This window comes from Cohnella boryungensis, assembly GCF_042651945.1.
Taxonomy (GTDB): Bacteria; Bacillota; Bacilli; order Paenibacillales; family Paenibacillaceae; genus Cohnella; species Cohnella boryungensis.
The window spans coordinates 112,505-227,847 of the sequence record NZ_JBHSED010000058.1 but is presented as its reverse complement, the minus strand read 5'-3'; the positions used below and the strand labels follow the sequence as shown (position 1 = coordinate 227,847).

Below are 115,343 nucleotides of genomic sequence, written 5' to 3'. Positions count from 1 at the left end.
GGCGAATGACCCCGTCGCGATCGATGATGAAGCTGACCGGATAGCCGGTGATTTTGTACAGGTCGCCTGCAACGCCTTTGGCATCCGTAAGCACCGGGAAAACGAATTGCTGCTCCTTGACGAAATCCTTGGCTTCTCTAAGCTTATCGAAATTGGTCGCATTTACCGCATACAGATCCAACTGGTCTTGGTGATCGTTGTAAATATCCTTCAGATCCGGCGCTTCCAGCTCGCAAGGTCCGCACCAGGCCGCCCAGAAATTAACGATCAAAGCCTTGTCCCGCTTCCCGCCTACACTATAGGAGGTCGTACCGTCCAGGGAATCGAGCTTAAAAGATGGAGCATACCGATTTTCCTTCGCGGCCGGAGCGGCGGGAATATCGCCAAGCGAAGAAGATGGAGCCGCGCCCTCGACGACTTGACCGGAGGATGCCTTGCCGTTCTGGTCCCAGATCCACACGGCTACAATCGCAATAGCGGCAAGCGCCAGGATGATCATGTTTTTTTTCATCGTTCGCTTCACTCTTTCATTCATGCGTTTGTGTTTCTTATATCTTACCCCATTTCCGCAGCAGCTTCCATCCGGCAGACGTGTCCGATTCATGACAGTATGTCCGCTCTACAGGCTCGTGCATATTGCCGCAATCGCGCGGGCAATTTAATGGACAATTACGGCTTTCGAATGGGCTGTGTCCCGAAGGAGGAATTGGGTTGTCCGCAACGACAAAAACCAGACGCAAGCTGGATATTTCATTCCAATCAGACGTAGACAACGTATCCGATAACGCATCAACACGTTCAGCTTCAAAGGGCTCGGGCGGCGCGCGCAAAAATAAAGTATGGGAATACATCGCCTTGTCTACCGTACCGCTCGTGCTTGTTCTTGGAAACTCGATGCTTGTGCCGATATTGCCAACGCTGAGACATGAACTCGGGATTACCCAGTTCCAAAGCAGTCTTGTGATCAGCTTGTTTTCCATATCGGCAGCCCTGATTATTCCGATTGCCGGTTATTTGTCCGACCGCTTCAGTCGGAAAGCCGTCATGATCCCTTCGCTTATCGTTTACGGAGGCGCAGGCATCCTGGCCGGTTTCGCCGCCGTATGGGACTCCTACGGCTTATTGATCGGAGCCCGCGCACTGCAAGGCATCGGTGCGGCTGGAACGGCGCCGATCGCGATGGCCCTTGTAGGAGATCTCTATAAGGACGGCGAAGAAAGCCAGGCGTTAGGTCTGATTGAGGCCTCCAACGGGGCGGGAAAAGTCGTCAGCCCGATTCTCGGCTCGCTGCTCGCTCTCCTGGTATGGTATGCCGCATTTTTCGCGTTTCCGGCTTTCTGCCTGCTCTCGTTGCTGGCCGTATTGTTCCTGATTAAAGAACCGGAACGCAAGGAGCAGCCCAAGCCTATACCGCAATACCTCCGTTCCATTAAGCAGATTTTTATCAAGCACGGCCGTTGGCTAATCGCATCCTTCTTTGCGGGCTCCCTCGCCCTGTTCATCTTGTTCGGAGTGCTGTTCTTTCTGTCCGATATTCTGGAGAAGCCGCCTTATTCCATAGATGGCGTGCGCAAAGGCTTCGTACTCGCGATTCCGTTGTTCGGAATGGTGACGACGGCTTATCTTACGGGAACAATCATTCGCAAGAACGGCGTGCTCATGCGTTGGCTTATGAATATCGGGTTGGCTTTGATGGTCATATCTCTGGCGTTGGCTATTTGGCTAAATTCGAATTTGTACGTCTTCATCGGCCTATTGACTCTAAGCAGTATAGGAACAGGACTGCTGCTCCCCTGCTTGAATACGATGATTACCGGCGCCGTCGAAAAAGCCGAAAGAGGAATGATCACCTCGCTGTACAGCAGCTTAAGATTTTTCGGCGTAGCTTTCGGCCCCCCTTTATTCGGCTGGCTCATGGGCATGTCGCACAGACTTGTATTCATTACCGTATCCGCGCTTTCCCTGATCGCCCTGGCCCTTGTATTTTTTATGGTGAAGCCCGGAAAACAAGTCCAGTAGCTTGCCGATCTCGCTTGTTTGGCTCATACTCGGGGAAGATGAGCGGGAGGGAGATCGAAATGGGGCTTGCTTTGGAAATTCGACTGGAGGCCGAGCTGGAAGAGCGACTTGTTGAAACATTACGCGCTCGTCTGCCTTACGAAGCCTGCGGGATCATTTATGGTCGCGAGGAAGACGGAATTATCGTTGCGGACGGCTTTGCCCTCATTGCCAACGATGCCGCCCGCAGCGTTAACGCCTTTGCTTTTCGGCCGGAGGAATGGGTTCGACTTTATTGCGAAGCGCAAAAAAACCAACGCTGCATCGTCGGCTTATTCCACTCCCATCCGCAAAGAAACGCCTGGCCTAGCGAGGCCGACCTTGAAGGCTCTCTTCCGTGGGGGACCTATTGGATCGTCGGATTCTTCGGAGGCGACCCAGCCAACTACGAGCTTGCCGTTTACCGAAGGGCTTCTTCCAATCGCTGGTTAAGTCTTGCCATCCAAAGAGCGCAAATAGCCGACTGTTAATGCCGGCTTAAATAAGCATACAATTCGCCTAATGTCGTCACCTGACGATCCACAATTTGCTTAAGGAATTTAAAATAAAGCTTGGCGGTCATCACTGAATCATGCAGCGCGTGATGCCTTTCGGTAATTTCCACTCCATAGCGCTCCAGCACTTCGTCAAGCCCGTAGTGAAGCAATTTGGGCTCCAGCCACTTGGCGATCATCATCGTATCGAGGATGCGATGGGTCAGATTCACTTTGGAGGTGCGCCACAGGGCGCAATTCAGAAATTGCTTGTCATGACCGCTTCCGTGCGCAATCAGCACTCTCTTGCCGACGAAATTCATGAAATCGTGCAGCACCTGCATTAAATCCGGCGCGTTCTGCGCCATCTCGTTCGTAATTCCGGTAAGCTCCGTTATGTGCCTTGGAATCCTTCTCTTTGGATTGACCAATTGGTAGAAGGGCTCGGCCTCCTCCAAATTCCCACCCCGGATAATGACCCCGCCGATGGAAATAATTTCGTCTCCGTTATAGGGATAGAACCCGGTTGTTTCCAGATCGAAAACAACCGCCTCCATCTCCGACAGCCTCATCTCTAACGCGCTTTCCTTACGCTGATCTCTGGACATGGACCGAATGAATGCCATCTGCTGAGCGTTGGAGGATCCGAACATCGAAGCGATGGCTGGAGTCAGCCCTCCCATCTTGTACAGGTTCCACATTCTTCCCATCGAATTCGTATTCTTGGGCTGCTTCATCACTTTTACCTCCCGCCGAACCGGTACTGCAGCTCCCTCTGCACCTTGCGCTGCATTTTCGACCCTGTCTTCAGCGCTTTCTTCAAGGGACCGATCATTTCCTTTGTCAGTCTGGAAGCGGGAATTTTGCCCGACCCGACGATCCGACCGCCTTCTTCCGTAACGGAGGCATACAGCCTGAGCTCCAGAAACAAGGTGAACGCTTCGATGGCTTCCTTGGCCTCGTTCTCCTCAAGTGCTCCGGCTCGGAGCAAGGCCCGGATTCGGTCCAGCGTGCTCGTTTCGTGAATTCCCGCTTGCATGGCCATCAGCCTGAACGCATTCACCATTGGAATATAAGCTCCGTATTTGATATCCAGACTGCCCGCCTCTTCGCCGTATCGTTCCTTCAACAATTGCCCGAATACCCCGACGAGGACTTTGTGGCGAAGCGTATTTTCCAGCATTCTGTGCGCGATGACGGGGTGTCGGACCAGATCGTTAAAATATCGGTCCCTCAGAAGCTCAGCCAGCGTTCTGTCGCCCCACACAGGTCTGCCGTCAGCTGCAATCAGCAAATATCTGACGTTCTCCCAATTCGGCTCCGCGAACCAGTGATCGATTCGGCGCGCCCATTCTTTTACGGACAAACACCACTGCGGGTTCGAGGCGATAACATTGCCTTCGCACGGCGGATACCCGATGACGACAAGAAATTCGACAGCCTTCCCGGCCAGCTTAAGAAAGTAATCCCTGTTGCGTACCTCGTCCGCTTCATCGCTTGCGTCTGAGTAGATCAGTCCGCTGTCTTGATCGCTGTGCATCGTTTGCTCGAAACGCCCGCCGCTGCCGTATAGCATATACGCGTAAGGCACGGGAGGGGCGCCAAACCCCGACCGTGCCATATCGTTCTCCGCAAGCATGAGCGCACGAGCTATTAGAGCATCGTGAAGCTCGTTCAGCGTTACGATCACCTTGTCGGCTGGAGAATCGGCAAGCCGCTCTTGAAGACACTTCTGCTCCGTTTCTCTAGCCGAGCTTAGCTGCTCAAGGGTCCTGGCGCCGGCGATTTCAAGCAAACGCTCTTCCCACTCGAGATTGCGCATGCGGTATATACCCTCCTGTGATTATGCCGGCGAGAGATGGCTTATACAGATGTGCCGGCTTTTTTCATTTGCTCCGGGTAACCGTAGGTTCCGTGCTCGCTCAAGTCCAGACCGATGATTTCTTGCTCTTCGGTCACGCGGAAGCCGATCACTTGCTTTACGATCCACAAGACGATGAAGGAAGCAGCGAAGGCGAATGCGCCGCACACGACAACCGACTCGAATTGTACCCACAGCTGCCCCCAACCGCCGCCTTCGAACAGGCCCGCTTGGCCTACGCCGACTTTGGCGGACAGCTCTTCCGTAGCAAACAACCCATTCGCCAACGTTCCCCAGATTCCTGCCGCGCCATGAACGGAAAGGGCATAAATCGGATCATCGACTTTGATCTTCTCAAAAAACTTGACGCTGAAGAATACAAGTACGCCCGCTACCAAACCGATTACGACAGCCGCCCAAGGATCAACGAACGCACAGGATGCCGTGATCGCAACCAGACCTGCCAGAGCTCCGTTCAGCGTAGCCGTAATGTCGGCTTTGCCCGTAACCAGCCAAGAGATAAGCAATGCGGCAACCGCGCCGGCCGCTGCGCCTAGCTGCGTATTGAAAGCAACGAATCCGAAGAAGCCGTCGCCGATCGCTACCGTGCTGCCTGCGTTGAATCCGAACCAGCCTACCCAGAGAATAAGCACGGACAATGCGGTGAACACTTGGTTATGACCCAGAATTTCGTTGGCGGAGCCGTCCTTGTTGAATTTGCCGATACGCGGCTTAAGCAGAATCGTTGCCGCCAATGCGCCGATCGCACCTGTCAAGTGAACGACAGTCGAGCCCGCGAAATCCTGCGCGCCGTCCGCAGCCAGCCAGCCGCCGCCCCAGATCCAGTGAGCGACTACAGGATAAATGACCGATACGAAGAACAAGGTGAAGATCAGGTAAGAGGACAATTTCGCCCTTTCCGCGAAGCCTCCCCATGCAATGGAAAGCGATACTGCCGCGAATGCGAGCTGGAAAACGAAGAATACGCTGTCCGGCAAGCCTTCGCTATTCGAAATCTCCGGTGTAAAGAAGAAGTTGCCCAGACCGATAATTTTGTTTAGCGATTCGGAAGCATCGCCGCCGAACGTAATCCCAAAGCCTACTGCCCAATAAACGATAGAAGCAAGGCCGACAGTGAAAATGGTTTTACCTGCAACGTGTCCGGCATTTTTCATCCGGGTCGAACCGGCCTCCAGAAGAATAAAACCGCCTTGCATTAACAGAACAAGAATAGCCGCCAGCATTACCCATAAAGCGTCCAATCCCATATTAAGCTGCGTTGCCGAAGGTTCCTCGGCGAAAGCGATTGTCGGGAAGAGCATAAGCAGCGCACCCACAGACACCAAACTTTTCTTGATCACAACGACCACTCCCTACGTGTAATGTTTCTTAACATCTTAAGAAAGGCTTAGTGTCATTATAGGTTGATCTTTAGCATTTGACAATACACTTTATGCAAAAAAGTTCAAGAATTCCACCGAAAATCTAACATTAATCTGATTTTGTAGTCTCAATGTTAGGATTTAGCCTCATTAACATCTATAATATGGGAATTTTCTATTGGAATTCTCTTTCGTATGACGGAAATACCTGACACGGTGGTGGGCGATGTGAAATGATCTATCGCAATTCTGGATTCGCATCATTTGACCCTATGCTGCAAGCCCAAGCCTCACGTTTGACTGTACGCTTCGCCATTCGGTATGATGAAAGAAATGAGATCATGAACACCAGAAAGAAGGAAATCTTCATGCGCAAAGAACCGACCGACACCCAGCGCTTTTACCGAATCGGAGAGCTGTCCGCATTGGCCGGGATAAGCCCGCGCACCATCGATTACTACACAAGCTTCGGCCTTCTGTCCCCAGCCAAGCGTTCAAGCGGCAATTACCGCTTATACGACGAGGACACGCTGAGCCGAATTCGTCGTATTGAGCAGCTGAAGAGGCAGAAATATTCACTCGAGGAAATACGCGACCAGTTCGATACGCTTAATCAGATTGCAGCCGACAAGATGGTCACTCAGAAGCTCACAGAGCTGCAGACCCATCTGGCGCAGCTGGAGCGCGAGGTAAAGGAACTGGAGCCGGTTCTGGATCAGTTAAAGCCCAGACAAGCGAAGAAGCTTTTCCAGGCGATTACGCCGCAGACTGCGGCTTGCGTAGAGGCCCTTGTGCTGCTTTTGGGGAAAAGTAACTTTATGTAACGCTTGATCGATCAAGCGAATATCATGGAGGTGCTTCGGCATGCCTTGGTTTTTTCACCCGATGGATTTTCTCATCATAATCGCTTTCGCCGTTTCGCTTTGGGCCCAATTTCGGGTCAGCAGCACCTTTAATCTCTGGGCGCAGGTACGCGCCTCCAGCGGAATGAGCGGCTACGAGGCGGCGAGAAGGCTCCTGGATCGCAATGGCCTTTACGATGTTTCCATTGAGCGTGTGCCCGGCAAGCTGTCCGATCATTACGATCCGGCAGCGCGAGTCGTCCGATTGTCTCCGTCCGTCTACGATCAGAGCTCGATCTCCGCGATTTCCGTAGCCTGTCACGAGATCGGACACGCCATTCAGCACCAGCACGCCTATCCCATGCTCACGCTTCGCCATCGAATGTTCCCCGTCGTTCGTTTTGCCTCCGGACTTGCCCCCCTTCTGCTTATCGGAGGCTTCCTGTTTCAATCCCTCAACCTGATCGGCGCGGGAATCATTTTCTTCACCGCCGCAGTCGCCTTCCAGCTTGTCACCTTGCCCGTCGAATTTAACGCCAGCTCACGTGCGCGAGACCTAATGATCTCAGAAGCGCTAATTACACGAGATGAGGAACGGGGAGTCGCCAAGGTGCTTAATGCAGCCGCCCTGACATATGTGGCCGCCGCTCTGATCTCCCTGCTTGAGCTGGTGAAATATATCCTGATCTTCAATAGCAGCAATCGGGAATAACAACGCAAAGAAAGGGGCAGCCCAGTACGATGGCTGCCCCTTCTCTATGAAAGAAATGCTAAAGTGATTTGTATTGGTTCTTGAAAAAATCCAGCAGAAACATGTGAAACATTTGAACAACCAAAGGAAGCTTCTCTCCGGATCTTCGGATCAATCCGATCGTTCGAGTGACATGCGGCTCGCTGATCCGGACGACGGCAGGCATCATCGAGCTTGTTTCGTACATGGCCATCTCCGGCAGTAGACTCACGCCCATCCCCGCCGCAACCAAGCCTCTGATCGTCCCTGATTCTTCCCCTTCAAATCCGATTTTCGGCGTAAACCCGGCCTCCTTGCAAGCCTCCCACACAATCGGACGCAGCGAATACCCAGAGCTGAACAGGACGAAGGTATCCTCCTTAAGCTCACTTAAATTCAGCGACGGCTTCTTCGCCAAAGGATGCGAATTGGGCAAGATCGCAAACAGATTTTCCGTCAGTACGACTTCGCCGGTGACTTGTTCGTTCTTCTCCGGAAAAGGAGAAATGAACGCAATGTCCACCTCCGCATCTACGACATCACGGATTAGGGATGGATACATCCCCTGGCGGAAACGGAATTTGACGTTAGGATGCAGCTTGCGGAATGCCGCTACGACTTGCGGCACCAGATGGATGCCTAAGCTGTGCGGAAATCCGAGCCGAATTTCGCCGACCTCAGGATCGAGAAATTCATGGATCTCCATGACGGCCCGATCCAGGTCGCCCAGTATGCTCTCCGCACGACGCAGAAAGAGTTGACCGACAGGCGTTAACTGGACGTTGCGCCCTCTTTGCATGAACAAACGTATGCCCAACTCTTCCTCCAGCCGATGAATCTGGCGACTAACCGCTGATTGGGCAACATGAAGCTCTTCCGCAGCTTTCGTGACATGCTGCAGCCGCGCAACCTGCACGAAATATTCTAATTGCCTCAGTTCCATACGATCATCCCTTCTCCATCGAACCGCTTGTTCCAAGGATTGGACAAGGGTATTCCCTAAAGATTATAATAATTACGGCAAGCCTTATCAATGAAGGAGGAACTAAATCATGTCCCAAGAGCGTTCCGTATCGTTTAAAGGAAACCCCATCACGCTAGTCGGCCCGGAGCTTAAGCCCGGAGACTCCGCTCCCGCCTTCTCGCTGAACAAAAACCTGCTCGAATCTTCTTCCTTGCAGGATTTCTCCGGCAAGGTCAAGCTTATCAGCGTTGTTCCCTCCATCGACACGGGCGTATGCGATGCGCAAACCCGCCGTTTCAATGAAGAGGCTTCCAAGCTTGGCGACAATGTCGTCATTCTCACGGTCAGCGCCGACCTTCCTTTTGCTCAAGCCCGCTGGTGCGCTGCCGCTGGCGTCGATCGCGTATTCCTTCTTTCCGATTACAAGGATAACAGCTTCGGCAAAGCTTACGGAGTTTTCATTAAAGAATTCCATCTGGACATGAGAGCCATCTTCGTCATCGACGGCAACGACAAGATCGCCTACGTGGAAGTCCTGAATGAAATGACAGAGCATCCGAACTACGAAGCAGCGATCGCCGCAGTCAAGAGCCTGCTGTAATCTTAACAAAAGCGCATGACAAAAGCGAGGAACGGCCTGACGCCTTCCTCGCTTCTTTATGTTTACCGAAGCGCAGATCTAAGTCTTGAAGTTAGCAAGCTTACGATCCAGTACGCTATAAATTTCCTGAATGTTGCGATAATTGGCCCCCAGATCGCCAAGCGATCCACGGGAAGCCGAGTAGATATCCACTGCCGTATTGCCCGGGCCTGTACCGACGACCTGAATCGTGATATCCATCGTCCGACCGGCCATCGATTTCTTCTCCATTACGATCTCGCCGACCGTTTGAACCTCATGGAGGACCTTGTAGCCCTTCATTTTCTTCAATATGGAGCTTACTTCTTCCCAAGCACGATCCTTCGAAAGGCGGTAGTAATGAGATTTAAGCTTGGGGTCTTTTGCCTTGTCGCTCGTATGTTCGTGGCTGCGGATTAATCCAATCAGCATTCGCTTCAAAACGCTCTCTCCCTCCGAGTACCCTTGGCGCTACATTCTATCATACCACGCCTTACCCGGGGATTAAAGCCCATGAATAGAAAATCCCGCCATTGCCGTCCGACGTGCATGTTTCTGAACCTGCTTTGGCAGGTGGGTGCCCGCAGCTCGGCTTTTGACTTCCCTTTTCGAGGGCCTGTCAGCCGCCTGGCGATGTAGAGCTCCCTGGAAACAAACATTGGTTCAAAACAATTAAGCGCCGTAACGTACAGGGCAGGAGTATTCCTATTATAATCAGGCAAAGCGCAAAAGTAAAATGTTTAACTCTGGGATTTTTTGTCCTCTCCGGATTCCGTCCCGTCCTCGTCAGCCGTCTCGTTCGCTTGAGCCGCTTCGGCCGCTTCCTTCAACAGCATCATCTTCTGAATGACCAGGTTGAAGTTGTAGAACGTATAGACGGAAATAATGCTGCCGAAGAAAAACGGAAGCAAGAACGTAAATCTCATGCTGATGAATAGAACCGCTACCGCTCCGACGGCCATGATCAACGAACGAATAGGCCGTCCGATCGTTAGAATCAGAGCGTTCTTGAACAATTGAACCGTTTTCATATGAAAATGGGACAACAGCGAGAAGAAGTGCAGCAAGGAAATCAGCAACAGGATCATCAACGCAACAAACAAATACGCAAGGATCTGAAAATCGGTGAGCTGCTTGAGATACACCTGGAAATCGATAATCAGGATCGCAAACAGCAAAGCATAAAAAATGCCGCCGATCATGGCTTGAAGATAATTCTGCTTATAGCTGCGGAAAAAGGTTTTTAACAGCGGTACGTCCACATCCCCAAGCACCCACTTCCGGGCAACCGAGAACATAGCCGAGGTTGCCGGAAACAAGGTGAAGGGAGAAACAATTGCAAGCGGGATTACGACCGCTTGCAATTGCGCTACGTTTTCCGCCGTCAAAAACGCAATCATCATCAACCAAAATGGGAACGAGGTGAGAAGCCACAGCACGTTTGTTACTGACAATCTCATGATCCACTCGGACAGCTTGTAGAAGCCGCCCATCATGCCCCGCATTTCCATGGGGATTCCTCCCTGATGACCGTTCGTTTATCTACGGCTACTGGTTTAGATCTTTACGAAATCCTCGCTCTGCGAGCGGTTGCCGCCGCGCGAATCATCTCTGCGCTCCGGACGGCCGCCGCCGCCGCGATTGTCGCGGTATCCGCCGCCGTTATCGTCACGATTGCTGCCGTAGCGGCTGCCGCCGCTGTAAGGCTTGCGCTGGCCGCCGCCATAGCTGGAGCCTCTGGAATCGCCGCGACCTTGACCCTGTCTCCAGGAGCCTTGACCGCCGCCGCTTCCGTAACGGCGTCCGCTGCTGCCATAGCCGCTGCCGCCATTGCGATTGCCTTCGAATTTGCGTTTCTTCGAACGAACTGGATCTTCAGGAGTCAACTCGATGTTGACGTCCTTCTTATCGCCGTTCATTAGCTTCATCGCTGCAGCAAGCAATTCAACGGAATCGTATTGCTCCAGCAATTGCATGGCAACCCACTTGAACGGATTGACGTCTTCTTCCAGACGAACGGTATCCATAATGCGCTCGGCCAGCAAGCGTTGCTTGCCTTCCATCGCTTCCGACAATGTCGGCAGCAGCTTCTTCGTAATCCGGTGACGGGTAACCTTCTCGATAAAGTGAAGGTGATCCGTCTCGCGAGCCGTCACGAACGACCACGACGTTCCTTCTTTACCTGCGCGTCCGGTACGGCCGATTCGGTGAACGTAACTCTCCGGATCTTGCGGCAAGTCGAAGTTAATAACGTGCGTTACGCCGGATACATCAAGACCGCGCGCCGCGACATCCGTCGCAACCAGAATATCGATGCTTCCGTCGCGGAATTTCCGCATGACGGCATCCCGCTGGTTCTGGGACAGATCGCCGTGAAGACCGTCGCAAGCATAGCCGCGCTTCATAAGTCCTTCGGACAATTCCGCTACCCGACGCTTCGTACGACCGAAGATGATCGCCAGCTCCGGCGGCTCCATATCGAGCAAGCGGCAAAGGCCGTCGAACTTCATGCGCTCTTGAATTTCCACGTAGTACTGCTGAATCGACGGAGCGCTCAGCAGCTTGGATTCAACCTTAACGTGCTCCGGTTCACGCAGGAATTGCTGGGCCAGCTTCTGAATGTTCGCCGGCATCGTTGCCGAGAACAGCAAGGTTTGGCGCTGATCCGGTACGAGCTTCAGGATGGATTGGATATCCTCCATAAAGCCCATGTCCAGCATTTCGTCCGCTTCGTCCAGTACGACGGTTTGCACGTCGTCCAGGCGAATCGTCTTGCGGTTGATGTGGTCGAGAAGACGACCCGGTGTTCCGATAATAATCTGCGGCTTCCGTCTTAATGACCGGATTTGACGTGAGATGTCTTGACCGCCATATATAGCCAAGGAACGCAGTCCCTTGAAACGTCCAAGCTTCTCAATTTCTTCCGATACCTGAATCGCGAGCTCGCGAGTAGGCGCCATGATTAAAGCCACGATGCGGTCTTCCGATGCGGCGATTTTGCTGATTAGCGGAATGCCGAACGCCGCGGTCTTGCCAGTACCCGTCTGGGCCTGCCCGATCATGTCCTTGCCTGCAATGGCTACAGGAATAGCTTTCGCTTGGATTGGGGTCGCCTCTTCAAATCCCATCTCCGATATGGCTTGAAGAACATCCGGCTCCAAACCAAACTCTGCAAATGTGCTCAAACTTTTTCAATCTCCTTCTGTGTTGGGCCTTCAACTTACGGCTTCCAAAAAATGATCAGTTCATTATAGCACAAACCTGCTTGTAAACTCCAGCCTCAGGAAATAGGTACCAGCCGAATGAGCCATATTTCCTAGGGAATCCTATTGAAGAATATCCCATCGCATGCGAGGAGTGCTATGATGAAGAGGTTTACCATAATCGGCCCCATATTTTTGATGATAATCAGCGCCGCTTCCGTCGGCTTTGGATTTCAACTTCTTCTTATTCCCGAAAAGCTGCTGAGCAGCGGGCTTTCCGGCGTTGCCATGGTGATCGGCTATTGGACCGGCTGGAACATCGGCTGGCTTTATTTTGCCCTGAATATCCCCGTCCTTCTATGGGGATATTTTGCTCTTGGCAAACGCTTCGTCACCCTAAGCATTGTCACTGTAGTGTCAACGGCTTTTTTCTTGCAAGTCATCCCCATGATTAAGCTGACCGACGATCGTTTGCTCGCTTCCGTATTCGGCGGCGTGCTGGTCGGGCTCGGAACGACGGTAGCGCTTCGCTACGGAGGTTCATCAGGCGGCTTTGACATCATCGCTTCTATTATAACACGTCATCGCAATATCCCGATTGGCCTCCTCACTGTTCTGTTAAATACGTTGGTTGTGGCTGCGCTAGGCTTCCTTAAGGAGGACTGGAACGCGGCACTTTATTCTATGTTGTCGATCTACATAACGGGAAAAATGATTGACGCCGTCCATACGCCCCATCACAAGGTAACGGCATTTATTGTCACGAACCATACGCAGCAGCTTGTATCCAGTTTGCTGAAGCTGCCCCGAGGGGTTACCATTGTGAAAACCCGCGGAGCGTTCACCAGCGAGGAGCGAGATATGCTGATGACGGTCACAACCCGCTTTGAGCTTGCCGAACTGCGTAAAATGATTAAAGAAATCGATGCGAAAGCCTTCGTAAATATCGTTCAAACCATTGATGTCATCGGTGATTTTCGCAGAAGATAAATTTTTTTAGAGATTCCGTTGATTTTCCACAAAATACTACAAAATACCTGTGTCGACTCTCCCCTAACTCGTTTATAATCTTGTTACAGAGCTTATGGGGAGAGAATAAAATGAATATTTTTTTAACCTTTTTACTGCTTTTTAACAGCGCTTTCGGCGGAGGCCATTCGGGAAGCGCAGCCTCCGGCAAGTTATGGAGCGCCATCAGCACAGCTATGCATCAGCAACCGGGTCAACCGGGTTCAACGAACGGCATTGATGATCCCTCCCCCGGCGCCGGCGATCCGCAGCCTGACGCTCCTGTCATCAAGGGCATTTATGTAACGGCCTACAGCGCCGGCGGTGAAAGAATGGCGAGTCTGCTGGACCTTTTGGACAGAACGGAACTGAATTCGATGGTTATCGACATCAAAGACGATTTGGGCAGCATCACCTACAAGACGACGAACGCGACGCTGCAGGAGTTGGGAAGCCCGCAGCCGTATATTAAGGACATCAACAAGTTGATGACAACGCTGGAGCAGCATGAGATTTATCCGATCGCGCGAGTTGTTGTCTTCAAGGACAGCGTATTGGCGAAGAAGCACCCGGAATATTCCTTTATTCAGAAGGACGGCTCCATCTGGCAAAATCGGAACAAGGACAAATTCGTTAATCCGTATCGCAAGGAAGTGTGGGAATACAATATCGAGATTGCGAAGGAAGCGGCAAAGCTTGGCTTCAAAGAAATTCAATTCGATTACGTCAGGTTCCCTGAAGGCTTCGAAACTAAAGCGGACGGCCTGAAGTTTACAAAAAGCGAATTAAGTCGCGTCGATATTGTCACCGGTTTCGTGGAGTATGCGAAGAAGGAACTGGAGCCGCTGGGAGTCAGGGTATCCGTAGATATTTTCGGCTATGCCGCATCGGTGCCTGCAGCCGAAGGCATCGGCCAGGACTTCACTGGAATTTCCAGTGCCGTGCATGTGATCAGCCCGATGATCTATCCAAGCCACTACAGCACGGGCTGGTTTAAGCAGAAAGATCCCGATAAAGCACCCTACGCGACGATCAAAGGAGCCATGGACGACACCCACAAGAAGCTCGAACCGTTAGGCGACGACAAACCGATTATCCGGCCATGGATTCAGGATTTTACGGCCAAGTGGCTGGGCAAGGGCCATTATGCGCAGTACGGACCCGCAGAGGTGCAGGCGCAAATCAAAGCGCTCAACGACAGCGGCGTCGAAGAGTTTCTGCTCTGGAATGCAGGCAACCGATACACGGAAGGCGTCAAATATTAGCATAAGCAAGGGAGAGACCGGACTCGCGGTCTCTCCCTTGCTTATTGCCGGAGGAAACTTCCCGTAGAGATTTCCATGGAGCTGACTCAAAAGTAGTTAAATTAACTCACCATGATTAAAAAAAATGCTTAAACAACAAAAATGTTGGTACAGGGGATTATGAACTGTGGCCCGGGAGATGGACACTTTGAAAAAGAGCCCTCTCCGGGTCAAAAGTTCAGGTTGGTACCTCCATTTTACCAAATAGCGATTTCTTTTTACGTTTCTGTGGGCTTTTTCTTCCCTCAATCGATGAAAAAAGAGGGCATGTATCTCCTGGAGGAGCGGAGCGTTGGCCTTTGCAGTCGTGAAATTTCCTCGTTACGAGTTTACAAATTCAAAATTTCACGAATGCAACAGCCACCGGAAGGGGATATATGCCCGCAAAACCATAATCGATGTAAAAGAAAGAAGCTGCTCAAAAGTTTAGCACTTTGAGCCAGCCCCATTTCTTTTTATCGTTTGCCCGGGTAATAAGCTTCCCCCAGCGCACCTGGAGCCTTCGATCGTCCTACTGCTCCAACGAGTACCAATATCGTCAGCACATAAGGCAGCATATAGATGAATTCCGCAGGCACATGGGCAGTGATATTGAACAGTTGCAGCACGTTGTTGATCGACTGGGCAAATCCGAAGAACAGGGCCGCTCCCATAGCGCCTAACGGATTCCACTTGCCGAAGATGACCGCTGCGAGTGCGATAAAGCCTTGCCCCGAGATGGTATTATGCGAAAAGGAGCCCGTCGTGGTCATCGCGATGGTTGCTCCGCCGATTCCGGCCAGAATTCCGCTCATCAATACGGCAGTATAACGCATACGCAGCACCTTGATGCCGACTGTGTCCGCAGCGCTTGGGTGCTCGCCGACGGAGCGAAGGCGAAGCCCAAAAGCGGTCTTGTACAGCATATAGAAGATAACGCCGACCAGAATGAGAGCTAGGTAGGTCGTCGGGTAAGCATTGAATATGCCGTCTCCGATAATGGGAATATCCGACAGCAGCGGGATCTTCACTTTATGGAACACTTCATTGACAAGCGAGGTTTCCCCTGCGCCTTCGAACAGCAGCTTCACCAGATAAAGTGTCGAGCCCGCTGCAATGAAGTTAATTACAATCCCGCTGACGACCTGGTCCGCTCTGAAGGTAATTGTTGCCACCGCGTGGATTAGCGAGAACAGCATGCCGAAGATCGCTCCGGCAATTACGCCCATCCAAGGCGAAGCCGCTCCGAATCCCGCCTCCTGCGCTTTGTAAGCCGCCACTGCAGCGGCGAACGCGCCTGCGGTCATCAATCCTTCCAGACCGATATTGACAACGCCCGACCGCTCCGACAGAATTCCGCCAAGCGCGGCCAGGATTAATGCGGTTGAAAACACGAAAGCGGTATTCAGCATATGTCCTATCGTTGCCGCATCCATCTAGACCGCCTCCTCTTTGCGTTTCTTCCGCGGTATCCGTTTCAGCAGCCAACGGATAATACCCGGAGCCGCGACGAAGAAAATAACCGATCCGATGACGATTCGTATGATCTCTGGAGGCACGTCGGCTCCGAAGCTCATACCGGCAGAGCCGTACGATAATGTCCCGAACAAAATGGCTCCAAGCAATATGCCGAGCGGATTATTTCCTCCGAGCAAGGCGACAGCAATCCCGTCGAACCCATGTCCGGTATGGCTCGCCGCGATAACCTGATTGTGAAATACGCCGAGCACCTGAAACACGCCGGCCAAGCCCGCCAAGCTGCCTGAGATGAACATCGCCTTGACGATGCCGCGTTTGACATTGATCCCCGCATAGGCTGCCGCATCCGGGTTGGTGCCGACAACGCGCAATTCGAAGCCCTGCTTCGTTCTCCACAGGTACGCATAGAAGAACACGACTGCAAGTACGGCCGCGAACATGCCCCAGTGCATTCTCGCGTCATCCATAAGACGAGACAGCCAGCCAATCGTCACCGAAGCCGAGTCCTCTACCATGTAGGATCTGCCTTTTCCCGGCTCCAGCAGGAAGCGATTAACCAAATAATTCGCAAGGTGCAGCGCAATCCAGTTCAGCATGATCGTCGTAATGACTTCATTGACGCCCCGGGCCGCTTTCAAATACCCGGCGATCATGCCCCAGACACCGCCGAAGATCGCTCCGACAATAACAGCAAGCGGCGCGTGAATATATACTGGCAAATTAACAGTGACTCCGATAATCGTCGCACCTGTCATTCCCATAATATATTGCCCTTCGGCTCCGATATTGAACAGCCCTGTACGGAAAGCGAATGCGACAGCCAAGCCGGTAAAGAGAATCGGCGTAATCGCCGTCAGCGTCTCGCCGAAATCATAGCGATTGCCGAACACCGTATCCAGCAAAGATCGATAGGCCAGAATCGGATCATAGCCTCCGATCAACATGATGATGGCACCCACAATCAAACCTAGAACGATCGCGATGAGCGGCACGTAAGCGGATTCCTTTGTGAATGCTTTGATGAGTTTATTCACTCTCGGAGCCTCCTTGCGTTCGCTTGTAGTCCGTCATCATAAGCCCGAGCTCCTGATCATTCGTTTCCGAAGGTTTGACTTCCCCGACGATACGGCCTTCATACATAACCGCGATCCGGTCGGACAGCTGAAGAATTTCATCCAGCTCGTACGAGACGAGCAGAACCGCCTTGCCCATATTTCTCTGCTCGACAAGACGCTTATGAATGAATTCGATCGCACCGACATCCAAGCCCCGAGTCGGCTGCGCCGCAATAAGCACATCCGGATTTTTGTCTACTTCCCGGGCAATAATCGCCTTCTGCTGATTGCCGCCGGACAAGGCTCTCGCATCGGTCATGATTGTAGGCGTTCGAACGTCGAAATCCTGCACGAGGCGCTCCGCATGATGGCTGATCGCCTTATAATCAAGAAAGCCTTTTTTGTTGAATTGCGGCTGATAATACGTCTCGAGCACCATGTTTTCCCGAACGGGAAAATCAAGCACGAGCCCGTGCTTGTGACGGTCTTCCGGAATGAGCGAGATGCCGGCTTCCGAGACGACCCGCGGCTTCTCGCCCGCGATGCTCGCTCCAGCCATCTTGATCGTACCGCTGCTGACGCCTCTCAGCCCGGTCAGCGCTTCAATCAGCTCGCTCTGACCGTTGCCTTCCACGCCTGCAATCCCGAGGATCTCGCCTCTTCTAAGCGCGAACGACGTTCCGTTAAGCGCATTCAAGCCTTGCCGTCCTTTCACGACCAGACCTTCCACTTCCAATATCGGCTCGCCGAGTACCGCATCCTTTTTGTCGAGCTTAAGCGACACTTCCCTGCCGACCATCTTCTCGGCCAGCTGGCTCGGATTCGTTCCCGCTACCGGCAAGCTGTCAATGACTTTCCCGCGGCGCACAATCGTGACGCTGTCGGCGATCGCCATAATTTCCTTGAGTTTATGAGTGATCAGAACAATCGATTTGCCTTGATTTACCAGATTGCGCATGATGACCAGCAACTCGCTGATCTCCTGCGGCGTCAATACTGCCGTAGGCTCGTCGAAGATTAATATATCCGCCCCGCGATACAGGGTTTTTAATATTTCGACCCGTTGCTGCATACCAACCGAGATTTCGTCGATCTTGGCGAACGGGTCCACATTCAAGCCGTATTGCCTGGACAATTCTTCGACTTTCTCATAAGCGCGTTTCTTGTCCACTGCGAGCCCCATCCACTTCCTTGGCTCGCTTCCGAGGATGATGTTTTCCGTTACGGTAAAAGGGTGCACCAGCTTGAAATGCTGATGCACCATTCCGATACCTAGTTTGATCGCCTTGTTAGGCCCGTCGATGACGACGGATTGCCCATTTACGTAGATTTCCCCCTCTTCCGGCTGGTAGAGTCCGAAGAGAACGTTCATCAGCGTCGATTTGCCGGCGCCGTTCTCGCCGAGAAGGGCATGAATCTCGCCCTTTCTCAGCGTGAAGTTGACGTGGTCATTCGCGACGATGCCGGGAAAACGCTTCGTAACGTTGCGCATTTCTACGACTGCTTTCGCCTGTTCCATTGTCGCACACGCACCCTTTGCTCGTTAGTCATTATTGGGCAGTCGGTACCGTGATTGCGCCGCTAATAATTTTTTGCTTGTACTCTTCCACTTTATCGAGAACCTCTTGAGGGACATTTTTGGTCGAAGTATCCGGCAAGCCTACCGCATTGTCCTTCAATCCCAGTGTCGTAATTTGACCTGCAGGGAAATTGCCTTCGATCAGATCTTTGGATACGCGATAGACCGCTTCGTCAACGCGCTTCAGCATGGACGTCAGCGTGACATCATCGCCGAACTCAAGGGATTGGTCTTTATCTACGCCGATAACCCAGACTTTCTTGTCCGCAGCGGCACTCTTGTTGCGTTCCTTCGCTTCGTTGAAGACGCCGTTGCCCGTTCCGCCAGCCGCATGGAAAATGATGTCCGCACCGTCGTTGTACATCGAAGCGGCTGCCGCTTTGCCGAGATCGGCCTTATCAAACGCGCTTGTATAGATAATGTTCACTTTTGCGTCTGGATTTACCGCCGCAACGCCTGCAACGAATCCAAGCTCGAAACGTTTGATAACCGGAATGTCGATGCCTCCGACGAAACCGATTTTGTTGGATTTCGTCATAGAGCCGGCCACGACGCCAACCAGGAATGCGCCTTCGTTCTCGGCGAACGTGATGGAAGCGACATTCGGAGCTTCAACGACGTTATCGATAATCGCGAGCTTTGCGTTCGGGTTCTTCGTCGCCGCATCCTTCACCGCGTCGCCCATCAGGAAGCCGATTCCCCAGGTCAGGCTGTAATCATCGCGTACGAACTTGTTCAGGTTCGTCAGGTAGTTCGAGGCTTCCTTGCTTTCCAGGTACTTTATGCTTGCGCCTGTATCCGACTCCAGATGTTTCAAGCCTTCCCACGCGCTTTGGTTGAACGATTTGTCATTAACGCCGCCTACATCCGTAACCATCGCGAACTTCATGCCTTTGCCGTTTGCCGCCGCGTTGCTTTCGCTCGGGCTTGCACTCGGGCTCGCGCTTGCGGACGCGCTTGGGGAAGCGCTGGCACTCGGGCTGGACGCGCCTTCATTGTTGCCCTTGGCTCCGCAGGCTGTCAAAGCCAAAGAAGCGACAAGCATGATTCCTGTAAACAGCTTTGTCGTTTTTTTCATGTTCATTCTCTCCTTGAGATCTGATGGTATTATTATTGACATGCTTAACGCCGATTCGATTACAGCCGAGTGACGATCTCTTTTACCAAAGAAATGAATTTCGGCTTCGTGCGGTTGGCGACCTCGATGACCTGCTCGTGACTAAGCGGCTCCAGATGCTCGCCGATGGCCATGTCGGTGACACAGGAGATGCCGATGACTTTCATCTTCATGTGGCTGGCCACGATCACCTCGGGCACGGTGGACATTCCTACCGCATCTCCGCCGACAAGACGCAGCATCTTGAGCTCTGCCGGCGTCATATAGGTCGGCCCCGTGATTCCGGCGTATACGCCCTTTTTCACGCGAATATCAAGAGACTTCGCCGTTTCCTCTACAAGCCCGAGCAATTCTGGTGTGTACGCCCGGCTCATATCGGGAAAACGAGGCCCCAACTCCGCTTCGTTCTCTCCGATCAACGGATTGGCTCCGGTCATGTTCAGGTGATCCTGGATAAGCATCAGATCGCCCGGCTCGAAACCCGGATTCATGCCTCCGCAGGCATTGGTTACAATCAGGTGCTCGACCCCGAGCGCCTTCATGACCCTCACGGGAAAAGTAACCTCCTGCATGCTATAGCCTTCGTAATAATGAAACCGCCCCTGCATCGCAATTACCGCTTGTCCTTGCAGCCGTCCAATGACAAGCTGACCTGCATGCCCTTCGACCGTCGATACCGGAAAATGCGGAATCGATTCGTACGGCACACGTACAGCGTCCTGAATCTCGTCAGCCAGCTCTCCCAGGCCGGAGCCCAGTATGAGACCGATTGTCGGCTTAATGGTCTGCAAAGACTGGATATACCCTTTAGCTTCTTCCATCTTCTGCAACAACTGACCCAATTATGTTCACCCCCTTAGATGGAATTCCGAATGTCTCTACTCAGCTTGTCCATGATGCGCAAATTACTTCACTTCGCCCACAATCAATGCCGGAGGATGAACCGCCTCCGCCTGAATTCCGATCGACTCGTAGATTTTGGCCATCGCTTCTTCATAAGACAAGCTGTTGGCGTACAGAGTCGCCAGCGCTTCTCCGGCTTCTACCGGATCGCCGATTTTTTTGTGCAGCACGATCCCGACCGCAAGATCAATGCGCGACTCCTTCGTCGCGCGACCCGCTCCCAGCAGCATGGCGGCCACTCCCATATTCTCCGCAGCGATCGAGGCAACGAACCCCGACGCTTTGGCCGGAACGGGAATCGCATGCTTAGCGGTAGGGAGTCTTTCCGGCTCGTCGACCACCGATGCATCGCCTCCCTGGGCGGCCAGAAAAACCTTGAATTTCTCAAGGGCGCTTCCGTTCCGGATGGCCGTCTCCAGCAAGCCGCGCGCTTCCTCCTGGGTTGTTGCCACTCCGGCCAGCACTGCCATATGGCTGCCTAACGTCAGGCACAGCTCGGTAAGATCCCGGGGACCCGTGCCTCTGAGCGTATCGATCGCTTCCTTCACCTCAAGCGCATTGCCGATCGCGTTGCCCAGCGGCTGGCTCATGTCCGACAGTACAGCTATCGTCTTGCGGCCTACTCGGCTGCCGATGTCTACCATGCAGGCCGCAAGCTCCTCGGCCTCCGACATTTCTTTCATAAATGCGCCGTCGCCCGTCTTTACATCCAGAACAATCGCATCGGCCCCCGATGCAATCTTCTTGCTCATAATGGAGCTGGCGATCAGCGGAATCGAATTGACTGTTCCCGTAACATCCCTCAGTCCGTACAGCTTTTTGTCGGCGGGCGTCAGGTTGTCGCTCTGGCCGATAACGGCAAGTCCATTGCGATTGACAAGCTTCAGGAAGGCGTCGTTGTCAATCTCGACGTGGAATCCGGGAATGGATTCCAGCTTGTCGATCGTTCCCCCGGTGTGTCCCAGTCCCCTGCCGGACATCTTCGCCACCGGAACTCCGATAGCCGCCACAAGCGGCGCTAGCACGAGCGTAGTCGTATCGCCGACGCCTCCCGTGCTGTGCTTGTCCACTTTCGTGCCCGAAATGGCGGATAGATCGATCGTCTCTCCCGAGTGAACCATCGCCATCGTCAGATTGGCTCTTTCCTCCGGCGTCATCCCGCGGAAGAAAATCGCCATCGCCATCGCCGACATCTGATAATCCGGGATCGAGCCGTCCGTGTATCCTTGTATCAGAAAGCGAATTTCAGATTCCGTCAACTCGCCGCCGTCTCGTTTTTTCGTAATCAGGTCAACGGTTCTCATCCGCTTGCCTCCTCAATACCCTTGTGCGGTTCCGCCGGTTACGATGGCAATCGAAGAGCTTGCGCCCAGCCTTGTCGCCCCGGCTTGAATCAACTTGCGCGCAATATCCAGATCGCGAACTCCGCCGGAGGCTTTAATACCCATATCCGGTCCGACAACATGGCGAATCAGCGCGATATCCTCGACGGTCGCTCCGCCGGTTCCGAAGCCCGTCGACGTCTTGACGAAATCCGCGCCCGCTTCCTTGCAGAGCAGCGAGGCCTGGCGCTTCTCTTCGTCCGTCAGGTAGCAGGTCTCAATAATGACCTTTACTTGAGCCTTGTCTTTGCATGCCGTTACCACCGCTTCGATATCCCGCTTAACATCCTCCAGCAATCCCGACTTTAACGCGCCTACGTTCAACACCATATCGATCTCGGTAGCTCCGGCCGCTATCGCGTCAGCGGCTTCGGCCGCTTTAATCTCCGTTCGGCTTGCGCCTAGAGGAAATCCGATAACCGTCGTCAATCCAACCGCGCTTCCCGCCAATTCGCGAGCGGCAACCGGCACCCAATACGGATTGACGCACACGGTCGCGAAGCCGTAGGTTTTGGCCTCGCCGCAAATGCGTACAATCTCGGACTCGGTGCTTACAGCGGCAAGTAAAGTATGATCAATTCTGGCTGCAATTTGTTCAGGCGTCATATTCGTATTCTCCTACACGTCTGTTTTTTTTAGTAAAGCCTTAGCTGTAATTTGGTCCGTCACCAGCGTATTTCCATATTTTCCGCGAAGCGCGCCATAGATGGCGTTCACCTTGGACGCGCCGCCCGCCACCAGAATGGAATGCTCCTTGGCGCGCAGCTCGTTCAGCTCGATCCCGACCGTTCGTTCATTCAGACTGGGCAGACAGATTTCGCCTTTCTCGTCATAGTATCGCGAACAGATGTCGCCGACCGCCTTGGTTTTAATCGTCTCCAGCTCGTCGTCGCGCATATAGTTGGAATTGATCAGCACGGAATCCGGCGTAGGGGAGCCTGCCGTAAATACGGCGATATTCGCCTGATAGCCCATATCCATAACCCGGCGAATATGCCGATCCGTCAGCATCGCCTGCTTCACCAGAATGTGATCGACAATTGCCGGCAAATACATGAAGTACGGCGTGACGTTAAAGGCTCGCCCGAACAAGTGCACGATCTCAGAGGGAGAGATTTGCACGTCGGCGTCGCTCACGCCTCCATTTAATTGAACGACGAGCGAATTGTTAAGCGATTTTGTCTTCAAGTGCAGGGCGACCTGATACATCGTCGAGCCCCAGGATGCGCCAATCGTATCCCCATCTTTAACCAGATCGACGATATACGACGCAGCGGCTTGTCCGATATATTTCTTGACTACGGCTTCCTCATAGGTCGGAGTAAAGGCGACTACAGCGTTCTTCAGGTGGAAGCGTTCTTTCAGCATGAAGCGCAGCACTTCGACATCTTCCGTCGGGTCTTTGATCTCGATGGTCACAATGCCTTCCGCTTTCGCTTGCTGAAGCAGTCGAGACACCGTGGGCCTGGACACGCCAAGCGCATCCGCGATCTGATTCTGGCTGTAATCCATCTGATAATAGAGCTTCGCAGCTTCCACGACTTTCCTGATTTTGTCGTTATCCAACAAAACTCACACCATTCAAAGAGCATGTTTTTGAAATTATGTTCACTTCGGGTGAAATTATGTTCTCCCACACGTTATTATAATAGATATAAGCATTCCGCGCTAGGGTAAAATCCATACGAAAAGCCGCCCTTGAGGCAATGACCCCACCTGAAGGACAGCTCTGATTCTATCGGTTATCCTGCGCAGCAGCCTTTGCATTTCTTACGGCTCTTGTCCTTGCCGGATCACGAACAACAAACGGGGTCGCTCGGCAAGACCCGAAGGTCTCCCGGCAACCCCGGAGATTGCTTATTGCGCCAAGCGCAAGGCCAGATTGTACAGATCGAGATTAAACGACTTCTTCGTGGACACGACCTTCTCGATATCGGTAGCGACGAATTCGCCTTTAATAATGCCGATGCCTTTACCGGAATCTCCCTCCATTAGCCTCTGAACGGCATGATCCGCCAGCTGGCTCGCGAGAATCCGATCGTTGTGCGTAGGCGATCCGCCGCGCTGAATATGCCCCAAGACCGTGACGCGAGGCTCGATGCCGCTGTACTCGGTAATGTTCTTGGCTACTTCATCGCCGGAGCCTACTCCTTCCGCAACGACGACGATGCCGTGGCGCTTGCCCTTCTGGAAGTTATCCTTCATCCGCAGCGAGATTTCCTTAATGTCAAAGGGAACCTCCGGTACTAGAATTGCTTCCGCTCCGCTGGCCAATCCCGCATACAGCGCGATATCGCCGCAGTGTCTGCCCATGACCTCTACAACGGACGATCTCTCATGGGAGGTCATCGTATCGCGGAGCTTGTTGATCGCGTCTACGACGATGCTGACCGCAGTATCAAAGCCTATCGTAAAGTCCGTGAACGGAATGTCGTTATCGATCGTCCCGGGCAAGCCCATCGCTTTGATGCCGAGCTTGCTTAGCTTGTGAGCGCCTTGATACGAGCCGTCGCCGCCGATCACGACAAGACCGTCGATGCCGTGCTCGCGAAGTACTTCCGCCCCGCGCTGCTGGCCTTCCGGCGTCATGAATTCCTTGCAGCGCGCCGTCTGCAGAATCGTGCCTCCGCGCTGAATAATGTCGCCCACGCTGCGCAGGTCCATTTCCCTCAGATCCCGGTTCAGCAAGCCTTGGTAGCCTCTTTGTACGCCATACACTTCAATTCCCCGGTAAAGCGCGCTTCTGACGACAGCCCGAACCGCCGCGTTCATCCCCTGCGAATCCCCGCCGCTCGTCAACACCGCGATCTTCTTAACTGCACTCATCTCCAGATTCCTCCCTGATTTTCTCTGTGTGTCCCTACTCCTTGCTTCGTTACATTGCTTTTCTTATCCAATGGCTGTTCAGCCAGAAAAACACTCTGGTCCATGGGCTTCCCTTCATGAGAAGCTTGGCTGTTCGTCTCACGTCCTGTTGGTCTCGAACCTTGGGATCGGACAAATACAGGGCCACCAGGCCTTCGACGATCATGCGGTGGAAATATCCGAACGGAAGTTCGTCGGCTGAGGTTCGCGCCGCTTGAACCATATTTTCCATCCGCTTATCCAGCATCCGCTGGTCTTCGTAATAGCTGCAGAAATTCAAATCTCCGCCTTCGCGGTCCTCCGCTTGATCGATTAAATAATCGAGCAGAATATGCAAGCCGCAGATGGAAGGAAAATACCGCTTGCGGATGTGCTCCGCCTGCCCGTCCGCCAGAGACGGATCGCTGGCTGCGAGGAACAGCATGAACATGCCCAGCGTCGAGCCAGTTGCGGCCGCGAACTCGTTCCATTGCAGCTCCGGGTAATTGCCGGAATGCTTGTTCCACCAAGTAAGCAGCTCTGCCTCCCGTTTCGTTCGGTCGATGTGCTTATACACCTGCAAATCGCAGTACAATCCGACAAGCTCTACAACGAACGGCTGCACCTTAGCATAGGAGGGCAAGGCGGCAATCGCCGTCTTGCACTTGAGCACAAGCCCCTCCAGATAACCTCCGTCATCCTGCTCTTCTCTTAACGCATAATAATTTTGCGTCTTCGCCTCTACCGTTACCGCGTCGAGCATGCTCTGATGGAGCAAGCGAAAGTCCCCCGGGTCCAGCGAGGTACTGCGATCGCACAGGTTGTCCAGATAATCGCTGATCGTCTGCAAGGCGACAATCAGCGGGATCAGCACGTGTCGCTGCTCCAGATTCGCCGCGGCGTAGACGCCGCCGCCCTCGCAATGGAACTGCTTCGATCGAATGCTGTCCAGCGCCTGCTTGCGCAGCTCCGGGTCGGGAATGGCATTCGCCCGCTCCCTCCATCGGCCAAGCTCCGCGCGAACTTCCGGCAATATGTATTTGTACACTCTTCTCATCAAGGAAAACGGTCCGCGAGGTGAACGTCCCGCCAGTAAAGTATGGCTCATTGCTAGATCCTCCGCTTAACTCTAACCGCTATGCGACTTGACGTCGCCCTCCAACTCCTGGCGGGCGCGAAACCAAATGTTAAGGTCGTTGATTTGACTGGCCAGCTCGGCGATGCGTCCATTGATCTCGCAGGATCGGACAAAGTCTTCTTCCTCGAACAGCTGCTGCTGCTTGATTCGAATGACGGCCTCCAGACGCATGATCCGATCCGGAATGGTCCCTCGAATCGTTTCCCATCTGGCCAAAATGGCGATCTGACGCTCTCTCCCCAACTCTTCCCAATCGCTCTCCAGCCTTGGAAGCGCCATGCCGAGTTTGTCGCAATAATGGAACTGTCGTTCCAGCCACGTGTCGTCCGTTCGCATTTTGTCACCCGGTCTTTGTCCGTTCAGGCATTTAAAATGTATCATCCTTTAATTTATCATTTCATAGGGGTGAAATCCAGCTTTTATTCTCCGGCCAATTGTTGAAAATGCTCCCCGATCGCCGCGATTATCTGATATAATACAACCTATCTTAACGCACGGAGTCACGGCAATCCAACCGGGGGAATCTCATAATGACGCACAATAACGAGCCGGTCTCGATGAGACGGCTTTTGCTGTTTTTCATTCCGATGGGAATTTCGGTCCTGTTGATCAATCTGTCCCATGTCATCATCAACGGGACGCTTGCCCGCTCCGACAATCCGGAGATCATTCTGGCCGGCTACGCACTGGCGATGAGTCTGCTGGTCGTAACCGAGAAGCCGGCGGTTCTGTTCCGGCAAACCTGCTCTGCCCTCGTACGCGATCGAATCTCCTTCCGCGCGGTCAGACGCGTAAGCTTCTATGTATTCGGCTCGGCTCTGCTATTCGGGGGCCTCGTCGCTTACAGTCCAGTCGGACATTGGATTTTCGGAGGCGCATACGGCGCCATCCCTGTCGTGGAGCGCCAGGCGATTCATGCCTATTCCGCGCTTATGTTCTTGTCCGTATTCTCCGGCATCCGTTGCCTGTATCAAGGCGTTATCATCTATAAAATGAGAACAAGATGGCTGACGATTGCGATGGTATTCCGGCTAGGCGGCATGTTCCTGCTCTCGCAGTACTTCCTTCATACAGGCGTGCATAGCGCGCTGCAAGGAACGATCATATTCGTCTTCGGCATGGTCATCGAGGCCGCCATCAGCATGTGGGAAGCGACCAAGCTGCTCAAAAACATGCCCGAGAAGGACGAGGAGTGCGAAGTTACGCAGCCGCGCCAGGTAACGAAATTCTATAACCCGCTTCTTTATTCATCCTTGATCGTCGTATGGCTATTGCCGATTCTGAATGCGCTGCTGGGCACGACAGAACGGGGCACGCTCGCCGTCGCTTCCTTCGCCGTCGCCGGCAGCCTGATGAACCTGATTCTCGGCTTCTTCACCTACTTTCATCAGATCGCTTTGCTGTTCATCAAATCCAACCCGCTCCTTGTACGCAGGTTCGTGCTTATGCTTGGGTTCATCCCCCCGCTGCTGCTCATCCTTATGGCGTTCACTCCTGTCGGACCGTGGATGTTCTCGCATCTGCTGGGCGTCAAGGACGAGCTGCTTCAGGCGTGCATTCATGCTTTACGCGGCTTTCTCCCCTTCGTTATCCTGTTCCCTTGGCTGGATACGCTTAACGGCATCGTGATGGCTCACGGAGAGACGAAGCTGATGTTCGGATCGCAGATCGCCAATGCGGTTATCACCGGACTGCTGATCCTGCTGCTCGTCTATCTGCTGCCGACCTGGAACGGCGTTCTCGGCTCGCTCGCCCAATCCGGAGGGGTGTTTGCCGAATTGATCTACTTGACGTGGGCGTTCCGTCGAAGCCATCGTTCGGATAAAATCTTAGATTAGCAAGCCTAATGAACAGGAGAAATGCCCGGATGGAACAATCCCAATCAATGCGGGGACAGCTCTTCGTGTTGCGCACGCTTCAATTCGCCAACTACGCGTCGATGGCGCTGCTCGTTACTTACTTTCCGCTTTACTTCGAGAGCATGGGCTTCTCGAAGCAGCAGATCGGCACGTTCTACTCTGTCGGACCGTTCCTGTCCATTGTCGCCAATCTTTTGGTAGGCATATTGAGCGACCGCACCAAAAACTTGCCTCGTATTCTGAACATTCTGTACCTCGTTCAGATTCTCGCGCTTGCGCTGCTGCTGCCTCAGAAGGAGTTCGGCATAATGGCCGGTATCTTGGCACTCTTCTACCTGGCGCAGACGCCTAACAACTCCATGCTCGACAGCGTATCGCTGCTTGCCGCGGAACGTATGAAGATCGGCTTCACAGCCATTCGCATGTACGGGTCGCTAGGTTATGCGGTTTGCTCGGTGATCTTCGGCTTCATCCTGAAGACCTATGCCTCCAACCTGACGATCTGGCTGCTCCTGTGCGTCGTGCTGGTGTCTCTTGTCTCCTCTTTCTTCGTTGCGGATTATCAAGCCAAGCTGCGCAAATTCGAGTTCAGCGGCCTGGTGGGCCTCCTTCGCCGTCGGGAACCGCTCGTCTTCTTCGGGCTAATCATGCTAGTATCCGTCGCGCACCGCATGAACGAGGCCTTCCTGTCCGTTGGCATGAGGGAGATCGGCGCGGACGATTCCGTCATCGGATTTGCCTCGTCGGCCTCGGCCGTCAGCGAAATTCCAATGTTCTTCCTTCTGGCCAAGTACGGGCATCGTTTCCGCGAATTTCCGCTCCTCGCCATCGCCAGCGCATTCTATACGATTCGTCTCGGCTTGCTCAGTATGGCGAACGAGCCGTGGATGATGGTGGGGCTGCAAATGATGCATGCCTTCACTTTCGCGATCTTCTACATTACGGCGCTGCGCTGTCTTCAAGGTCTCATTCCCGACGAATACCGTTCATCGAGCCAGGCGGTATTCGCCGTCGTCTGGTCCGGTCTCGCCGGACTTATCGCAGGTAAATTGGGAGGATGGCTTTACGATTCCTTCGGTCTTTCCTATGTATTCCGTACAGGCTCTATCTTTGCCCTGATAGGCATGCTCGGGTTCCTGCTCGTCCACTTTAGGCAGCGGCAGTAGGAATCCTTCCCGCTGAGAATGCGCTTGTGGGGATAGAATCAAAAAAGGGATTTGCTCCGTTCTTGCGAGCAAATCCCTTTATATTATCCCGTTTCAGCCTGCGGCTCTTCCCAGCTTACCTCGTCCGTGCGGTTCACGGTAATTCTGGATACGCGCAAATGATCGGTTTCTTCTATTGTAAAGCGGAAGCCTTCTTCGGCGACGACGAATTGATTTTTCTTCGGTGGATTCTCGATCTGGGAATAAATCCATCCCCCGATCGTATCGTAATCGTCCGTCGGAATATTCAATCCGAACAAGCTGTTGACTTCTTCAATAAGCATCATTCCGTTGATGGAATACGTGTTCTCGTCGCGCTTCTCCACGTCCGGACGTTCCTCATCGAATTCGTCCTGAATTTCGCCTACAATTTCTTCCATAATATCTTCCAAGGTGACTAATCCGGCTGTTCCGCCGTATTCATCGATCAGGATCGCAATCTGAGACTTCTTCTTCTGCATCAGCTTCAGCAGCGCACTGATCGGCATGCTCTCCGGAACGCTTATCATCGGCCGCATCAGATCGCGGATGTCGAGCAAGGCGTTATCCGGCACTTTCAACAAATCTTTAATGTGAACGAACCCGATAATGTTGTCCTTGTCCCTCTCGCACACCGGGTAACGGGTATGCATCTCGCGAAGAGCGATCGTCCGGTTCTCCGCGAAGGACAGATTGCCGTAAAGACAGCTCATTTCCGTTCGGGGAATCATGATCTCTCGCGCATTGGTTTCGGCAAATTCGAAAATATTGTCCATCAGCGCCAATTCGGTGTTGTCAATTAATCCGCTCTTGTGGCTCTCCTGCACCAGGATACGGATTTCTTCCTCCGTATGGGCAGAAGTGGACGCTTCCTTGATGTCGATTCCGAACGGCTTAAGCAGCAGCCCTGCCATTCCGTTAAGCAGCCAGATAAACGGACTCATTATCTTGTGGAAATACATCAGAGGGGTAGCCGTCCATAGCGTGACCGTCTCGGCCTTGCGAATGGCGACCGACTTCGGCATTAACTCGCCAAGCACGATATGAAGCACCGTAATAAAAGTAAAGCCGATGACGAACGATAACGGGTGAACCAGATTCTCGTTTAATTTCACGGCTTCGAACACAGGTTCGAGCAGGCGGGCGATGAACGGTTCGCCGATCCATCCGAGGCCGAGCGATGTAAGCGTAATGCCGAGCTGGCACGCCGACAAATACGTGTCGAGATGCTCGATCAGATGGGAAGCAACCTTCGCTTTCTTATGCCCTTCTTGCGCCAAACTGTCAATCCTTGAACCGCGCGCTTTGACCATGGCGAATTCCGCCGCGACAAAAAAGCCGTTGAGGAAAACCAATACAATAATCAAGATCAAATTCACGCTTAACGGAATGGGGTCACCTTCCAAATCATTCCTATCCTCGCCGCTAACGGGAGGACAGGTACACCTCCTTTTAAATGAAGAAAAGTTGATAAGCTCAAAAACGTAAAAAAAGATACGCCTTTACAATAGCTTAGACGGTTTAAGACAGTCCGTCAAACGACGGTTAGCCTCGTAAAATCGCCGTAGTACCCATCTCTATTCGCTAGAGCCTGCCCTCTATGCCGATTTTCGAGCGAAAAGGCCGGATATCCCCGAATCCAGCGATTTCAGTCCCTTTTAAGCTTTTCCCCCTAAATTTTTCCTCCAAGCGAATCGATCCTAATGCCCATTCCAGGTCAACTCCGCTTTCCTCTCCGTCTGAGCTGATTGTGCCGAATCTTCTCTTCCATCCCCTGCTCCGTCGCCTCGTAAAACACGCTGGAGGCCAGCTTGTCCGGATAATAGTTCTGCTCGACGTAATGTCCAGGGTAGTCGTGCGGATACTTGTAGCCGATATGCCCCAGCTTTTTCGCCCCGCTGTAATGCCCATCTCGCAGATGCAACGGCACTTCGGCTGATTTGACATGCTCGAAGGCGGACATCATCTTGCCGATCGTAACGGCAATCGCATTGGATTTCGGACTTTCCACGGCAAACAAAATCGCTTGGGCGACAATATATTTCGACTCCGGCCAGCCGATTCTATGGTACGCTTCCATCGCGCTGACAGCCTGAACCATCGCCTGGGGATTCGCCAATCCGATATCTTCGCTGCACGCGACCGTCAATCGCCGCAAGAACACCATCGGATCCATTCCCAGCTTCTCCACCGCGTACAGAAACCAGAATAACGCCGCGTCGCTTGATCCCCTCACGCTCTTATGGAACGCGGACAAGACGTCGTATTGCGTGGACTCGTCCGCTTGTATAGTAGGCTGGCGAATCGATTCCTCCGCAACCTCCACCGTCACCCGAACCGTTCCGTCCAGCTCCGACGGCGTCGTCACCGCCGCCAGCTCCAACGCTGTAAGCGCGCGGCGAATGTCTCCGTTCGCCATGGAAGCGATGTGAAACAGCGCATCCTCCTCCACGTGGAGCTTCATGAAGCCCAGCCCTTTGACCGAATCGGACAGCGCCCTGCGCATCGCAATCATGGAGTGCTCCTTCGTCAGCGGCTCCAGCCGGAACAGCGTCGAGCGGGACAACAAAGCTCCGTTCACCGAATGGTACGGATTTTCCGTCTTATATGTATAATTTAGAGAGAAACTATTAATAAGTTAAGAGAATCTCTGATAATCCTATATCACATAAGGGTTTAAGTGATTTGTTATTTTCCACTTCTTTCAAGTTTAGGAGGGAAATTAATTAAGGATGAAGAAGTATTAGGGAAGGGGAACTTAGTGCTCAAACATGTTCAATAAGTACGAAGTAGAAGTATGAGGCACGTAGTAAATGAAACATTGAAATAATAGGTAACCAAATGGGATTAACGCCTTTACCAACTAAGTTATGGATAGTTACTCAAGTCGAGTGAACAAGTACTCTTGAAGGAGTGTTTAGGATGGCTAAACGGACGGATTTTCGATTTGTCGTAAAAGAAGCACAAGTTACGATGCGAAACAACTTGCAACGATACGCAACGATAGTTGTGAAGGACCTTCGAAGAGGCGTATTTACGGTTCATCCTGTAACAGATTTCATTCGCTCGAGATATGGATCGAAAGACAATTACAATACGCAGAAAACTCCTGCTGAAGCTATTAAACGATTTTTGAACTGGCTTTTTGTCGAAAATCATGCGATATATGGTCTGAACTCTTTTGAGCACTTTCAAATCAAGCATGGTGTTGACTACCTTAACTATTTAAGCGAGATAAAACAAAACAAAACAAAAACTGTGAATGCAGCGGAAAGGTATCTGACTGAGTTTTATGATTTTCTTCAACGAAGAAAAATTATTAATAACATCGTGCCTTCAAGAAAAAGCATAAATGATACATTGGAATCTCCATTCTCAAGCGAGGGCTTAGCAATGCCGACCCAGGGTTTGCATCAAAGTAAAATATCCGACTTCCCCAACGCGGAGTTAGCACAGCTGTTTTTGGAAACAGCGTACAATGTAGCACCAGACATTGCCTTTGGTGTTTACTTGCAATTTTTAGGCGGCTTAAGAAGAGGCGAAGTTGTAAATTTAACTATCGGTAGTATTCAAGCAGCAGGGGCATACGGTAGTGGCGGTATGATCACAGAAGTGCGGGATCGAACTGAGCTCTTTGTAAGAATACGCGATGCAGCCAAGAACAGCGTAAAGCAACCAAGAGATCAAGCGATACTGCTCTCCCCTATGTTGCCCGTGTTATATAAACGCCATTTACAGTGGCTAGCAGCAAACTCTCGTTCAAAAAGCGACAATCCACTTTTTATTGATACGTTCGGTAATGCAATGAGTGGAGCGGTCTATGAGATTCGCTTTACTAAAGTAAAGAAGGCTTTCATGAAGCGTCTGGAACAGTTAAAGTCGCCACACGTAAGTTATTTGAACAAATATACATGGGGCACGCATATAGGGCGCGGCATTTTTACAAACATCATCGCTAGGTATAAGGCAAAAACACCTCATGAGTTGGCTGCGTTCCGGGGAGATAGAACAATCGACGCCGCATTAAGATACATGTCAACACTAAGAGTTCAAGAGGAAATTAATCGTGGACTGGAAGATATATTCACGCTTTAAAGCTGAATAGAGGTGGGTGAAACCTTGGAATTCTTAAGCAGTCGTTTCCTACAAACCGAATATGGGTGGTCTTCACAAAAGATTGATAAATTAATCAAAATTGACATATTAAAGACGGCCTTTGATGGTTCTGTAAAAGGAATATTAAAGGAATCGGCCCAGCAACACAGAAAGTTTGAAATCAGCATAATAGACGATTACATGTCCGCTAGTGATTTCCTTATGGCTCTTGGATTCGCACGCAATTCTTTAAGAGCAGAGGCAAAAATCACAGAAAAGATTTACCAGTTACGAGATAACAAGCTTATTGATGTGATCGAACTTGAGGGATATACCATTCGATACAACACGCTATGGGTTTCTAAATCATCATTTCGCCGCTTTACAGAACTATTGACGAATGATTATGTTGAATCCACGGAAGCTCAGCGTAATTTTAATGGAACAATTGAAGCATTTCGATACCTGATGCGTGAGTACAAGGTACCTTATATCCAGCTAACTAAGAGATACTACTTGAAAACCGCGTTTGAGAAGTTACTGTTGAATGATTTTCTCACGACAGAAGAGGCAAGTAAAATAACTGGGATACCCATTAGGGTTTTCAATCGATATAACATAGATAGCATATTCACTGGCGTTTTAGAGTTTGGAGGCAAAAAAATGATTCCCGTCTCTGAAGCCGAACGTGTACGTAATGATCTGCAAAGGTTACGTGACGAATATTACACTCCGACTGAAGCGAAAAAATACCTAGGGTTGACGGCAATTAACCCTGTTACAAACATTGCTTCTATCCCCTGCCCTCCAATTGCAAAAGCGTTTGCTTTTCAAGCTCAGGTCTTGTACTTAAAAGAAAGCGTCCATGCCTACAACAATAATCGGAAAGGTGCACACATAAAAAAGTTGGGTAATGCGATGCCTGCTAATGCAATTGACTTTTTCAGAATTAGCGTCAACAATATCCCCTGTACGAACGAATCTTCTCCAACAAAAGAATGGTTTATCAAATATGCTCTTCGCGAGCTTTCTCTTTCAAATGCCAGCAACAAAACAAAATTCAAATATGCGAGAGTACATTTGTCTATTTTGGAAAGAATGCTGACATTCAAACCAGTTGTACCCATTCATTTATTTACAACCAATGACGCAAATGAGTTAATCGAACATGAAACACGCCAATACTTCAGAGGGCGGTATGTTTATGATTTTTTAAAATTTGCTTCAGAAAAGGTGCTTTGCAAATACGATTTACGGCATGTACTTAGACCAAACTCTCGGCCGAAAACAAAAAGAGATAAAGAAATTTATAGCTTAGAAGAATTCCTACAAGTATTTGAAATCGCATCTAACATTGAAAGCCATGTGAACGATGCAATAAATGATTACTACTACGCTTCAGCATGGCTTTATGTATTGGTCCATCTTACAAACGCTTGGCGACACAGCGATGTCATGCAAATACCCCCTGTATTCCCCGAAGCTGTGGGCATTTTCGAATTTCAAAATTGCAGACTATCTGAAACCCAGGCTCAACAAATTATTAATCAATTGGGTCATTTTGAACTTCGTATTTCAAAGACAAGTATGAAGCGACACTTCTTCTGCAACAAAAACCTATCTGTCCCCATGGCCACTGCACTTTCGATTTGCGAGCTTCACCGTAGGAATACCAATCGCCCTTTTTTAATATCGACCCCTAGTAAAATAGATAATATTCTCGATAGTATTCTTAAACGCTTGTTCAAAAATGGGTTCAAGTTTCGAAGTCTTAAAATGAATCGATCTCTTATGACGCATCTATTTTATTCTATTCAAAAGCGAGAGGGCAAAGGTAACTCCGCATTTGAACTGGTCCAGCGGATGCGTAATCATGCTACAGACATTACAAAGGATTACATACTGTCATCAGACGTAGAGTTGGGACACTTAACAAAGAACCTTTTTGACCGCGGCGAATTCGGTTACATCTATGATCAATTGATAGACATCCTGAGTACAGAAACCAGAAATGAACCCTACAACGCTATTGAAATAAGAACCAAACAAATTATTCAGATCAAGCATAAATGGAGTGCTGAAGTTACTGAAGGCTTTACCGCTTTCTTACAAAGCATCGAAGACGAAAAGCAAACTATCATCACAAAGATAAAGTCGATGAATAAAGCCGAAGCTTTTGATTATATCCGTAAGCTTTATTTAGATGAGATGCCATCCAAACAGCAGCACATTCAATGTTTCAGCTATCCCTCTTGCCACAAACCCTCAAAAGACTATAAATGCACCACGTGCGCTTACGCTATCCCAAACATGTACGCGCTAAATGCGCTGGCTTCTGATATTAGAGGTATTATGGATAAATATCGTGTAGCGCGAACGGACGGTTCGAAAGAAAAATATTTCTACTCACTTTCGCGCTCACTTGATTTACTTGAACAAGCATTGTGTGAGTTCGGCGAAGAATTGACTTGGACCTTTTTCGAAGGTGGAGAACTTAGATTGGAAGCAGAATTAGCATTAATAGATTAGAGGAGTGACGACATCATGAGTCTAGTAGAATTGAAGCGTAATCAATTAAGTTACCTTAACACTCTGTCGGACAGTTTCTTTGAAAATAAAAATAGCGTCAAGGAAGCTAAAGCGATTATTAAAAGACTAAAAGCCGAAGATATAATGTGTTCTGGGGAATTCGAAGATTTCACATGGGCATTTTATGTAGATGAATCTATGACCACATGTAAGATCGATTTCACTGAGATCATGCAATTTACCGAAATTACAATAATGCTTAAGTGTTGGGCAAGTGAGAGGCTGTTGAAAATCCTACCTAAAACACTTAGCCATTCATACAGCTATATCCCTAAAATAATTTATCTCACTCGTTCATTTTCCGAGGATTGCGTCGATGCCCTGATTTACTTCCTTGTTAATGATCTTAAAGAAACCATGAGAAATGTTGTTTTAAGGACGCTCATGAACTTTATCGATTACTCCCAGCTAGAACATAAAGAGTTGTACCTGAACGAGCTTAACGATATCTATCAGAAATCATCCGCTATCAAAAATACTCGCGATCTTCCTGCCTTTAGAGATGTATTAATTTTTGGTTCCACCCTAGAACGATTTATAAACGAGTGGGATGAGCATGAACAATTAATTTACTACCCCATTGTCTTATGGTGGAAAATCACAAACATAATTCCCATGCGTCCAAAGGAATTCTGCGCAATTAAACGCAAATGTCTGAATCGGAAAAATGGGAGATACTTTATAACTGTTCCGCGCAAAAAACAAAAAGCTACTATGCGATTTGTTGAGGTCGTGGATATTTTGGAAATTAATCAAGATATCTACGAAATGATACAGCACTATAGCGATTTAACGAATTCATTTGGTGAAACTAAGACCCTGATTTCGTATCATGCCTATTCTAAATCCATCAATGTTAACAGCAGAAAGTTAAATCTGAATTTCAATCCCTATCGTTTTCACTATAACAATCTTGACACTTTATTGCTCTCGTATCACGAACGGATCGTAAATAAAAAGTATGGTTACAAGGATTTAGAACAGATTAGACCCGGAGATACACGCCATTTCGCTTTTTGCTCTATGATGCTACAAGGATTTAATGCCCTTTCTATTGCTCGGATAGGTGGTCACCGAAGCATTGATTCACAGTACCATTACCAACAGCACATGAATTATTTTGCGGAGTCTAAAGTTTATCATCTATCCAGACTATTCCGATATGAACGTATTAAAGGGTTATCTTCGATTTCAAACATTGAACTGGAACATGTAGGACGAAATTTCATGAAAGATAAAAAACAATTTGTTCATCTTAAGGAATTGGATGTTGGATATTGCACCGACCCTAAGATGTCGTGCGAATCTGACCTCTGCCAATTTTGTTCCAAGTGGTGGATATCTCGTGAGGATTTTAAATTGCATGAATCCGAAATAAGAAATCGGACCGCGATAAAAGAAAAAAACATTAACGACCGTATTTCTTTCATGGAAAGATTAAGAAACGAAATGGAGTACGACTTATTTAAAAACGAGTATTCCTTGGGGGATCAAGAATGTCTTTCCAGAGAAGCGAAGTTGCTTCAAGGCGATATAGTTGACTTGGCCAAACTTCGTTCTTATATCGATGATATTGATTAATAAAAGGAGTGACTATGTTGAAAACGGCAGGCAGGCCAACAAAATATAACACACCTGAAACGCTATTGCTGCTTAGGCATTTGGTAGAGCTCTATAAAGAAAAGGAACCTTTTTGCGGCATCGTTAAGGTCGCAGATATGGTTCGCTTCTCACAACAAATGAACGAGTTAGACGGCAACAAATATCCTCTGTTTAACAAAGATGTTTGGCGAACATATGGCAAACCTTTCATTGATGATGCGAATGAATTTATGCCGTCTAATTTGGCTAACGCTGATACGTTGAAATTCAACATTCCAAATGTTGCCGATATCGTCCAGAGACATGGCAAAAACCACACTCGTCTTGTTGAACATCTTCGTCCTCTTGAAATCATGTTACATGAATCATTAAGCCGAGAAGAACAATTGAGACGTGATACTGCGATTTTAAAGGATACGATTCAAGCCTTGCGTGAGACGGTATCCTTTTACGAGCAACATACGCTGCAAGTGGCCCACCAAAGCCTATCTCAAGAGTATCAAGAGAAATATGGTTTTTTTAATCAAATATCCATTAATGCAAATGTGAAAAACCAAAGCGCGATGAAAAACATGGATCAATGGCTTAGTTCAACATTTGTCAATCTGGGTAACGAAGTGCAAGAACAGTCGAGTAAAGAAAGTAAAGGTCTCGCGCTATGGAGGAATAAAAAAAGATGATTTATTGTTAAAACTTTGAGTCTGTAAAATCATTTCGTATTATGAGGTTAGCCAACTTAATCTGGTTAACCTCATTTTCGTTTAGAATAGCTGTAGCCGGGGACCGCCAGGACGAGTTTGAACCGGTCGTTATCAAGAAGCATCAATCAAACGTAACCGGCATTGAAGATCAGATCATCGCCCTCTACGCCAAAGGCGTAAGCACGCGAGAAATTCAGGATCATCTGCACCAATTGTACAGGATCGACGTCTCTCCTATGATGATTTCAAATGTCACGAACAAGATTGTAACGTTGATCAAGGAGTGGCAGAACCGTCCGCTGCAGGTCGTCTACGCAGTCGTGTTCCTTGGCGCCGTTCACATCAAGGTCAAACAAGACGGCTTATATGGCCATTGGCATTGACCTAGACGGCAACAAAGATGTACTGGGTATGTGGATCGGTGAAAACGAATCTGCGAAGCTTTGGCTGAGCGTGCTAAACGACCTCAAGAACCGCGGTGTCCAGGACATTCTGATTACATGCTTAGACAACCTAACCGGCTTCTCTCAGGCGATTACAGCTGGTTACCCGAAGACGGATATCTAAAAATGCATCATTCACCAAATCCGCAATTCAACGCGATATGTGTCCTACAAAGACCTCAAGAAAGTGACAGCAGATCTAAAGCCGATCTACAAGGCCGCGACAGAAGATAAGGCGCAAGTGGAACTGGATCGCTTCGAAGAAACGTGGGGTACCAAGTATCCACTCATCATCCGTTCATGGCGTAGCTACTGGGAAGAACTCGTCACGTTCTTTAAGTATCCCCCGGAAATTCGCAAGCTGATCTACACCACGAATATGATTGAGAGCTACCACCGCCAGTTGCGTAAGGTGACGAAAGGAAAGAGCATCTTCCCGACAGACGAAGCGCTGCTGTATTTGGTCACCATGGATGTCACGTGCAAATGGACAGGTCGTGTCCAAAACTGGGGCCAGATGCTCCTGCAGCCCTCCGAGCGCTTTGGCCAACATCTGCCGTGAGGGTCTTTCTCCCCCTCGGGGAGATTCTCTGTACATGAGTTTGGAGTAGAAGAGCGTCTGGAGTGCTACGATAAAAATGCAGTCGAAAAACCCCCTCGTATGAAATAAAATGAAAGATGACGAGGGGACGAGAGACAATGAAACGATACGACAAGGCATTCAAAGAAGAAGCAGTAAGATTGAGCGATGAGATTGGACCAAAGAAAGCCGCCGAGCAGTTAGGCGTAGCCTACTACACTTTGCAGGAATGGAGAAAGCGAAGAACCCTGCACGGCGACGGAGCGCATATCGGGAGCGGACACGCTTATGCACCTGCCGATAAGACTGCGCGTGAAATCGAATTAGAAAAAGAAATAGGCGAGTTGCGCCGAGCCAATGAAATTCTCAAGGACGCACTCGGTTTTTTCGCAAAAGACCGGAAGCGGTAAAGGCATGCCATCTCTACGCTTACATCCGTGAACGACGGGAGCGATGGACCGTCAAGGAGATGTGCGAAGTGCTTGCTGTCAGCGAATCGGGCTATTACCGTAGCTTGAAGCCTACACTCAAACAGGAGCGGCAGCAACGCCTTCTGGTCAAAATCAAAGACATCATTGGAGAACATGAAGACAACAATAATTACGGTGTCCAGCGTATTCTGCTGGCGCTGTCACAGATAGAGATCACGACCAGCTACAGCACCGTCTATCGCATCATGAAGAAGCATGGCCTGCTGAAGAAAGCGAAGCGTCATCCAAACGGCATTACACGCGAGGATGCCGTAGCTCAAAAGAGCGAGAACCTGATCCAGAGAGACTTCAGATCCTCAGCACCCAATCAAAAATGGCTATCGGATATCACCGAAGTCCCTTGTTCAGATGGCAAGCTCTATCTGTCCGCGGTACTGGATTGTTTCAATGTAGAGATCGTGGGTCTCGCTATGGACGACAACATGCGCAAGAAACTCTGCATCCAAGCCTTTGAGAACGCCTGTAAAGCAAGAAATGCTCGCGGAATGGTGTATCACAGCGATCGAGGCAGCCAATTCACGAGCCATGCTTTCGGGGAGAGTCTGGCTAAACGTGACGCCATTCAGAGCATGAGCGGCACGGGGCGTTGCTATGACAACGCAAGGATGGAAAGCTTTTTTGCAACGCTAAAGAAAGAAAAGCTGTACAAGATCAACACGGAGCACTATCCGATGGCCTATATTAAATCGATCATTTTCAGATACATCATGGTCTACTACAACAGACGGCGGATATACACCTCTAATCCAGGGGGGTGGCCCCCAGCTATTTATCGCGAAAGAATGCTGTCACAAGCAGCTTAGTAACGGGATTTCTGTATGAGGGTGTTTTCAAACTGCACTTTTTTTGACAACTCCAGTCTTTCCTCGGAGGATTGCACGCTCCCCCCTCGCAGAACCGTGCTTACGCTATTTACGCACACGGCTCCTCATCAGAAGTTTCACACTGTGACCATTCCGTCAAACACACTCGCATATATTCTTGGGTTGGGTAGCGGATTGGCTTTTACTAGCAATAAGATCTAAGCCCAAGTATAGTTATTTCGTTGGCTTCTCCGGTTTAGCTATTTTAAGAGCAGCCTCATGGTACCGTACCAGTACCCTGACAGCATAGGACCGTTGTCGGTAATCCCATAATATCTGTAGTGTCCCATGAGTTTTGCTTGGAGTTGATCAAGCAGTGACTTGACTGATAAGGTTCGGTTGGCCTTTATCCATACCTTCATTCTGCTGAGGGCGGCTTGCAACTTCTTTCTGCTCGTTCTTTGCTTCACTCTGAATTTTCCGTTCCTGCTCTTCTCACAGTAATGGGTGAATCCCAGAAAATCGAATGTATCCGGCTTTTCGCCATATTCCCCCTTGCGTTCCCTTGCAAATCGTCCAAAGATCATGCGGCGCGTCTTTCCTCCACCAGATCCAGGTTGAATTTCTTCTTCCTTTCATTGAACAGCGTTTGGAAGTTCTCTGCATCTCTCTTGTATTCAAAGCACGCAACGTAATTGTCCGCAAAGCGAATGAGGTAGGCTTCTCCTTGCATGCTTTTCTTAAATCGCTTCTCAAACCAGAGATCCAGTACATAGTGCAGATAGATGTTCGCTAGTAGCGGACTAATTGGCCCACCCTGTGGCGCTCCTTCCTCATTCCGTGTAACGACGCCGTGTTGCATGACTCCGGCTCGTAGCCATTTTCAATGAGATGAAAAAATGGCCGGGTCGGCTATCCGTTGCTTGACCATCTGCATCAGCCATTCATGGTTGATGTGGTTGAAGTAGCCACGAATATCTGCTTCGAATATGTGCCTCACTTTCTTGGTAACAATGCAAGTTCTGAGAGCTTTAAGCGCCATATGGGGATTCTTCACAATCCTCGTTATCGCGCGTTGGACCAGTCGATCCTCCACCGTAGGGATTCCCAGCGGTCTGATCTTTCCATTTCCTTTGGGAATATCTACTCGTCTTACGGGTGGGGCTTTGTAGTGATTTTGTCTAAGCCGCATCCACAGCTTCTCCGTCCGCTCCTTCAAATTCGATTCGAATTGCACCGTTGTTTCTCCGTCCACTCCGCTTGCTCCCTTACGGTTCATCATCCACCATGTCTCCTGCAGAAACTCTGGGGTGATTAGGTGCGCTAGTGACGTGAACCGAAGTTTCTTATCTTGCCGAGCTTTCTCTGCTATCTTAGCCAGTGTGTTGACATACGATGTCCACCTCAGTGTGTGGGGTATGTTTCGCTGTTAAGAGCTTACGCTATCCTGCCGCTTCCCCCTGTACGCAGCTTTCCCGCGCTCCGAGTACTACCAGCAGGTCCGACTTCCATCGCAACATCTGCTCTTTTATGGATGGTCCTTTCAGTCGGCATACTCCGCATTTCTTTCTGCGAAGATCGCGATGGATCTCCCTAGTTCCGTGATGCTTGACAGCCCAGTCCCAGTCGAAATCCAAAGGATGAGCTCAGAAAGTCCTGTTCGAAAATAGCAGATAAAATTTTGCTCGCAGCCAGTTGAACGCTCTTAACTTCGTAAGCTGGAATCCCCAGTGGTCTCATCTTTCGGTTCCCAGGCTTAGGGATATAAACTCGCCTGACAGGCTGAGGTTTGTAGGCTATCTTGCGCAAGGATTGATGGAGATTCTTGATGTTCAGACCTAAACTCTCCTCATACTTTGCTTTCGTCACCTCGTCCACTCCGACGGCATTGTTCCCTTTCAATTCCTGGTGACACCTGTACAAGGTATCTTCTTATATCGTGAAAAGCGCTAAAGCCGAAAATCAGAGAAATTCTTGATGATGCCATGAAATTGATACGATTGTTTGTCTGTGCTTCATGAATATATACTGGTCAGAGGCTCATCACAGTGAAAATGTTGTAGTTATTCTTTTAGATCGTGATATTCCGGTGACCCTGTATGTAAAAGCAAAAAAATTATTCATCATCAAAATTTGGGGTATATTGGAACTATGAAAACCAATTGCAGAAGAACCGCAAGGTTACAGTCTGAATAAGAGACTGTTTTATCTTGCGGTTTTTTGCATTCTCAAATGAAAACAGAGGTATTCATAAAATGAAAAATTCATTTCTACATCTTTATCGCAGTGCCGGCAAGTCTTAGCATATGAAATCGGCATGCCACTCTCGTTATGAAGACTGCGGAAATAGATGTCTTGATCTTCTGTCGCTGTAAACTTCTTTACCGGGAAGTGTACGAGCCCGAAACTGATCGCGCCTTTTCATTTGGTATGCATAATTAACTATCCACCTATTTGATTGTTACTAATAGAGCACTCATATTATGTAAAAAAATATGCAATTGTAAATCATCTCACCCATTCTTCTCGATGTTGAGCCCTGTGAAACTCAATTCTTGCTCCTGGTCAGGGGGAGTCAGCAAATCACAGACTATGCGTTGCAGCTAAAAAGAGAAGAGAGATAATATTCTTTACGACAAATCACGACGTTGTACGACAAAATATGATGGATATTACTTCTAAATAAGTAATTTTAATGTCGAATGATTAGTTCTGAAGGAGGTTTTAATTATGTGTTTTCATTGTTAATATTTAGGAGAATAACATCCAAATTCTGGGGGGGATTATTTATGAAGAAGAAGATTGCTAGTTTATTTTTTGTGTTGAGTATGTCGTTAGTCGCTGCAGTACCTGCGTTTGCTGAAGATGAATCTAGTGTTACTGAAGCGCCTGCACTTGTTACAAATGGAACTAGTGTTACTGCAAGTGAATCTAATGTTGTTACAATCCTTGCTGTTCCCAATCAAGGTAGTTCCGCTAGTGCTAACGCTTGGTCAGAATCTACGTCAGCTGCCATTGATGGGGGCGCGAGGTACGGCAAGATAACACTAACATCTGCGGGTCAGGCTAGTTTATACCTTTACATTAACGATGGTACTGGATGGAAAATTTGGAATATCAACATGCCGGGGGCTGGTTATATTTTCATCCCGGAAACTGGTGGTTCAGGAACACTTGATTATTATATGAACAATAGCTGGCAGTACAGAATATTAGTATCAGCATATGGTTCTCCCGCAACTGGAACCATAAGAAACTACCTATAAAACTTTATTGGTATAATAAAGCAGCGAGCTTTGGACAGAAATAGTCCTAAGCTACGCTGCTTAATTTCATTATTTGTATTATTCCACATATACAAACTCACATTCACCATTACTTGACTATAAAAACAAATTCATCATCGAGTTTAGGGAATTTGGGTAATTCCACTGATGCTTGGTATGATAGCCCAAAACCTCCAGGTCCCACATCAGTAACAGTACCTAGACGCATATGCGCCGGATATTTTGATCCTTCTCCTCCAATTGTTTCGATTACATCTTTTGCTTGAACTTCATTAATTTCGGGGATCTTAGTGATGATAGGTTGGTTAATCGTGAGGTCGTATTCAAGTATTCCAAAGCTTTTATTTTTACTCCCCACGGTTACAGCAATTCCTTCCTTCGTTAAAAACTCTTCTGAATTAAGTAATTGTACTGTTGATGTATGATCACTTGTTTCCGTGACCATACCTATCAAATATTGATCGACCGATATGACCGCGTCGTTTATTTTTATTCCATCTAACTCTCCAAGATCTATTTTAATAAATGTTATCGATTTAATATTATTTGGTATCGAAAATATTTCACCAATAATTCTTGAGGCCAAATATGTTTCCGGCAATTTTAATTTAGTTTCATAAGCCTTTGTTAAGTATTCATTTTCAAACTCCATCTGTAATAATTTCGAATTTTGTAATTCAGCTCTCTTAATAACCTCTTTTAATTTCTTATTCTCTTTATAAGTAATATATAAATTAGATGATTCATGGCGAAATAATACGAATTGATCAACTATTTGTTGTTTAAAAAACAAAAGAGTACTTACTATAACAGTAATAATTCCAATGGGAATTAATAATCTCTGTCTATTCTTATTGGATCTCCAGTACAAAATCATCTTCCTTCCGACCATAATTTTCTACTTTAAGAATACCTTATTAATGGGCGCAAAACATCTTAATTTTTCTAAAGTCAGTAACTCAACTTTCGCAGCATGAAATCGGCAATCAAACCTTGATGTAACTGGGCAAAGCGGCAATCCAATTGTGGAGTTGACGCTGAATCAGAGCCGACAGTCTCTTTCCTGCCTTAGTAGCGATTTCGCTGACAAGATCGAGCAACTGTTGCAAGGCGACCGTCCAATCCAGCGTGCCGAGTTCGTCGCAAAGCACATGAAATAGACCGCCGAACGTTCGCGCATCTTTGCCGATATTCCTAGGCCAGTAGCAGGTAGCACGTAAATACAATTGTCGTATGGCTGATCAGCAAATCGTAGGAGCGGCCTTGAAACTCCTTCTGCAAACGAAGCAGCGACTTGGAGCAATTGTCAAGTCCACGGGAGACGACTTCGCGAATGAGCGGCGCATGCGTGAACCAACTGTCCATCAAGACATAAGAGGCGTTTGCTTCGGCCGTCAGAGCACGATCCAGCATGAACGCAACCGCTTGCGGGGCTGGCTGAAAGGATTCCTGCCGACGCTTGTAGCCGTGTGTCCGTTTGTCGATGGACTCGCTCTTGCCGGTGATCACCGATGTGCTCGAGTTCAGCAATGCAAAATCCACTGGCCAGAACGTGTGGCCATCCGACCACCCCATCGTCAGCATGCGGAACCCTTTGTAATACGCCCCTGTAGCATGATCTTTAAAGCGCGCGAGCAACTCAACGGCTTTACTGCGATTGCGTTCGAACATCGAATCATCGACGATGAAGACGGTATCGGACGCATCGCGCTATGCACTCAGATCCGGGGATACCGCTCCTTCCAGTTGCAAGTCGAACGCGTTCAACGCTCTGGCGATCAGCACCATCAAGTCCTGTCGGATGATCGCCTTGCATGGTTCGAAGCCTGAGCTGCTTCGCGATTGCAACGGCTTCTACATAGTATGCGCTCACGAGCACGTCTGAGAATGCCTGCTCTGACGGTGTGTCCACCTTCAATTTTAGCGCCCGTACGAGCAGCAGGACTATATCAGCGCGCGTGATGCTTCCGGCCGGATCGAACCGATCGGCGGATATGCCTTTGACGATTACTTTAGCGGACAGAGCCGCTATCGCCGTCTCTGCCCACGTATAGCGAGCAAGTAGTTTCAATACAAATATTCGCGGCTGCCTGTAAATACAAACAACATTTGGGGAGGGATGTTTTCCCCTCAAGTTCATCAACAATTAAGAAAATAACATTGTTTTTACAATTTAGTCTTGATTTCCAATGTTTGATTTGTGCACTCGTATCTTACAATATCACGCAAGGACAAATTAAGAAAAAAGTCCGGTCATACATCTCCGCTTGAGTATGAACGATAAAAGATATACTATGCTTCCAATGCAAGGATCGAAATAACGGTCGCGTTATCCAGCGGAACGAGATGCGCTAGATTATTGCGTGCATCGTAAATCATCTTAAAGGTGTGCCCATCTGCCGAATTACTGAAGCCGGAGACCTTAAAGAAGTAGTACCACATATGCCGAAGTTCCATATCTTCAGGCGTAAGAAGATATTTACCGAACTCATCCCGTTGAGGAAGAACATTCCGCAGTTCGGTAGTATACTCCTCTATGAATCTACGACGCATCTGCTCAACGATAGGGTACACTGTCTGAATCTGTGCTTCCCATAGGACCGATTCAACTGCTTTTAAGTCGTCTGCCAGTCGTGCGGCAATCTCGTAAGTCCCTGCATGTTTGCGCAACACAGTCACCGGGGAGTACGCAAGTTCCTCAACAGCGAGCACGCTGCACAACTCGGGATCTTTACCAGCCATACGTGAAGCGATTTGCGTAATATAGTGACGTAAGGACAATTGCAGATTAGCCTTACCAGATATGCAGTAAGAGGCAAATAGCTGCATATCGTAGTTCGTAATGTACGTATTCCACTGTGGCATGGCTAAGCCTTTGCGTGCTGTCGCCAACGGGCAGGAGCCTGTGAACGTCAAGACAAGTAATCCATTTTGTGTCCCGCTATTTCGCGCATACTCGATCGCGAGCGGAAGCCACTCGGAGCGACGTTCAATCCGCCGAACGATCAGGACCCTTCCCTGAATCAGGTTATGCTTGGCAATGTAGCCGGCCCGTGGACCGTCGAGCGGATGATACTCGTTCGATGGCGCATATTGGTTCATAAGCATTTCCCCAATGTCGTCACCTCCGATCCATTGATCCGCCTCGCTCACTTCGAATTGTAAACTGCTGTCCCACTGAAGTAATTTTTCTTGTATGAGTCGGAGGTAATACGACATAAATGGAATTTCCTCAAGTAGCAGGGCGCGATGGCCCGTGGCGGCAGTAAGAGTATCGTTTACGTACCTGGCAGCACCAGCTACGTAGTTCCACCAAAGTGATTCTCGATCCATCCTATCCTTCTCCCAACTCGCTGTATCTGTAGAGGTGCTCCCATACTTGTTCGTGATTGCCGAGCATCTGGAAGAAGCTATATCGGTTGAAGACATACTTGCCCGAATCCCTTGCTTCATATCGGAAAATGTTCAACTCCATCATCTCTTCGAGCAGGGCTGCGACGTTTTCTTCCGACATTGCCTCGATCTTCCTTATTTCGAATTCCTTGCAGATACGGATAATGTCTTGAACGGATGCCCCGCGTCCGACCCCTGTTTCGTAATAGTGGTATGCTAGTGCTTTTGCCAAAATATCGTACAAATTGTCGGCATCCAGTTGGAGCGTAATCCGGAATTTTGTTTCAATCTCCGACAGAAATTCCGATTGTCCAAGCAGAGTCTTGATATGTTTCTCGTCCAGCACATACGGCGGCGTCGTTCTCTCATTGTAGTTGCCATTTCGATAACTATCGGCGATCGCTTCGATCAGCTTCTGGCAATAGAAGTGAATCAATCCAGGATAATAGTTCGTTTTTGCTAAAATGAGACTAATGATGTCCTCACTATCCTCCCCGATTCGAAATCCGAGATATTGTAGCGGGCGAAGCAGTAGGTCACGGGCATCTAGATATTTAAGTGGTCTGATCGTAATGTACCCCAGATGCGCCAAAACGCTGTTACCGCCAAGCCTTTGTTTGTTAAACCGTACGACGTCGCGTAGGCCGGCAAGCACAAACTTGAACTGGTGGTTAAACAAATCCTTCAATTCTTTCAGGATCTCCAACGGACGATATCGGTTTTTCTCACAGCTGGCAATGAAGGCATCCGATTCATCGAGAAGCAACATAAGCTTGTGGATCGGCCTCTCCGGGCTTTCGAGCCGACGGCGCATTGCTGATCGAAATTCTTCCCAAGATCCGCACGCTTGCTGTAGCACACGCTCGGCCTTCAACTCCTCACAGATCTTTACGAGCGCAGTATCAACATTCTTTTCCTTCAGATCAACGAAAACTGCGTAGCAGCCGTTCGCCGGATCATGCTCTCGATTTTTCGATTCCCGCAGTAACGCCGTCTTCCCGAGTTGGCGTCCCCCATAGACAAAAACGGGGCCGTTTGGATTCTGAATCTTCTCAAGCTCGTCGGCACGACCAATGAACATCTCGGGTGGAATTGTTCCAACTGGTATATAAGGCTGCACTTTGCTCGAAGGCAGGGCCACCATGAGAAATGCGCTGGCACGCTCGATTTGGCTGAAACCAGCCAAGAACAGCATCATCACCCGATCGATGACAACGATAGTTTCCGGAATTGCCCGAAGCTTAATCGACTTGGCCAGCAGACGACGATCTGCCAGCGACATTGCGTAATCGAGCATCACTATCGTTGCAGCCCCATCCCCCGCTCCATGCTGAGCGACTTCGTCCAGAACAGTGTCTGGTGTCCTGACGCCGGCCATCTTCAGTACGCGCAGTCCCTTGCGTACGGCAAGCGTACCGAATGCTTCGAACGGATGAGGATATTGACCAAGCTTGGCGTCTCTCGCAGTCGGATAAATGCGGAATTCATCGTCCTTACCGGGCAAGCGTTCAACCCTATCCACCTTGTGGAATATGAGTTGCTCCATGAATTCCTTCAAGTTCTGCGACTTAAACCACGTTCCTATGAACTTGTCCGCACTTGCCGTATTGCGATTGTTCTGATTCGGAAACAACATGTTTCGGATATATGGATCATAGGTGCGGTATAAGTCTTCACCCTTGTGGGCGTTACATGCGTTGAATAGTGCATGATACTGTTCTACGAAATGCGCGTACATATCCCGACTGGAAATCTGGATTGTGGTATCGCGTTGACCGCTGGAAGCCAGTTGAATGTAATCTTCTGCAACGGTCATGTTTCGGTTTTCGAGCATGCGGTTGATCTTACCGAATATCGGCCACTGCTGCAAGACCTGTTCGTCGCTGTCGTCAATACCCCGGTCCGGCGCCTTCAATATATCATGCTTTAGCGCTTCGAAACGCTTTTGTGTCGCATCCATCCGGGCCACCGACGCTTGACGGATTTGCTCGCGGCAAGCGTCGAGCAACCGCTTGAAGAAGCCTACGTTCCCTGTCGTTTTCACATGCTTTTCTGCCGCCTCCGCAAGTCTGAAATAACCGTACATCTCATCGTTGCTCGCCATTTGCCCGTAGTTTTGTGCACTTTCGACATCCGCCATAAAATCTTCTTTATACTTTGCGAGTTGCAGTTCCCCCCTTCGCCGGGTATCCCTGATGGTTCCTTCGGTATGCCATTCTCGTTGCTTAAATGTTGAGATTAAGTCGTACGTACCCATGTCGTACTCACGCAGCGCCCGATCAGCGGCATGCTCCCACGACGGGAGTTCCTGTTCACAATGACGCAGCACTCGCTCCCATATGCGGAAACCTTCGATGGGATGCGGTTGATGCTCAGCCAACCAATGCTCATCGCGGAACGGAATCCCATCTTTGTTTAGTTCGATCTCGCCGCTTAGCAGTAAGGGTTCGTAGAAGTGCCTTTGATCTTCAACTGGATTATCTCCAAGAGCGTCACGGAACTGGCGGATTACCTCTTTCAGACAGCTAACCCCAGCGGTATCCAACTCTTGATCGTTCTGCTCAAGTTGAACAAAAGCGGCGTCGATAAATTCCAGGGCCTTTTGGTGTGAAGTGTTGATGGTCTCAGGAGTAATGTCAGTCGTCCGCAAGTAATCTTCAGCTTTGCTGCGGTGTACATAGCACTCCAAAAGCAATGCTGTCGCCTCCCGTACACGACTTCGCATACGGCTTCGAAGTGCACCAGTCAACGCGTCGCTCTTACCGCCAGTCGACTTAAACTCCATGCCTTCCCAATGCTGGTCAATGAATTGTTCAATCTTGCTTTCTAACGGTTCAATATCTCGCGTGTCTGGATCTCCCGAAAGATCTGCGAACGTCCGGCAGATATCCTGCAATCTCTGCAACGGCATTTCTAATGCATCACGAAGCATACGGGTCAGTTCACCGTTATTACCGAACAACTCCGTCATCATCTGATGAATTTTTGGATGGTTGATGGACGCCTTTACATTACGATGGAATGCCGTCCCCAACATCTCTTCAATCTGCTGTCGGCACCGGTCTAGCGCTTGTTTCATTTCGAGTTGATCGCGCACATCTGTGGAAGTGCAATATTTAATACCGACGTGGTGACGGTCAATGAAAGACCAGAAATAACCGATCAGTTGCTTGATACCTGGGTAAAGGTCAAGCGCCCGGCTGGAACGATCTTCGCTGATCTGTCGCCAGCGGTTGTTAAGGCGATAATCATTTGGATTGTCCGGCTCGAAAAATATGCGAAGCCACATTGCGGCATTCAGGCACTCATCGAGTGCCTCGCTCTCACGGAACGGTAGACTAATTGGCGTATCTGCAAGTAGATACCAATCCTCTTCAACCTGAAGTGGGTCGCCAAGAATAAAGGAGATCTTGGCGCGTAATACATCGACATCATCTGATTCGCCGATAACTGAATGGAGTAGCATCATTCCTTCCGCCTGCCGGTTTTGCGCCAGCATGCTCAGGCAGGTCTCGACAATGAGCAAAAGTTGGTCGGAACTGATGACATTAGTCTCGTTCAGGGTAACCGGTTCATTCTCTGTGTCAATCTGACTTGCCGGATGTTCGGATTCCCTGAGTTGCTGAGAACTTTCAAGAACTGTATCGATAGCATCAGTTGTAGCACCGCTCTCATCTTTACTGGATACCGGAATGTCCGGCACAGCAACGGTACAGTCCGGCTGCTCCAACTGGAATAACGAGGCTAGCCTGTTCACTCCTTCCTTATCGCCTAGTATCACCCCGTCCTCACTGTCTAGCAGGAAATATACTTCGCGCCCATCAATCGTTAGCTTGTCATTCCAGTACTGGCCAACCTCTGCCGAGTCGACGATTACAAGTTGAATAAAGTTTTCATGCAACTCAAGCATCTGTCCAATCTTATCAAATTCCTCGGCAGGACGATCCACGTCGAGCATGCCGGTAAATAGCACGAAACGACGGTCAGTCCGGTTGCAACGGAGCCTGCGGTAAGGGAAGGGTTGCAAACTGGTATTCAGAAGCGAAAGCTCGCGAAACAACTCTCTCTCCAACCGGGCCTGCGCCCGATTTAACTCACACAACCGGTAAGCGCCAAATACCACCTCCCCGTCTTCGAATCTGACATAGTCTTCCTCTTGGGGACGAGTGACCAGCTTCAACTGAGATAACGACTGCACTTTCTTCCGGCTCGTCTCTTTTCGGAAAGCGCCGGCACCATAGTCGCTCAGTATATAACACGTCTCGTCTTTGTCTCCTTCCGTCAGCGTGACTTGTGCGAGATAACCCTTCGTGAAGAGCTTAGTTAGGGCCACGATCAGCAATTCGCGAGCTCCCTCGCCGTTCAAGCCTCCAATACGGGTTTGCGCTGCTACATAACCCGCATGGCTGACCGCCAGAAGTCCATAATTGTAAATATAGCCCATTACAAAGGCTGGGAGTTTGCTATTCCGTGCGATCTGCCCGAGATCGCCTTCGAATTTATTGGCTGAGAAACTGAGCTTTTTCCTGATCAAGACCTCATACTTGATTTCTTTGAAATTAATTAGTTCAACAGGGACAGAAGAAGGTGTGACAGATAGCGCTGGGCTAGGTCTAACTGTTTCGACTTCAGTCATTTCGAATCCTTTCCGATCTGTTGCATTATCAGATGCGGCCGCTGGTAACTCCGAGAGTTCACTTGGATTCGGATCAGGGTGGCAACCAGTTGGATTATCGGCATTTGCCGGAATCGCTCTCACTAGCACTTGGGCATTCGATGCCGATGATGCTTCAATGTCAACTGGTGCCGGGGATGAAGCTGCCGCTTCTTCGAAAGGCAATTTGAGCAGGCCTTTTTCCAAAGCATAGCGCGTTACGAACCCAACGGATTTCGTAATCTGCTTGTAAATCTCCGACTTGTCGTCCACCGCCTCGGGTTCGCATACAAGTTGAATGATCGTTTTGTAAATATTACATGCCTCGATTATCAATTCGTCATCTAGAGACAGAAGTTGTTCTGCATTTTTTTGATGAACTTTGAATTCGTCGACAATTTCTTCTCCGTGGCATACCAGTTGCATGAATAACTGAACTGCCGTACGGGCGTTCTGGGCCTGAGCCGCAAAGTAGAACGAACGTTCTTTTTCATCAGCCAGACGTTCAAGTTCAGTAATAGTGACCTCGGTCCGTCTCCCTTCAAGTAGCAATATGATGCATTGATCTTGAAGTCGGACCGTAGAGGTTAGCGTACCAGCAAAACTGCTGACAAATTCCGAAGTCAGTAGTTGGTCGGACTCCAACCATGTTTCAAGCTCACGAAGCTGGGCTACAGCAACTTCACGAGTCTTCCGTAAAGAGGTCACGACTTGATTTATTTCCTTGTAGGGTGAATTTTCGATAATTATAGTTATCACTCCCGATATTTTAGGTAATGATCCATATAATTCGACATTTAGGTAGGATATTCCTCCTTCGAGTAGGCCTTTAAGCTCATGTGCAACATCTGTCCATGCCATTAATCTGTATCAGAACACTTTTATGGAATTCCAGAAAACACAAAAGAGATCGGCATGCCGATCTCAAAAAAGGGCATATAGGACAAGCGAAATTCAAGGATTCAGTCATTGAAAGCCTATGCCCTGCTGCTAAGGATGCTGGCTTCAGATATCGGAGACGGTCTAAGGAATACCGAGCAAGCCGAACGATTAAAGCCGCGCAGTCTGGGTCACAGAATCCGCTTTGTGCGTTCCTAATTTCGTTTTGCCGGAAGCCCAGGTCGGTGGAAAGTGCCGGCCACTCTCTATTGATCATCCCCCAGGATTGAGACGACGTTCTCTGTCTTCACCTCAGCAAAAACCACCGGAAGCACCACTGCCACTCTGATGGTTCCATATCCTGATTGTAATAATATGTATATACAAAGTAGGGCACGTTACTTTAATAAAAACGTCAAAGATTATAAGGAGGATAGCTCTTAAACTACAAGCACTAACTGGACGAGTGACTAGGATCTATTCATATAGGAAATGTTGTATTTTATTCTGCGTAAGAAACGGGCTATTAAAACTGAAAACTTGCATATCGTCTTTCTTATGCTCATTCTTTTTCAAAAATAGTTTTACAAAGTCTAGGTCATGTGTAGAAAAAATAATTTGCTTATCAATTTGACCTAACACATCGCAAATTGAGTACTGATTTACATCATCCATATTTTGAATGGGGTCATCAATTGCGATAAAATCGAGAGCATTGATATTTTGAGCTTCATTAATTGCTAAGAAAATAGAAATCGCTAGTACATTTAATTGTCCGGAACTCAGAATATTCTGAGCATTACTTTCTTCAAATCTATCTTTAAAAACAACCTTAATGAACAGTTTTTCATCTGAACCGTCGAAGTGAATAAGATTATTAGATGGAAGCGGATTTAAATACCTGTAATACTTCTGTATAGGAGAATTATTATTATTCAAATAATCTCTTATATCAGAATCAAAGAAGTCAAACAACTTCATTTTGTAATTTTTCAAAGAATCTGCAATACCATCAATCTCACTTTTTTTGTTGTTAAGATCCTCAATTTTTTTATTGACTTCTTGAATTTGAGTTTGAATTTCCTGATTGTGCTTAATTGCGTATTGCACTTGGTTTATATCTGCTAGTCTGCTTATCTTCCGCTCATTATTGGAGATTATCTCTTTATTTTTTGAGATTAACGATTGGAGTGGAATATCGTATTGCTCCGGCTTTAAAAATGGTTGCAGACGCTTTAAAATAATTTGGTCATCCTGAATATCAGAATAAAGTTTTTGAATATTACTCTCTAATTGATTCCGATGTTTTACTACTCTGCCTTTTGCTCTGGTTAATCGTTCAATCGACTGCTCTACCTCGTTTTCTGTTTTAATTTTCTTTGAAGAAGCCTCACTACCAAGATCCTTCAATTCTTCTTTCAGTTTTTCAAGAGATATCTTTAATTCTATGATTTTTTGCTGCAAAATAATTTCGTCTCTTACGTTGCTTAACTCATTTCTTAAATCCGCAGCTGCCACTTGACTCAGTTCTTCAGAAAATAAATCGTTATTTCTGTAATTTTTGTACTCCTCTATTAAACGTTCTAATTCTAAATTCATTTTAGTAATGTTATTGTTTGTTTGGTTAATTCTCTCATCCGTTCTAGCCAACCTATTAGAAATCTTATTGTTTAATGAGATGGCCTTACTAACATAAGAAGTATCCTCATCTAACCTTGTTGTATATAAAAGAATATTATGATCAATGCAAGACTCCAGGTTCTCTTCAGGAGTAGAAGAGCACACTGGGCATTGCTCAAGTTTATTTGCAACAACATAATCCTTTATACTTTTTACGTTTAAAATAAGTTGAAGGAGTAAATTATCCTTATTTTCTTGTATAACAAAAGATAGCTTTTTTTTCAGGCTTACCAGTTTTTCTTTTCTTTTTCTCAGAGAAGCCTCTTTTTTTATAGAAATATCACGGTTAGTTGGAAGTCTTTTTTGTTGTTCCACATTTTGCACTATTGTAGTTTGAAAAGACAGTGCAAATTCTATGGAAGAAGCCTGTTTCCTCAAAGTACTAAGATTTTCTCTGACTTTATTCAAGTCTAAAGTCCCCGCGTCAACCGACGCTAATTCTCGCTCCTTTTCTTGAATAATCGTTCGTGTCTGATTGTACTTCTGAATATTATCCCTTTCTTTTATATGGGAGCTTGTTCTCTGATTTAATCTCTTCAATAATTCTTTTACTTCTTCCTCTTTATTTTTTAAATTATGATGAATTGCTTCTTTCTCAGACATTTGATTTACAATTATGTTGACAGTGTCGAAACGTACTAAGTTCATCTCTTCGTAAAGTTCTAAAAACTTCTCGGCGTTAATTTTATCAGCCAATGCCAACATGTTAGTTTGAACAATTTGAGCATCTAAATTATTGTTAAACTCGGTAGTACCAATACCAATATCCAATAGTCTCCTATTAAATTCAAAAATATCGACTTCCTTTTTTACTTCTTCCTTCCCTTGTATTGAATTTTCAAGTAAGATAATTTGATTACGAATAACTTCAGATTGATTGATTAAAGAAGTATGTATTTTCTTCATGTTATCAGATTCATTTAGTAGAGATCTGAATCCCATGATGTCTGCTAACGCTCTGAATCGTTCAGAAGGCTCATCAGATGTAACAAAATCTGCGACTTGACTTTGGGATAATATAAATGTTTGTTTTATTAGTTGTCCAAAACTACCGCGCACAAAACTTGTCTGATCTAAAGTACCTTGTTTTAAGAATGTTTCAACTTCAACTTGCCCCCGATAAGTTTTTCCATCACTACTCGTCAAGGCAACCTGAGTATTCCCATAATCGTTTCCATGTTCATTTCCAATTATATTGAACCATCGAGTTAATGTGTTTCCTTCATATTCGATAGAAACCAGTAGAGTCTCACTCTCTTGAACTATACATCGTTTGTTAAAAATATCCCTTTTTATTTCTGTGTCCGTGCCGTTCATGCGAGAAATTTTACTTGTAAAACACCATTCAATTGCGTCAAAGAAAGAACTTTTTCCAAAACCGTTATCTCCGTGCAAAATAGTTATTTTTCTCGTCAGATCAAATGAAACTTCCCCGTGATAATTCCTGAAATTCTTAAGTATTACTTTGTCTATTTTCATAGCGCTGCTCCACCATTTTTATTATTTTATTTATTAGTACATCCAATTGAACCACGCTTAATTTATTCTGCTTCCCATCACTTTCTTGAAGTAAACGAATGATTTCTTGTAGATATTCACTTTCATCATTTAACGTTACTTCGTTCTTAATCGGCTTCTTAATTAATCTAAATTCGTCTAAAAATGGAACACGGTTCAAGTCCAATTCACTACATATTGCGTATTTTCGGAGCGCCTTAGTGTCTCGTTCAATCTTGTAGTTTGTTTCTAAATCAATTTCACTACCTAAGCAAAATAGCAAATATGTATTCCATATATTTTCGTTGCCCTCTAACAAAATTGATCTTATTTCCATTGTGAATGTTTTTATCGAACTTATTTCTTCGCTGTAATGCAGTTTTTTTAACACCACATTGTTTACAGAAGATTTATAAAAGGTGGCACTTAGATTTTCGATTTCTTTGACGTCATAAACGTCAAAACCATTCTCAAGTAATCTGTTATGTGTTGCATTAAAAATATCCATCAACTCACCTCGCTGCAATACTTATTCCAAATTTCTTGCATTTTATCCCGAAAACAATCCTGGCTGTCCATGACTTCCACAAAGTCGTCATTAATTTCTTTTCCTGGCATGATGTCGACCAGGTACGTTACTTTATTAAGCGGTTGCTCGTCTTCGATTCCTTTTAGCTGAATCTCCGGAGAACTTTTAATTTCATGGCGAACGGTTTGCGTAAATCCCCTGTCCATATAATTTTGAAACACAATTCTTAGCGACTTGTCCAAAAAGTAAAGGTGATCATTTGTGTCGGATTGTTGTATTATTGATTCAAGTTTCCGTAAGCCTGCCTGTAAATTACTTCTTGATTCCAAGCTTAAAAATGAGAAAAGAAGATTTGATACAGTACATTTCTTTATTATTAAGCTATTCGAATTTGTGAATTCCAAAAAGGAGTCTTTCACAATCATCATGATGAACACAATATTGAAAAAATCGTATAATTTTTGCTGCCTGTTTAATTCATTTAAATCGACATAAGCTGAGCTTTTAACAGTACCATCCACATATCGCTCGATCAGAGATCGAATGTTTCCTCCGTCATCAACCCATTGTTGAAGGTACTCGCGGTAGGTATATAATTTATCTTTAAATACAGATGCATGAGCACAATTTTCAATCTCACAGACTATAGAATCAATAATTTTAGAAACAGCAGACATATTGCCGTGCTTCTCGGTAGTTTGCTCAACTGAGTTTAGACAATTTGTTCTGATTCCGTCTAGAATTTTTTCCAGTTTGTCCCTGGTAATAAGTAACCTTTCTGAGCTGTCTCTGTATGTACATCTCGTGCATAAGTGACCGATTAATGTGTTCAGATCTTTGGGATGGACCTTCACCCTATCCCCAACATCATGGAATAACCATTCGCTAAGCCTCATACATAAATGATTCTCAAACACCTCTAATTTCTGGAGTCCCATACCGGTATGCAAGTAAAATCTCCTTAGAAGCTCTTTGGGCTTTTCTCCGCATCTGATTTCATAGTCATAACACTCGTCATTTTTGTCACATACAGGAGCACTGAGTTTTGAAAGTAAATGATCATTATCCGCGATGTCCATATCGTAGTTAGAGTTTCCTGTATACACATCAACATTGAACCCATTAGTTTTTATAAAATGATAACTTGAATACAACTGGAATTGAGTGGTATATCCATCTTTTTGTTGGAGCAGTTCCGCCTTAGATAACAATTTGTCTATCCAACTGTTATTTTTTCTTTCCGTTCTCCCCGCTATTGGTGTCCGATAGTACAATCCCGATGCGGGGCTAGTAGTTGCATCCATCGTTACTTTCACACTAGTCTTTACTTGGATAAACCTTACCAAATTATCTTTTCCAACCACGATATCATCGAGATGCTCTATAAAAATGTAATCCCACTTGTCCATGAGCATGTCTATTATGTATTCAATTGCAACTAAAAATTGATAATAAAAACCTGAAATTGAAACAATTCCTCCAGATTCTTCTGGTACTACGTTTGCAAGTAAAGCAGCGATCTCATCGCTTGATTTTTTAATTATGTTTTCTTGTAAAAATGTTACTTTTTCAACATTTTTATCTTCTTGGTTTTCAATATAGTAAGCAATAATTTTCTCTAATTTATCCATAGTGAATTAAACCCCTTAATGTTCTTTGCTGTAACTTCAAAGCTACTTAACCGTAGTAACATTAATAATTCGTATTCGACACCGTAAGACAAATACCTTCCAAAAGACTCCAAAATATGAATACTGAAACATCTATTTTTCCTTCTTCGATACTAAAAACAGATTACAGAGGAACTGGTCAACCCTCAAATTGTATCCACCATTTAACGCCCCTCTTCAAGAAATTGTAATGGCTAGTTTGACAAATTTACTTAGTCCTTTTATTTCTACAAAAAAAAAGCAGCGACTCCCGTCGCCACTTCACGTTATATTTTTGAGTCAAAAACCTTAAGTACATCTTCAATTAATTTCAAAATAACTTTGATTTCACCAACACTACGACTCTTCAGTAAAAGCGTTATTGCATCAGCAAGCTTTTCTTCATCATTCTTTCTTCCCGTTTCAGGATAAGCGCTAAATAGATCTACCGGCCGAATTCCTAATGCGTTCGAAATTTTATCTATTGTGTCTAGCGATATGTTTTTCTCTCCACGTTCAATACCACCGAGATAAGACTGAGGTTGTTGGACTTTTTCCCCTAACTGCTCTTGCGTTAATCCCCTGTTCTTACGAAACATTCGAATCTTTGTTCCAACATGTGCAGCCAACTTCGACATGCGTCCATCACCTCTCATATAAAAGAGTAGGTAAGTTGACATCTAAGTTGAATACACTCAAAGAATTTATATCCATTTGATTTTAGATCATATAGAATCTATATTTAACTTTAGAACTGACTCTTGTTTTTGGAGGACATCATGAATTTACTTGCGAATCAAATCGTTATTGAAAATGTAATACAATGCAAAATGCGAGGGAAAGTTGCGTATCAGAGCCATTTTCCTGCGTCTATTGGAATCCAATTAACCTATGTAAAGCCGTATGATATGCCAGGTGGGAAAGGGTATCAACGCCCCGTTGATCTAAAACGTTGCGAAGACTTTTCTGCCTACTTGTCCAAAGGTGAAGATGCGCTTTTCACCCCCATATTGTTAAATGCCTCTGCGAATTGGGAATTTGTCGCCTACGACAAACAAAGGTCTTCTTATGGGCGACTACTTTGTAAAGGCAAGGCTTCTCTGATGGATGGGCAGCATCGTATGGGTGGAATACAGAAATATATCAAAGAGACGCATTCTGATCTCAACGTTCCTTTTCTAGCTTTTCATTCCTTGGACGAGGACGAAGAAATTAAGCTTTTTGATACAATAAACACGAAAGCAAAAGGAATTGGACCTTCTTTGAGTAAATTTCTACGTCGGGATTCGGATGAGATTAGTTGGATCGCTACTCAATTGATGGTGCGAAAAGAGAGTCCGTTTTACAATATAGGGACCATCATAGGAAAACGGAGCAAAGGTCGCCATGTCACTCTGCAAAATGTGTATCGCACATTGCATCTCTTGACGGCCGACTACCGTATATCCAGTTTAGCAAGACAGGAGAAATTAACCATTGCACTTGCCTTTTACGATACAATTCGTCAAACATTCCTCGCAGAATGGTCCGACTATAAAGAATACCGGCTAACACATATCGTATGTCTTGATGCGCTCTCGATGGTTGGGCATCAGATTTTGCTCAACTGTATGCCGGTAGGCAAAAAGCACGTTGATCTAGCAGCCATTCCAAAATATATAAAAAAATTGTCGGTTGACTGGTCTGCTCAAGGCCCACTTCGTTATCTAAAAGGAATGAGTGGCTCAAGAACGCTTGCTTCCGACTTAAAAGAACAAATGCTCCCTAATTAATGAGGGGCAGTTGTTCTTTCAACAGAAAGAACATCCTGAATCTTAGGGCATTGAATTTTTCCGTAATAAGTTCTCTTTGCCTTGGATCGGTATCACGTTCACACATCATATCCGAATAACGGATATAGTTACTTTCAAGTCTCGTTAAAAATCTCATTCGATCATGTCTGACTGTGTATATACGTTTGATGTCCTGACAACTGCTGAATTATTACAATCTCCGTGAATACAAAAAGGCAGTACAGAACTCAACATGCGAATTCTGTACTGCCTCTTCAATTGTTTTACTTGCAGTTACTAAACTCAATTAGGGTTAGCTTTTCTTTGTGGCTAAGATCGTAGATATCTAGAGCTTCCTCTTTTGAGCGGAACGGTTTCCAACTTCCTATACCTTGCTGTTTCTTCCATCCAAGCTCAGTTCGTTGCTTCATTTCGGTGACATGAGGACATACATCATGGTCGAGGTGGACAGTGTATGTATTCAAAGGAAAGTCGATGTTCACCCAAGCTCTCATTTGTTCACCATCCTTAAGCGTATTTAATAGCAATTTTTATTTCTTACTCCTGACCTTTCTCACAACAAAATAAGTAGACATGCCGAGCAACAGCAAACCCAAAACCTCGATTAATATCCTTGTTGGGTCAACTGAAATACCAAAAGAAACTTTGTGCTGCAGGTAATCAACTGAATCATACGATTCGATAATGTCAGGCACGTAATTAAAAGTGAGGTACATGCCGCGTAATATTTGAAATACATAATACGAGATGACAAAAATTAACCCGACTATCAACGCTCGAATAATTGGTCGCTTCATTGACTTACAATCCTCCATAGACGTTCAACTCAACATGATTTCGACTGTGTCTGAGTCCTTAACCCAAAATATATATACCCCTAGCTTTTTCAGGGCATACTCGATCTCACTGATAACCTTTCAATGACCATTATTATAGGGGAGGGCAATAGCAATACCATCCCTGCTTGAGTCTTGATATTGGGAAGCCAACTTGGATGCTGTGAGTAAAGCTTTGCCAATATGATTCTTTATCTGATTCTGGTCGAAAGGTTTGCCAAAACGTCTGGAGGACTATAGGACGCTCGTTTCACCCTTAGCTTCAATCAATAAGGTGAAGCCATCCCTCACTGCAATAATATCAATACCTGGCTCCGAAGTATGGAGCTTTTGTTTGATGTCGAAGCCCATATGCTCGAGCTTGTTGCAAACTGCCGCTATCACATCGTTTTCTGTTAGCATCATGACCTCCAGCGTACAACTTTGAACAAGTTGCTGTTAATCTTGCTATACGGTGTAAATATACTCCAACAGTTACCTTTTTAGTAGGGTTCACAACAACATCGATTGATCGTGTCTAGTTTTAATATCACCAATACAGTTAATTCGATCAAAGTATTCTTGATCAATATGTTCAATTATTAACTCCCTGTTATCCAATAACATCTCAGACCATCTTGAATCCCAAGCGGTGAATGCCTGCCAAGAAAAACCCAAATATAACTCTCTACTCATTTTCCTTAATGAACTATACACGTGCCCTAAAAACTCATCCTTGAAGCTCGTATTTCTTAGCGGAACTTCAGAAGCAAGATCAATAAGCCAATTAGCAAAATGGACATACTGCTCCCAAGCACTTCGTTCTTGTGTCAGCTCCCATTTATGTATGAAGACCATCTGCAAAAAGCTTAATGATCGATCCGAAGTTAGATGCATTCCCATATTAACAAGACAATTGATAATGTTGTCAAACGACTGCCTTGACTTTAAATCATCTTTAACAACCTCACCATTCAGAATTGCTGTCTTTATGTTTCGTTGTGCCTCAACTACATTTCTTGCCGTTTCTAGATTCTCAGATATTTCATAGAAAAATCTAGTTAAGTCTGACTCTTGAATAACCTCAATACCATAGGTGTCAAGATAATAGCTTTGTATGGCATGATCAATCTGATCTCTGGTTATATAGTAAATATCGTTTTTCTTTCTGCCTTTTACCTTAGTATTTTTGGCTTCATTGAGTATCTGGTTTAGATTAAAGTCTCCAAGAGAATATCCGAGAATAACAACAGTTGTTTCTTGGAGGAGTGTGTATAGTTTTCTAGAGAAGTAGCTATCCCTGTACTGAAACCTAAAATAGTCATCCATTGTGAGCACAATAGAAGCCGGATTTACAATTGACCCGTGAACATGATATATGTTCAATCCAGAATTATCTCTCCCAACTGGTACTCCTTCAGCAAATATTCGATTATTCTCAGGTAATATATAATCACTGAAAAGTGTATCATAGTTTGTGGTAACTACATTAATAGACGAATTCTGCGAGAAGAAATCTCGAATAAATAGTAAGTGGTCGTTATTAATTGTGCCAATATTAACTCTTTGAGCTATTATACTTGCTATCTCTTCACGAATTCTTCTTCCTCTTCGAAAAAGTTCACGCTCTAGAATCTGAGCACATATCGTAAGTTCAAACTTTCCACGTATCCTACCTGACTGTGTATCTGTTACAAATAATTCATTGAATGTCTTTAAATCATCCTCAAGTCGTTGCGAGCACTCGACAAGTAGACTAACCCAACTAGGAGCAGAATCATCTGTCATATACATACTAAATCCTGTCCCAACTAATAAGGTTAAGCTTTTATTCTCCAGGGCTACAGCAATATCCAGATAACTCACATTACATCCTCCAAATCAAAGATAGTTCATTCCGGATTTACCAACAAATTAATATACGAAATTCTCATCCTCTAACTCTTCTCGGTTAGCAGCAAGCGTGTGACTGACCCATTTAATCTTGCCGCTTTTGGCTCCATGATTAAGGTCTCAGTCGAAACCATGTTTTCTGTAAAAATGCTCTGATCTGTCGATGTGACCCCAATCTACTGAGGAAATCCATCCGGTAATGACTCTGATTTGCATCTCTTGGACTAGTTTCATTAAACCTGTCATCATGATCGAACCATAACCCCTGTTAACCCGATCTCCTTCATTTTTAATATCCGCGATCTCCATATGCTTGTTCTCTACGTGGACATGGACGTTCGAGTCAGGCACTCTTACCCCACCTTTAGAGATGACCTTTACTCTTAAAGTAATGTTCTCATCATCCTGACCGTCATCATACATTAAGCGGTAGATCATGACGTTCTCCCCGAACCGATTCTGATCGACATGAATGACTTTATGTCCAGCCTTTTCTAATCGGTCGTGTGCCATCTGACTTCATACTCAATATCGCCCTTTTTCTTCAATGGGATAGGTTTGTGTTCCCTCATCAACATGGTCAACGGATCGCTACCTCCAAACAAACCCTTCAATATCTCGGGGAGCTGCTTTGAGCTTTTATCATCAAGAGGGTTGTTTTTCTTTGCCACATAATCACTCTCTTCTGCATTGCTATTCGCTGAATCTATAATAGTAAATATTCTCCACTTCCAATTCGAACACCTTCCTCATTTCGACCAGATTCTACATAGTATACAAAAGACAAGTGGCTTCCGGCTTAGTTTTATAGAACTACCTTCATGATTCTATAAAACGGACTTCGGTGCAGCTAAGCGGGTTGCGAATTTTATAAATAGGATTTGATTTTTATAACCTACTCTATATTGGGCATAAGTCGATGTTATGAATTGTATAACTGTTTCAGCCCAAAATGAAAGAGAAGTCGATAAAGACTTCTCTTAGGTAAATAGAGTTCAAACCTGCTTAGTGGATTGACTGGGTTCTGTGGAGAAAGTGGTCAAAATCGGCAAGACAAAAAGGCTACTGCCCTTCGATACCCCGAATATCAATTAATAACCTCGTAGTTTTACATATCCTAAAGCAGCCATCCCTACAAAACAGTCCATTTGAAAGCCTTCAAATTCAGCTATAGACTTTGCTGTCGTTTATAGGCTTCGACCTTCTGCCAAATGAAATTCATGGCAATACCAATCTCCAGCTTTCTCTCAGCCCGAAGAATATCGCTGATTTGATCCTGTGCCAAATTATGGTGCCACAAGATGTCAAGACAGTATTTTTAGAATTTCAAGGTGTGAAAAGATGTACAAGTCATGCTCTATCGTTCCATAGTTTCAGCATGAGAAACGGAAATTGCTTTTCTGATATGAGACCAAGGAAACAACGAAAAGCGGATTTGTAATTCTGAAGCGGCATTTTCGAAGCGAGGGCTGCGAGAGTGCCCACTGAAGAGTGCCTGCACGAAGGCGGCAGGAAACCGGGAAATCAGAGTCAACTGGAGGAACTAGCGTTTTAAAAACAGGTGCGGAAGAAGCACTGAAGCGAGGATGTCATTCGTTATCGGTTCGGAGGATGATCGAACCGGAAAGTGTATTTGGGCAAATGAAATGAAAAACAACCGGAGATTCCACGCTTTCTGCCTTGCGGCCTGCAGAAGGTAAGCCTAGAAGTCGGATGGCTTTCGTTTGCCCATACCTTGCTGAAGAAAGCAGTACAAGGCCACAAACGTGCAATGGCGACGCGGGGATAGTCTCCCTCGCGCCGCCATTTTTCTAATTCGAGTCATTTTCTTGCTAGCGAGCTATTCTCAAAATGAGCTGAAACTTACTTTTAGGACGGCCCTATTCATCCTTTACCCTTGAGTTCTTTGATCTTGTTGTAGGAAGCCGCAAATGCTTTTTCCGCGCCTCTTTCTTTTGGAACATAGTACTCCGTGTCCTTCAACACGTCGGGTAAATACTGCTGATCAACCCAGCCTCCAAAATCATGTGGGTACTTGTATCCGATGCCGCGACCGAGCTGAGAAGCACCATTGTAATGTGCGTCTTTCAAAAAATCAGGAATGTCACCAACCTTACCTTTACGAATATCCTCCCATGCACGATCCAGGGCAGTATAAGCAGTGTTCGATTTCGGGGTAAGGCAAATGACTGATGTTGCAACCGCAAGCGGTATGCGTGCCTCTGGCAGCCCCAGGCGCTCTGCTGACAGCACTGCACTAAGCACGATATTCCCCACATTAGGGTCAGCTAGTCCAACATCTTCCCAAGCGATGACGAGTATGCGCCTGCAAATCGTTACGAGATCTCCTGACTCTAGCACACGAGCTAGGTAATGCATCGCAGCATTGATGTCTGAGCCCCTGCAACTTTTCTGATATGCGCTCATGAGATTGTACAACGTGTCCTCCCCGTTATACCCCATGCTCTTTTTATTGAGCGCTTCTTCAACCTTTTCCATCGTAATTACAGTTTCGATGTTGTACCCAATCTCAATATTAGAAATGACCAGCCCTTCAAGTGCGTTTAGTGCTGCCCTCAAATCGCCACCACTCACTGCAGCGATATGATCAAAGGCATCATCATCAAAACGAACAGAGAAAAAGCCTAATCCTCTATCACGATCTTTTAAAGCTCGCTCTAATCCTACTTTGATATCCTGAACCGATAACGGTTTCAGTTCGAATATTGTGCAGCGCGATAAAATAGCCGAAGGCAAAGAATGCATGACCGATTCTGTTGTAGAACCAATCAACACGATTTCTCCGGATTCTAAATATGGCAGAAGATATTCGATTTGGGTTTTCGTAAACCGATGGATCTCGTCCACATAAAGGCAAATCGAACATTCAAGAATTTTGCCTTGCTTGACGACATCCTCCAAGTCCTTCTTTCCTGAAGCTACAGCATTTAACTTCATAAAGGGGATAGATATGCTGTTGGCGATCGCGCCCGCAATCGAAGTCTTGCCAATGCCAGGTGGACCAAACAAGATCATGGAGGAAATACGTTTGTTTTTTATCATGCGACTGATTGGTTTACCTTCTCCTAGCAGGTGTCTTTGGCCAATAACTTCATCAATGGTTGTCGGCCGCATTTTATGCGCTAGTGGCTCTTGATACACATCCCCCCCCTCCTTTCAATATGGATTTTTTCTCCGTAATGTTTTTTTACTTTAGAGAAATATTCGTATATCCGCTTGTTTACAGGAAATTTTAATTTCTCTCCAAAAATAGCTTGCATATAATCGGGCGTTGCCCCAATGAAGATAATCGTACCGCGCTCCACGGCCGGGAGCAGCGCATCCTGCCTGGCGCTGTTGAACCGATGCACCTCGTCAAGGAATAAAATGGTCTTGCGGCCGTACAGGCTCTTGTTGCTGTCCGCCTGCTCGATTACCTCGCGAACATCCTTGACCGAGGCATCCACTGCGTTCAAGCGAACAAAGTCTCCTTGCGTCTGCTTGGAGATAATGTGGGCAAGCGTTGTCTTGCCGCAGCCTGGGGGCCCAAACAGCAATATCGAGGAGACGACGTCTCCCTCGATCGCCCTTCTAAGCAATTTGCCCGGCCCGATCAGATGCTCCTGGCCGATATATTCCTCTAGCGTCTCGGGCCGCATACGATCGGCCAGCAGCCGTCCGCGAGGCTCCGAATTCGCTTGAAAGCTGAATAAATCCATAGCAATAACCCGCCCTTTCTCCTATTCATCATAGCAGAAACGCGGGTTTGCAGGAAGAGAACGGGAGCATACGTTCCTCTAGAGATGGTGAAGCTGCCCCTTGATGATCGCTCTTCTTTCCCGAATATAATTCTGGATAACGTAAGGCTCGCCGACGAACTCCCGATAGGACCATCGGCGCGTCGGATCCTCTCGAACGTAAGGCTCGAGGTTATCGATCATCCCATGCACGACCGGCATGAGCTTATTTTCGGTGAACGCTCCATTGATCGCTTCCTGCAGCACCGCCCGATACTGCCTGCGAATGCTGGAGAACCCAAGCAGCTTACGTGTAAGCACATTGTAGCCGGACACTGCCACAAGATCGCTTTCCACGAGACGACCGTAGCAATTGCGTCCCCATGTCCCTTCATAATCCCATGGGATCATCCGCAGCTTGCCGGTTTTCGAGCTTCGGTAGATCGCATAATTTTGCTCGAAGCCGTCGTAGTTGCCGGTAAGCACCGCTCCCGCAAGCCAACGAAGGTAGTTGTCCACGTCTAATCGCGCTCGGAGGAATGTCTCGGCCCTCTGCCCCGTCAAGGTGTTCAGACCTTTGATCAATGCCTTCAGCCTCGTCTTCTCCGCACTCTGTCCGAACCGATATTCGTAGCCGGCCAGCAGCGACGATTTCGGCCGGTTCGACTCCGAGGAGAACAGTCCGAAATCGGCCCGGTTGTTGATCGCGTAAAATAACGAAGCCGCCCCGATCCGCCTTCTGCGAAAAAAAAGCCGTTCTACGCCTTCTATTTCCAGATACACGCCCTTGGACTCGCCGTTGACGGTCAGAAGAACATGCTTCGTTCGCGGGGCGGGGACGCCGATCATCGGAAAAAAGGCGAAGGAAAGCGCGTTGCGAATAAGCGAGGGATCGTCGTATTCCGCATTATAGTGGAAGGCTTGATTCTTGCGCACCACCTCGTAGGATTTCTTCGGATAGCTCCGCGTATGCCCTCCTCGGTAACGAACAGATATCGATGTCTTTTTACCGTTGGTCGTCATTGTGCCTGGAACGTAGAGATCGTTCCATAGATTCTTTTCCATATTCCGGCGCGCTTCTTCACTAAGTCGAAGCTCTCTGACCGATAGAGGCATCCTGTCCCGCCTTTCTGTTTCAACCGAAGCTCCAACAGAATCAGCGTATGTCGCCCCGACATTGGCGGAAACGGCGTTCGTCTAGAGACGTTCTCGAAAAAAAGCCTCGCGGCGCGAGATTCTCCCGGCGAGACTTCTTATTGCATTGATACGATACCTTTGATTTCAGCACCGGCCTTTGCTGCGGCCTTTGCCTGTCCGTCCGCCCGTTCCTCCCGTGCGCCCGCCTGTCCCTCTCGTACGTCCGCCCGTTCCTTCCGTGCGCCCGCCTGGTCCTCCTGTACGTCCACTCGTGCCTCCCGTGCGTCCTCCTGGTCCTCCTGTACGTCCACCCGTTCCTCCCGTGCGTCCGCGGTGCCGGTCATGGCCCCAGCTTCCCCACGACTGATGCTCGTTGTCCGGTCCCGTATCCGTTGGCTGCTGCGTATCCGGAGTCTGATTGTTTTTTCTTTTATTGCCTCCGCCCTTTACCCATCTGCATTTGCACTTTCGATAATAGCGCTTCGGACGGCAGCGACTGCCTCCTTGAGCTCGTGAATTCACTTCTTCTGCACCTCCTGTTTGGAAGATCGCTACAGTCTATGAACCTCAACCTCCCGCCGATAGAGACAAGCGCAGAACAACAGCGAAAACAGGCCTTTTCACGCTGGTTTTAGCGGATTTTCACCTCTACTCGGACAACCAACCGTATCTTCTCATAATTGGTACACATAGTTATAGATTACAAACTCACTTCCCCCACAAGTGCAAAGGAGGGATAATCCATAAGGAGAATTAGCCGCGGAGCCGCATTGATTGGTCGATGACTATTGCGCATACCGCCTAAGCTTGTCCAGCAAAGCTATTAAGCTTTAGATTCCCCCCAATACGGAAGGAGAATGATTCTATGTTTCATAGTTTCCAGCCGCAGTCCGGTCACCAATCTGCGAAGCCCCACCCTCGAACCCACACAAACGTTTTGCATGCCAGTCACTTGGTCGGACGCAGCATTCGCGTAAATCGCGGCGGGCATGACAGTGTAGCCGGCATACTCGTAGCGATTCCCGGCGACTATCTGGTCATCCACTCCGACAGTGTAATGGTGTATGTCAACGGAACCCACGTCAAGAGCATCACCGAAGGCTCCAGAAGCGGAGGGCACAGCGGAGGAAAATCCGGAGGAAGCGGCGGACGCACAGGCGGATCGCGCACTCACGGCGTCCACAAAAGTCACATCAGCGCCCCTAGCTTTCAATCCTTGCTGTCCCGTCTGCGGCATAAGCACATTCAAATCAATCGCGGGGGTCATGAGAAGCTGGATGGCTTCCTCGCCGAGATCTCTTCGGACAATGTGCTGCTGATCGTCGACCGCGAGCTCGTTCGCATTCCGATCTTCCACATCAAAAACGTCGGCGTCTCGAAAAAGAACAACAACAAAAGCAGCAACCAGAACAAAAATCAATCCGGGAGCAAAAATCAATCCGGAGGCAAGAACAAATCCGAGAGTAAAAACCATTCTGGAGGCAAGAACAAATCTGGATGTAAGAACAAATCCGGGAGCAAAAGCCAATCTGGAGGCAAGAACAAATCCGGAGGCAATAAATCGGGCAGCAAAAGCCGCAGCGGAGGACAACAAAACAAAAGTAAAGGAAATGGCCGCCGTTAACGATCGCCATGTCCAGGTTCGAATCGCAGTCGCAAAGGAGGTGCTTCCGCTGAACCTATGGAAACTTACCTGAACCAGTCCGTATCTCTCACCGTCTCCGGCATCCGGCTGGCTGTCAAAGGAAATCTGATCGACCTTGGCCCTGACATTCTCGTCTTGCACAACGGAACCCAATTTCTATATGTCCCGCTTATTCATATTCAGCTTCTAACCCGATGCCCGCCTCAGGAATCCAACTTCGGCGAGCCTTCAGAGCCGCCGCTCGATCCCGCGATCGAGCTGTCTTACCGCAAAGTGCTGCTGAATGCCAAAGGCATGTTCACCGAGCTGTACATCGCCGGGAGTCAGACGGTTCATGGGTATGTCACCAGCATTATGAACGACTTCTTCGTCTTCTACTCCCCCATGTACCGATCTCTGTATGTTTCGATGCGTCATCTGAAAATACTCGTCCCTTACGATCCTCATACGACGCCATATGCTTTGGATCAGGAGAAATTCCCGATTCATCCCGCTACCGCTTCGCTGGCCCGCACGTTCGATCAGCAGCTGAAAAAATTCGAGAACGAATTCGTCATTCTCAATCTGGGCGAACATCCCGAGAAGATCGGTCTGCTCAAGTCGGTGCGCAACAACCTGGTTGAACTGGTCACGGCAGACGGGGCAAGCACCTTTATCCACCTCGACCACATCAAGACTATCCATCGGCCGTAACCGTGCATAACAGTGAAAGGCTATCCGGCTTCTTTGCCCGGATAGTCTTTCTTCGCGCCTTCGTCGAAGGACCAAGAGGATCATGAATCCCGATTGCCCCTATTCAGCCGAACGACGAACATAGATTTTAAAATAGCCCACGTAAACTAGCAAAATGAAGCCTGCATACACGGCAACGGTTAACAGCATGCCGCTCGGCTCGTTCAACAGTTGATTCCCGAGAATGGCAAACAATACCATTGCTGGAATTTTCCCTAGCGACGAAGCGATCGCATAAGGCCAGAAACCCACTCGATTCAATGCGCAATAGACGTTCACGACAATGGAAGGAATAAACGGGATCATTCGAGTCGCGGTAATAAACAGAAAGGAATTTTGCTCAAACCAGCCCGTCATCTTGCTAATGGCCTTGGTCTTATGAAGCAAGCGTTGGCCCCAATCCAAAAACAACGATCGCACTAGCAGAAACATAAGCAGGGAAGCAAGCGTGGAGCCCGTCCAGGTGTATATAGCTCCGAGGCCGGAGCCAAAAGCCGCCCCCAGCGCCCCGCCGATCAGCGGAAAGGGGATAACAGGCACGAGAGCCAGCACGGTCGCCGCCGCTACAACAACGAGAGGATTCACTTCGCTAATCCGATCCAGCCACAGCATGATCTCGGATCGGAACAGAATGATGCTCGCAATAACCGCTGTATAGACAAGCACGGACAACCCCCGTTTCCACAAGGGCAAGGGCGAAGGAATGCGAGCATCTTCAACATCTTCTAGCCTCATGTTGTCATCCTTCATTCGCATCGTTCAAATACGCTCCCTTCCCTCCCAGTATCCCATCCCAAGCTTGCCTCGTCAAAGCTCTTCCTGTCATGGCCGACAAAAAAACCGCCAAACACAAGGTTCCCAAGTGTTTGACGGTTTGCTAGAGCCTCCGCTAATTGCTCCGATCGTTTACCCGTTCGTAATTCCGGCTTTCTCCAGCAGCTCGCGAAACACGACGCTGACCATGATTAATCCGGCGACCGGTGGCACGAAGGCGTTGCTGGATGGCGGCTGCTGCGCTTTGCGAATTTCCGGCGCCGTGTCCGGAACGATGCGTTGCGTAACATCCTCCCTTGGCTTTATCGGCTCCTCCGTCGAGAACACGACCTTAACGCCTCGCTTGATCCCTTCGCTGCGGAGCTTTCTTCTTACGACGCGAGCGATCGGATCGACGGTCGTCTTGGAAATGTCCGCCACCTGAAAGCGGCTCGGGTCCATCTTGTTCGCGGCCCCCATGCTGGAGATGACGGGAATTCCGCGCTCCAGGCACTGCTTAATGAGATGCACCTTGTAGATAATCGTATCGGATGCATCCACGACGTAATCCAGAGGAAATTTGAACAGCTCCTCATACGTCTCTTCCGTATAGAACATCCGTAATGCGACTGCATCGCAATCAGGATTAATCAGCTTGATTCGTTCCTTCATCAGCTCCGCCTTCGGCTGACCGACAGTTGTCGTCAGCGCATGAATCTGGCGGTTGATGTTCGTAATATCGACAACATCCTTATCGATCAGCACGATCCGGCCAACGCCGGAACGCGCCAGCGCCTCGGCGGCAATGCCGCCGACTCCGCCAATGCCGAGCACGGCGACGGTGCTTCCCTTAAGCGCCGCAAGCCCTTCCGGTCCGATCGCAAGCTCCGTTCTGGAGAATTGATGCAGCATGCGTGTCCTCGCCCCTTCCGATCAGCCTTGGACTTGCTCGGCCGGCTCTTCCGCGGCGGACGCGGCAGGAGCGGCGCTTTTCGCCAGCGCGGCGACCGCTTTCGCTGACAAGCGTACGTGCAGGTCTTCCAACTGACGATCCGCGACAGCAGAAGGCGCATCGCACAGAAGGTCGGTTGCGCTGGCCGTTTTCGGGAAGGCGATCGTCTCGCGCAGGTTGGTGCGTCCGCTCAACAGCATGACCAAGCGGTCCAGACCGAAGGCGATGCCGCCGTGCGGAGGCGTGCCGTACTCGAACGCATCGAGGAAGAAGCCGAACTTCTCCTTCGCCTCCTCAGGGGAGAATCCGAGCGCTGCGAACATTTTCTCCTGCACGTCGCGGCGATAGATCCGCATGGAGCCTCCGCCTACTTCGTAGCCGTTCAGCACGATGTCGTAGGCTTGCGCGCGAATTGCGCCGGGATCGGTATCGAACAGCGCGATATCGTCCTCGTTCGGACGGGTGAACGGATGATGCTCCGCCACGAAGCGTTTTCCTTCCTCATCCCAGCCAAGCAGCGGGAAGTCGACGACCCATAGGAATTTGAAAGCCTTGTTGTCGATCAGACCCAAGTCGCGGCCAACCTTCTGGCGCAGATTGCCCATTACGTCGGCGGCCGTCTTCAGCTTGTCGGCGGAGAACGTCAGCAAGTCGCCCTCCTCCACATTCAGACGTTCCGTCAGCGCGGCGATTTCCTCCGGCTTGAAGAACTTCACGATCGGACCGCGCCATTCGCCGTCCTTCACCGTGATCCAGGCAATGCCCTTGCCGCCGTAACGCGCGGCGAACGGCTGCAGATCGTCGAGCTCCTTGCGGCTCCAGCTTGCGCAACCCTTGGCGTTCAAAGCCTTCACGACGCCGCCGGAAGCGGCCACGGAGGCGAATACCTTGACATCGCTGCTCTGAACGATGTCCGTAACGTCCTCGATCTCCAGACCAAAGCGAAGATCCGGCTTGTCGGAGCCGTACTTATGAATGGCATCATGATACGTCAGCCGCTGGAACGGTGTCGGAATCTCCACGCCGATCGTCTCGCGAAGCAGACGGGCCATCAGCTGCTCCATCATGCCAAGCAATTGCTCCTGGGACACGAACGAGGTCTCGATGTCCACCTGCGTGAATTCCGGTTGGCGATCCGCTCTCAGGTCCTCGTCGCGGAAGCAGCGAGCGACCTGGTAATAGCGTTCGAGTCCGCCGATCATTAGCAGCTGCTTGAACAGTTGCGGCGATTGCGGCAAAGCGAAAAACTCGCCCGGGTGAACCCGGCTCGGAACCAGATAGTCGCGAGCGCCTTCGGGAGTGCTCAGCGTCAGAATCGGCGTTTCTACATCGATGAAGCCATTGTCGTCCAGGAAATCCCGGAACACCTTCGTCGCTTTCGAACGGAGCAGCAGCGTCTTCTGCATCTCCGGACGGCGCAAGTCAAGGTAACGATATTTCAAGCGCAGCGATTCATCCACTTCCACCCCGTCTTCAATCGGGAAAGGAGGTGTTTTGGCCGCGTTGACGATCTCTACCTCGGACACTTGAACCTCGATCTCTCCCGTTGCCAGATTCGCGTTAACCGTCTCGGGATCGCGTTCGACAATCTGGCCTTTCACGGCGAGTACATATTCGTTGCGCGCGCGGCTTCCCAAGTCGAGCGCTTGCTTGGAGATTTCCGGGTTAAAGACGATCTGAACGATACCTGTGCGGTCGCGAAGATCGATGAAGAGCAGGCCTCCGAAGTCCCGCCAGCCTTGCACCCAGCCGTTCAGTACAACCGTCTGGCCGATATGTTCCTTGGTCAACTTGCCGCAATCGTTCGATTTGAGCATCATTTGTGGTTATTCTCCTTTTCAGTTAACAAAATGTTTAGAATCGTTGGCGCCAGGTTATCCAGCTTAACAGCCTGTTGCTCGCCGCCTGTAACAGAACGCAGCGAGATTTCTCCGCGATCCAGCTCATCGTCGCCGAGCACCGCTGCGAAGCGAGCCCCGCTGCGTTCCGCCGCCTTGAACTGCGCCTTCGTCTTGCGGCCGAGATAATCGCGCTCTGCGGCGATTCCCGCATTACGCAGCCGCTGGATCAGCGCCGGAGCGGCCTTCTCCGCCCGTTCTCCCATTGCCACGATATAGACGTTGGCGCGATTGCCGAGATCGGGCTTGATCCCCTGGTCAGCCAGCAGCAGCAGCGTTCTCTCCAGGCCAATGCCCAGGCCGACGCCTGGCTTGTCGTCCCCGCCGATTTCCGCCACGAGGCCGTTGTAGCGTCCGCCCCCGCCAACCGTGTCGATCGCTCCGATGCCCTGGGCTTTATATTCGAAAGCCGTGTGGGTGTAGTAATCCAGCCCTCGCACAAGACGGGGATTAAGACGATAGGGAATCCCCATCTCGTCCAGACATTCGCGAACGCGAGCGAAATGCCGCTCGCATTCGTCGTCCAAGCTGTCCAGAATCGAAGGCGCATCCGTGAACTTGTCCTGGTCTACCTTACAGTCCAGCACCCGCAGCGGATTGCGGTCAATTCTCGACTGACAGTCGCTGCACAGAGACTGCCGCATCGGCTGCAGAAACGCAAGCAGCTTCTCCCGGAACGCCGCCCGAACGGCCGGAGTGCCGACGGAATTCAACTCCACCGTTACCCCGGTCAAGCCGAGCTCGCGGTAAAAGGCGTAGCCCAGGGCGATAACCTCCGCATCCAGCGCCGGATCGTCCGAGCCGAGAGCCTCGATTCCGAATTGGTGAAATTGCCGGTATCTGCCCGCCTGCGCACGCTCGTAGCGGAACATCGGACCAAGGTAGTACAGCTTGGTCACATCGGGCTCGCCGTACAGCTTATTCTCCACGTAGGAGCGAACGACGCCTGCCGTGCCTTCGGGGCGAAGCGTCATGCTGCGCTTGCCTCGATCCTCGAACGTGTACATCTCCTTCTCGACGATGTCCGTCGTCTCTCCGACTCCGCGCTTGAACAGCTCGGTGCCTTCGAAGATAGGCGTTCTAATCTCGCTGAACCGGTAACGCCGGCAGATCTCGCGAGCCGTATTCTCTACGTATTGCCACATCTCGGAACTGCCCGGCATAATATCCTGGGTGCCCGGCGGCTTCTGGAATCCCATTGCTCATTCGCTCCTTTTCCAAACATTAAAAAAGCCCCCGTCCCAGAACGATCTTAACTAAAGATCGTCAGGGACGAGAGCGTGATCGACATGCTCCCGCGGTGCCACCCGCCGTTCAAGCCATGCTTTTCCGCAGGCTTGCGCTTCATCCGGTTAACGCCCGGCTACGCCGCAAAGCTACTCGATCCCTGATCGCCCAGGCATCTTTCCCTTTCGGTTCTCGGGGAGGTCATTCGTCCAATCATCGCCGGAAAGCTTGCAGCCGATGGCTTTCCTCTCTGGGGGCTTGGGGTTGGATTACTCATTCCCGTCATTGAATCTATGGCTTCATGCAATTGTTACTTATTGTAGTCTGTTGCCGAAGGCCTGTCAAGAAGCGCACTCAACGCCAACCGGCCAAATCAAGAAAATAACCTGCCGAAAAGGGCAGGTTCAATGATTAATTATATTGAAAAAGGGGGTCGTCTATAGAATAGACGACCAAGTTTAACGTCGGATGTATATCAGATTACAGTTTTGTTACAAAAAAGTAAGCGGATTCTTCTTTCGATGCTGCGTCATGCCGTCAACGGTTTTGCTCCCCGGTTGACCCCGCTTGGGCAATTCGCTAGACTGGGTGGGAATGCGCTTCATATCCTCCAATCGAAATGGATGGACACGATGAATATTTACGATATTTCCCGTCTGGCCGGCGTATCCCGCAAAACGGTGCAGCGAGTGTTGAATGGGGCAACGAACGTCAAGCCCGATACGGTAGCCCGAATTCGGAGCATTATGGAGCATCACCACTTCGAACCAAATGCGGCAGCCCGCAAGCTGTCTTCAAGCAAGCCGACCACCGTCGGCATTTTTATCGTTCAAGACGTCCGCCGATACAAGCTGTATACGGACGATCTCTTCTACGGCGCCGTTATCGGCGGCATCATCAGCTGCAGCAACTCCAAAGGCTACAACGTTCTGGTCTCCATCATCGATATTTCGAATGCGGATGAACTATTAAGCATGTACAGGAAACGGAGCGTCGACGCGGGCATTATTATCAGCTGGTCCAACGTGCAAGCCATCGCAGATCGGGTTGCGGAGGCGGGCTTTCCCATTGCCGTCTTCGACCAGAACAACGTGCAGACCCCCGCAGCCAACGTTCTCTTTCCTTATCTGGACAATTGCCGGAGCGCTTACGATGCCGCTTGCTACTTGCTCGATCTTGGTCACAAGCACCTTGGCTTCGTCACGGGGGACCGTTCGATCCCCTGCTCCGATCAACGACTCGAAGGCTTCTTGGAAGCCGTTCGGGAACGCGGGTTGACCGTGGCCAGCGATGACATCATGGGGGGGCGCTTCGTCGAGCGGAGCGGCGAGGAGGCGATCGAAATCTGGCTGCGGGAGAATCGCTTGCCCGAGGCGATATTTTGCTCAAACGACCTGACAGCCTATGGAGCGCTCCAAGCGCTGGCGAAGCATCGGATTGCCGTACCGGATCGCGTGTCGGTGCTTGGCTTCGACGATTTGCTCGTCTCCCAATATACGCATCCTCCGCTCACTAGCATGAAGGTGCCCCGCGTAGAAATGGCCGTCTCGGTTACCTTGAGCCTGATCGAACGCTTGGAGGGCGCAACCGTCCCCCCTTCCGAGCCCTCATCGTTCCGTGCCGCGATTACAGAGCGCGATTCCTGCCGACGGGCTTCCCCGTCTGAGTAACCTTAGACATACTAGCTAGAGCGCTCCTTCTTCTCTCTCCACGCTCCCATCGTCGCATTTTGCGACTATTGCCGCTCCCTCGTCTCTCTCCACGCTCCCATCGTCGCAATTTGCGACCATTTCCGCTCCCTCGCTTCCCTTCTCGCTCCCATCGTCGCAATTTGCGACCATTTCCGCTCCCTCGCCTCTCTCCACGCTCCCATCGTCGCATATTGCGACTATAGCCGCTCCTTCGCCTCTCTCCACGCTCCCATCGTCGCATATTGCGACTATAGCCGCTCCTTCGTCTCTCTCACGCTCCCATCGTCGCATATTGCGACTATAGCCGCTCCTTCGCCTCCCTACGGGCTCGCATCGTCGCAATTTGCGACTATAGCCGCTCCTTCGCGTCTCTCTCACGCTCCCATCGTCGCAATTTGCGACCATTTCCGCTCCCTCGCCCCCTTCTCGCTCCCATCGTCGCATTTTGCGACTATTGCCGCTCCTTCGTCTCTCTCCACGCTCCCATCGTCGCATATTGCGACTATTGCCGCTCCCTCGTCTCTCTCTACGCTCCCATCGTCGCAATTTGCGACCATTTCCGCTCCCTCGCCCCCTTCTCGCTCCCATCGTCGCATTTTGCGACTATAGCCGCTCCTTCGCCTCTCTCCACGCTCCCATCGTCGCAATTTGCGACTATGGCCGCTCCTTCGCCTCTCTCCAAGCTCCCATCGTCGCAATTTGCGACCATAGCCGCTCCTTCGCCTCTCTCCAAGCTCCCATCGTCGCAATTTGCGACCATTTCCGCTCCCTCGTCTCTCTCCACGCTCCCATCGTCGCAATTTGCGACCATAGCCGCTCCTTCGCCTCTCTCCATGCTCCCATCGTCGCAATTTGCGACTAGCCGCTCCTTCGCCTCTCTCCACGCTCCCATCGTCGCAATTTGCGACCATTTCCGCTCCTTCGTCTCTCTACACGCTTCCATCGTCGCAATTTGCGACCATAGCCGCTCCTTCGCGTCTCTCTCCACGCTCCCATCGTCTCAATTTGCGACTATAGCCGCTCCTTCGCCTCTCTCCACGCTCCCATCGTCGCAATATGCGACTATAGCCGCTCCTTCGTCTCTCTACACGCTCCCATCGTCGCAATTTGCGACCATTTCCGCTCCCTCGCCCCCTTCTCGCTCCCATCGTCGCAATTTGCGACCATTTCCGCTCCCTCGCCCCCTTCTCGCTCCCATCGTCGCAATATGCGACTATAGCCGCTCCTTCGCCTCTCTCCACGCTCCCATCGTCGCATATTGCGACTATTGCCGCTCCTTCGCCTCTCTCCACGCTCCCATCGTCGCAATATGCGACTATAGCCGCTCCTTCGTCTCTCTACACGCTTCCATCGTCGCAATTTGCGACCATTTCCGCTCCCTCGTCTCTCTCCACGCTCCCACCGTCGCAATTTGCGACCATTTCCGCTCCCTCGTCTCTCTCCACGCTCCCATCGTCGCAATTTGCGACCATTTCCGCTCCCTCGCCTCTCTCCACGCTCCCATCGTCGCATTTTGCGACCATTCCCGCTCCCTCGTCTCTCTCCACGCTCCCATCGTCGCATATTGCGACTATTGCCGCTCCCTCGCTTCCCTTCTCGCTCCCATCGTCGCATATTGCGACTATTGCCGCTCCCTCGCTTCCCTTCTCGCTCCCATCGTCGCATTTTGCGACTATAGCCGCTCCTTCGCCTCTCTCCACGCTTCCATCGTCGCAATTTGCGACTATAGCCGCTCCTTCCCCTCCCTACGGGCTCGCATCGTCGCAATTTGCGACTATAGCCGCTCCTTCGCGTCTCTCTCACGCTCCCATCGTCGCAATTTGCGACCATTTCCGCTCCCTCGCCTCTCTCCACGCTCCCATCGTCGCAATTTGCGACCATAGCCGCTCCTTCGTCTCTCTACACGCTTCCATCGTCGCAATTTGCTGCTAAGAAACATTGACAGCCAAGCCACTGCATCCCTACTGCACCCTCCACCTAAAAAAATCACACCTTTAAAAATGGGAATTGAAAACCAATCTTTCCACACCTATACTGATACAAATGTCCCACGTAGGACATTCCGTTTGCAGATCAGCAAGCGCTTACAAGAAAAGAACATTCTGACGAAAGGAGCCGAGTTCGTTTGTTGTTGTCCCAGCTATTATTCCCCTCATTGAAAGGAGCTTTATCATGCTGCGGAAAGGCTTTATTAGAGGAAGAATCCCGGCGGTCGCCTCTTGCCTGCTCGTTGTGTCCATGCTGCTGAGCAGCTTGACCGGCCTCGCCCAGCCGGGTTCGGCTGCTGCGGCTCAGAAAACCGGCTTTAAGGATCTTCCCGATACCCATTGGGCAGCGCAGGCAATAAGCCGTATGAACGACTACGGGGTGGTCTCAGGTTACCCGGATTCTTCCGTTCGCCCGAATCAGCCCATTACGCGGGTAGAATTGGCTGCGATGCTTAATCGGCTTTTCGGCATACAAGCGGGAAATTCTTCCGAGGCCATTAAGGATATTGCCGTCGGCACCTGGGCGCATCGACAAATGTCCCTGGCTTTCGGCTCCGGCTACCTGGAGCTTTCAAGCGACGGAGCGGCCTCCCCGGGACGGCCGGTGACCCGTGCGGAAGCGGCCGTTGCCCTGGCGAAGCTGTTCCGCCTGCAAGCCGCCGATGACAAGCCCGTCTCCTTCACCGATGTCGGCTCGTTGGAGGACAATGTCGTTCACGCAATTGATGCGCTCGTCTCCGGCAGCTATGCGAAGGGCTTTCCGGACGGAACGTACCGTCCGAACAAAACGATTACACGCGCCGAGCTCGCTGCGCTGCTGGATCGCATGATCTCCCTCTATGCGGGGCAAAGCGGCACAATCGATATCCGGTCGGTCAAAGGCAACGCTATTGTCAACAAGGACGGAGCGGTACTGAAAGAGACCGTCATAGATGGCCATCTCTACCTCGCCCCGGGAATCGGGGACGGAGACGCCCGGCTTGATCGCGTCACCGTTCGAGGAACTACCTTCGTGCTGGGAGGCGGCGAGAATAGCATCCATATTCGCGATTCCCATCTCAATACGCTCGTCGTCGATCGGCAGGAGGGCCCCGTCCGCGTCGTCCTCACTGGAACGGTCGAGACGCTAAGGATCGAAGGTCCTGCTCGCATCGTGCTGGAGGAAGGCGCCGTCATCAAGCAGTTAATCCTCGCGCCGGGAGCCGGTCAATCCGTCATCGAAGGCAAAGGCAGCGTCCAGACCTTCGACAATCAGGCCGTCGAGGTGCGCTTTAACGGACAGCTTCTGCCAGCCGGGATCTCCTCTGGATCTGGCGTCACCCCCGCAAGCGGAGGCGGCGGCGGTGGCGGCGGTGGCGGCAACCCGTCTACGCCTGCCAATCCGTGGACTTTGGTATGGAGCGACGAATTCGACGACAATGCGATCGATCCTGCCAAGTGGACGTTCGATCTGACCAACGGCGCATCGGTCAACAATCCCGGATGGGGCAACAACGAGCTGCAATACTACACTTCTCGCCCGGAGAACGTCAAGGAAGAGAACGGCCGCCTTGTGATTACCGCAAGGAAGGAAGACTACGAGGGCTTCGGCTACACCTCATCCCGCATTAAAACGAAAGGGTTGTTCAGCAAAACCTACGGAAAATTCGAGATTCGGGCCAAAACGCCCGCAGGCAAAGGCCTCTGGCCTGCCATATGGATGCTGCCGGAGAATTCCGCCTATGGCGTATGGGCCGCCTCCGGAGAGCTCGACATTATGGAGACGTGGGGCAGCAGACCCGACACGATCGCCGGAACGATCCATTACGGTCAGCAGTGGCCGGGGAATACGCACTCCGGCAACGAATACAAGTTCACCGACAGCACGACCCAGCAATTTCATACGTATTCGATCGAATGGGAGCCCAACGAAATTCGCTGGTACGTCGACGGGATTCTCTATTCCACGAAGAACGACTGGTATAGCCGCAGCCAGAATGAACCGGCCAACTATGCCTATCCCGCTCCGTTCGACCAGCCGTTCCATCTGCTGATGAACCTGGCCGTCGGCGGCAATTTCGATGGAGATCCGACGCCCGACACCGTTTTCCCGCAAGCCATGGAGATCGACTACGTCCGCGTCTACGAGCTGACGGGACGAAGCTACCATCCGCCTACGCCGCCGAATTTCGTCAAGGAAGCTTACGCTCCGGGCTCCAAGCTGCCGCAAGCGCCCGACAACGATCTCGTCTACAACGGCGGGTTCACCGAGACCATCGCCGGCGATCCGGGCATGGGCATTGACGGCACGGCCCATTGGAACCTGTTCCAGGAAGCCAACGCCTCCGCATCTGTAGCCATCGAGCCGATAAACAACCGGAATTACATCAAGGTCAATATCGCCAGCGCGGGAAGCAACGCTTATTCCGTCCAGCCGCTGTCCATCGTCTCTCTTGCGAAGGGACGCAACTACAAGCTGACCTTCGAAGCGAAGACCGATACGGCTCGCGGTCTCAATGTCAAGCTGACCGGGGGACAATCCCGAGGCTTCGTAGCCTATTCGCCTACCTTGTCAGCGCCGCTTACCGATACGTTCCAGACCTATGAAATGATGTTCCAGATGAAGGAAGCCTCGGACGCTGCCGCAAGAATCGAATTCAATATGGGGACGAATGCGCGCCCTGTGTGGCTCGGCAACGTCAAGCTCGTTGAGGTCGACGCCTTGCCGTTTGATCACGATTCTCCCAAGATTCCTTATGGTTCCGAGGGCAATCATATTTACAACGGAACCTTTGATCTGGGCGAGCCGGATCGCTTGTCATACTGGCATCTGACTGCTCAGGGAAGCGCCGTCGCGGCCGCGAACGTCGATCCTGCGGTGCGCAAACTGAATGTGACTGTCACAGACGGCGGCTCGGGGGCGCAGGACGTTCAGCTTGCACAGAAGGGCCTCTCGCTCATTCAGGGTCAGCCCTATCGGCTCACCTGGGAGGGCAGCGCCAATACGCCAAGGCAAGTGATTGTCCGATTCGTGAGCAAGGACGGAAGCGAGGTTTATGCGGAGCAAACCATAGACCTGACGGCCTTGGAGGAAAATCATACGTTCAGCTTTACGATGCAGGGAGCCACGACCGATGAAGGACAGATCGTGTTCCAATTGGGCGGCTCGACCGGCAGCCTACGGTGGGACAACGTCAAGCTCGTGCGTCTGGGAGAATATCTGGATCCGGGCGTAGTCAAATTCCCGCTTCGCAATGGACAGTTCGATGCGGGTCTCGCCGCGTGGTCGGGAATTGCCAACGACGGCGCCGTTCTTGCGCCTTCCGTGGAGCAGTCCCAGGCCAAGCTGGCGATCGGCGCGATCGGAACGCAGCCCTGGAGCGTACTGTTTCTCCAGGATGAGCTGCTAACGGCCAATACGGTGTCCTATATCGTACAATTCGATGCCTACGCCACAACGAACAGAAAGCTGCAGGTGGTGGCCGAGAACGGCTCCTACCAGCGCGCCTTCGACCGCACCGTCGATCTGACCGCAACGAAGCAGCGCTTCAAGTTCGAATTCACCAAATCCGGAACGGAAACGGTCGGGTTGAAGTTCCTGCTTGGCGCGCTTCCCGGAGATACGGCGCTTGGCGCTCACGACGTCTTTCTCGACAACATCGTCTTCGAACCGAAAGCGGCCGTAGCCGTCAGCAACCGACTTGCCAATGGCACCTTTGACGCAAATGCGGCAGGCTGGACCAGCTATTTCCATGACGCTGCCGGCGTCGCGGGATCGGTAGCTGCCGAAGACGGAGAATTGAAGGTTGAGGTAAGCCGCAGCGGTCCCGATTCCTGGAACGCCCAGATCGATTACGAGAATGCGACGATAGAGCAAAACAAAAGCTACAGACTCAGCTTCGACGCGAGGGCAAGCATCAACCGCAGCATCCAGGTTGTCGTTGAGCATAAGGGCGGAGACTATCAGAAATATTTGGAGCCTCGGACTGTCCAACTGACCTCGCAAATGCAGAGCTTCAGCTACTCCTTCTCGTCCAGTTCGGCAACGGACGCCGGCGCTCATGTCAACTTCCTGCTAGGCAGGATCGACGCCGAAATCGGAAGTCCTCATTCCGTGTGGTTCGACAATGTGAGCCTTGTCGAGGTTCCGGCGGCGGCGGCGGAAGGACGATCTTTGCAGAACGGTCATTTTGACGAGAACATGGAGTACTGGAAAACCTATCTGAGCGACGGGGCGGAAACCTCGGGCTTCTCCATCGACAATCAGAGTCTTAAGGTCGACTTTCCGAACTATGACGGATGGTTTCCCTGGTCCACGCAGCTCTATCAGGACCAACTTCAGCTCCTGGCAGGCAAAACCTATGTTCTCTCCTTCAAAGCCAGCTCGTCTATAAACAAGAGCGTGCTCGTTCAAGTGGAGCGAAGCGGCTCGGGTCTGCACCTGTCCGCTCAATCGCTTGCTCTGACCGCAGCCGCCGACACTTACTCGTTCGAGTTTACCGTTGGCGGGGAGCAGGACGAGAATGCGAAGCTGAACTTCTTGCTCGGTAGTCAGAATGTTCCCGGAGACCAGTTCCAGCCGCACAGCATCTGGATCGACGAAGTCGCCTTAACCGAGAAGCCGTAATACTAAAACCCCATCCGAGCCGGCTGCAGGAGCCGGTCTCGGATGGGGTTTTCTAGGCCGTATTATCCGCGGCCGCCGGGAGAGCTTCGCCTGCCGTGAGCGGGGCCCGCTGCGGGACCTGTCCCGAGCTCGTCTCCGAACTCCTCGCCGTTCTGCCCGGAGCGCGCCGCCGCTTCTCTGCGCTCGGGCATCATCCCCTCCCGCATCAGCCATTCCATCGTTTTTTCCTTGCGTGATTGCCGCATAGTCCCCTATTCACACTCCTGCCCAACCAAGAAGGTTATGGCATGTAGTGTTGCCAGACGGCGGCATTCTCAACCCTGACGGCTATCCAGAATCAGCGTTACCGGCCCGTCGTTCACCAGCGACACGTCCATCATCGCCCCGAACCTGCCGGTCTCTACCCGAAGTCCGCGCACCCGCAGCCGATCATTGAATTGCTCATAGAACGCCTCAGCCGTCTCCGGTCTGGCGGCGCCCATAAAATTCGGCCGTCTCCCCTTACGGCAATCTCCGTAAAGCGTAAACTGGGAAACCGACAAGACGGCGCCTTGCACGTCCTCCACCGAGAGGTTCATCTTCCCCGAATCGTCCTCGAAAATTCGCAGGCCGGCCAGCTTGTCCGCCATCCAGACCAGATCCTGCTCCGTATCCTCCTGTCCGACGCCGACAAGCAGCATCAAGCCGCGGCCGATTTCGCCCACGACTTGCTTTTCCACGACAACCCGGGCTTCGGATACCCGCTGTACGACGACTTTCATGACACGCTTCCTCCGTCCTGCCTTGCTTAGTTCTCTATTGCATCATCCGCTGTACGGAGAAAATATCTTTGACTCGCTTGATCTTATCGACGACGGACTGCAAGTGCTCCTTGTTGCGAATCAAAATCGTCATGTGCATAATCGCCAGCTTGTTTTTATCGGACCTGCCGGACACCGCCGAAATATTCGTTTTGCTCTCCGAGACGGCTTGCAGCACTTCGTTCAGCAACCCCCGGCGGTCGTGACCCAGAATCTCGATTTCGACGCTGTAATTGGATTCGACCGCTTCTTCCCAATCGACCTCGATGACGCGAGCCGCCTCTTCTCCATCCTCGGCCGTCGGAATGTTCGGGCAGTCGGTCCGATGTACCGATACGCCCCGTCCCCGGGTAATATACCCGATGATGTCGTCTCCCGGCACCGGATTGCAGCAGCGGGCGAACCGAACGAGCAGATTGTCCGAGCCTTTGACGCGGACGCCCTGCGTCGAGCGCTTCTTCTCTGCCGCAGACGCGGGCGCCTTCATCTCCTTGACCTCGGCCGTCAATTGAATCTGCTGCGCTTCTTCCGCTTCCTTGCGCAGCTTCTCCGTAAGCTTGGTGCAGATTTGCGCCGCGGTAATTCCGCCGAAGCCGATAGCGGACAGCATATCCTCCACGTCGTTGAACGTGAACTTTTTCGCAGCCTCCAGCAGCTTGTCGTCTCCCATCCATTCATGGGGCTCCAAGCCGAGCCTTTTCAGCTCCCGCTCCAGCTGCTCGCGTCCCTTGTCCACGCTCTCCTCGCGCTGCTCCTTCTTGAACCACTGGCGGATTTTGCTCCTTGTATGCGAGGACTGCGCGATTTTCAGCCAATCCTGGCTCGGCCCATAGGAGTGCTTGGAGGTCAGGATCTCCACGATATCCCCTGTTTTCAGCTTGTGATCCAGCGGCACGATTCTTCCGTTCACCTTGGCGCCGATCGTTCGATTGCCTACCTCGGTGTGCACGCGGTAAGCGAAATCAAGCGGAACCGACCCGGCAGGCAGCTCGAATACTTCCCCTTTGGGCGTAAACACGAATACGAGATCGGTGAAGAAGTCCATCTTCAACGACTCCATAAATTCCGCCGCATCCTGCGTATCCTGCTGCAGCTCTATAATCTCGCGGAACCAGTTCATCTTCTCCCCGAAGCTGCCCGGCACGACCCCCGCCGACGTTCCGTCCTTGTAGGCCCAATGCGCCGCGATTCCGATCTCGCTCGTCCGGTGCATCTCCCAGGTGCGGATTTGCACTTCGGTCGGTTCGCCCGTCGAGCCAACGATCGTCGTATGCAGCGACTGATACATATTCGCCTTCGGCATGGCGATATAGTCTTTGAAGCGCCCCGGCATCGGCTTCCACAGCGTATGAATGATGCCGAGCGTCGCGTAGCAATCCTTCACGTTGTCGACCAGAATCCGGATCGCCAGCATATCGTAAATCTCGTTGAATTGCTTGTTGCGGCTCATCATTTTCTTGTACACGCTGTAGATATGCTTCGGTCTCCCCGAGATATCCCCTTGTATGCCCATCTCGGCCAGCTTCTCGCCAATTCGTTCGATCAGCTCCGCAATGTGCTGCTCCCGCTCCGTACGCTTCATCTTCATGAGATGGGCGATACGGTAATATTGCTGCGGATTGAGAAAACGAAGGGCGATGTCCTCCATCTCCCATTTAATTGAACTGATCCCCAGACGGTGAGCGATCGGGCAGAAAATTTCCAGCGTCTCGTGCGCGATGCGCCGCTGGCTCTCCTCGGACTGGAATTTCAACGTACGCATATTATGAAGGCGGTCAGCCAGCTTAATTAAAATCACGCGGATATCGTTGGCCATAGCCACGAACATCTTGCGATAGTTCTCGTTCTGCTGCTCTTCCTTCGACTGAAACTGGATGCGCTCCAGCTTCGTCAAGCCGTCGACGAGTCCCGCCAGCGTCTCCCCGAACCGTTCGCGAAGATCGTCCAGCGTCACATTCGTATCTTCGACTACATCATGAAGCAACGCCGCCATGACCGTGACGACGTCCATCTGCATGCCCATGCATATCTCCGCAACGGCCAGCGGATGCAAAATGTAAGGCTCGCCGGATTTGCGGACTTGACCGCGATGCGCTTCTTCGGCAAATTCGTAAGCATCCCGGATTTTCTGCAAGTCTTGCTCTTTCATATACGTAGATGCTTTTTCAAGAAGCAACTCCATGCCCATGCTTATTTCCTTTCCGACGGCGCCTGACACCGGATTTTTCCCCTGAAGTGATTGCTACCATTATGCCTCTTCGCAACGCGAATCGTCAACCTGCGCGAGAGACTTTAGACCCAGCAAGCAAAGCTCGCGCGCGTATTCGCTCGAATCCTGCGCCATCGCCTAACCCACTGGCTTGGCAATCTTCGCACGGTTTGCAGTGTAGAATGGGCGGTGCATGAAAAAAAGACACCTTCGGCAGGCTAAGCCGGCCGAAAGTGTCTAAGCTGACGCGATACGCAGGTCAGTAGGTAACGAGAGATACGACGTCGAGACCTCCAAGCTTATCTCGCCCGTTCAAATAACTGAGCTCGATTAGGAAGGCTGCGCCGACGATTTCGCCGCCTAGCTGGTTGATCAGGTTAATCGTCGAAGAGATCGTGCCGCCCGTCGCAAGCAAATCGTCCGCGATCAGCACCTTCTGCCCCGGTTTAATCGCATCGCTGTGAATGGCCAGCCGATCTTTGCCGTACTCCAGATCGTAAGCCGCTTCCACCGTCTCCCCCGGAAGCTTGCCGCTCTTGCGGATCGGCACGAAGCCTACGCCAAGCTCGATCGCAAGCGGGGCGCCGATGACGAAGCCGCGGGCTTCGGGCCCCGCGATCAAGTCGATTTCCTTATCCTTCACAAGCTCCTTCAGGGCGTCGATCGCCGCCCGGTAAGCCGCAGCGTCCTTAAGCAGCGTCGTGATATCCTTAAATCGTATTCCCGGCTGCGGGAAGTCGGGGATAACGCGAATGTAGTCTTTGAAGTTCACGGGATCAGACTCCTTTATTGAAATGAAACGTTTTTCTTCGAGCTCGCACGAAATGCATTATACACTTTTTGATCGGCTTTTGGCTACCTAAGCCGACACCTGCTTCAGACTTCTCGCAGCCCGGTTCGTCAGACGCGGGAATGGCAGCCGTTCATCCATAGATGAAGCTGCTCTGCGGACATCTCGGCCAGCCTGCGCTCTTCGTTCTGCTCCTTTGCCCTGCGGTAGCGGGGCGATTCATCCAGAGGCCGCTTCGGAGGATCGCTCACAGCCTTGCGCGATGCGCCACGGCTATCGATGAATCCAAGCTCGATGAACACTTCATGCATCATACGAACGACCGCCAAGGGCAGACCTGTCGTTTGCGCCGTTTCCTGCAGAAAGCCGTCAGGTCCCTCCAGCCACTGCCCCTTCTTCCGACATAACGCATACACCTCAGCAAATTGCTTGCGCTCAGGGAAGGCCCCGCTCCCCTTTCCGGTCGATCGCCGAGAGGAGGACGAAGGATCGTCAAGCACGGTGACGCGTTCCAGCCCCCGTTCCGGCGCGAGCCAGCGCTTTAACGCGACAATTTCCGACTCTGTCGACGGCAAGCCGAGAAGGACCAGATGCTGCGCGGCTCCTCCGTTCTCCATAGCTGCGGCCGTTTCCCCGCGAACCTCCTCGTCCGGCACTCCGCGCTCAAGACCGGGGGGATGATACAATCCGATCCGCGCGCCCGACTCGCCGAATCTGCCCAAAGCCTCTTCGAGCCCAGCACGGGACGCGCAGCCGATCAGCAGCTCCGTCCCCGAAGAGACGGCGGCGATTCGTTCCATTGCCGCCCAGGGACTGCGTTCCCCTCGTCTGTCCGCTATCGCAAGCTGCTCCGAGCGCAGATCCTGGAACATCATCTGCACCTTGCGATTGCCGTTCCATTCGTTCACGGACAGCTCGCCCAGCAGATCGATCCGCAGTCCGGGGGCCAAGCGCTCTCGCTGCGCTCCCATTCCGAAAGCGACCACGTCGATCGATTGTCCCGATTGCTCGATCGTGAACTTCAAGTGCTGGTTCTCCTTGCCCATCGTCCGGCTATCGCAAATCGTCACGTCTCGCAGAGCGATCCTTGGAGCAGGATTGCCGTTGCCGAACGGCTCCAGACGGGACAACTGCTCTACCGCCCCGAGCGTTGCGTCACCCAGAGTTACGCATAGATCGACACGCCGTTTGGGCTGCCAGTCCTCTTCCTTCAGCCGCTGCTCGGCCAATCGGTCAAGACGCTCGGCAAGCAGCGTCACCCTGTCCCGATGCAAGGTAAGACCAGCGGCTGCCTGGTGGCCTCCATAGTGCTCCATCAGGTCCTCGCAATCCTTCAGGGCGGCGTACAGATCGAATCCTTCAATCGAGCGACCCGATCCTTTGCATAGCTGCGTCTGCGAATCGATGGCCAGAACAAAGGCCGGCTGATAATATTTTTCCACGAGCTTGGAGGCGACCAGACCCGCAATCCCGGCATTCCAGCCTTCCTTCGCCAATACGATGACGCGCCCCGCCTCCTTCCTCTCCAGAAGGCTTTGCCACATCCCGTCCGCCTCCGCGAAGGTTTGCTCCACCAGAGCCTGGCGCTCCTGATTCAAGTGGTCCAGCTCCAACGCGTAGACATCTGCCGCTTCCTCAGATACGGCAGTCAAAAGCTGCACTGCGCTGTCGGCATGAGCGAGCCTGCCTCCGGCATTCAGACGCGGAGCAAGCGAGAAGCCGATTCTTCCGCTGGACAATTCCGCAGCCTCGAAGCCCGCCACTCTCGCAAGCGCACGCACTCCGGCGACGGGGCGGCTTCGCATGCTCTCCAGCCCAAGCCTCGCGATAATCCGGTTTTCTCCCGTAAGCGGCATAAGATCGGCGATCGTTCCGATGGCGGCCAGATCCGCGTACTCCAGCATCGGACGGCCAAGCAGGGCATGCGCCAGCTTGAAGGCGACGCCAGCCCCGCACAGCCCTTTGAACGGATACGGACAATCCTTCTGCTTCGGATTCACAAGCGCTACGGCGCGAGGAAGCGTCTCCGGCGGTTCATGATGATCGGTGACGACAACGTCGATGCCAATCTCCGTCGCATAAGCGATCTGTCCCACGGCGCTGATTCCATTGTCTACCGTAATCAGCAGATCGACCCCGGCCTCCGCAGCCCGATCCAGAGCCTCGTTATTCAAGCCGTATCCTTCGCGGCTTCTGTGGGGGATGTACGTATCGAAGGTTGCTCCCAGCTCCGTGAGCAGTCGGATCATGAGGGCCGTGGACGTAACGCCGTCGGCATCGTAATCTCCGTATACGCGAATACGTTCGCCTTCTCTGACGGCCCGTTCGATCCGGTCCGCAGCCTGCCTCATATCCTTCATCAGGAACGGATCAAGCAAGCCTTCCACAGTCGGCTCCAGAAAGTCGATTGTATCCTGCACGTCCGTCCAGCCCCGCTCCGCGAGCACCCCGGCTACCAGGCGAGTGACGCCCAGCCGTTCGGCCAGCTCATCCACGCTTTCTGCCGCCGCAGTCGGCATATCCCATCTGTATTTGGATTTGATCACTACCGTTTTCCCCCTGCCGTTAAACGAAAAAATAACTCCGCCGCCCTATTGGCGGCGGAGCTGCTGAGCATAACAGAGCATTACTGCACAAGAGAAGACAATTCTTCCTCGTGATGGTTCGACTTGTACGGATAGCCCGGATCGTAAGGCTGAACCTTGACGTTCACGTCCATCACATGAAGAAATCTTTTCGTTAATTGACGCCGGACACGGAGCGCGACATCTTGACCCTCGAATACGCTGATTCGGGGGTTCACTCGAATCGCGACATCCAGGACGATGTAATGTCCGCACTCTCTGGCGATCACTTCATCCACCTCGACAACGCCATCCACTCTCTGTACGGCTTCGAGCAGCGTCTGCGCGTCCTCATCGCCGATGACGTCGCGATTCGAGGCTTGAAGAACCCCGGAGGTCATCCGATAGCCCATGCGAATCACGAACACCGAGATCGCAAGCCCCGCCGCCGGGTCCAGCACATATAACGCGGGCATGTCGTACATCTCGCCGATCAGAGCTCCGCCCGCGCCGATCAGGGCGGTTAGGGAAATGGCAATATCGGAACGGCTGTCGCCGCGCTCTCCCCGAATGCCCAATTTACTATCGCTCACTCGCTTGTAGCGGACAAGAGCCTCCCTGGCGCCGATTCCCGCTGCGATGACGACAACTGCGCCAACGCCGGGCGGATTATCGGTTCCGTTCACCGCCGATCGAACGGAGGAAACCCCCATCTCGATCCCGACTACGAGCAGAATGGAAGAAAGAACGATCGCGACTACGAATTCCGGCTGCTGCCTGGAATTTCCCGGCTTGCCGGAATCCAGACGCGCTTTGCGCAAGCCGAGATAAGAAGTGAAATGACCCGCGCAATCGGCGGCCGTATGACAGGCATCAGCCAGAAGCGCTTTGCTTCCTGTAAACCAACCGACGGAACCCTTGACGATACACATGCCGAGCAGCCCCCACACGGAAACCCGGGAGCCGCGTTCAGCAGCGACGGAGCGTTGGTCCATTGCCACTTGAGCCACTCCTTTCTTGATGCTTAAGGCGTGCTTTGCGGTTTCACGGCCACTTTCTTCAGAGGCTGCTTCTTCCTTAAATACAGCCAGAACTGGCTGGCGATGAAGATCGAGGAGTACGCTCCGCATATGAGACCGACGATCATCGCCAACGAGAACAGCTTGATCGATTCGCTGCCGAAGATGAACAAGCAGACCGAAGCGATCAGGACGGTAATGACCGTATTGATCGAGCGCGCCAGCGTCTGCCAAATACTGCTGTTAACGAGCTCATCCAGATCGTCGTTCGTCTTCAGCTTCGCAAAGCGCATGTTCTCTCGAATCCGGTCGAAAATAACGACGGTATCGTTAATGGCGTAGCCGATAATCGTAAGGACCGCCAGAATAAACGGCAGGTTGACCTCAAGCTGAAAGATCGAGAACACCGTAATGACAAAGAACGCGGAGTAGATGAGGGAAACGACTGCGGCAATGGCGAATCTCCACTCAAATCGAATGCTGACATAGATGACGATCCCAAGACAAGCGATCGCCATCCCGAGCAGAGCGCTCGTCTGTTGCTCGCGTGCGATATCCGAATCGACAATATTGATTTCGAAGGAGGCGTCAGGGTCGAAGGTCGTATTAAAGGCCGCCTTGAAGTCCTTCTCCTGCTGCTCGTTAAGAGCTTCCTTGAAACGAATCGAATCGCGATTCTCGGCCAGCGTTAACGTATAGTCCCCAAGCTTCTGCTCGTCCAGGAACACGCGCAGCTTGGCCTCTTCAACCGACTTTGTCGTCGTCACGTCCACCGAGGTACCCGAGCTGAAGTCGATGCCGTAATTCAAACCGAACACGCTTACCGCCACGATGCCCAGGAGCGTAATCAGCGCGGATGCGATCAGAAATCGCCGACTGGATTTGACGAAGTCAAATTTTCTTTTAGAGCGCACTGATCTCACTCTCCTTTACGCTGTAATACGAAGGCTTGTTGAAGCGTCCGCTCTTAATCAACAGATTGAGCAGGAAGCGCGGCAAGAATACGTTCGTCAAGACGTTGACGACGATACTCCACATGAGAACGACCGCGAAGCTCTTGACGATCCCATGTCCCATGAAGTAAAGAACGCCGCCGGCGATCAAGGTTGTAATGTGCGCGTCGATAATCGTGCGGAAGCTGTTCTTGGCTCCTGCGCGCAAGGAAGAAACAATCGTCTTCCCGCTGCGCAGCTCGTCCTTGATGCGTTCGGCCGTTATGATATTCGAGTCGACCGCGATGCCGATCCCCAGCACGAAGGCGGCGATGCCCGGAAGCGTCAGCGTTGCCCCCATGAGATAGAAGATTCCGAGCAGCACCCATACGAATACGAGCAAGCAAATGCTGGCGACGAATCCCGGAAGACGATAGAGCACGAGCATGAAGACCAGAATCAGCACCGAAGCGAGTATGCCGGCGAACAGCGTGTCCTCCAGCGACTTCTGTCCCAGCGTCGCGCCGACGCTTTGCGTATATTTCTCGGTTAGCTTGAGCGGCAGGGCGCCCAGGTTAATAATATCGGCCAGCTCCTGAGCTTCTTGTCTGGAGTCCTGTCCCGTAATGACAGCCGTTCCGTCCGTCAGAGGCTGCTGCACCTGCGGAGCGGAAATCTGAGTATCGTCCAGATAGATGGCCAGATTTTTACGCACGAGTTTTGTCGAGACTTCGGCAAGCTTCTCCTTCTCCTTCACGACGATCCGAACCATATACTCGTTCAGGTTCCCCATCTCTACTGCTGCGGCGCCCTCTTTGAAATCCGAGCCGTACAGTTCGACCGTGCAGTAGGAACCGTCCGCACAGCCTTCAGCGCTGCGGAACTGGAGCTCCGCGGGACGTTTCATCAGATCGCGGATTTTCGCGATCGCTTCGTCCCGTTCCTTGTCGGTGCTGCCCGTCGACACGGCAATCTTCAGACGAATGCGGTTTTTGCCTTCCGTTGTGACTTCGGGCTCCGCCACGCCGTTTTTATTGGCGCGCTTTTCCAGGCTCAAGGCGGTTTGCTTCAACGTTTCTTTCGTCACGGTGCCGCCTTCCGTAATCGGATGCGCCTCGTACAGAATTTCGACTCCGCCCTTCAGGTCGAGCCCAAGCTTCGTTTCGTTCAACAGCCCGGGAGTGAAATAACCCATAATCCCGAAGCTGACGAGAACGACGAGCACGAAAGCCATAATACGTTTCATCTCTCTTGCGGTCCCCTTTCGATTCTCAATGTTCCTATTATACCTACGCGATGAAAAAGAAGTCAAAAAAGAAAGCCTTTCCCGAGAGAAGGCTTGTCGTCCGACTGTCTTACTTGCGCTGTTCGCCTCTATACATGCTAAGCGTAATGAAGTTCATGAACTGTGTCACCTTCAGAGACAGGATATCGTTGACGATTTCGTGCAGCGGCGGCATGCCTTTTTTGTGGTATTTGTCGCTTACGCATTCCCATATATCGGCGCCGCTGACTTGCTCGTAGCCGAACAGATGAAATTCCTCCGCTTTGCTTCGGCAGAGCTGCTCGATCGTCTCATTCAGCTCCTGCTCGCTCATCTCCGGGGCGGCCTCGCTTTTCTTCAAGTCGATCTCCGGTCTCGCCTGCTCCTGTTCCTGCTCTTCCACTTCCATTTCCTCCCGCCTTGGCGAATGTGCATCGTTGTCTCTCCATCATCTCTTATTTCCTTTCTCCGTTCAACACTTATTTCCTGCCGCTGGCATGAAGAAGGACAACCTTCGCATATAGATGGACTAACCCATGCTAGGGAAGAGGGATGTTCGTGAGCACGCGCAAGCAAAGCTTCATCCAAGGCGCTATGATCCTGCTGGCGGCCGGCCTCTTGAACAGACTGCTTGGCTTCGTTCCCCGCATTGCGCTCCCGCGCATGATCGGGGCGGAAGGCGTCGGGCTTGTCCAGCTTGTTTTCCCGTTTACGATCGTGCTGCTAACCTTGATCTCGGGAGGTCTGCCCCTCGCTGTCGCCAAGCAAGTAGCGGAGGCAGACTCCCAGGGAGACGCAAATCGCGTGCGCCGTATCCTCCGAATTGCGGTTGCCCTGTCGCTGGGCATCAGCTTATTGCTGGCGATCGGCTGCATAGCGCTGTCGGATTACATCTCCACTCGTATTATGACGGATTCCAGGGTTCATCACGCTTTCCTGGCCATGATTCCCATACTGCCTCTCGTTGCGGTCTCTTCCGTATGGAGAGGTTACTTCCAAGGGAAGCAGAATATGATTCCCACGGCTATCTCTCAGACCGCGGAAACGGTATTCCGCATCGTCTGCACGCTGCTTTTTGCCTGGCTGCTGCTTCCTCAGGGACTGGCGATGGCTACGGCGGGGGCCGTTCTGGGCATGGTTGCGGGGGAAGCCGCGGGACTGCTCGTTCTATGGATCCAGTTCGTACGGGAACGCAAGAAACCCGCCGCTTCCCTTGTCCCGCAAGGACACGGCGAGCCCCAGTCCTCCACCGCAAGAGAGCTGCTTCGGACCGCGATCCCGGTGACGGGCAGCAAAATGGTCGGCTCATTGTCTTACTTGCTGGAATCGATCCTTACCGTTAGAAGCTTGACCGTTGCGGGCATCGCCGTCGCAGGGGCGACCGCGCAATACGGAGCGCTGCAAGGGATGGTCATTCCGCTGCTGTTGCTGCCCGGCGCGCTGACGTACTCCTTGGCCATCTCCCTCGTCCCCTCCTTGTCCGAAGCTGCGTCGCGGGGAGATTGGGCAACGATACACCTGCGGCTCCATCAATCGATGCGACTTGCGATTGTGACCGGGGCCCCGTTCGTCGTGCTTCTCGGCCTGTTGGCCGGTCCGATCTGTACGCTTCTTTACGGAAACGACTCAATGGCAGATATGCTCCGCTGGATGTCTCCGCTTGCGATATTTTTGTATATGCAAGCCCCTTTGCAGGCTGCCCTGCAGGCCTTAAATCGCCCTGGAACCGCCCTGTTCAATACGTTCGCCGGAGCAGCCGTGAAGCTCATTCTCATCGTTCAGCTCGCTACAGACCCACGGTTCGGCATTGTCGGAGTCGTGATAGCCATCGCCGTAAATATGATGCTCGTAACGCTGCTTCATTGGATCAGCGTCGCACGGCTCACGGGCTTCCGGATGATGCCTCTCGATTTTCTCAAGGTAACGCTGGCGATGATCGTCATGAGCGCGGTCATGCTCAAAATATGGGATATCGGCCTGTTCGGACAAGGCAGCTTCGATCTCGTTGCCGCCGCCTCGGGAGGCGCAATCGCTTATCTGCTCCTTCTGGTGCTGCTTAAATTGGTCGATCGCGAGGATGTCTCCCGAACGCCGATCCTCAAGCATCTTTTCCCGCCAAGAAATCCGTCCTGACCGCTTATTTCTTGTCCACGTACAGCTTGCCTTTGTAATCGATGCTGCAGAAATATACCTGCTTAAAGTTGTTTATCTCATATCTGCTTAGCTCGCTCTTGAGCCAGAAGCGCGTCTTTCCCAGCTTCTCCAGATTATCGTCCTGAATTTGTCCATCCATGATGAGCGGCATCGGCAGCAACTCGTATCTGATCCGTGGACCGCCATTGCCTTCGCTCTTCTGACCCGTCTGCGACAAAGCTTCTTCTCCTTCGACCGATTCGCCGCTTCGATCCTTGGTCATGACCGATAACTTACCTGTCGATTCCAATACGGCCAGCTTTACATCTTCTATATCGGAAACCTGGTTCTCGCGCAGTTGAAGCAGGAGATCGTCCAGATTGTATCGCTGTCGATACATTTCCTTGCGATTGAGATGGCCGTCTCGGATCAACACGCTTGGCTTGCCGTCGAACAGCAGCCGCAATTTGCGGCTCTTGAGGGACAGGAAGGCAATTCCAATCTGAATAACCATCAGGAGCACGATCGGGGACACGGCCAAAATGACGGATTTCTCCGGGGCTTCGATGACAATCACCGCGATTTCCGCGATCATGATTGAGATGACCAGATCAAATACGGACAGCTTCCCGATTTCGCGCTTGCCCATCAACCGCATAATGATGAAGATGAAGAAGTACATGAAGATCGTTCTCAGAAGCACAGCCGTCAATTCCATGGTCCACCTCCGCCATTCAGCCCTGTGAGCTTTTTTTCCCGTCGCTGACCGCTTGGACTTATATTGTCACCGCTGTCCTGAGCCCTCATTCCTATCCGATCCACGGAAAATATGGTAATCGGTTCGGCAGTTGACTCGAAATTCCGACGGCCTGTACTAGGATGCCGGAATCCGCATATGCTGGTACAAATCCCAATTTCGTTAGGAGTGATCCGCTTTGAATTCACTTTCCCGCATATTTGGGCTTCGCAACGCCTCTCCCGTTGCTTCGGGTCTGTACTGGTCGGCGATCTGGCTGGCCATCGGCGCTCTTCTGTTGTCCATCCTGCTGGCAGGCTCCACGCTGAGCGAGTCGGGCATGGCGCCTTGGGTTTTCACCGTTCACGGCTGCGCCGCGCTTGCAGGAGGGTTCGCTTCTGCGAAGCGCTCCGGGCGGAAGGGCTGGTATTTCGGAATGACCAACGGTCTGCTCTATACTCTTGCCCTGCTGACGATCAGCTTTCTGGCGACCGATGCAAGCTGGTCGGCTGCCGTACCGCTTCTGCTGCTTGTCACCGGCTTATCCGGCGCATTGGGGGGAATGCTCGGGGTGAATGCCGGCTCAGGCTCCCGATAATACGATAAAATTTGGACTTTGTGCTATAATAAAGCGGAGCTTGCATCTAAAGAGAAGTCGGAGGACGGTTCATGGTTTTGTTTAACAGCATGTCGAGCATATCTTACGCCACGGTAATCGCGGTCGGCATTCTGATCGCTTTCGGCACCGGCAGGCAGCCTCTTGCCGTAGCCTGGAGCTTCATTAAAGCGATGATCCTGTCCCGTAAATACTTTTTGTTTTCCATAGCGGTCATGGCTATTCTGCTTCTGAACAAATATGAGCAGCTGTTGGAGAACTGGCTCGCCATCCCCTACGATCTCACACCGATCCTAAGCGGATGGGAAGGCGCCTGGCCGTTATGGCTGCAGGACAACCTGCAATCCCAAGCGCTGACGCTAATTTGCGGCTTATTCTATTTGGTGCTGTTTCAAGCCACCATGATTGCCTCTGTCGGCATCTACACCTACCGTCAGGATATGAAGCTGTACTATGCCTTTTGCGTGGCCATTCTGTTGAATTATGTGCTGGCCGTTCCTTTTTACTTGTTCGTTCCCGTTAACGAGGTTTGGTACGCCCATCCTCAAGTGCAGTTTTTACTGCTGCATATTTTTCCCGCGTTTGAACAAGAGTATCGTGCCTTGTCCGGATTGAACAACTGCTTTCCGAGCCTTCACACCTCGATATCGGTTACTTTGGCGCTGCTCGCGAGCAAATCGGGAATTCGCAGGTGGGCCGTTTTTGCATGGATCAACGCGATTGTCATCGTATTTTCCATTTTCTATCTTGGGATACACTGGTTTACCGATATGGTCGCCGGCGTGCTGCTGGCCATGCTGACGGTATTCATCGGGCTGAGAATAGGCGAGTGGGCGGCCGGCAAGTCCGTGGAGCTGCCTTTGCCTGCCCGAAGCAAGCTGGAGGCAAGCGACCCCGTCCGTCCCTAGCGCGGTTATTTGAAAAAAAAGCCTTCCCCGACCGATCTTACATTCGGTCAAGGAAGGCTTTCTTCTGTTCTTCTATTCGCTTGCCGATTCCGGCATTAAGCTTTCTCCGTCTCGCCCTTCGCTGTAACGTTGTTAATCGAAGAACGGTCGAACGTCAGCTTCGTAACGTCGTTCACCTTCAGCACAACGGTATCGTCGCTGATCTCCGCGATCGTCCCGTGCATACCGCCTATCGTGACGACTTTATCGCCTTTTTTCAAGGCGTTAAGCATACTGCCGCGCTGCTTCTGCTTCTTCTGCTGCGGACGGATCAACAGGAAATAAAAGATGGCGAACATCAAAATAAAAGGCGCCAATGTGTACAGAAGATTGCCGCCGCCGCTGGATTCTGCTAACCACATTCATTATCCCCCCTCTCTTAAAAGCCGCTTTCGTTGCGAGCCATGCCGTATTTCTCAAAAAACTCGTCGCGGAACGTGCCTAGCCTGTCTTCTCTGATCGCTTCCCGCACCTGAACCATCAATTGAACCAGAAAGTGAAGATTATGTATGGTCGTGAGGCGGAGACCGAACATCTCGTCCGCTTTAATCAGGTGTCGAATGTAAGCGCGCGAATAGTTCTGGCAGGCGTAACAGGTACATTCCGGATCTAGAGGACTAAAATCGTTCGTGTACTTGGCGTTGCGAACGACCATCCGACCTTGACTGGTCATCAGCGTTCCATTCCGGGCAATTCGGGTCGGCAAGACGCAATCGAACATGTCTACGCCGCGAATGCTTCCGTCGAGCAGCGCATCCGGTGAACCGACCCCCATCAAGTAACGGGGCTTGTCGCTCGGAAGGAAAGGAATCGTCTCTTCCAACATTTCGTACATGAGCGGCTTAGGCTCGCCCACGCTTAGTCCACCCATAGCATACCCCGGAAAATCAAGCGAAGTCAAATCAAGGGCGCTCTGCTTGCGCAAATCTTTGTGCATGCCGCCTTGCACGATTCCGAACAGCGCTTGATCGTGCGATCGGCCATGCGCCTTCAGACATCTTTCCGCCCAACGGCTGGTCCGTTCGGTCGATTGCTTCACGTAAGCGTACTCCGCTGGGTAAGGCGGACATTCGTCGAAGGCCATAATGATGTCGGCGCCAAGATCGTTCTGGACTTGCGTAGCGCTCTCCGGCGTCAGGCGCAGCTTGTCTCCATTGATGTGGGAGCGGAATTCAACGCCTTCCTCGGTGATTTTGCGCATTTCGCTTAGCGAGAACACCTGGAAGCCGCCGCTGTCCGTCAGGATCGGGCGATCCCAGTTCATGAAGCGATGAAGCCCTCCCGCCTCTTTCACCAGCTCGTTCCCTGGCCGGAGAAACAGATGATAAGTGTTGCTCAGGATGATTTGCGCGCCGAGCGATTTGAGCTCCTCCGGGCTCATCCCTTTGACGGAGGCTTGTGTGCCGACAGGCATGAACGTCGGCGTGTCGATGATGCCATGAGGCGTATGCAGCCGGCCTAATCTCGCGCCGGTCTGGGCGCAGGTTTTGATTAATTCGTATTTGACTGCCATTGTGGAATTCCTTTCAAAGAACAGTATGGGATCGTCTAATGATCTGTCGATTCTAGCTTAACTTGCGGTTCGCAGCAGGAATGAATCAGGTAATGAACATGGCGTCTCCGAAGCTGAAGAAGCGATATTCTTTCGCAATCGCCTCTCGATAAGCGTTCAAGACGTTGTCACGACCGGCCAGAGCGCTGACCAGCATAACCAGCGTGGAACGCGGGAGGTGAAAGTTCGTCAGCAAAGCGTCTACAAGCGTGAAGCAGTAGCCCGGATAGATGAATATATTCGTCCAGCCGCTGCAAGCCTCGATCGGCCCCTCCTTGAAGCGCTGGCCGATCGTCTCCAGCGTTCTCGCGGACGTCGTGCCTACGGCTACGATTCTTCCGCCGCCGGCTCTGGCCTCCGTGAGCATTTTCGCGCTTTCTTCGCTGACGGAATACCACTCCTCGTGCATCTCATGCTCTTCTATCGTATCTGCGGACACCGGACGAAACGTGCCGAGCCCGACATGCAGCGTAATCGGACAAAGCTTCACGCCGGACGACTGGAGCTTCTTCAGGAACGCCTCCGTAAAATGAAGACCCGCAGTCGGCGCCGCCGCCGAGCCCTCGTTCCGGGAATATACCGTCTGGTAGCGTTCACGGTCAGGCAGCGTTTCCTTAATATATGGCGGTAGCGGCATCTGGCCGAGCCGGTCAAGCAATTCATGAAAGATTCCGTCGTACTCGAAGCGAACTATTCTCGCCCCCATCTCGCCCGACTCTTCTACAACGGCGGTAAGCAGGGGCTTGGCAGGCTCGGCGCCCTCGGATAGGTCCCGAGCGCCGAATAGGATGGTAGCGCCTTTGTGGAGCTTCTTCCCCGGTCGAACGAGAGCCTCCCAGCGATCTCCTTCTAGACGCTTGAGCAGAAGCAGCTCCGCCTTGGCCCCGGTATCCGCCTTAACGCCGAACAAACGGGCGGGAAGCACCCTCGTATCGTTAAGCACCAGCGTATCCCCTGGCTTGAGATAGCTCTCCAGATCGGTGAAGACGCGATGCTCCACGCTTCCCGAAGCCTTGTCCAGCACAAGCAAGCGCGAGGCCGTTCTTTCCGGCAACGGAGTTTGAGCAATCAGGGACTCCGGCAAATCAAAATCGTAATCGCTAACGTTCATCACTTGGCATCCTTCTCGATGGTCGCATTCTTATAGTAGTATTTCAAAATATATTCATAGTCATACCCTTGCTCCGCGAGTCCGCGCGCTCCCCACTGGGACATGCCTACGCCGTGTCCGTTTCCATTGCCCGAGATCACGAAGCCAGGAACCGCCGTAGCAGCCCTCAGCTGTCCGCTTCCGTCCATGATATAGAGGTTGGAGCCCTTGAGGCTCTGCGTGCGGCCATCTGCGCCGACGACTTGAAGCGATCCGCCCTGCGCCGGTATCTCCCGGGTACGCTCCTCTCCCTGCACCGTGAAGCGTCCGGTCTCCTCGATCTCAAACAGCGTGCTCTTAAGTCCTCCCAGAGCCCCGCGCAGATTGTCGCCCACGCCTACGTTAACGACAACCCCGTTCGCCTTGATCTCGGTCACCCTGCCGGAAGGTCCTCGCTTGGTCACTTCGAGCGTAAGCAAGGGACCGGTTATCGGCGTTTTGGCTCTCTTGTTCAGCGCCGTCAGCAATTGCTCCGGCGTCATCGAAGGCTCAATCCAGCTGTAATCGGAATATTCGGGGACCCGGTCCAGCTCGACAAGCGTCGTTCCTACGCCTACTCTGGCGATCGGCTCAACCTTCGTAGAGATGACGGGATTTTCCCGCACGGCCGCTCCTTCCGTTGTAACTTTCAGGATTTTCGCTCCGCTGACATGAACCTGTCCGCTGTCAGCGACCAGATCGGAGCGGATGTACCCCGCTTCTCCCGATTCCAGAGCAACGTAATGCCAATCCAGCTTGCCCTTCTGCGGGCCCTCGTCCGGGCTGTTCGCGCCGGCGGAATAGTACGCATTGTCTCCGCCCCAGATTTCGGCGTTGTTATCGGCGGTAATTCCTCCGGCATTGGAGGAGAATACGGCGTTGATGACCTTGCCGTCGTAAGTGAGCACCTCGCCCGCCGTAGCCTGCACGCCTGCCGTGGAGTTGGCGTTCTCCGAGCCGATCCCGTAGTAAGCCTGGCTCAGCGTTGTATCCACGACATTCGCAATCTGATAGCCCGTCCCGGCGAAGAGGGCATAGGTACGAGCTGCAACGGCCTGCGCTTTCTGCGCTTCCGGCGGCCAGCTCGCGCCAACCTCTACTCCGACGACGGAATACAGATATTGCTCGAAGTCGACCTCGTTTACCACCGCAAGCGACTGATTCAGCACGCTGATCTCCATGCTGCCGCGATAGGTTCGCTTGCTCCGTTCGGCAAGCAGAATACCCTCAGCCCCTGCCGGCTCCGCCCGAAGCGCGGCGGAACCGCCTGCCGGAATCGCGTACAGTGTCGCTGCGGCGCTGCCGCTGGTTACATCCGTTCTAAGCGCGGCATATTGCTCCCCAGCCTCGGGAACGCGAACGTTCGCGCCGCCCGCGGCCGCAGCCGATTGCCGCAACGCCGCGAGCGATGCCGCATCCTTTTCCTGACCGATTCTAACAACATACTGAGCAACTCCGGCAACGGGCTTATACGCAACGAACGTCTCCAGACCGGCATTGCCCAGCTGTTCTCCGGCAGCCCTCGCTTCGGCCAGGCTGCCGTAGGGTCCCGATTCAACGGCCCACGGCCCCAGCACTTTGGCGCTTTGCAGCGGCTGCACTCCCGATGCGGCGCCGGCGTTCGACCACTTCGTCACCGCGGCGCTTGCCCCGGCTGCGGTCGCATAGGCGCCTTCCGTGACCTGGTAGACGACCTTGCCGGACTTGCTCAGCTGCGTAATCGTCCCGGCGTTGGACGAGGCTTGTAGTTTCTTGAGCACGGCCATCGCCGTATCGAGACTCGCCGTTTCCGCGACCAGCGCCCTGTAGCCGTCCATCGCGAAGCGAACCGTTTGACCGGCCGGAACGCTGCTCACCGGCAAGCTCGTATTGGCGTCGAGCCATGAGAGCTTCATGCCCCCCTCGGACGACAGCGTCGCAGTCGGGGTAATCGATTGGTATTTGTTCGCTCCAAGATTAAGAAAAAAACCGACGCGAATCGTATCCGGCACCTTCACAGCCGCGCGTGCAGCCAGAGGGGATACGAAGGCCGCCGTCATTGCCGCCAGCAGCACGAGCAGCAGCAATCGATTATGCCGGGGCTTCTCTTTGACGCTATCAACCATGCGGGTTGCCTCCTTCGGGGGGTTAGGATTTGTTAGGCTCATCCGTTCGCTTCCGGCTGAGGAAGCCCAAGATGACGATAGGCCGCAGACGTGGCCACACGGCCGCGAGGCGTCCTCTGCAGAAATCCGATCTGCATCAGGTAGGGCTCATAGACATCCTCGATCGTCTGGCTCTCTTCTCCGATAGAAGCCGCGATGGTATCCAGACCGACCGGACGGCCGGCGTAATTGACGATCATTGCGCGGAGCATCTTGTGGTCGATGCTGTCCAAGCCCATCGGGTCCACTTGAATCCGCTCCAAGGCATCGTGCGCGACAGCTTCCGTGATGATGCCGTCTCCTCTGACCTGAGCATGATCGCGCACCCGCTTAAGCAATCGGTTGGCAATCCGCGGCGTTCCCCGCGAGCGCCTTGCAATCTCGCGAGAGGCCTCTCCGATAATGCCGACACCGAATATCTCCGCCGTTCTTGTCACGATAAAGCTGAGCTCGTCCTCCGTATAGTATTCGAGCCGACTGACGACGCCGAAACGGTCGCGAAGCGGCGCGGACAGCAGTCCAGCGCGGGTTGTCGCTCCGATCAGCGTGAACTTGGGCAGATCCAGCCGTACCGACCGCGCGCTTGGTCCCTTGCCGATAATGAAGTCCAGCGCGAAATCCTCCATGGCTGGATACAGCACTTCCTCCACCGTGCGATGAAGCCGATGGATTTCGTCGATAAACAGCACGTCGTTCTCCTGCAAATTGGTCAATATCGCAGCGAGATCGCCGGGCCTTTCGATCGCGGGACCGCTCGTCGTGCGAATATGTACGCCCAGCTCGTTGGCTATTATGTTCGACAGAGTCGTTTTGCCAAGCCCAGGAGGGCCGTACAACAGCACGTGATCCAGAGGCTCGCGCCGCATCTTCGCCGCTTCAATGTAAACTTTCAGGTTGTCCTTCGCTTGCGATTGGCCGATATATTCCGCCAGGTAGCGAGGGCGCAGGCTGTATTCCACCGCTTGGTCCTCCATCATCAGATGCGCGGTGACGATACGCTCTTCCTCCATTGCTTCGGCCTCCTCTCCCGCTTGCGCGTCATCCTTGGAACAGCTGCTGCAGCGCCTGCTTGATCAGAGCATCCGGCGTCTCTTCTCCGGTTGTTCCGTTCTTCATCGACAGCCACGCCTTGTCCAGTTCCGCCTCCCGGTAGCCGAGGCTCAGCAGCGCCTCGCGCGCTTCCGTCCATGCGGACCCGCTCTCCGTTCCGACGATAGAAGTACCCCGTTCGGCCAGAGCGGTCAGACTCCACCCGCTGTCGATCGCTCCGAGCTTGTCCTTAAGGTCGAGTATCATTCTTTGCGCCGTTTTTCTGCCGATGCCCGGCAGCTTCGTCAGGAAGGCGACATTTTCCTGTTGAATCGCCGCGATGACCGCCTCCGGACGACCGCCGACCAGCACGCCAAGCGCCACCTTCGGGCCGATGCCGGAGACTTCCAGAAGCTTGCGGAAAAGCGCCTGTTCGTCTCTCGTCGTGAATCCGAACAGATGAATGGCATCCTCGCGGACGTGATGATAGATAAAGAGCTGCACCGGCTCCTCCGATTTCGCCAGCCCGTAAGGGTTCGGCGTAAACACCCGATAACCGACGTCGCGAACGTCAAGCACAATATACTCCGCCTCGATATGGGCGACCTTGCCTCGCAAATAGTCGATCACTAACGCGTCACTCCATTCATTCGTTCGTTAAGGACGAGGGAATGCGCGTGGCAGATCGCAACTGCGAGCGCGTCGGCGACATCGTCCGGCTTTGGGACTACAGCTAGCTTGAGCAGCATTTTGACCATTTCCTGAACCTGCCGTTTCTCCGCGCCGCCGTAACCGACGACCGCCTGCTTCACTTGCATCGGCGTATATTCGGAAATGGGCAAGCCTCTCTGCGCCGCGGCCAGCATGAACACTCCGCGAGCCTGGCCGACGCTGAACGCATTCGTAACGTTTTTGTTGAAAAACAGCTTCTCGACGGCTACCGTATCCGGCTTGTACTGATCCAGCAAGCTGCAGGAAGATTCATAGATTTGCTTCAGCCGCAGCTCCTGCGGCGTCCCTGCCGCCGTCTCGATGCTGCCATATTGCACCGGGGTCAGCTTATGACCCGTCTTATCAATAAACCCGAATCCCATAATGGCTATCCCAGGGTCGATTCCCAGTACCCTCATGAAACGATCCCCCGATTCAGCGCTCTATTAAAAAGTAAACCTAAACATTCTGATTCATTATAGCAAATGTTGTTCTCCATGAGAACAGAAGGAGAACACATCATCGCCGCACAATCCCAGCCGTGCCCTTACAGCCGGGGCTCTGTCGGAGCTGCGGACGGTTACGGCAAAGCAAAATGAGCCTTAGGGCTCAGCTCGCTAAAGCTGACAGGACGAAACTCTTGCTCGCACAATGCGCAACAACGCCAAAAGACGCTCCTCGACGGGAGCGTCTTCTGGCAGCTTTATGCCGGGCCTAGGGCTGCGGCTTGGCTTGAGAGCTTACGCTGGCATATTCATTGAACGCGGAAAGCATGCTGCTGTATGCCGCTTTGTCCGGGACGCGAATGCCCGCCGCCAATTCGCGGGCGCGCTCTTCGCCAAGCTGGGCTTCCATCCGTTCAACGTCCAAGTGAAAAAAGGTGCGAATGACCTTGTCTTTCCAGGGTGGGCCGTCATACAGCGAAAGGTTGCCGCTCTTGTCCATCCCCACATAAGCGGACTGGCGACAGCGCGGCGACAGATCATCCACATTCTCCTTGACCGTCAGCCTTCCGCTCTCGAACCTTGCGTCCCATTCCCGATGGGACCGGAGCAGTTCCTCCGCCTTCGAAGCGGTATGCGTGCCCAGCCGGCGGGTTTCCTCTCCGCACAGATAAGTACGCTGCAGCACAAGCTCTACATCGCCTTTTCGGTTCCGCAGGGCAAGCAGCGCTTGGCTCCTGGATAATAAGGTATCGGAGTCGGATAGCTTGTCCATCCAGACCGGAGCCGATTCCTCAGGCGCGAATATCTCGGATTGCACCGGGGAAACGACGCGATGAGCGAGCCATGCTCCGGCCAATGAAGCCGCCAGGAAGACAAAAGCGCCGATCCCGAGCGACCAGACGTGGCGACGTTTTCTTTTTAGAGATTTTTTGAGCTCTTTGAAAATACGGAAGCGAGACACCGGAATCCCCTTCTCTGCTTTTTGTTAGTATTGTTGCCCAGGGACTCCGGCGCTATGCACTTATTTTACCAATTGATCCATGGCAGGTTTTCCTTGCGCTTCGGCTTGGCCTCCTGCACGTTCGCCTGCCTGGCTTTCGGCTTGGACGGCTGCCTTTTTTTGTCGGCCGAAGCTTTGATCTTAACGGGCTCCTCATTCTCCAATGACCGCTGCTCCGCTTCCTCTTCCCTCAGGGGAGGCATCGGCGGAAGACCAGGCATTGGGGGGATCGGAGGGAAGCCGCCATAATAAGGCTCGCAATAATACGGAGACGTCATCTGTTTGTATCCGACCGGCAGCTCTCCCATAGGAGTGCCGTAATACGCACCGGGATTCGTTCCCGGAAATCCGCTCATCGCCGGACTGACCGCGGACGGCATCTGTCCGTATCCGCTCATCGCCGGGCTGACCGCGGACGGCATCTGTCCATATCCGCTCATCGCCGGGCTGACCGCGGACGGCATCTGTCCATATCCGCTCATCGCCGGGCTGACCGCGGACGGCATCTGTCCATAAGCAACTCTGTCCCCTTCGTACTCCGTTCCCGGATAACCGGCTCCGGCATAAGAATTCAAAGACGAGCTGCCGCCGCACGTTTTGCAGCCTGAAGGCTTACCGCCCGCGGCAGGGCTCTGGCTCGAAGCCATCGCTTCGGGCGGACTATAAGAGTAATCCTGCATGCCGTATAAACCGCCTATGGTGCCGCCGAGCTGCCCCTCCAATGGAGGCAGGCCGTACGGCTGCGCACAGCCGGGATAGGCGCCCTGCATCCCTAGTACCGGCTGCGGCATGCCGTAGCCGGTCATCTCGCCTCCCATCGACGGCTGCGCCATTCCCGGAGCATATCCATAGCCATGCCCCCCCATATGCCAAGCCTCGCCGCCGACCATCGGCTGCTGCATGCCGTAACCATAGCCGTAGCCGTCGCTGCCGGGAGCGCCATAGCCGCCGCCCGTCATTTGTCCCCCTACGCCCGGAAACGGCATACCATAGCCGTAAGGCATGGGAGATTCGGCCTTGCCGACAGGGTACGTCAGCTCGACATGCTCATGAATTTCGATGCCGTAGATCGGCTTCGTTTCGGGAGCGGGCAATACTTGCACCGGAGGCGGTGCCGGCTGCGGAGCGGGAGGCTGAACCGGCGTAACTGTTACCGGCGGCGGAGTCGGCGTAATCGTCACTGGCGGGGGAGCGGGCAACGGCTGCGGCTGAACGGCCGTTCCTTTCTTGCCGGTTTCGGCTTTAGCTCCCATCGACGCCTTGTCGTGCATCGTCGCCGTCCCCGTGCTACCTGGGTGCGAACCCTTCGGAATATTGACGACCTCGCCGGTTAGCAGCGCATTCGGATTTTTGAGCTGGGGATTGGCCTCGATCATATCCGTCAGTTGTATGCCCCACGCCTTGGAGAGCTTCCACAGCGTATCTCCCTGTTGAACCGTGTGCTGATGAATGACGCCGACCGGCGATTTAGGGGAAGACGGAATTTTCACCTTCATTCCCACTTCGATCGCGTCCGGATTGCTGATCTCCGGGTTGGCTTTCACGACGGCTTCCAGAGGCACGTCGTATTTCTTGGCGATCAAATACAGCGTATCCCCTTGCTTAACCATATGGATTTTCACGCCGTTCCCTCCTGATAGTGATGAAATCGTTCACGACCGGGCGAATGCCCTCGCGCAATCCTTACATCCTATGCAGTTCATGGGCATTTGACATCCATTTCACAGCAAAAATCCGGCAGCCTGCAGGCCCGCCGGATCATTCTCCATACGATTTGATAATGCAGCCGCGCTAGGCGCGCGCCGGTTCATACGACAGGCTCGGGTAGGAGCCAAGCAGTCTCACCTGACAGCCTAGCGCCTCGATCTCGGCAAGCGCTCCGGGGAGCAGCACCGAATCGAGCGCATAAGCGATATCGATGTAGAAGTAGTAGGTACCCAGCTTCTTTTTCGTCGGCCGGGATTCGATCTTGGAAAGGTTGATCTTTCTCCACGCAAACGCCGACAGCACCTGATGCAGCAGCCCCGGGTAGTCCTCCGGAAGCGTGATCAGAACGCTTGTATGCTGCGCCGTTGCCGTCGGATTCTCGTAAGGAGTGTTGCCGACCAGCAGAAAACGAGTAAAATTGTTGTCGTGGTCGGTGACCCCCTCCTGGAGAAGGTCGAGTCCCGTCTCCTTCGCCGCAAGCTTTGTTCCAAGCGCCGCCCAGCCCTTGCCTGGATTGCTCAGGACCGTGCGAACCGCTTCGGACGTACTGCTCAGCGTCTCCAGCTCCGCATGGGGCAGCCTGGCGCGTATGAATTGCATGCACTGCGCCATGGCTACCGGATGACTCATGACTTTGACAATTTTGTCCGGATCCCATTGCCCGTCGCTCCCTGCCAGCTCGCCGGCCGAGCCGATAAGATTCTGGATGGAAGGGAACACCCATTCCGCCCGAATCGGCAAGTCTACCTCGTGCACAAGCAGGTCGATGTGCAAGCTTACGGAGCCGTCGATGGTATTCTCAATCGGGATAACGCTCCAGTCCGTGCGGCCGCTCGCCGTAGATTGAAAGACGTCCGCAATCATTTTGCAATATACGAATTCCACGTCCTGATCTCGGAACAAATAGCGGACCGCCTCATCCGATACGGTTCCCCGCGGAAGCAGCGCAACCGATTTTTTTGAGCTCATACGCCAACCTCCGCTTCTACGCTTGCCAAATACTGCTGAGGAGCCTCATGATACCCCGGGTCCTTCTCCCCTAAAAAACGGACCTCGGGACCGTGCAAGCACGGCTTCAGCCAGCGGGTAGACACGTTGATCCCCTCGGCGGACATCACCTGCTTCACGAAGGCCTCCAGCCGGCCTTCCTCCGGTTGACCGCTCTCCGCAAGCATCAGCAGCGTCGGTCCCGCGCCGGACAATACCGCTCCAAGAGCGCCATGCGAGGTCGCGTCCCGCAGGATCGTTTCCATGCCTGGAATCAGCGCAGCGCGGTATGGCTGATGCAGGCGATCCCTCATGGCCTGTCCCAGCAAATCCAGACGACCCGCAGCCAGCGCGGCCGTCAACAACGAGCTGTGCGTAACGTTAAACACCGCATCCTGCATCGTCACCTGCTCGGGCAGCACATTGCGCGCCTTCTTGGTGGACAGCTCGAACTCGGGAATGGCCACAAGCACCTCCATCCCTTGCGGCGGCTCGATTCGGACGTAGCCGGCCCGTTCTCCGTCCCATGCCGCCGCGATGATGCCGCCGAACAAGGAAGCGCCAACGTTGTCGGGATGCTTCTCCAGCGCAGTTGCCATCTGGAACAGCTCGTCATCTGTCAACGCGTTGCCGATTAGAGCATTTGCCGCGACCAATGCGCCTACAATTGCCGAGGCGCTGCTTCCCAGGCCCCGCGTCAGCGGAATGTCGCTTCGAATGCCGATCTCCAGCTCCGGGATCTCAATCCCCGCCTTGCGAAATACGGCTTGCGCCACCTCGTAGACCAGATTGGTCTTATCCAGGGGCACTCCCTTCAGATGATCGCCGACGAGCATAATCCGGGTCGTATCCGAAGGCTTCAGACTCACCCATGCAAACAGGGACAGCGCCATTCCGAGGGAATCGAAGCCCGGTCCCAAGTTGGCCGTGCTGGCGGGCACCTTGACGACGACGCGTCCGGATTTGAGTTTATTCGTTGCCATTCCTTCACGCATATTCAAAAGCTCCTTTAGTTCGATAATCCGGTTCTCGCGAGCAAGACGACGCAGCCCGCCTCATCCTTCGACGCGATAGACGCTCTTGACCTTTCTTACCGCAGGCAGGCTCTCGAAAGCGTTCAGCACTTTGCTCATCGCCGCTTTACTGGCCTGATGCGTAATGATGATGATTTCCGTACTTGTCGGATTCGGAGCCGAAGGCTGCATAACCGATTCGATGCTGACGTCGCAATCGGAGAACACCTGGGCGATCTGGGCCAGTACGCCCGCCCGATCCTCCACATGCAGCAGCAGAAAAAACTTCGAAGCGATCTGATCGTCCGTCTTCAGCTTCGTTACGTTGTAGGCCAACTGCGCTTGACGTCCGTTGACTCCGAGCTTCATGTTTTTCACGACGGCGACAAGATCCGCGACAACCGAGGTGGCGGTCGGCAGCTCCCCCGCTCCCGCTCCGTAAAACATCGTCTCGCCCACCGCTTCGCCATGCACGTAAACCGCGTTGAACACGCCGTTGACGGAGGCGATCGGATGGCTGCGCTTGATCATCGTCGGCTGCACGCTTACGCTGATCAAGTCATCCTGGCGCTCCGCGATGCCGAGCAGCTTCACTTCATAGCCCAGCTGCTTGGCATATTGAATATCCTCCTGACTGACGGAGCTGATTCCCTTGACGCTGACGTTCTCCAGAGCCACGTTCGAGCGGAAGCCCAGCGTCGACAAGATGGTCATTTTGCGAGCCGCATCCAGTCCCTCCACGTCGGAGGTCGGATCGGCCTCCGCGTAGCCGAGCTCCTGCGCTTCCTTAAGCACCTCGGAGTAGGCCGCGCCTTCCTGGCTCATCTTGGTCAGAATGTAATTGGTCGTTCCATTCACAATGCCCATGATCTTCGTAATCCGATCCGAAGAGAAGCCCTCGATCAGAGTCCGGATAATCGGAATGCCGCCTGCCACGCTCGCTTCGTACAGTACGTCGCATCCCTTCTCCCGAGCCTTCTCCAGAATTTCCGGCCCGTGCAATGCCATCAGATCCTTATTTGCCGTAACGATATGTTTGCCGAGCTCCAGCGCTTCGAGAATATATTCCTTTGTCTGGCCGATTCCGCCCATCACTTCGACGATGACGTCGATCTCCGGATTGCGGACGATCTCCCACGGATCTTCCGTAAGCTTGGCAGGGTCGATCGCAATGCTGCGGCTCTTCCCTCGATCCTTGACGAGAATTTGCGCAATGGAAATCGGAGAGCCCACTTGATTGGACAAATCCTCCTGATGGCCTTCGACGAGCCTTACGACGCCCGTTCCAACCGTGCCTAACCCCAGCAAACCCACTTTGACAGCCTTCATGATTGTTCCCCCGCTTCCAACTGTTAACTTACCTATGCTCATCTCGTTAACTGCGGCCGACTATGGTCACCCGCTTCACTCCGTCCAGGGAGCGAAGGTTTCCTAACAATTCCGGAAAATGGCCGTTGATTAAGGTCGTGTCCAGCGATACGACGACATTGGCCAAGCCCTGCAATGGAATCGACTGCGAGATCGTAAGTACGTTCCCTTCGCTCGCCGCCAGCGTGCCGAGCACCTTGGACAATACGCCCGATCGATGCTCCAGATCCATCGACAAGGTGGCGATCGATTCGCGCGAAGCCTGCTCGATCGAATACACGCCGTCCTTGTACTTGTAATACGCGCTGCGGCTTAAGCCTACCCGCTCCGCGGCTTCATGAATGGTAGCCGCTTCTCCCCGCCGAAGCAGCTCTTTGGCTTGCTCCGTCTTGAGAATGCCTTCCGGCAGCAGGTCCTCGCGGACGACATAATAACGTTCCGCCATAATGCGTCCTCCCAGGAAAGACGAATGTTTGTATATAGAGGACATTATAGCGAATAGATCGGACAGGGGCAATAGGTATTTCACGCGAGAAAGAAATTTGTAAGTTTGTGTTGCTATAATGTACGCAAATTCAAAATGACTCCTGCTACTAGCGGACCGGAGGGCTTCCAAGACATGCGATATCACGCCGCAAAACCGCAATGGACCGGTCGCCGGTTGAACCGGGACCTCTTCAACGCCCTTGGCGTTCTCGTACTCCCCTTGTCGCATATTATCAGCGATGCGGATCTCCATAAGCTCGCGATGCACGGAATCGAATTGACCGAATACGATTTGGACCCCCTGTCCGAAGAGAAAGCGGCGCTCAGGGAATTAGAGGCCTCCGTCTCTACCCTCCGGCATATTTTTCAAGGCATCCGCCATTCGGGCCACATTCCGATCGCCGACATTCAGAACGAGATTATGCCCGTCATGACCAGATCCATGGAAAGCGTCCAGGTGTTCCCGCTGCTTCTCTCCATGCGCGCCAAGGACGACTACACCTATCGCCACAATATCGCCGTCGGCGCGCTTTCTTCCATGCTGGGCCGTTGGATGGGCTTGCCGCCCGGCGAGCTGGCTATCCTCTCCATCGGGGCCGTTCTCCATGACGTAGGCAAAATGGCGATTCCCGAACACATCCTCAACAAAAACGGCAGGCTGACAGATGAAGAATATGAGACCATGAAATTACATACCTTGTACGGCTACGATATGATTAAACAGTGCGCAGACCTCCACCATCGCTCCGCGCTTATCGCCTTGCAGCATCATGAGCGGGAGGACGGCAGCGGATATCCGCATCGCCTGAGCAGCGAACGAATCGACTATTTGAGCAAGATCGTCGCCGTCTCGGATGTCTTCCACGCGCTGACGAGCGATCGCGTCTACCGGAAGGCCTCCCCCTTCTATGAAATTCTTAGATTAATGTTTACCGGCTCCCTGGGAAATTTCGATCAAAGCATTTTGCTGACGTTCACAAGACGGTTGATGAATTCCCTGATCGGCTGCGAGGTGGAATTGACGGACGGAACGGTAGGCCAAGTCGTGCTCATTCCGCCCTCGGACCCGACAAGACCGCTGATTCGCCAAGGAGAGCGTTACATCGATCTCAGCAAGGAGATTCATCTTCAGATGGAGCAGATCGTCGGTTGATCCTCCTTGCGTAGCAAAGAAGGCTGTCCCCGGTTACTCGAACCGGTCGGACAGCCTTCTTCTTGAATCGCTTTGGCGTATTATTGATCCTCATATAGATAGTCGTCGCTGCCGCCTTCGAAAAATTCAAATTCGAATTTGCCGATGCGAATCGTATTGCCGTCCTTAGCTCCCCGCTTGCGCAACGCATCGTCGATGCCCAGGCCGCGAAGGATACGGCCGAAGCGCATAATGGCTTCGTAGGAGTTGAACTGCGTTCGCCGCATCAGCCGTTCGATGCCTTCGCTCTCCACGACGAACACTTCGTTGTCCTTCGAGATCGTGAACGCCATGTCATCCGTCGTCTCGTACTTGTAGACGATGCCCTCGTCGGCTTTGGCCGCTTGCTCGCTTTCTTCCAGCTCGGAGACGTCCGGCAGCGAATCGAGGAGATCCGCGACGCGATACAGCATTTCCCGAACGCCTTGTTTCGTCAGCGAAGAGATCGGCATGATGACGATATCCGGTCGAAGCTCCGCAACCTGATCCCGGAACGCCGACAGGTTGTCCTCGGATTCCGCCATATCCATCTTGTTGGCCGCAACGATCTGCGGGCGCTCTGCCAGCTTTGGATTGTACAGCCGCAGCTCGTCGTTGATCTTCACCCAATCCTCATAAGGATCGCGGCCTTCCATGCCGGACATGTCCACCACGTGCACAATGATGCGGGTGCGTTCGACGTGTCTCAGGAAATCGTGGCCAAGACCGACTCCGGTATGCGCGCCTTCAATCAGGCCCGGCAGATCGGCCATGACGAAGCTGCGCTCGTCGCCCAGATCCACGACGCCGAGATTAGGCGTAATCGTCGTAAAATGATACGCCCCGATTTTCGGCTGGGCGGCGGATACGACCGAGAGCAGCGTCGACTTGCCAACGCTCGGGAACCCGACAAGCCCGACGTCCGCCATCACCTTGAGCTCCAGCGTCACCCAGCGCTCTTGGCCTTCTTCGCCATTCTCCGCTATGGCCGGAGCGGTGTTCACGGAGCTCTTGAAGCGGATGTTGCCTCTGCCTCCTCTGCCGCCCTTGGCGATGACGACCTCCTGACCGTGCCTCGTCAAGTCGGCGACCCGCTCTCCCGTATCGTCGTCCACGACAATCGTGCCGGGAGGCACGCGAACGATCATGTGATCGGCGTTGGCTCCATGCTGCGATTTATTGCGGCCTTTCTCTCCCCGATCGGCCTTGAAGTGCTTCTGGTAACGGAAATCCATCAGGGTGCGCAAGCCTTCGTCTACCCGGAATATGACGTCGCCGCCGTTGCCGCCGTCGCCGCCCGCAGGTCCGCCTTCCGGAACGTATAGCTCTCTTCGGAAGGCGACCAGTCCGTCTCCGCCGTTGCCGCCTTTAACAAATATTTTCGCTTTATCCACAAACATGATGTATTCACTCCATTATGCCGACAGAGGAAAATGGATAACCATCGTCCGCTCGTTATGCGACTGCTCCGCCGGCTCGATTCCCTGAGCCATTTGCCCTGCATCTGCCAAACATTTTTCCAACTCTTCAGTTATGCTTCCCGCCGCCGCCAGCTCGCCGCTGTACTGCATAACCATGATCAAACGAACGTCCTCTCGGGATAACGCAAGCTTAAGCACGTTCTCTCCGGCAAGCGGAACGGATGCCCGAAAACGGATCACGTTCACCAAGCCGATAATCGTTCTGGACAGCCTATCCGCCTCCAATGGAAGCTTGTCCAGATAAAGCCCTTCCTGAACCTCAACCTCGAGACGCATCGTGTCGCATACGGTACGGAAGGAAATCAGATAAGCTGCAAGCTCGGGGTGCCCCAGCTGGGAAACCCTGCTTTCCTGCTCCATCCGTTCCCTTATTCTATCCACCACATCAACCGCTTTATCGAGCTTGTTCAGCCTGAGATAGCCGTATAAAATTTGCAGCTCGTTCATCCAGTCGTGACGATGGTGACTAAGCGTGCGAATCGTCGCGATTTGCGCATGCGTCAACAGCTTGTCGCATCGTTCCCGATGCCTTCTTCGCTGCCACGCGACCATTGCGAAGGATAACGCGATCGTCCACAGAACGAATACGATGAGCGACCACCATGAATGATGCCAGATCCAGACGGCCGCGACAGGCAAAGCCAACGACGCCGCAAGCGCCGCCCCCCACAGCGTCGTTTTCCTAATCCTCATGCGAACTCCCCGTTTCGTATTTCCTCTCCCGCCCAAGTTCGGAAGCCGTTCACTCTTACAGTATAACATGGCAGCTCCCGCTTCACCACGCGTTACGCGCACGGTTTCGTTCACGCAAAAACCCCGACCAACTAGCATTGGCCGGGGTTCTGGATGCCCTATTAAACTTCAAGCGCGGCAGCTACCGGAGCTTGCGCAACAGCGTATACGCTGACTTTCTTGCGGTCGCGACCCAGACGCTCGAACTTGACGACGCCCGGAACCAGCGCGAACAACGTATCGTCTTTGCCGATGCCGACGTTCGTGCCCGGATGAATCTTCGTGCCGCGTTGGCGGTACAGGATGCTGCCGGCCGTTACGATCTGGCCGTCCGCTCTCTTCGCGCCCAAGCGCTTGGAGTGGCTGTCCCGTCCGTTCTTCGTCGATCCGACCCCTTTTTTCGAGGCGAATAACTGAAGATCTAACTTCAACATGGTGTCAACCTCCTTTTTTCTCAAAGGTTTCTTTTATGGTCACGTACTTGCCGTAGGATTCTACGATGGATTCGAGAGCGGCGATCATTCCTTCCAGCAGAAGCTGGACCTGATCGTTCCGCCGGGGGTCCGCGCATTGCGGCGCTTCCGCCTTGAGCAAGCCTGATCTCGATTCCGCCTTCGGCGCCAGGCCGGTCAGCTTCTCGATCGCGTTAACTGCTCCAATGGTTACAGCCGATACGCCGGCGCAGACAATGTCCTTGCCAGGATCGTTGTAGTAAGCATGCCCCGTTACGGCAAACCGCATGATAGCCTTCTCGTCATTGCGCACGATTGTTATCGTGATCATCTCGGCGGCCTCTCTTATGCCTTGATGGTCTCGATCGTCACTTTCGTGTACGGTTGACGATGGCCTTGCTTGCGTTTGTAGTTCTTCTTAGGCTTGTACTTGAAAACGATGATCTTCTCGCCTTTCACGTGTTGCTCGACTTTGCCCGTTACGGACGCGCCGGCCACGATCGGGGAGCCCGTCGTGAGGCCTCCGTCTTTGGAAACGGCCAACACGCGGTCAAACGTGATGCTCTCGCCTGCGTTAGCGGAAAGCTTCTCGATGAAAATCACGTCGCCTGCTTGGACTTTGTATTGCTTGCCGCCTGTTTCAATAATCGCGTACATCTGGTGCACCTCCTCATGTCTAAGACTCGCCTCGGAGGGTGTCGGTTGCCGCGGCGGAATTCAGCCAGGGCAGCGCCGATCTTATCGACCCGGTGGAGTGCGGTTGTAGCCTGCAAATCTTCAGATTGCACGCACTATAGGATTTTATCACATCAATTGTAGGATTACAACCGTATTTAACGAATATAAATTTTGCCGCTCCCCTTGCATGCGGCGCACGTCTCGTAAAAGTAGTTCATTGCGTTCTCCCTGGACTTCTTGCGCGTGAGCTCCATCAGCCCAAGACGCGTCCAGCCGACAACCTGGCATTTGGTCCTGTCGCTCCTGATTCTCGACTCCAGCTGCTGCGCAATCTGCTGGCGATGCTCTTCCCTCTCCATATCAATGAAATCGATAATGATGATGCCTCCGACATCCCGAAGGCGCAGCAGTCTCGCGACCTCGTCGGCCGCCTCTCTGTTGGTCTGGAAGACGGTTTCCTCCAGATCGACCGTGCCGGTATATTTCCCCGTGTTGACGTCGATGACCGTGAGCGCCTCGGTCTGCTCCCACACGAGATATCCGCC

96 protein-coding genes, 1 other RNA gene and 8 pseudogenes (2 of these 105 running past the window's edge) are annotated in these 115,343 nt (G+C 51.4%); 26 read left to right on the top strand and 79 right to left on the bottom strand.

The window, feature by feature from the left end; genetic code table 11:
• On the bottom strand, window positions 1-511 hold the 5' portion of the coding sequence (locus ACFO1S_RS22730; protein WP_204601665.1) for a TlpA family protein disulfide reductase. Its footprint begins 68 nt before the window's first position; the window shows 511 of its 579 coding nt (coding positions 1-511); it begins with the start codon at window positions 509-511; its stop codon lies off the left edge, out of view.
• 200 nt (window positions 512-711) lie between these two features.
• On the opposite strand from ACFO1S_RS22730, the gene ACFO1S_RS22725 reads away from it, so the two are divergent.
• Complete coding sequence (locus ACFO1S_RS22725) at window positions 712-2,019, top strand: MFS transporter (protein ID WP_204601666.1); 1,308 nt, start codon at window positions 712-714, stop codon at window positions 2,017-2,019.
• 59 nt (window positions 2,020-2,078) lie between these two features.
• A complete protein-coding gene (locus tag ACFO1S_RS22720) occupies window positions 2,079-2,528 on the top strand; it encodes a M67 family metallopeptidase (RefSeq protein ID WP_204601667.1) in 450 nt (149 codons plus the stop codon).
• On the opposite strand, the gene ACFO1S_RS22715 is transcribed toward ACFO1S_RS22720, so the two are convergent.
• The 3 genes from ACFO1S_RS22715 to ACFO1S_RS22705 are packed head-to-tail and all read right to left on the bottom strand — an operon-like array spanning window position 2,525 to window position 5,753.
• Complete coding sequence (locus ACFO1S_RS22715) at window positions 2,525-3,268, bottom strand: exonuclease domain-containing protein (protein WP_204601668.1); 744 nt, start codon at window positions 3,266-3,268, stop codon at window positions 2,525-2,527. The genes ACFO1S_RS22720 and ACFO1S_RS22715 overlap by 4 nt on opposite strands.
• A gap of 5 nt (window positions 3,269-3,273) precedes the next feature.
• Window positions 3,274-4,353: a DUF294 nucleotidyltransferase-like domain-containing protein gene (locus ACFO1S_RS22710; protein ID WP_204601669.1), complete on the bottom strand. Its 1,080-nt coding sequence runs from the start codon at window positions 4,351-4,353 to the stop codon at window positions 3,274-3,276.
• Window positions 4,354-4,394: 41 nt separating this feature from the next.
• Window positions 4,395-5,753, bottom strand: coding sequence for an ammonium transporter (locus tag ACFO1S_RS22705; RefSeq protein ID WP_378127632.1), 1,359 nt, complete (start codon window positions 5,751-5,753; stop codon window positions 4,395-4,397).
• A 362-nt stretch (window positions 5,754-6,115) separates the two neighbouring features.
• Here ACFO1S_RS22705 and ACFO1S_RS22700 point away from each other — a divergent pair, with 362 nt between their 5' ends.
• Together ACFO1S_RS22700 and ACFO1S_RS22695 are read left to right on the top strand one after the other, a co-directional pair.
• Window positions 6,116-6,598 (top strand): MerR family transcriptional regulator, encoded by a 483-nt coding sequence (locus ACFO1S_RS22700; RefSeq protein ID WP_378127631.1) that lies wholly within the window; start codon window positions 6,116-6,118, stop codon window positions 6,596-6,598.
• Window positions 6,599-6,638: 40 nt separating this feature from the next.
• The gene (locus tag ACFO1S_RS22695; protein ID WP_204601671.1) at window positions 6,639-7,328 is read left to right on the top strand and encodes a zinc metallopeptidase; all 690 of its coding nucleotides are present in this window, start codon (window positions 6,639-6,641) and stop codon (window positions 7,326-7,328) included.
• A gap of 58 nt (window positions 7,329-7,386) precedes the next feature.
• On the opposite strand, the gene ACFO1S_RS22690 is transcribed toward ACFO1S_RS22695, so the two are convergent.
• A complete protein-coding gene (locus ACFO1S_RS22690; RefSeq protein ID WP_204601672.1) occupies window positions 7,387-8,289 on the bottom strand; it encodes a LysR family transcriptional regulator in 903 nt (300 codons plus the stop codon).
• Window positions 8,290-8,398: 109 nt separating this feature from the next.
• Here ACFO1S_RS22690 and tpx point away from each other — a divergent pair, with 109 nt between their 5' ends.
• Window positions 8,399-8,911 carry a thiol peroxidase gene (gene tpx / locus ACFO1S_RS22685; RefSeq protein WP_204601673.1) on the top strand — a complete coding sequence of 171 codons (513 nt, stop codon included), beginning with the start codon at window positions 8,399-8,401 and terminating at the stop codon, window positions 8,909-8,911.
• 78 nt (window positions 8,912-8,989) lie between these two features.
• Here tpx and ACFO1S_RS22680 read toward each other — a convergent pair whose 3' ends face one another.
• The 4 genes from ACFO1S_RS22680 to ACFO1S_RS22665 form a co-directional block, all read right to left on the bottom strand.
• Window positions 8,990-9,361 (bottom strand): DUF1499 domain-containing protein, encoded by a 372-nt coding sequence (locus ACFO1S_RS22680; protein WP_204601926.1) that lies wholly within the window; start codon window positions 9,359-9,361, stop codon window positions 8,990-8,992.
• Between the two features lie 88 nt (window positions 9,362-9,449).
• Window positions 9,450-9,632, bottom strand: a non-coding RNA gene (gene ssrS, locus ACFO1S_RS22675) — 6S RNA.
• A 37-nt stretch (window positions 9,633-9,669) separates the two neighbouring features.
• Entirely contained in the window at window positions 9,670-10,440 is a 771-nt protein-coding gene (locus ACFO1S_RS22670; RefSeq protein ID WP_204601674.1) for a YesL family protein, read from the bottom strand.
• A 45-nt stretch (window positions 10,441-10,485) separates the two neighbouring features.
• Window positions 10,486-12,114, bottom strand: coding sequence for a degradosome RNA helicase CshA (locus tag ACFO1S_RS22665; protein ID WP_204601675.1), 1,629 nt, complete (start codon window positions 12,112-12,114; stop codon window positions 10,486-10,488).
• Between the two features lie 177 nt (window positions 12,115-12,291).
• Here ACFO1S_RS22665 and ACFO1S_RS22660 point away from each other — a divergent pair, with 177 nt between their 5' ends.
• Together ACFO1S_RS22660 and ACFO1S_RS22655 are read left to right on the top strand one after the other, a co-directional pair.
• Window positions 12,292-13,122, top strand: coding sequence for a YitT family protein (locus ACFO1S_RS22660; RefSeq protein WP_378127630.1), 831 nt, complete (start codon window positions 12,292-12,294; stop codon window positions 13,120-13,122).
• 110 nt (window positions 13,123-13,232) lie between these two features.
• Window positions 13,233-14,405, top strand: a complete 1,173-nt coding sequence (locus ACFO1S_RS22655; RefSeq protein WP_204601676.1) for a putative glycoside hydrolase — start codon at window positions 13,233-13,235, stop codon at window positions 14,403-14,405.
• 494 nt (window positions 14,406-14,899) lie between these two features.
• On the opposite strand, the gene ACFO1S_RS22650 is transcribed toward ACFO1S_RS22655, so the two are convergent.
• From ACFO1S_RS22650 to ACFO1S_RS22600, 11 genes are all read right to left on the bottom strand, one after another.
• A complete protein-coding gene (locus ACFO1S_RS22650) occupies window positions 14,900-15,859 on the bottom strand; it encodes an ABC transporter permease (RefSeq protein WP_204601677.1) in 960 nt (319 codons plus the stop codon).
• The gene (locus ACFO1S_RS22645) at window positions 15,860-16,936 is read right to left on the bottom strand and encodes an ABC transporter permease (protein ID WP_204601678.1); all 1,077 of its coding nucleotides are present in this window, start codon (window positions 16,934-16,936) and stop codon (window positions 15,860-15,862) included.
• Window positions 16,929-18,476, bottom strand: a complete 1,548-nt coding sequence (locus tag ACFO1S_RS22640; protein WP_204601679.1) for an ABC transporter ATP-binding protein — start codon at window positions 18,474-18,476, stop codon at window positions 16,929-16,931. The genes ACFO1S_RS22645 and ACFO1S_RS22640 overlap by 8 nt, the downstream gene beginning before the upstream one ends.
• A gap of 31 nt (window positions 18,477-18,507) precedes the next feature.
• Window positions 18,508-19,614, bottom strand: a complete 1,107-nt coding sequence (locus ACFO1S_RS22635; RefSeq protein WP_204601680.1) for a BMP family lipoprotein — start codon at window positions 19,612-19,614, stop codon at window positions 18,508-18,510.
• 59 nt (window positions 19,615-19,673) lie between these two features.
• Window positions 19,674-20,474, bottom strand: a complete 801-nt coding sequence (locus ACFO1S_RS22630; protein ID WP_378127694.1) for a purine-nucleoside phosphorylase — start codon at window positions 20,472-20,474, stop codon at window positions 19,674-19,676.
• A gap of 84 nt (window positions 20,475-20,558) precedes the next feature.
• The gene (locus tag ACFO1S_RS22625; protein WP_204601682.1) at window positions 20,559-21,860 is read right to left on the bottom strand and encodes a pyrimidine-nucleoside phosphorylase; all 1,302 of its coding nucleotides are present in this window, start codon (window positions 21,858-21,860) and stop codon (window positions 20,559-20,561) included.
• A 12-nt stretch (window positions 21,861-21,872) separates the two neighbouring features.
• Window positions 21,873-22,544: a deoxyribose-phosphate aldolase gene (deoC, locus tag ACFO1S_RS22620; RefSeq protein WP_204601683.1), complete on the bottom strand. Its 672-nt coding sequence runs from the start codon at window positions 22,542-22,544 to the stop codon at window positions 21,873-21,875.
• A gap of 12 nt (window positions 22,545-22,556) precedes the next feature.
• Window positions 22,557-23,504 carry a sugar-binding transcriptional regulator gene (locus ACFO1S_RS22615; RefSeq protein ID WP_204601684.1) on the bottom strand — a complete coding sequence of 316 codons (948 nt, stop codon included), beginning with the start codon at window positions 23,502-23,504 and terminating at the stop codon, window positions 22,557-22,559.
• Between the two features lie 291 nt (window positions 23,505-23,795).
• Complete coding sequence (pfkA, locus tag ACFO1S_RS22610; protein ID WP_204601685.1) at window positions 23,796-24,764, bottom strand: 6-phosphofructokinase; 969 nt, start codon at window positions 24,762-24,764, stop codon at window positions 23,796-23,798.
• 49 nt (window positions 24,765-24,813) lie between these two features.
• On the bottom strand, window positions 24,814-25,890 hold the full coding sequence (locus ACFO1S_RS22605) for a tetraprenyl-beta-curcumene synthase family protein (protein WP_204601686.1): 1,077 nt from the start codon (window positions 25,888-25,890) through the stop codon (window positions 24,814-24,816).
• Between the two features lie 21 nt (window positions 25,891-25,911).
• Window positions 25,912-26,256 (bottom strand): hypothetical protein, encoded by a 345-nt coding sequence (locus ACFO1S_RS22600; protein WP_378127627.1) that lies wholly within the window; start codon window positions 26,254-26,256, stop codon window positions 25,912-25,914.
• A gap of 194 nt (window positions 26,257-26,450) precedes the next feature.
• Here ACFO1S_RS22600 and ACFO1S_RS22595 point away from each other — a divergent pair, with 194 nt between their 5' ends.
• On the top strand, window positions 26,451-27,758 hold the full coding sequence (locus ACFO1S_RS22595; RefSeq protein WP_204601687.1) for a multi antimicrobial extrusion protein MatE: 1,308 nt from the start codon (window positions 26,451-26,453) through the stop codon (window positions 27,756-27,758).
• 29 nt (window positions 27,759-27,787) lie between these two features.
• Window positions 27,788-28,945, top strand: coding sequence for an MFS transporter (locus ACFO1S_RS22590; RefSeq protein WP_204601688.1), 1,158 nt, complete (start codon window positions 27,788-27,790; stop codon window positions 28,943-28,945).
• 83 nt (window positions 28,946-29,028) lie between these two features.
• Here the strand turns inward: ACFO1S_RS22590 and ACFO1S_RS22585 are convergent, their stop codons facing one another.
• Window positions 29,029-30,369, bottom strand: a complete 1,341-nt coding sequence (locus ACFO1S_RS22585; RefSeq protein ID WP_204601689.1) for a hemolysin family protein — start codon at window positions 30,367-30,369, stop codon at window positions 29,029-29,031.
• Window positions 30,370-30,680: 311 nt separating this feature from the next.
• Window positions 30,681-31,565, bottom strand: a pseudogene (locus ACFO1S_RS22580) (AAA family ATPase); the annotation flags it as partial.
• Between the two features lie 320 nt (window positions 31,566-31,885).
• On the opposite strand from ACFO1S_RS22580, the gene ACFO1S_RS22575 reads away from it, so the two are divergent.
• The 7 genes and pseudogenes from ACFO1S_RS22575 to ACFO1S_RS22545 all read left to right on the top strand — a co-directional run.
• On the top strand, window positions 31,886-33,058 hold the full coding sequence (locus ACFO1S_RS22575; RefSeq protein WP_204601690.1) for a hypothetical protein: 1,173 nt from the start codon (window positions 31,886-31,888) through the stop codon (window positions 33,056-33,058).
• Window positions 33,059-33,082: 24 nt separating this feature from the next.
• On the top strand, window positions 33,083-35,587 hold the full coding sequence (locus tag ACFO1S_RS22570; protein ID WP_204601691.1) for a hypothetical protein: 2,505 nt from the start codon (window positions 33,083-33,085) through the stop codon (window positions 35,585-35,587).
• A gap of 15 nt (window positions 35,588-35,602) precedes the next feature.
• Window positions 35,603-37,228: a tyrosine-type recombinase/integrase gene (locus ACFO1S_RS22565; RefSeq protein ID WP_204601692.1), complete on the top strand. Its 1,626-nt coding sequence runs from the start codon at window positions 35,603-35,605 to the stop codon at window positions 37,226-37,228.
• A 14-nt stretch (window positions 37,229-37,242) separates the two neighbouring features.
• Window positions 37,243-37,929 carry a hypothetical protein gene (locus tag ACFO1S_RS22560; protein ID WP_204601693.1) on the top strand — a complete coding sequence of 229 codons (687 nt, stop codon included), beginning with the start codon at window positions 37,243-37,245 and terminating at the stop codon, window positions 37,927-37,929.
• Between the two features lie 86 nt (window positions 37,930-38,015).
• Window positions 38,016-38,955, top strand: a pseudogene (locus tag ACFO1S_RS22555) (IS256 family transposase); the annotation flags it as partial.
• A 137-nt stretch (window positions 38,956-39,092) separates the two neighbouring features.
• A complete protein-coding gene (locus ACFO1S_RS22550) occupies window positions 39,093-39,383 on the top strand; it encodes a transposase (RefSeq protein WP_204601694.1) in 291 nt (96 codons plus the stop codon).
• A gap of 11 nt (window positions 39,384-39,394) precedes the next feature.
• A pseudogene (locus ACFO1S_RS22545) lies at window positions 39,395-40,267 on the top strand (IS3 family transposase); the annotation flags it as partial.
• 260 nt (window positions 40,268-40,527) lie between these two features.
• On the opposite strand, the gene ACFO1S_RS22540 reads toward ACFO1S_RS22545, so the two are convergent.
• From ACFO1S_RS22540 to ACFO1S_RS22530, 3 genes and pseudogenes are all read right to left on the bottom strand, one after another.
• A complete protein-coding gene (locus ACFO1S_RS22540; protein ID WP_204601695.1) occupies window positions 40,528-40,854 on the bottom strand; it encodes an RNA-dependent RNA polymerase family protein in 327 nt (108 codons plus the stop codon).
• Window positions 40,851-41,459, bottom strand: a pseudogene (locus tag ACFO1S_RS22535) (reverse transcriptase domain-containing protein). Before ACFO1S_RS22535 ends, ACFO1S_RS22540 begins: the two are co-directional and overlap by 4 nt.
• Before the next feature lie 1,076 nt (window positions 41,460-42,535).
• A pseudogene (locus ACFO1S_RS22530) lies at window positions 42,536-42,679 on the bottom strand (Ku protein); the annotation flags it as partial.
• A 377-nt stretch (window positions 42,680-43,056) separates the two neighbouring features.
• On the opposite strand from ACFO1S_RS22530, the gene ACFO1S_RS22525 reads away from it, so the two are divergent.
• Complete coding sequence (locus tag ACFO1S_RS22525; RefSeq protein WP_204601698.1) at window positions 43,057-43,533, top strand: hypothetical protein; 477 nt, start codon at window positions 43,057-43,059, stop codon at window positions 43,531-43,533.
• A gap of 109 nt (window positions 43,534-43,642) precedes the next feature.
• Here the strand turns inward: ACFO1S_RS22525 and mreC are convergent, their stop codons facing one another.
• The 9 genes and pseudogenes from mreC to ACFO1S_RS22480 form a co-directional block, all read right to left on the bottom strand.
• On the bottom strand, window positions 43,643-44,425 hold the full coding sequence (mreC, locus tag ACFO1S_RS22520) for a rod shape-determining protein MreC (protein WP_378127623.1): 783 nt from the start codon (window positions 44,423-44,425) through the stop codon (window positions 43,643-43,645).
• A 115-nt stretch (window positions 44,426-44,540) separates the two neighbouring features.
• Window positions 44,541-45,252 (bottom strand): annotated as a pseudogene (locus ACFO1S_RS22515) (transposase); the annotation flags it as partial.
• Window positions 45,230-45,694 carry an S-layer homology domain-containing protein gene (locus ACFO1S_RS22510; protein WP_378127692.1) on the bottom strand — a complete coding sequence of 155 codons (465 nt, stop codon included), beginning with the start codon at window positions 45,692-45,694 and terminating at the stop codon, window positions 45,230-45,232. The pseudogene ACFO1S_RS22515 and the gene ACFO1S_RS22510, both read right to left, overlap by 23 nt.
• A gap of 152 nt (window positions 45,695-45,846) precedes the next feature.
• A complete protein-coding gene (locus tag ACFO1S_RS22505; protein WP_204601701.1) occupies window positions 45,847-46,887 on the bottom strand; it encodes a hypothetical protein in 1,041 nt (346 codons plus the stop codon).
• Window position 46,888: 1 nt separating this feature from the next.
• On the bottom strand, window positions 46,889-52,309 hold the full coding sequence (locus ACFO1S_RS22500) for an AAA family ATPase (protein ID WP_378127621.1): 5,421 nt from the start codon (window positions 52,307-52,309) through the stop codon (window positions 46,889-46,891).
• Window positions 52,310-52,957: 648 nt separating this feature from the next.
• The gene (locus ACFO1S_RS22495; protein ID WP_204601703.1) at window positions 52,958-55,639 is read right to left on the bottom strand and encodes an AAA family ATPase; all 2,682 of its coding nucleotides are present in this window, start codon (window positions 55,637-55,639) and stop codon (window positions 52,958-52,960) included.
• Window positions 55,614-56,165, bottom strand: a complete 552-nt coding sequence (locus ACFO1S_RS22490; RefSeq protein WP_204601704.1) for an ABC-three component system middle component 1 — start codon at window positions 56,163-56,165, stop codon at window positions 55,614-55,616. The genes ACFO1S_RS22495 and ACFO1S_RS22490 overlap by 26 nt, the downstream gene beginning before the upstream one ends.
• On the bottom strand, window positions 56,165-57,817 hold the full coding sequence (locus ACFO1S_RS22485) for a dsDNA nuclease domain-containing protein (RefSeq protein ID WP_204601705.1): 1,653 nt from the start codon (window positions 57,815-57,817) through the stop codon (window positions 56,165-56,167). Before ACFO1S_RS22485 ends, ACFO1S_RS22490 begins: the two co-directional genes overlap by 1 nt.
• 305 nt (window positions 57,818-58,122) lie before the next feature.
• Complete coding sequence (locus ACFO1S_RS22480; RefSeq protein ID WP_204601706.1) at window positions 58,123-58,473, bottom strand: helix-turn-helix domain-containing protein; 351 nt, start codon at window positions 58,471-58,473, stop codon at window positions 58,123-58,125.
• Window positions 58,474-58,614: 141 nt separating this feature from the next.
• Here ACFO1S_RS22480 and ACFO1S_RS22475 point away from each other — a divergent pair, with 141 nt between their 5' ends.
• A complete protein-coding gene (locus ACFO1S_RS22475; protein WP_204601707.1) occupies window positions 58,615-59,607 on the top strand; it encodes a DGQHR domain-containing protein in 993 nt (330 codons plus the stop codon).
• 644 nt (window positions 59,608-60,251) lie between these two features.
• On the opposite strand, the pseudogene ACFO1S_RS22470 reads toward ACFO1S_RS22475, so the two are convergent.
• From ACFO1S_RS22470 to ACFO1S_RS22430, 9 genes and pseudogenes are all read right to left on the bottom strand, one after another.
• Window positions 60,252-60,392 (bottom strand): annotated as a pseudogene (locus tag ACFO1S_RS22470) (cytochrome b6); the annotation flags it as partial.
• Between the two features lie 306 nt (window positions 60,393-60,698).
• Entirely contained in the window at window positions 60,699-60,869 is a 171-nt protein-coding gene (locus ACFO1S_RS22465) for a hypothetical protein (protein WP_204601708.1), read from the bottom strand.
• 87 nt (window positions 60,870-60,956) lie between these two features.
• Entirely contained in the window at window positions 60,957-62,309 is a 1,353-nt protein-coding gene (locus ACFO1S_RS22460) for an SIR2 family NAD-dependent protein deacylase (RefSeq protein ID WP_204601709.1), read from the bottom strand.
• Window positions 62,310-62,456: 147 nt separating this feature from the next.
• On the bottom strand, window positions 62,457-62,774 hold the full coding sequence (locus tag ACFO1S_RS22455) for a GNAT family N-acetyltransferase (protein ID WP_204601710.1): 318 nt from the start codon (window positions 62,772-62,774) through the stop codon (window positions 62,457-62,459).
• Window positions 62,775-62,830: 56 nt separating this feature from the next.
• Entirely contained in the window at window positions 62,831-63,007 is a 177-nt protein-coding gene (locus ACFO1S_RS22450) for a hypothetical protein (RefSeq protein ID WP_204601711.1), read from the bottom strand.
• Between the two features lie 1,213 nt (window positions 63,008-64,220).
• Window positions 64,221-65,471 carry a replication-associated recombination protein A gene (locus tag ACFO1S_RS22445; RefSeq protein WP_204601931.1) on the bottom strand — a complete coding sequence of 417 codons (1,251 nt, stop codon included), beginning with the start codon at window positions 65,469-65,471 and terminating at the stop codon, window positions 64,221-64,223.
• A 149-nt stretch (window positions 65,472-65,620) separates the two neighbouring features.
• A pseudogene (locus ACFO1S_RS22440) lies at window positions 65,621-66,055 on the bottom strand (AAA family ATPase); the annotation flags it as partial.
• A gap of 78 nt (window positions 66,056-66,133) precedes the next feature.
• A complete protein-coding gene (locus tag ACFO1S_RS22435; RefSeq protein WP_378127618.1) occupies window positions 66,134-67,138 on the bottom strand; it encodes a CotH kinase family protein in 1,005 nt (334 codons plus the stop codon).
• Window positions 67,139-67,354: 216 nt separating this feature from the next.
• Window positions 67,355-67,732, bottom strand: coding sequence for a hypothetical protein (locus ACFO1S_RS22430; protein ID WP_204601713.1), 378 nt, complete (start codon window positions 67,730-67,732; stop codon window positions 67,355-67,357).
• 343 nt (window positions 67,733-68,075) lie between these two features.
• Here ACFO1S_RS22430 and ACFO1S_RS22425 point away from each other — a divergent pair, with 343 nt between their 5' ends.
• Window positions 68,076-68,834 (top strand): hypothetical protein, encoded by a 759-nt coding sequence (locus tag ACFO1S_RS22425; RefSeq protein ID WP_204601714.1) that lies wholly within the window; start codon window positions 68,076-68,078, stop codon window positions 68,832-68,834.
• 57 nt (window positions 68,835-68,891) lie between these two features.
• On the top strand, window positions 68,892-69,548 hold the full coding sequence (locus tag ACFO1S_RS22420) for a DUF2642 domain-containing protein (protein ID WP_204601715.1): 657 nt from the start codon (window positions 68,892-68,894) through the stop codon (window positions 69,546-69,548).
• 99 nt (window positions 69,549-69,647) lie between these two features.
• On the opposite strand, the gene ACFO1S_RS22415 is transcribed toward ACFO1S_RS22420, so the two are convergent.
• From ACFO1S_RS22415 to hisS, 4 genes are all read right to left on the bottom strand, one after another.
• Window positions 69,648-70,322, bottom strand: coding sequence for a TVP38/TMEM64 family protein (locus ACFO1S_RS22415; protein ID WP_378127616.1), 675 nt, complete (start codon window positions 70,320-70,322; stop codon window positions 69,648-69,650).
• Window positions 70,323-70,493: 171 nt separating this feature from the next.
• The gene (locus ACFO1S_RS22410; protein WP_204601717.1) at window positions 70,494-71,252 is read right to left on the bottom strand and encodes a tRNA threonylcarbamoyladenosine dehydratase; all 759 of its coding nucleotides are present in this window, start codon (window positions 71,250-71,252) and stop codon (window positions 70,494-70,496) included.
• Window positions 71,253-71,273: 21 nt separating this feature from the next.
• A complete protein-coding gene (aspS, locus tag ACFO1S_RS22405) occupies window positions 71,274-73,112 on the bottom strand; it encodes an aspartate--tRNA ligase (RefSeq protein ID WP_204601718.1) in 1,839 nt (612 codons plus the stop codon).
• Window positions 73,109-74,389, bottom strand: a complete 1,281-nt coding sequence (gene hisS, locus ACFO1S_RS22400) for a histidine--tRNA ligase (protein WP_204601719.1) — start codon at window positions 74,387-74,389, stop codon at window positions 73,109-73,111. Before hisS ends, aspS begins: the two co-directional genes overlap by 4 nt.
• 549 nt (window positions 74,390-74,938) lie before the next feature.
• Here hisS and ACFO1S_RS22395 point away from each other — a divergent pair.
• Entirely contained in the window at window positions 74,939-76,087 is a 1,149-nt protein-coding gene (locus tag ACFO1S_RS22395; protein WP_378127614.1) for a LacI family DNA-binding transcriptional regulator, read from the top strand.
• 15 nt (window positions 76,088-76,102) lie between these two features.
• On the opposite strand, the gene ACFO1S_RS22390 is transcribed toward ACFO1S_RS22395, so the two are convergent.
• From ACFO1S_RS22390 to ACFO1S_RS22380, 3 genes are all read right to left on the bottom strand, one after another.
• On the bottom strand, window positions 76,103-76,333 hold the full coding sequence (locus ACFO1S_RS22390; protein WP_378127612.1) for a hypothetical protein: 231 nt from the start codon (window positions 76,331-76,333) through the stop codon (window positions 76,103-76,105).
• A gap of 301 nt (window positions 76,334-76,634) precedes the next feature.
• On the bottom strand, window positions 76,635-77,096 hold the full coding sequence (locus tag ACFO1S_RS22385; RefSeq protein WP_204601723.1) for a hypothetical protein: 462 nt from the start codon (window positions 77,094-77,096) through the stop codon (window positions 76,635-76,637).
• Window positions 77,097-77,423: 327 nt separating this feature from the next.
• Window positions 77,424-77,663: a hypothetical protein gene (locus tag ACFO1S_RS22380; protein WP_204601724.1), complete on the bottom strand. Its 240-nt coding sequence runs from the start codon at window positions 77,661-77,663 to the stop codon at window positions 77,424-77,426.
• 617 nt (window positions 77,664-78,280) lie between these two features.
• Here ACFO1S_RS22380 and ACFO1S_RS22375 point away from each other — a divergent pair.
• On the top strand, window positions 78,281-82,702 hold the full coding sequence (locus ACFO1S_RS22375) for a carbohydrate binding domain-containing protein (RefSeq protein WP_204601725.1): 4,422 nt from the start codon (window positions 78,281-78,283) through the stop codon (window positions 82,700-82,702).
• Window positions 82,703-82,764: 62 nt separating this feature from the next.
• On the opposite strand, the gene ACFO1S_RS22370 is transcribed toward ACFO1S_RS22375, so the two are convergent.
• The 9 genes from ACFO1S_RS22370 to ACFO1S_RS22330 all read right to left on the bottom strand — a co-directional run bounded on the left by ACFO1S_RS22370 (window position 82,765) and on the right by ACFO1S_RS22330 (window position 92,683).
• A complete protein-coding gene (locus ACFO1S_RS22370) occupies window positions 82,765-82,947 on the bottom strand; it encodes a hypothetical protein (protein WP_204601726.1) in 183 nt (60 codons plus the stop codon).
• A 69-nt stretch (window positions 82,948-83,016) separates the two neighbouring features.
• Window positions 83,017-83,463, bottom strand: a complete 447-nt coding sequence (dtd, locus tag ACFO1S_RS22365; protein ID WP_204601727.1) for a D-aminoacyl-tRNA deacylase — start codon at window positions 83,461-83,463, stop codon at window positions 83,017-83,019.
• A 34-nt stretch (window positions 83,464-83,497) separates the two neighbouring features.
• Window positions 83,498-85,690: a RelA/SpoT family protein gene (locus ACFO1S_RS22360; protein WP_204601728.1), complete on the bottom strand. Its 2,193-nt coding sequence runs from the start codon at window positions 85,688-85,690 to the stop codon at window positions 83,498-83,500.
• Between the two features lie 280 nt (window positions 85,691-85,970).
• Window positions 85,971-86,483: an adenine phosphoribosyltransferase gene (locus ACFO1S_RS22355; RefSeq protein WP_204601729.1), complete on the bottom strand. Its 513-nt coding sequence runs from the start codon at window positions 86,481-86,483 to the stop codon at window positions 85,971-85,973.
• Window positions 86,484-86,611: 128 nt separating this feature from the next.
• Complete coding sequence (gene recJ / locus ACFO1S_RS22350; protein WP_204601730.1) at window positions 86,612-89,047, bottom strand: single-stranded-DNA-specific exonuclease RecJ; 2,436 nt, start codon at window positions 89,045-89,047, stop codon at window positions 86,612-86,614.
• An 80-nt stretch (window positions 89,048-89,127) separates the two neighbouring features.
• The gene (locus ACFO1S_RS22345; protein ID WP_378127690.1) at window positions 89,128-90,060 is read right to left on the bottom strand and encodes a cation diffusion facilitator family transporter; all 933 of its coding nucleotides are present in this window, start codon (window positions 90,058-90,060) and stop codon (window positions 89,128-89,130) included.
• Between the two features lie 29 nt (window positions 90,061-90,089).
• Window positions 90,090-90,998 carry a protein translocase subunit SecF gene (gene secF / locus ACFO1S_RS22340; protein ID WP_204601732.1) on the bottom strand — a complete coding sequence of 303 codons (909 nt, stop codon included), beginning with the start codon at window positions 90,996-90,998 and terminating at the stop codon, window positions 90,090-90,092.
• Window positions 90,988-92,262 carry a protein translocase subunit SecD gene (secD, locus tag ACFO1S_RS22335; RefSeq protein ID WP_204601734.1) on the bottom strand — a complete coding sequence of 425 codons (1,275 nt, stop codon included), beginning with the start codon at window positions 92,260-92,262 and terminating at the stop codon, window positions 90,988-90,990. Before secD ends, secF begins: the two co-directional genes overlap by 11 nt.
• 109 nt (window positions 92,263-92,371) lie before the next feature.
• A complete protein-coding gene (locus ACFO1S_RS22330; protein WP_378127608.1) occupies window positions 92,372-92,683 on the bottom strand; it encodes a post-transcriptional regulator in 312 nt (103 codons plus the stop codon).
• Between the two features lie 155 nt (window positions 92,684-92,838).
• On the opposite strand from ACFO1S_RS22330, the gene spoVB reads away from it, so the two are divergent.
• Complete coding sequence (gene spoVB, locus ACFO1S_RS22325) at window positions 92,839-94,413, top strand: stage V sporulation protein B (RefSeq protein ID WP_378127606.1); 1,575 nt, start codon at window positions 92,839-92,841, stop codon at window positions 94,411-94,413.
• Window positions 94,414-94,417: 4 nt separating this feature from the next.
• Here spoVB and ACFO1S_RS22320 read toward each other — a convergent pair whose 3' ends face one another.
• On the bottom strand, window positions 94,418-95,131 hold the full coding sequence (locus tag ACFO1S_RS22320; RefSeq protein WP_204601736.1) for a DUF421 domain-containing protein: 714 nt from the start codon (window positions 95,129-95,131) through the stop codon (window positions 94,418-94,420).
• Between the two features lie 217 nt (window positions 95,132-95,348).
• On the opposite strand from ACFO1S_RS22320, the gene ACFO1S_RS22315 reads away from it, so the two are divergent.
• On the top strand, window positions 95,349-95,747 hold the full coding sequence (locus ACFO1S_RS22315) for a TIGR04086 family membrane protein (RefSeq protein ID WP_378127604.1): 399 nt from the start codon (window positions 95,349-95,351) through the stop codon (window positions 95,745-95,747).
• Between the two features lie 71 nt (window positions 95,748-95,818).
• Window positions 95,819-96,673 (top strand): phosphatase PAP2 family protein, encoded by an 855-nt coding sequence (locus ACFO1S_RS22310; protein WP_204601737.1) that lies wholly within the window; start codon window positions 95,819-95,821, stop codon window positions 96,671-96,673.
• A gap of 95 nt (window positions 96,674-96,768) precedes the next feature.
• Here ACFO1S_RS22310 and yajC read toward each other — a convergent pair whose 3' ends face one another.
• The 13 genes from yajC to ACFO1S_RS22245 all read right to left on the bottom strand — a co-directional run bounded on the left by yajC (window position 96,769) and on the right by ACFO1S_RS22245 (window position 110,243).
• Complete coding sequence (gene yajC / locus ACFO1S_RS22305; RefSeq protein ID WP_204601738.1) at window positions 96,769-97,074, bottom strand: preprotein translocase subunit YajC; 306 nt, start codon at window positions 97,072-97,074, stop codon at window positions 96,769-96,771.
• Window positions 97,075-97,091: 17 nt separating this feature from the next.
• Entirely contained in the window at window positions 97,092-98,225 is a 1,134-nt protein-coding gene (tgt, locus tag ACFO1S_RS22300; protein WP_204601739.1) for a tRNA guanosine(34) transglycosylase Tgt, read from the bottom strand.
• Between the two features lie 85 nt (window positions 98,226-98,310).
• Window positions 98,311-99,375 carry a tRNA preQ1(34) S-adenosylmethionine ribosyltransferase-isomerase QueA gene (gene queA, locus ACFO1S_RS22295; RefSeq protein WP_204601740.1) on the bottom strand — a complete coding sequence of 355 codons (1,065 nt, stop codon included), beginning with the start codon at window positions 99,373-99,375 and terminating at the stop codon, window positions 98,311-98,313.
• Window positions 99,375-101,498, bottom strand: coding sequence for a SpoIID/LytB domain-containing protein (locus ACFO1S_RS22290; RefSeq protein WP_204601741.1), 2,124 nt, complete (start codon window positions 101,496-101,498; stop codon window positions 99,375-99,377). Before ACFO1S_RS22290 ends, queA begins: the two co-directional genes overlap by 1 nt.
• A gap of 38 nt (window positions 101,499-101,536) precedes the next feature.
• Complete coding sequence (ruvB, locus tag ACFO1S_RS22285) at window positions 101,537-102,547, bottom strand: Holliday junction branch migration DNA helicase RuvB (RefSeq protein ID WP_204601742.1); 1,011 nt, start codon at window positions 102,545-102,547, stop codon at window positions 101,537-101,539.
• A gap of 28 nt (window positions 102,548-102,575) precedes the next feature.
• Window positions 102,576-103,196, bottom strand: a complete 621-nt coding sequence (gene ruvA / locus ACFO1S_RS22280) for a Holliday junction branch migration protein RuvA (protein WP_204601743.1) — start codon at window positions 103,194-103,196, stop codon at window positions 102,576-102,578.
• Window positions 103,196-103,696, bottom strand: a complete 501-nt coding sequence (gene ruvC, locus ACFO1S_RS22275) for a crossover junction endodeoxyribonuclease RuvC (RefSeq protein WP_204601744.1) — start codon at window positions 103,694-103,696, stop codon at window positions 103,196-103,198. The genes ruvA and ruvC overlap by 1 nt, the downstream gene beginning before the upstream one ends.
• Window positions 103,697-103,991: 295 nt before the next feature.
• Window positions 103,992-104,684 (bottom strand): BofC C-terminal domain-containing protein, encoded by a 693-nt coding sequence (locus ACFO1S_RS22270; protein ID WP_204601745.1) that lies wholly within the window; start codon window positions 104,682-104,684, stop codon window positions 103,992-103,994.
• A 65-nt stretch (window positions 104,685-104,749) separates the two neighbouring features.
• Window positions 104,750-106,345 carry a LysM peptidoglycan-binding domain-containing protein gene (locus ACFO1S_RS22265; RefSeq protein ID WP_204601746.1) on the bottom strand — a complete coding sequence of 532 codons (1,596 nt, stop codon included), beginning with the start codon at window positions 106,343-106,345 and terminating at the stop codon, window positions 104,750-104,752.
• A gap of 169 nt (window positions 106,346-106,514) precedes the next feature.
• Window positions 106,515-107,399 (bottom strand): prephenate dehydratase, encoded by an 885-nt coding sequence (gene pheA, locus ACFO1S_RS22260; protein ID WP_204601747.1) that lies wholly within the window; start codon window positions 107,397-107,399, stop codon window positions 106,515-106,517.
• Window positions 107,396-108,412 (bottom strand): homoserine kinase, encoded by a 1,017-nt coding sequence (thrB, locus tag ACFO1S_RS22255; RefSeq protein WP_378127600.1) that lies wholly within the window; start codon window positions 108,410-108,412, stop codon window positions 107,396-107,398. The genes pheA and thrB overlap by 4 nt, the downstream gene beginning before the upstream one ends.
• A gap of 60 nt (window positions 108,413-108,472) precedes the next feature.
• Window positions 108,473-109,759, bottom strand: coding sequence for a homoserine dehydrogenase (locus ACFO1S_RS22250; protein ID WP_204601749.1), 1,287 nt, complete (start codon window positions 109,757-109,759; stop codon window positions 108,473-108,475).
• Window positions 109,760-109,805: 46 nt separating this feature from the next.
• Window positions 109,806-110,243, bottom strand: a complete 438-nt coding sequence (locus ACFO1S_RS22245; RefSeq protein WP_204601750.1) for an ACT domain-containing protein — start codon at window positions 110,241-110,243, stop codon at window positions 109,806-109,808.
• Window positions 110,244-110,417: 174 nt separating this feature from the next.
• On the opposite strand from ACFO1S_RS22245, the gene ACFO1S_RS22240 reads away from it, so the two are divergent.
• A complete protein-coding gene (locus tag ACFO1S_RS22240; protein WP_204601751.1) occupies window positions 110,418-111,437 on the top strand; it encodes an HD-GYP domain-containing protein in 1,020 nt (339 codons plus the stop codon).
• A gap of 80 nt (window positions 111,438-111,517) precedes the next feature.
• Here ACFO1S_RS22240 and obgE read toward each other — a convergent pair whose 3' ends face one another.
• The 6 genes from obgE to ACFO1S_RS22210 all read right to left on the bottom strand — a co-directional run.
• Window positions 111,518-112,855, bottom strand: a complete 1,338-nt coding sequence (obgE, locus tag ACFO1S_RS22235; protein ID WP_204601752.1) for a GTPase ObgE — start codon at window positions 112,853-112,855, stop codon at window positions 111,518-111,520.
• A gap of 15 nt (window positions 112,856-112,870) precedes the next feature.
• Window positions 112,871-113,629, bottom strand: coding sequence for a Spo0B domain-containing protein (locus tag ACFO1S_RS22230; RefSeq protein ID WP_378127596.1), 759 nt, complete (start codon window positions 113,627-113,629; stop codon window positions 112,871-112,873).
• 161 nt (window positions 113,630-113,790) lie between these two features.
• Entirely contained in the window at window positions 113,791-114,102 is a 312-nt protein-coding gene (gene rpmA / locus ACFO1S_RS22225; protein ID WP_204601753.1) for a 50S ribosomal protein L27, read from the bottom strand.
• 4 nt (window positions 114,103-114,106) lie between these two features.
• Window positions 114,107-114,451: a ribosomal-processing cysteine protease Prp gene (locus tag ACFO1S_RS22220; protein ID WP_204601754.1), complete on the bottom strand. Its 345-nt coding sequence runs from the start codon at window positions 114,449-114,451 to the stop codon at window positions 114,107-114,109.
• Between the two features lie 14 nt (window positions 114,452-114,465).
• Window positions 114,466-114,777: a 50S ribosomal protein L21 gene (gene rplU / locus ACFO1S_RS22215; RefSeq protein WP_204601755.1), complete on the bottom strand. Its 312-nt coding sequence runs from the start codon at window positions 114,775-114,777 to the stop codon at window positions 114,466-114,468.
• A gap of 176 nt (window positions 114,778-114,953) precedes the next feature.
• Window positions 114,954-115,343: the 3' end of an Rne/Rng family ribonuclease gene (locus tag ACFO1S_RS22210; RefSeq protein ID WP_204601756.1), read on the bottom strand. The gene runs 846 nt beyond the window's last position; 390 of the gene's 1,236 nt are visible here — the last part of the coding sequence; its start codon lies beyond the right edge, outside the window; it ends in the stop codon at window positions 114,954-114,956.

Bases quoted from the DNA above. Each gene is read 5' to 3' on its own strand.
- ACFO1S_RS22630 (WP_378127694.1), bottom strand. From the start codon at position 20,474: ATGGAAGAAGCTAAAGGGTATATCCAGTCTTTGCAGACCATTAAGCCG.
- ACFO1S_RS22320 (WP_204601736.1), bottom strand. From the start codon at position 95,131: ATGGAATTGACGGCTGTGCTTCTGAGAACGATCTTCATGTACTTCTTC.
- ACFO1S_RS22525 (WP_204601698.1), top strand. From the start codon at position 43,057: ATGAAGAAGAAGATTGCTAGTTTATTTTTTGTGTTGAGTATGTCGTTA.
- ACFO1S_RS22720 (WP_204601667.1), top strand. From the start codon at position 2,079: ATGGGGCTTGCTTTGGAAATTCGACTGGAGGCCGAGCTGGAAGAGCGA.
- ACFO1S_RS22600 (WP_378127627.1), bottom strand. From the start codon at position 26,256: ATGCGAACGGACGACACGTGGCTGGAACGACAGTTCCATTATTGCGAC.
- ACFO1S_RS22230 (WP_378127596.1), bottom strand. From the start codon at position 113,629: ATGAGGATTAGGAAAACGACGCTGTGGGGGGCGGCGCTTGCGGCGTCG.
- deoC (WP_204601683.1), bottom strand. From the start codon at position 22,544: ATGACGCCTGAACAAATTGCAGCCAGAATTGATCATACTTTACTTGCC.
- thrB (WP_378127600.1), bottom strand. From the start codon at position 108,412: ATGCGTGAAGGAATGGCAACGAATAAACTCAAATCCGGACGCGTCGTC.
- ACFO1S_RS22250 (WP_204601749.1), bottom strand. From the start codon at position 109,759: ATGAAGGCTGTCAAAGTGGGTTTGCTGGGGTTAGGCACGGTTGGAACG.
- ACFO1S_RS22375 (WP_204601725.1), top strand. From the start codon at position 78,281: ATGCTGCGGAAAGGCTTTATTAGAGGAAGAATCCCGGCGGTCGCCTCT.
- ACFO1S_RS22510 (WP_378127692.1), bottom strand. From the start codon at position 45,694: ATGAACTTGAGGGGAAAACATCCCTCCCCAAATGTTGTTTGTATTTAC.
- ACFO1S_RS22345 (WP_378127690.1), bottom strand. From the start codon at position 90,060: ATGGACCAACGCTCCGTCGCTGCTGAACGCGGCTCCCGGGTTTCCGTG.
- ACFO1S_RS22245 (WP_204601750.1), bottom strand. From the start codon at position 110,243: ATGGCGGAACGTTATTATGTCGTCCGCGAGGACCTGCTGCCGGAAGGC.
- ACFO1S_RS22395 (WP_378127614.1), top strand. From the start codon at position 74,939: ATGCTGCGTCATGCCGTCAACGGTTTTGCTCCCCGGTTGACCCCGCTT.
- ACFO1S_RS22220 (WP_204601754.1), bottom strand. From the start codon at position 114,451: ATGATCACGATAACAATCGTGCGCAATGACGAGAAGGCTATCATGCGG.
- queA (WP_204601740.1), bottom strand. From the start codon at position 99,375: ATGAACGTTAGCGATTACGATTTTGATTTGCCGGAGTCCCTGATTGCT.
- ACFO1S_RS22370 (WP_204601726.1), bottom strand. From the start codon at position 82,947: ATGCGGCAATCACGCAAGGAAAAAACGATGGAATGGCTGATGCGGGAG.
- ACFO1S_RS22650 (WP_204601677.1), bottom strand. From the start codon at position 15,859: ATGGATGCGGCAACGATAGGACATATGCTGAATACCGCTTTCGTGTTT.
- ACFO1S_RS22550 (WP_204601694.1), top strand. From the start codon at position 39,093: ATGAAACGATACGACAAGGCATTCAAAGAAGAAGCAGTAAGATTGAGC.
- ACFO1S_RS22475 (WP_204601707.1), top strand. From the start codon at position 58,615: ATGAATTTACTTGCGAATCAAATCGTTATTGAAAATGTAATACAATGC.
- ACFO1S_RS22490 (WP_204601704.1), bottom strand. From the start codon at position 56,165: ATGGATATTTTTAATGCAACACATAACAGATTACTTGAGAATGGTTTT.
- dtd (WP_204601727.1), bottom strand. From the start codon at position 83,463: ATGAAAGTCGTCGTACAGCGGGTATCCGAAGCCCGGGTTGTCGTGGAA.
- ACFO1S_RS22565 (WP_204601692.1), top strand. From the start codon at position 35,603: ATGAGTCTAGTAGAATTGAAGCGTAATCAATTAAGTTACCTTAACACT.
- ACFO1S_RS22625 (WP_204601682.1), bottom strand. From the start codon at position 21,860: ATGAGAACCGTTGACCTGATTACGAAAAAACGAGACGGCGGCGAGTTG.
- ACFO1S_RS22425 (WP_204601714.1), top strand. From the start codon at position 68,076: ATGTTTCATAGTTTCCAGCCGCAGTCCGGTCACCAATCTGCGAAGCCC.
- tpx (WP_204601673.1), top strand. From the start codon at position 8,399: ATGTCCCAAGAGCGTTCCGTATCGTTTAAAGGAAACCCCATCACGCTA.
- ACFO1S_RS22465 (WP_204601708.1), bottom strand. From the start codon at position 60,869: ATGATGCTAACAGAAAACGATGTGATAGCGGCAGTTTGCAACAAGCTC.
- ACFO1S_RS22690 (WP_204601672.1), bottom strand. From the start codon at position 8,289: ATGGAACTGAGGCAATTAGAATATTTCGTGCAGGTTGCGCGGCTGCAG.
- aspS (WP_204601718.1), bottom strand. From the start codon at position 73,112: ATGATGCTCAAATCGAACGATTGCGGCAAGTTGACCAAGGAACATATC.
- ACFO1S_RS22695 (WP_204601671.1), top strand. From the start codon at position 6,639: ATGCCTTGGTTTTTTCACCCGATGGATTTTCTCATCATAATCGCTTTC.
- hisS (WP_204601719.1), bottom strand. From the start codon at position 74,389: ATGGGATTCCAGAAGCCGCCGGGCACCCAGGATATTATGCCGGGCAGT.
- ACFO1S_RS22590 (WP_204601688.1), top strand. From the start codon at position 27,788: ATGGAACAATCCCAATCAATGCGGGGACAGCTCTTCGTGTTGCGCACG.
- ruvB (WP_204601742.1), bottom strand. From the start codon at position 102,547: ATGGAGGAAGAGCGTATCGTCACCGCGCATCTGATGATGGAGGACCAA.
- ACFO1S_RS22485 (WP_204601705.1), bottom strand. From the start codon at position 57,817: ATGGATAAATTAGAGAAAATTATTGCTTACTATATTGAAAACCAAGAA.
- tgt (WP_204601739.1), bottom strand. From the start codon at position 98,225: ATGGCAGTCAAATACGAATTAATCAAAACCTGCGCCCAGACCGGCGCG.
- ACFO1S_RS22700 (WP_378127631.1), top strand. From the start codon at position 6,116: ATGAACACCAGAAAGAAGGAAATCTTCATGCGCAAAGAACCGACCGAC.
- ACFO1S_RS22715 (WP_204601668.1), bottom strand. From the start codon at position 3,268: ATGAAGCAGCCCAAGAATACGAATTCGATGGGAAGAATGTGGAACCTG.
- rpmA (WP_204601753.1), bottom strand. From the start codon at position 114,102: ATGTTGAAGTTAGATCTTCAGTTATTCGCCTCGAAAAAAGGGGTCGGA.
- ACFO1S_RS22680 (WP_204601926.1), bottom strand. From the start codon at position 9,361: ATGCTGATTGGATTAATCCGCAGCCACGAACATACGAGCGACAAGGCA.
- ACFO1S_RS22455 (WP_204601710.1), bottom strand. From the start codon at position 62,774: ATGATCTACCGCTTAATGTATGATGACGGTCAGGATGATGAGAACATT.
- ACFO1S_RS22290 (WP_204601741.1), bottom strand. From the start codon at position 101,498: ATGGTTGATAGCGTCAAAGAGAAGCCCCGGCATAATCGATTGCTGCTG.
- ACFO1S_RS22660 (WP_378127630.1), top strand. From the start codon at position 12,292: ATGATGAAGAGGTTTACCATAATCGGCCCCATATTTTTGATGATAATC.
- ACFO1S_RS22310 (WP_204601737.1), top strand. From the start codon at position 95,819: ATGGTTTTGTTTAACAGCATGTCGAGCATATCTTACGCCACGGTAATC.
- obgE (WP_204601752.1), bottom strand. From the start codon at position 112,855: ATGTTTGTGGATAAAGCGAAAATATTTGTTAAAGGCGGCAACGGCGGA.
- ACFO1S_RS22380 (WP_204601724.1), bottom strand. From the start codon at position 77,663: ATGGGAGCGTGGAGAGAGACGAGGGAGCGGGAATGGTCGCAAAATGCG.
- ACFO1S_RS22640 (WP_204601679.1), bottom strand. From the start codon at position 18,476: ATGGAACAGGCGAAAGCAGTCGTAGAAATGCGCAACGTTACGAAGCGT.
- ACFO1S_RS22435 (WP_378127618.1), bottom strand. From the start codon at position 67,138: ATGGAAAAGAATCTATGGAACGATCTCTACGTTCCAGGCACAATGACG.
- ACFO1S_RS22240 (WP_204601751.1), top strand. From the start codon at position 110,418: ATGCGATATCACGCCGCAAAACCGCAATGGACCGGTCGCCGGTTGAAC.
- rplU (WP_204601755.1), bottom strand. From the start codon at position 114,777: ATGTACGCGATTATTGAAACAGGCGGCAAGCAATACAAAGTCCAAGCA.
- ACFO1S_RS22480 (WP_204601706.1), bottom strand. From the start codon at position 58,473: ATGTCGAAGTTGGCTGCACATGTTGGAACAAAGATTCGAATGTTTCGT.
- pheA (WP_204601747.1), bottom strand. From the start codon at position 107,399: ATGAGCTCAAAAAAATCGGTTGCGCTGCTTCCGCGGGGAACCGTATCG.
- ACFO1S_RS22605 (WP_204601686.1), bottom strand. From the start codon at position 25,890: ATGAGCCATACTTTACTGGCGGGACGTTCACCTCGCGGACCGTTTTCC.
- secD (WP_204601734.1), bottom strand. From the start codon at position 92,262: ATGAAACGTATTATGGCTTTCGTGCTCGTCGTTCTCGTCAGCTTCGGG.
- ACFO1S_RS22595 (WP_204601687.1), top strand. From the start codon at position 26,451: ATGACGCACAATAACGAGCCGGTCTCGATGAGACGGCTTTTGCTGTTT.
- yajC (WP_204601738.1), bottom strand. From the start codon at position 97,074: ATGTGGTTAGCAGAATCCAGCGGCGGCGGCAATCTTCTGTACACATTG.
- ACFO1S_RS22495 (WP_204601703.1), bottom strand. From the start codon at position 55,639: ATGAAAATAGACAAAGTAATACTTAAGAATTTCAGGAATTATCACGGG.
- ACFO1S_RS22655 (WP_204601676.1), top strand. From the start codon at position 13,233: ATGAATATTTTTTTAACCTTTTTACTGCTTTTTAACAGCGCTTTCGGC.
- ruvC (WP_204601744.1), bottom strand. From the start codon at position 103,696: ATGAGGGTACTGGGAATCGACCCTGGGATAGCCATTATGGGATTCGGG.
- ACFO1S_RS22410 (WP_204601717.1), bottom strand. From the start codon at position 71,252: ATGCTGCATCAATTCTCCAGAACGGAGCTTGCGATCGGACCGGAAGGG.
- ACFO1S_RS22710 (WP_204601669.1), bottom strand. From the start codon at position 4,353: ATGCGCAATCTCGAGTGGGAAGAGCGTTTGCTTGAAATCGCCGGCGCC.
- ACFO1S_RS22420 (WP_204601715.1), top strand. From the start codon at position 68,892: ATGGAAACTTACCTGAACCAGTCCGTATCTCTCACCGTCTCCGGCATC.
- ACFO1S_RS22445 (WP_204601931.1), bottom strand. From the start codon at position 65,471: ATGCGGCCGACAACCATTGATGAAGTTATTGGCCAAAGACACCTGCTA.
- ACFO1S_RS22670 (WP_204601674.1), bottom strand. From the start codon at position 10,440: ATGGAAATGCGGGGCATGATGGGCGGCTTCTACAAGCTGTCCGAGTGG.
- ACFO1S_RS22505 (WP_204601701.1), bottom strand. From the start codon at position 46,887: ATGGATCGAGAATCACTTTGGTGGAACTACGTAGCTGGTGCTGCCAGG.
- ACFO1S_RS22415 (WP_378127616.1), bottom strand. From the start codon at position 70,322: ATGAGGCTAGAAGATGTTGAAGATGCTCGCATTCCTTCGCCCTTGCCC.
- ACFO1S_RS22575 (WP_204601690.1), top strand. From the start codon at position 31,886: ATGGCTAAACGGACGGATTTTCGATTTGTCGTAAAAGAAGCACAAGTT.
- pfkA (WP_204601685.1), bottom strand. From the start codon at position 24,764: ATGAGTGCAGTTAAGAAGATCGCGGTGTTGACGAGCGGCGGGGATTCG.
- ACFO1S_RS22560 (WP_204601693.1), top strand. From the start codon at position 37,243: ATGTTGAAAACGGCAGGCAGGCCAACAAAATATAACACACCTGAAACG.
- ACFO1S_RS22360 (WP_204601728.1), bottom strand. From the start codon at position 85,690: ATGGGCATGGAGTTGCTTCTTGAAAAAGCATCTACGTATATGAAAGAG.
- ACFO1S_RS22635 (WP_204601680.1), bottom strand. From the start codon at position 19,614: ATGAAAAAAACGACAAAGCTGTTTACAGGAATCATGCTTGTCGCTTCT.
- ACFO1S_RS22540 (WP_204601695.1), bottom strand. From the start codon at position 40,854: ATGATCTTTGGACGATTTGCAAGGGAACGCAAGGGGGAATATGGCGAA.